General features: G+C 62.4%; 115 protein-coding genes (2 of these 115 only partly in view). 48 read left to right on the top strand and 67 right to left on the bottom strand.

Going from position 1 to position 112,420, the window contains the following annotated elements; translation table 11 throughout:
• Positions 1-606 carry the 3' portion of an HAD family phosphatase gene (locus MIC97_RS16255; RefSeq protein ID WP_239800874.1) on the top strand. 3 nt of this gene lie to the left of the window's left edge, so 606 of the gene's 609 nt are visible here — the last part of the coding sequence; the start codon falls outside the window, past its left edge; its stop codon occupies positions 604-606.
• A gap of 23 nt (positions 607-629) precedes the next feature.
• On the opposite strand, the gene MIC97_RS16250 is transcribed toward MIC97_RS16255, so the two are convergent.
• Complete coding sequence (locus MIC97_RS16250; protein ID WP_239800873.1) at positions 630-1,763, bottom strand: site-specific DNA-methyltransferase; 1,134 nt, start codon at positions 1,761-1,763, stop codon at positions 630-632.
• Between the two features lie 169 nt (positions 1,764-1,932).
• On the opposite strand from MIC97_RS16250, the gene MIC97_RS16245 reads away from it, so the two are divergent.
• Entirely contained in the window at positions 1,933-2,622 is a 690-nt protein-coding gene (locus tag MIC97_RS16245) for an HAD family hydrolase (RefSeq protein ID WP_239800872.1), read from the top strand.
• A 45-nt stretch (positions 2,623-2,667) separates the two neighbouring features.
• Here MIC97_RS16245 and MIC97_RS16240 read toward each other — a convergent pair whose 3' ends face one another.
• Positions 2,668-3,363, bottom strand: a complete 696-nt coding sequence (locus tag MIC97_RS16240) for a hypothetical protein (RefSeq protein ID WP_239800871.1) — start codon at positions 3,361-3,363, stop codon at positions 2,668-2,670.
• 115 nt (positions 3,364-3,478) lie between these two features.
• Between MIC97_RS16240 and thrC the strand changes: the two genes are divergently transcribed.
• The 4 genes from thrC (at position 3,479) to MIC97_RS16220 (ending at position 9,685) form a co-directional block, all read left to right on the top strand.
• A complete protein-coding gene (thrC, locus tag MIC97_RS16235) occupies positions 3,479-4,876 on the top strand; it encodes a threonine synthase (RefSeq protein WP_239800870.1) in 1,398 nt (465 codons plus the stop codon).
• A gap of 14 nt (positions 4,877-4,890) precedes the next feature.
• Complete coding sequence (locus MIC97_RS16230) at positions 4,891-6,183, top strand: pitrilysin family protein (protein ID WP_239800869.1); 1,293 nt, start codon at positions 4,891-4,893, stop codon at positions 6,181-6,183.
• A gap of 14 nt (positions 6,184-6,197) precedes the next feature.
• Positions 6,198-6,782, top strand: a complete 585-nt coding sequence (locus MIC97_RS16225; RefSeq protein ID WP_239800868.1) for a GNAT family protein — start codon at positions 6,198-6,200, stop codon at positions 6,780-6,782.
• A gap of 65 nt (positions 6,783-6,847) precedes the next feature.
• Positions 6,848-9,685 (top strand): EAL domain-containing protein, encoded by a 2,838-nt coding sequence (locus MIC97_RS16220; RefSeq protein ID WP_239801173.1) that lies wholly within the window; start codon positions 6,848-6,850, stop codon positions 9,683-9,685.
• Between the two features lie 18 nt (positions 9,686-9,703).
• On the opposite strand, the gene MIC97_RS16215 is transcribed toward MIC97_RS16220, so the two are convergent.
• On the bottom strand, positions 9,704-10,315 hold the full coding sequence (locus MIC97_RS16215; protein WP_239800867.1) for a YqgE/AlgH family protein: 612 nt from the start codon (positions 10,313-10,315) through the stop codon (positions 9,704-9,706).
• A gap of 159 nt (positions 10,316-10,474) precedes the next feature.
• On the opposite strand from MIC97_RS16215, the gene MIC97_RS16210 reads away from it, so the two are divergent.
• Entirely contained in the window at positions 10,475-11,281 is an 807-nt protein-coding gene (locus MIC97_RS16210; protein ID WP_239800866.1) for a protein-disulfide reductase DsbD domain-containing protein, read from the top strand.
• 71 nt (positions 11,282-11,352) lie between these two features.
• Positions 11,353-11,838, top strand: coding sequence for a peroxiredoxin (locus MIC97_RS16205; RefSeq protein WP_239800865.1), 486 nt, complete (start codon positions 11,353-11,355; stop codon positions 11,836-11,838).
• A 44-nt stretch (positions 11,839-11,882) separates the two neighbouring features.
• Here MIC97_RS16205 and rnhA read toward each other — a convergent pair whose 3' ends face one another.
• The 11 genes from rnhA to coxB all read right to left on the bottom strand — a co-directional run bounded on the left by rnhA (position 11,883) and on the right by coxB (position 21,176).
• On the bottom strand, positions 11,883-12,407 hold the full coding sequence (gene rnhA, locus MIC97_RS16200; RefSeq protein WP_239800864.1) for a ribonuclease HI: 525 nt from the start codon (positions 12,405-12,407) through the stop codon (positions 11,883-11,885).
• Complete coding sequence (locus MIC97_RS16195) at positions 12,404-13,366, bottom strand: homoserine kinase (RefSeq protein WP_239800863.1); 963 nt, start codon at positions 13,364-13,366, stop codon at positions 12,404-12,406. The genes rnhA and MIC97_RS16195 overlap by 4 nt, the downstream gene beginning before the upstream one ends.
• 9 nt (positions 13,367-13,375) lie before the next feature.
• The gene (ispH, locus tag MIC97_RS16190; RefSeq protein WP_239800862.1) at positions 13,376-14,410 is read right to left on the bottom strand and encodes a 4-hydroxy-3-methylbut-2-enyl diphosphate reductase; all 1,035 of its coding nucleotides are present in this window, start codon (positions 14,408-14,410) and stop codon (positions 13,376-13,378) included.
• 77 nt (positions 14,411-14,487) lie between these two features.
• Positions 14,488-15,204 (bottom strand): SURF1 family protein, encoded by a 717-nt coding sequence (locus MIC97_RS16185; RefSeq protein ID WP_239801172.1) that lies wholly within the window; start codon positions 15,202-15,204, stop codon positions 14,488-14,490.
• Between the two features lie 44 nt (positions 15,205-15,248).
• Positions 15,249-15,656: a DUF983 domain-containing protein gene (locus MIC97_RS16180; protein ID WP_239800861.1), complete on the bottom strand. Its 408-nt coding sequence runs from the start codon at positions 15,654-15,656 to the stop codon at positions 15,249-15,251.
• 271 nt (positions 15,657-15,927) lie between these two features.
• On the bottom strand, positions 15,928-16,806 hold the full coding sequence (locus tag MIC97_RS16175; RefSeq protein ID WP_239800860.1) for a cytochrome c oxidase subunit 3: 879 nt from the start codon (positions 16,804-16,806) through the stop codon (positions 15,928-15,930).
• 1 nt (position 16,807) lies between these two features.
• Positions 16,808-17,437 (bottom strand): cytochrome c oxidase assembly protein, encoded by a 630-nt coding sequence (locus MIC97_RS16170; RefSeq protein ID WP_183828232.1) that lies wholly within the window; start codon positions 17,435-17,437, stop codon positions 16,808-16,810.
• 8 nt (positions 17,438-17,445) lie between these two features.
• Positions 17,446-17,604, bottom strand: a complete 159-nt coding sequence (locus MIC97_RS16165; protein ID WP_183831611.1) for a hypothetical protein — start codon at positions 17,602-17,604, stop codon at positions 17,446-17,448.
• A 5-nt stretch (positions 17,605-17,609) separates the two neighbouring features.
• The gene (locus MIC97_RS16160; protein ID WP_183828229.1) at positions 17,610-18,551 is read right to left on the bottom strand and encodes a heme o synthase; all 942 of its coding nucleotides are present in this window, start codon (positions 18,549-18,551) and stop codon (positions 17,610-17,612) included.
• 74 nt (positions 18,552-18,625) lie between these two features.
• On the bottom strand, positions 18,626-20,272 hold the full coding sequence (ctaD, locus tag MIC97_RS16155) for a cytochrome c oxidase subunit I (RefSeq protein WP_183828226.1): 1,647 nt from the start codon (positions 20,270-20,272) through the stop codon (positions 18,626-18,628).
• Between the two features lie 37 nt (positions 20,273-20,309).
• Positions 20,310-21,176 carry a cytochrome c oxidase subunit II gene (coxB, locus tag MIC97_RS16150; protein ID WP_183828224.1) on the bottom strand — a complete coding sequence of 289 codons (867 nt, stop codon included), beginning with the start codon at positions 21,174-21,176 and terminating at the stop codon, positions 20,310-20,312.
• A gap of 332 nt (positions 21,177-21,508) precedes the next feature.
• Here coxB and MIC97_RS16145 point away from each other — a divergent pair, with 332 nt between their 5' ends.
• From MIC97_RS16145 to blaOXA, 3 genes are all read left to right on the top strand, one after another.
• Positions 21,509-22,033, top strand: a complete 525-nt coding sequence (locus tag MIC97_RS16145; protein WP_183828221.1) for an invasion associated locus B family protein — start codon at positions 21,509-21,511, stop codon at positions 22,031-22,033.
• Positions 22,034-22,112: 79 nt separating this feature from the next.
• Complete coding sequence (gene tldD, locus MIC97_RS16140) at positions 22,113-23,525, top strand: metalloprotease TldD (RefSeq protein WP_239800859.1); 1,413 nt, start codon at positions 22,113-22,115, stop codon at positions 23,523-23,525.
• Positions 23,525-24,268, top strand: coding sequence for a class D beta-lactamase (gene blaOXA, locus MIC97_RS16135; RefSeq protein WP_239800858.1), 744 nt, complete (start codon positions 23,525-23,527; stop codon positions 24,266-24,268). Before tldD ends, blaOXA begins: the two co-directional genes overlap by 1 nt.
• A gap of 86 nt (positions 24,269-24,354) precedes the next feature.
• Here the strand turns inward: blaOXA and MIC97_RS16130 are convergent, their stop codons facing one another.
• The 10 genes from MIC97_RS16130 to MIC97_RS16085 all read right to left on the bottom strand — a co-directional run bounded on the left by MIC97_RS16130 (position 24,355) and on the right by MIC97_RS16085 (position 32,915).
• The gene (locus MIC97_RS16130; protein ID WP_239800857.1) at positions 24,355-24,864 is read right to left on the bottom strand and encodes an RES domain-containing protein; all 510 of its coding nucleotides are present in this window, start codon (positions 24,862-24,864) and stop codon (positions 24,355-24,357) included.
• Complete coding sequence (locus tag MIC97_RS16125; protein ID WP_183828208.1) at positions 24,857-25,228, bottom strand: antitoxin Xre/MbcA/ParS toxin-binding domain-containing protein; 372 nt, start codon at positions 25,226-25,228, stop codon at positions 24,857-24,859. Before MIC97_RS16125 ends, MIC97_RS16130 begins: the two co-directional genes overlap by 8 nt.
• Before the next feature lie 77 nt (positions 25,229-25,305).
• Entirely contained in the window at positions 25,306-26,547 is a 1,242-nt protein-coding gene (locus tag MIC97_RS16120; RefSeq protein ID WP_239800856.1) for a class I SAM-dependent RNA methyltransferase, read from the bottom strand.
• Entirely contained in the window at positions 26,544-27,308 is a 765-nt protein-coding gene (locus MIC97_RS16115; protein WP_239800855.1) for a TlyA family RNA methyltransferase, read from the bottom strand. Before MIC97_RS16115 ends, MIC97_RS16120 begins: the two co-directional genes overlap by 4 nt.
• 41 nt (positions 27,309-27,349) lie before the next feature.
• The gene (locus MIC97_RS16110; RefSeq protein WP_183828197.1) at positions 27,350-27,628 is read right to left on the bottom strand and encodes a hypothetical protein; all 279 of its coding nucleotides are present in this window, start codon (positions 27,626-27,628) and stop codon (positions 27,350-27,352) included.
• Positions 27,629-27,839: 211 nt separating this feature from the next.
• On the bottom strand, positions 27,840-29,768 hold the full coding sequence (gene dxs, locus MIC97_RS16105; RefSeq protein ID WP_239800854.1) for a 1-deoxy-D-xylulose-5-phosphate synthase: 1,929 nt from the start codon (positions 29,766-29,768) through the stop codon (positions 27,840-27,842).
• A 92-nt stretch (positions 29,769-29,860) separates the two neighbouring features.
• On the bottom strand, positions 29,861-30,781 hold the full coding sequence (locus MIC97_RS16100; RefSeq protein ID WP_239800853.1) for a pirin family protein: 921 nt from the start codon (positions 30,779-30,781) through the stop codon (positions 29,861-29,863).
• Between the two features lie 272 nt (positions 30,782-31,053).
• A complete protein-coding gene (locus tag MIC97_RS16095) occupies positions 31,054-31,305 on the bottom strand; it encodes an exodeoxyribonuclease VII small subunit (protein WP_183828188.1) in 252 nt (83 codons plus the stop codon).
• Positions 31,306-31,310: 5 nt separating this feature from the next.
• Positions 31,311-32,240: a histone deacetylase family protein gene (locus MIC97_RS16090; protein ID WP_239800852.1), complete on the bottom strand. Its 930-nt coding sequence runs from the start codon at positions 32,238-32,240 to the stop codon at positions 31,311-31,313.
• A gap of 63 nt (positions 32,241-32,303) precedes the next feature.
• Positions 32,304-32,915 (bottom strand): TetR/AcrR family transcriptional regulator, encoded by a 612-nt coding sequence (locus tag MIC97_RS16085; RefSeq protein WP_239800851.1) that lies wholly within the window; start codon positions 32,913-32,915, stop codon positions 32,304-32,306.
• Between the two features lie 146 nt (positions 32,916-33,061).
• Between MIC97_RS16085 and MIC97_RS16080 the strand changes: the two genes are divergently transcribed.
• On the top strand, positions 33,062-34,282 hold the full coding sequence (locus MIC97_RS16080; RefSeq protein WP_239800850.1) for an MFS transporter: 1,221 nt from the start codon (positions 33,062-33,064) through the stop codon (positions 34,280-34,282).
• A gap of 90 nt (positions 34,283-34,372) precedes the next feature.
• Here MIC97_RS16080 and ribB read toward each other — a convergent pair whose 3' ends face one another.
• Positions 34,373-35,467: a 3,4-dihydroxy-2-butanone-4-phosphate synthase gene (gene ribB, locus MIC97_RS16075; protein WP_183828175.1), complete on the bottom strand. Its 1,095-nt coding sequence runs from the start codon at positions 35,465-35,467 to the stop codon at positions 34,373-34,375.
• A gap of 89 nt (positions 35,468-35,556) precedes the next feature.
• Complete coding sequence (gene aroC / locus MIC97_RS16070; protein WP_239800849.1) at positions 35,557-36,663, bottom strand: chorismate synthase; 1,107 nt, start codon at positions 36,661-36,663, stop codon at positions 35,557-35,559.
• A gap of 207 nt (positions 36,664-36,870) precedes the next feature.
• Between aroC and MIC97_RS16065 the strand changes: the two genes are divergently transcribed.
• The gene (locus tag MIC97_RS16065) at positions 36,871-37,134 is read left to right on the top strand and encodes a DUF1344 domain-containing protein (protein WP_183828169.1); all 264 of its coding nucleotides are present in this window, start codon (positions 36,871-36,873) and stop codon (positions 37,132-37,134) included.
• A 45-nt stretch (positions 37,135-37,179) separates the two neighbouring features.
• On the opposite strand, the gene MIC97_RS16060 is transcribed toward MIC97_RS16065, so the two are convergent.
• From MIC97_RS16060 to MIC97_RS16040, 5 genes are all read right to left on the bottom strand, one after another.
• The gene (locus MIC97_RS16060; RefSeq protein ID WP_239800848.1) at positions 37,180-37,767 is read right to left on the bottom strand and encodes a histidine phosphatase family protein; all 588 of its coding nucleotides are present in this window, start codon (positions 37,765-37,767) and stop codon (positions 37,180-37,182) included.
• A 57-nt stretch (positions 37,768-37,824) separates the two neighbouring features.
• Positions 37,825-38,643 (bottom strand): enoyl-ACP reductase FabI, encoded by an 819-nt coding sequence (gene fabI / locus MIC97_RS16055; protein WP_183828163.1) that lies wholly within the window; start codon positions 38,641-38,643, stop codon positions 37,825-37,827.
• A 97-nt stretch (positions 38,644-38,740) separates the two neighbouring features.
• Complete coding sequence (locus MIC97_RS16050; RefSeq protein ID WP_239800847.1) at positions 38,741-39,670, bottom strand: J domain-containing protein; 930 nt, start codon at positions 39,668-39,670, stop codon at positions 38,741-38,743.
• Between the two features lie 129 nt (positions 39,671-39,799).
• Positions 39,800-40,783: a 4-hydroxybenzoate octaprenyltransferase gene (gene ubiA / locus MIC97_RS16045; protein WP_239800846.1), complete on the bottom strand. Its 984-nt coding sequence runs from the start codon at positions 40,781-40,783 to the stop codon at positions 39,800-39,802.
• A 60-nt stretch (positions 40,784-40,843) separates the two neighbouring features.
• Positions 40,844-41,359: a GNAT family N-acetyltransferase gene (locus MIC97_RS16040; RefSeq protein ID WP_239800845.1), complete on the bottom strand. Its 516-nt coding sequence runs from the start codon at positions 41,357-41,359 to the stop codon at positions 40,844-40,846.
• Positions 41,360-41,523: 164 nt separating this feature from the next.
• On the opposite strand from MIC97_RS16040, the gene purD reads away from it, so the two are divergent.
• On the top strand, positions 41,524-42,801 hold the full coding sequence (gene purD, locus MIC97_RS16035) for a phosphoribosylamine--glycine ligase (protein ID WP_239800844.1): 1,278 nt from the start codon (positions 41,524-41,526) through the stop codon (positions 42,799-42,801).
• Here purD and MIC97_RS16030 read toward each other — a convergent pair.
• Positions 42,798-43,934: a GH25 family lysozyme gene (locus MIC97_RS16030; protein ID WP_239801171.1), complete on the bottom strand. Its 1,137-nt coding sequence runs from the start codon at positions 43,932-43,934 to the stop codon at positions 42,798-42,800. The genes purD and MIC97_RS16030 overlap by 4 nt on opposite strands.
• A 254-nt stretch (positions 43,935-44,188) precedes the next feature.
• Between MIC97_RS16030 and MIC97_RS16025 the strand changes: the two genes are divergently transcribed.
• Positions 44,189-45,958 (top strand): acyl-CoA dehydrogenase, encoded by a 1,770-nt coding sequence (locus MIC97_RS16025; RefSeq protein ID WP_239800843.1) that lies wholly within the window; start codon positions 44,189-44,191, stop codon positions 45,956-45,958.
• A gap of 22 nt (positions 45,959-45,980) precedes the next feature.
• On the top strand, positions 45,981-46,733 hold the full coding sequence (locus tag MIC97_RS16020; RefSeq protein WP_183828145.1) for a crotonase/enoyl-CoA hydratase family protein: 753 nt from the start codon (positions 45,981-45,983) through the stop codon (positions 46,731-46,733).
• Positions 46,734-46,736: 3 nt separating this feature from the next.
• Here the strand turns inward: MIC97_RS16020 and MIC97_RS16015 are convergent, their stop codons facing one another.
• A complete protein-coding gene (locus MIC97_RS16015) occupies positions 46,737-47,186 on the bottom strand; it encodes a hypothetical protein (RefSeq protein ID WP_239800842.1) in 450 nt (149 codons plus the stop codon).
• A 7-nt stretch (positions 47,187-47,193) separates the two neighbouring features.
• The gene (gene pdxH, locus MIC97_RS16010) at positions 47,194-47,814 is read right to left on the bottom strand and encodes a pyridoxamine 5'-phosphate oxidase (protein ID WP_239800841.1); all 621 of its coding nucleotides are present in this window, start codon (positions 47,812-47,814) and stop codon (positions 47,194-47,196) included.
• 39 nt (positions 47,815-47,853) lie between these two features.
• Here pdxH and MIC97_RS16005 point away from each other — a divergent pair, with 39 nt between their 5' ends.
• Entirely contained in the window at positions 47,854-48,321 is a 468-nt protein-coding gene (locus MIC97_RS16005; protein WP_239800840.1) for an RT0821/Lpp0805 family surface protein, read from the top strand.
• Between the two features lie 855 nt (positions 48,322-49,176).
• Positions 49,177-50,346 carry a porin gene (locus tag MIC97_RS16000; RefSeq protein ID WP_239800839.1) on the top strand — a complete coding sequence of 390 codons (1,170 nt, stop codon included), beginning with the start codon at positions 49,177-49,179 and terminating at the stop codon, positions 50,344-50,346.
• Between the two features lie 80 nt (positions 50,347-50,426).
• Here the strand turns inward: MIC97_RS16000 and MIC97_RS15995 are convergent, their stop codons facing one another.
• The 6 genes from MIC97_RS15995 to MIC97_RS15970 all read right to left on the bottom strand — a co-directional run bounded on the left by MIC97_RS15995 (position 50,427) and on the right by MIC97_RS15970 (position 58,801).
• Positions 50,427-50,993 (bottom strand): DUF6101 family protein, encoded by a 567-nt coding sequence (locus MIC97_RS15995; protein WP_239800838.1) that lies wholly within the window; start codon positions 50,991-50,993, stop codon positions 50,427-50,429.
• Between the two features lie 179 nt (positions 50,994-51,172).
• Entirely contained in the window at positions 51,173-52,603 is a 1,431-nt protein-coding gene (locus MIC97_RS15990; protein ID WP_239800837.1) for an FAD-binding oxidoreductase, read from the bottom strand.
• A gap of 5 nt (positions 52,604-52,608) precedes the next feature.
• Positions 52,609-53,577 (bottom strand): L-threonylcarbamoyladenylate synthase, encoded by a 969-nt coding sequence (locus MIC97_RS15985; RefSeq protein WP_239800836.1) that lies wholly within the window; start codon positions 53,575-53,577, stop codon positions 52,609-52,611.
• 22 nt (positions 53,578-53,599) lie between these two features.
• Positions 53,600-55,819, bottom strand: a complete 2,220-nt coding sequence (gene glyS, locus MIC97_RS15980) for a glycine--tRNA ligase subunit beta (protein ID WP_239800835.1) — start codon at positions 55,817-55,819, stop codon at positions 53,600-53,602.
• A gap of 117 nt (positions 55,820-55,936) precedes the next feature.
• Positions 55,937-56,890, bottom strand: coding sequence for a glycine--tRNA ligase subunit alpha (locus MIC97_RS15975; protein WP_239800834.1), 954 nt, complete (start codon positions 56,888-56,890; stop codon positions 55,937-55,939).
• A 135-nt stretch (positions 56,891-57,025) separates the two neighbouring features.
• Positions 57,026-58,801 (bottom strand): tetratricopeptide repeat protein, encoded by a 1,776-nt coding sequence (locus tag MIC97_RS15970; protein WP_239800833.1) that lies wholly within the window; start codon positions 58,799-58,801, stop codon positions 57,026-57,028.
• A gap of 266 nt (positions 58,802-59,067) precedes the next feature.
• On the opposite strand from MIC97_RS15970, the gene MIC97_RS15965 reads away from it, so the two are divergent.
• Positions 59,068-59,499, top strand: coding sequence for a helix-turn-helix domain-containing protein (locus MIC97_RS15965; protein WP_239800832.1), 432 nt, complete (start codon positions 59,068-59,070; stop codon positions 59,497-59,499).
• Positions 59,500-59,619: 120 nt separating this feature from the next.
• On the opposite strand, the gene MIC97_RS15960 is transcribed toward MIC97_RS15965, so the two are convergent.
• Complete coding sequence (locus tag MIC97_RS15960; protein WP_239800831.1) at positions 59,620-60,636, bottom strand: polyprenyl synthetase family protein; 1,017 nt, start codon at positions 60,634-60,636, stop codon at positions 59,620-59,622.
• A gap of 207 nt (positions 60,637-60,843) precedes the next feature.
• Between MIC97_RS15960 and MIC97_RS15955 the strand changes: the two genes are divergently transcribed.
• The 7 genes from MIC97_RS15955 (at position 60,844) to moaB (ending at position 66,188) form a co-directional block, all read left to right on the top strand.
• Positions 60,844-62,526, top strand: coding sequence for an alpha/beta-hydrolase family protein (locus MIC97_RS15955; protein WP_239800830.1), 1,683 nt, complete (start codon positions 60,844-60,846; stop codon positions 62,524-62,526).
• Positions 62,527-62,569: 43 nt separating this feature from the next.
• The gene (locus MIC97_RS15950; RefSeq protein ID WP_239800829.1) at positions 62,570-62,794 is read left to right on the top strand and encodes a DUF2007 domain-containing protein; all 225 of its coding nucleotides are present in this window, start codon (positions 62,570-62,572) and stop codon (positions 62,792-62,794) included.
• The gene (locus tag MIC97_RS15945; RefSeq protein ID WP_239800828.1) at positions 62,791-63,585 is read left to right on the top strand and encodes a methyltransferase; all 795 of its coding nucleotides are present in this window, start codon (positions 62,791-62,793) and stop codon (positions 63,583-63,585) included. Before MIC97_RS15950 ends, MIC97_RS15945 begins: the two co-directional genes overlap by 4 nt.
• Before the next feature lie 58 nt (positions 63,586-63,643).
• Entirely contained in the window at positions 63,644-64,504 is an 861-nt protein-coding gene (locus MIC97_RS15940) for a S49 family peptidase (RefSeq protein ID WP_183828099.1), read from the top strand.
• Between the two features lie 75 nt (positions 64,505-64,579).
• Positions 64,580-64,765 (top strand): hypothetical protein, encoded by a 186-nt coding sequence (locus MIC97_RS15935; RefSeq protein ID WP_183828096.1) that lies wholly within the window; start codon positions 64,580-64,582, stop codon positions 64,763-64,765.
• Positions 64,766-64,774: 9 nt separating this feature from the next.
• Entirely contained in the window at positions 64,775-65,644 is an 870-nt protein-coding gene (locus MIC97_RS15930) for a 4-(cytidine 5'-diphospho)-2-C-methyl-D-erythritol kinase (RefSeq protein ID WP_239800827.1), read from the top strand.
• A 4-nt stretch (positions 65,645-65,648) separates the two neighbouring features.
• On the top strand, positions 65,649-66,188 hold the full coding sequence (moaB, locus tag MIC97_RS15925; protein WP_239800826.1) for a molybdenum cofactor biosynthesis protein B: 540 nt from the start codon (positions 65,649-65,651) through the stop codon (positions 66,186-66,188).
• A gap of 9 nt (positions 66,189-66,197) precedes the next feature.
• On the opposite strand, the gene MIC97_RS15920 is transcribed toward moaB, so the two are convergent.
• Genes MIC97_RS15920 through MIC97_RS15910 form a run of 3 tightly spaced genes read right to left on the bottom strand, consistent with a single transcriptional unit; the run spans position 66,198 to position 68,828 of the window.
• The gene (locus MIC97_RS15920; RefSeq protein WP_239800825.1) at positions 66,198-67,067 is read right to left on the bottom strand and encodes an NlpC/P60 family protein; all 870 of its coding nucleotides are present in this window, start codon (positions 67,065-67,067) and stop codon (positions 66,198-66,200) included.
• A 3-nt stretch (positions 67,068-67,070) separates the two neighbouring features.
• A complete protein-coding gene (locus MIC97_RS15915; RefSeq protein WP_239800824.1) occupies positions 67,071-67,421 on the bottom strand; it encodes a MarR family transcriptional regulator in 351 nt (116 codons plus the stop codon).
• Positions 67,422-67,457: 36 nt separating this feature from the next.
• Positions 67,458-68,828 (bottom strand): leucyl aminopeptidase family protein, encoded by a 1,371-nt coding sequence (locus MIC97_RS15910; protein WP_239801170.1) that lies wholly within the window; start codon positions 68,826-68,828, stop codon positions 67,458-67,460.
• A gap of 256 nt (positions 68,829-69,084) precedes the next feature.
• Here MIC97_RS15910 and MIC97_RS15905 point away from each other — a divergent pair, with 256 nt between their 5' ends.
• Together MIC97_RS15905 and MIC97_RS15900 are read left to right on the top strand one after the other, a co-directional pair.
• Positions 69,085-70,350 carry a mechanosensitive ion channel family protein gene (locus tag MIC97_RS15905; protein WP_239801169.1) on the top strand — a complete coding sequence of 422 codons (1,266 nt, stop codon included), beginning with the start codon at positions 69,085-69,087 and terminating at the stop codon, positions 70,348-70,350.
• A gap of 160 nt (positions 70,351-70,510) precedes the next feature.
• Positions 70,511-70,753 carry a hypothetical protein gene (locus MIC97_RS15900; protein ID WP_239800823.1) on the top strand — a complete coding sequence of 81 codons (243 nt, stop codon included), beginning with the start codon at positions 70,511-70,513 and terminating at the stop codon, positions 70,751-70,753.
• 234 nt (positions 70,754-70,987) lie between these two features.
• Here the strand turns inward: MIC97_RS15900 and MIC97_RS15895 are convergent, their stop codons facing one another.
• The 4 genes from MIC97_RS15895 to MIC97_RS15880 all read right to left on the bottom strand — a co-directional run bounded on the left by MIC97_RS15895 (position 70,988) and on the right by MIC97_RS15880 (position 72,327).
• Complete coding sequence (locus tag MIC97_RS15895) at positions 70,988-71,218, bottom strand: hypothetical protein (protein ID WP_239800822.1); 231 nt, start codon at positions 71,216-71,218, stop codon at positions 70,988-70,990.
• A 126-nt stretch (positions 71,219-71,344) separates the two neighbouring features.
• Entirely contained in the window at positions 71,345-71,599 is a 255-nt protein-coding gene (locus MIC97_RS15890; RefSeq protein WP_239800821.1) for a hypothetical protein, read from the bottom strand.
• Positions 71,596-71,991 carry a hypothetical protein gene (locus tag MIC97_RS15885; protein ID WP_239800820.1) on the bottom strand — a complete coding sequence of 132 codons (396 nt, stop codon included), beginning with the start codon at positions 71,989-71,991 and terminating at the stop codon, positions 71,596-71,598. The genes MIC97_RS15890 and MIC97_RS15885 overlap by 4 nt, the downstream gene beginning before the upstream one ends.
• 21 nt (positions 71,992-72,012) lie before the next feature.
• On the bottom strand, positions 72,013-72,327 hold the full coding sequence (locus tag MIC97_RS15880; protein ID WP_239800819.1) for a hypothetical protein: 315 nt from the start codon (positions 72,325-72,327) through the stop codon (positions 72,013-72,015).
• A 442-nt stretch (positions 72,328-72,769) separates the two neighbouring features.
• On the opposite strand from MIC97_RS15880, the gene MIC97_RS15875 reads away from it, so the two are divergent.
• The 4 genes from MIC97_RS15875 to MIC97_RS25240 all read left to right on the top strand — a co-directional run bounded on the left by MIC97_RS15875 (position 72,770) and on the right by MIC97_RS25240 (position 76,699).
• Complete coding sequence (locus tag MIC97_RS15875) at positions 72,770-73,480, top strand: hypothetical protein (RefSeq protein ID WP_239800818.1); 711 nt, start codon at positions 72,770-72,772, stop codon at positions 73,478-73,480.
• 241 nt (positions 73,481-73,721) lie between these two features.
• Positions 73,722-74,195 (top strand): hypothetical protein, encoded by a 474-nt coding sequence (locus MIC97_RS15870; RefSeq protein WP_239800817.1) that lies wholly within the window; start codon positions 73,722-73,724, stop codon positions 74,193-74,195.
• A gap of 310 nt (positions 74,196-74,505) precedes the next feature.
• A complete protein-coding gene (locus MIC97_RS15865) occupies positions 74,506-75,330 on the top strand; it encodes a tetratricopeptide repeat protein (protein ID WP_239800816.1) in 825 nt (274 codons plus the stop codon).
• 196 nt (positions 75,331-75,526) lie between these two features.
• On the top strand, positions 75,527-76,699 hold the full coding sequence (locus MIC97_RS25240) for a GGDEF domain-containing protein (RefSeq protein ID WP_239800815.1): 1,173 nt from the start codon (positions 75,527-75,529) through the stop codon (positions 76,697-76,699).
• A gap of 88 nt (positions 76,700-76,787) precedes the next feature.
• On the opposite strand, the gene MIC97_RS15855 is transcribed toward MIC97_RS25240, so the two are convergent.
• From MIC97_RS15855 to MIC97_RS15820, 8 genes are all read right to left on the bottom strand, one after another.
• Positions 76,788-77,819 (bottom strand): type II secretion system F family protein, encoded by a 1,032-nt coding sequence (locus MIC97_RS15855; protein ID WP_239800814.1) that lies wholly within the window; start codon positions 77,817-77,819, stop codon positions 76,788-76,790.
• Between the two features lie 46 nt (positions 77,820-77,865).
• Complete coding sequence (locus tag MIC97_RS15850; protein WP_239800813.1) at positions 77,866-78,879, bottom strand: type II secretion system F family protein; 1,014 nt, start codon at positions 78,877-78,879, stop codon at positions 77,866-77,868.
• Positions 78,880-78,906: 27 nt separating this feature from the next.
• Positions 78,907-80,394 carry a CpaF family protein gene (locus tag MIC97_RS15845; RefSeq protein WP_239800812.1) on the bottom strand — a complete coding sequence of 496 codons (1,488 nt, stop codon included), beginning with the start codon at positions 80,392-80,394 and terminating at the stop codon, positions 78,907-78,909.
• A 32-nt stretch (positions 80,395-80,426) separates the two neighbouring features.
• Positions 80,427-81,707 (bottom strand): CpaE family protein, encoded by a 1,281-nt coding sequence (locus MIC97_RS15840; RefSeq protein WP_239800811.1) that lies wholly within the window; start codon positions 81,705-81,707, stop codon positions 80,427-80,429.
• 31 nt (positions 81,708-81,738) lie between these two features.
• Entirely contained in the window at positions 81,739-82,422 is a 684-nt protein-coding gene (locus tag MIC97_RS15835) for a CpaD family pilus assembly protein (protein WP_239800810.1), read from the bottom strand.
• 14 nt (positions 82,423-82,436) lie between these two features.
• The gene (locus tag MIC97_RS15830) at positions 82,437-83,897 is read right to left on the bottom strand and encodes a type II and III secretion system protein family protein (protein WP_239800809.1); all 1,461 of its coding nucleotides are present in this window, start codon (positions 83,895-83,897) and stop codon (positions 82,437-82,439) included.
• Positions 83,894-84,709 (bottom strand): Flp pilus assembly protein CpaB, encoded by an 816-nt coding sequence (gene cpaB, locus MIC97_RS15825; protein WP_183828061.1) that lies wholly within the window; start codon positions 84,707-84,709, stop codon positions 83,894-83,896. The genes MIC97_RS15830 and cpaB overlap by 4 nt, the downstream gene beginning before the upstream one ends.
• 194 nt (positions 84,710-84,903) lie before the next feature.
• Positions 84,904-85,422, bottom strand: a complete 519-nt coding sequence (locus MIC97_RS15820) for a prepilin peptidase (RefSeq protein WP_239800808.1) — start codon at positions 85,420-85,422, stop codon at positions 84,904-84,906.
• Between the two features lie 159 nt (positions 85,423-85,581).
• Here MIC97_RS15820 and MIC97_RS15815 point away from each other — a divergent pair, with 159 nt between their 5' ends.
• From MIC97_RS15815 to MIC97_RS15765, 11 genes are all read left to right on the top strand, one after another.
• Positions 85,582-86,046, top strand: coding sequence for a pilus assembly protein N-terminal domain-containing protein (locus tag MIC97_RS15815; RefSeq protein WP_239800807.1), 465 nt, complete (start codon positions 85,582-85,584; stop codon positions 86,044-86,046).
• A gap of 153 nt (positions 86,047-86,199) precedes the next feature.
• Complete coding sequence (locus MIC97_RS15810) at positions 86,200-86,808, top strand: TadE/TadG family type IV pilus assembly protein (protein WP_239800806.1); 609 nt, start codon at positions 86,200-86,202, stop codon at positions 86,806-86,808.
• Positions 86,809-86,861: 53 nt separating this feature from the next.
• Positions 86,862-87,464 carry a TadE/TadG family type IV pilus assembly protein gene (locus tag MIC97_RS15805; RefSeq protein WP_239800805.1) on the top strand — a complete coding sequence of 201 codons (603 nt, stop codon included), beginning with the start codon at positions 86,862-86,864 and terminating at the stop codon, positions 87,462-87,464.
• Between the two features lie 138 nt (positions 87,465-87,602).
• A complete protein-coding gene (locus MIC97_RS15800) occupies positions 87,603-88,844 on the top strand; it encodes a phosphopentomutase (protein ID WP_239800804.1) in 1,242 nt (413 codons plus the stop codon).
• Positions 88,837-89,727 carry a bifunctional DNA-formamidopyrimidine glycosylase/DNA-(apurinic or apyrimidinic site) lyase gene (gene mutM / locus MIC97_RS15795; RefSeq protein ID WP_239800803.1) on the top strand — a complete coding sequence of 297 codons (891 nt, stop codon included), beginning with the start codon at positions 88,837-88,839 and terminating at the stop codon, positions 89,725-89,727. The genes MIC97_RS15800 and mutM overlap by 8 nt, the downstream gene beginning before the upstream one ends.
• Before the next feature lie 34 nt (positions 89,728-89,761).
• Positions 89,762-90,535: an enoyl-CoA hydratase gene (locus tag MIC97_RS15790; RefSeq protein ID WP_239800802.1), complete on the top strand. Its 774-nt coding sequence runs from the start codon at positions 89,762-89,764 to the stop codon at positions 90,533-90,535.
• A gap of 168 nt (positions 90,536-90,703) precedes the next feature.
• Positions 90,704-90,970, top strand: a complete 267-nt coding sequence (rpsT, locus tag MIC97_RS15785) for a 30S ribosomal protein S20 (RefSeq protein WP_183828043.1) — start codon at positions 90,704-90,706, stop codon at positions 90,968-90,970.
• Positions 90,971-91,771: 801 nt separating this feature from the next.
• Positions 91,772-93,325, top strand: a complete 1,554-nt coding sequence (gene dnaA, locus MIC97_RS15780; RefSeq protein WP_239801168.1) for a chromosomal replication initiator protein DnaA — start codon at positions 91,772-91,774, stop codon at positions 93,323-93,325.
• Between the two features lie 397 nt (positions 93,326-93,722).
• Entirely contained in the window at positions 93,723-94,841 is a 1,119-nt protein-coding gene (gene dnaN, locus MIC97_RS15775) for a DNA polymerase III subunit beta (protein WP_239800801.1), read from the top strand.
• A gap of 40 nt (positions 94,842-94,881) precedes the next feature.
• Positions 94,882-96,021, top strand: a complete 1,140-nt coding sequence (recF, locus tag MIC97_RS15770; protein ID WP_239801167.1) for a DNA replication/repair protein RecF — start codon at positions 94,882-94,884, stop codon at positions 96,019-96,021.
• A gap of 60 nt (positions 96,022-96,081) precedes the next feature.
• Positions 96,082-96,849 (top strand): molybdopterin-synthase adenylyltransferase MoeB, encoded by a 768-nt coding sequence (locus MIC97_RS15765; protein ID WP_239800800.1) that lies wholly within the window; start codon positions 96,082-96,084, stop codon positions 96,847-96,849.
• A gap of 2 nt (positions 96,850-96,851) precedes the next feature.
• On the opposite strand, the gene MIC97_RS15760 is transcribed toward MIC97_RS15765, so the two are convergent.
• Complete coding sequence (locus tag MIC97_RS15760; protein ID WP_239800799.1) at positions 96,852-98,072, bottom strand: serine hydrolase; 1,221 nt, start codon at positions 98,070-98,072, stop codon at positions 96,852-96,854.
• Positions 98,073-98,172: 100 nt separating this feature from the next.
• A complete protein-coding gene (locus MIC97_RS15755) occupies positions 98,173-99,174 on the bottom strand; it encodes a D-glycerate dehydrogenase (RefSeq protein WP_239800798.1) in 1,002 nt (333 codons plus the stop codon).
• A 169-nt stretch (positions 99,175-99,343) separates the two neighbouring features.
• Between MIC97_RS15755 and MIC97_RS15750 the strand changes: the two genes are divergently transcribed.
• On the top strand, positions 99,344-99,922 hold the full coding sequence (locus MIC97_RS15750) for an SH3 domain-containing protein (RefSeq protein WP_183828027.1): 579 nt from the start codon (positions 99,344-99,346) through the stop codon (positions 99,920-99,922).
• A gap of 6 nt (positions 99,923-99,928) precedes the next feature.
• Here MIC97_RS15750 and MIC97_RS15745 read toward each other — a convergent pair whose 3' ends face one another.
• Entirely contained in the window at positions 99,929-100,285 is a 357-nt protein-coding gene (locus MIC97_RS15745) for a DUF4260 domain-containing protein (protein WP_239800797.1), read from the bottom strand.
• Positions 100,286-100,298: 13 nt separating this feature from the next.
• Positions 100,299-100,703 carry an iron response transcriptional regulator IrrA gene (gene irrA, locus MIC97_RS15740; RefSeq protein WP_183828021.1) on the bottom strand — a complete coding sequence of 135 codons (405 nt, stop codon included), beginning with the start codon at positions 100,701-100,703 and terminating at the stop codon, positions 100,299-100,301.
• 272 nt (positions 100,704-100,975) lie between these two features.
• Here irrA and fabA point away from each other — a divergent pair, with 272 nt between their 5' ends.
• The 3 genes from fabA to fabI (MIC97_RS15725) are packed head-to-tail and all read left to right on the top strand — an operon-like array spanning position 100,976 to position 103,573.
• On the top strand, positions 100,976-101,491 hold the full coding sequence (gene fabA / locus MIC97_RS15735; RefSeq protein ID WP_239800796.1) for a 3-hydroxyacyl-[acyl-carrier-protein] dehydratase FabA: 516 nt from the start codon (positions 100,976-100,978) through the stop codon (positions 101,489-101,491).
• Between the two features lie 37 nt (positions 101,492-101,528).
• Positions 101,529-102,749: a beta-ketoacyl-ACP synthase I gene (fabB, locus tag MIC97_RS15730; RefSeq protein WP_239800795.1), complete on the top strand. Its 1,221-nt coding sequence runs from the start codon at positions 101,529-101,531 to the stop codon at positions 102,747-102,749.
• Between the two features lie 11 nt (positions 102,750-102,760).
• Positions 102,761-103,573 (top strand): enoyl-ACP reductase FabI, encoded by an 813-nt coding sequence (gene fabI, locus MIC97_RS15725; RefSeq protein ID WP_239800794.1) that lies wholly within the window; start codon positions 102,761-102,763, stop codon positions 103,571-103,573.
• A gap of 139 nt (positions 103,574-103,712) precedes the next feature.
• Here fabI (MIC97_RS15725) and MIC97_RS15720 read toward each other — a convergent pair whose 3' ends face one another.
• On the bottom strand, positions 103,713-104,717 hold the full coding sequence (locus MIC97_RS15720; protein ID WP_239800793.1) for a class I SAM-dependent methyltransferase: 1,005 nt from the start codon (positions 104,715-104,717) through the stop codon (positions 103,713-103,715).
• A 195-nt stretch (positions 104,718-104,912) separates the two neighbouring features.
• On the opposite strand from MIC97_RS15720, the gene MIC97_RS15715 reads away from it, so the two are divergent.
• Entirely contained in the window at positions 104,913-106,517 is a 1,605-nt protein-coding gene (locus tag MIC97_RS15715; RefSeq protein ID WP_239800792.1) for an ABC-F family ATP-binding cassette domain-containing protein, read from the top strand.
• A gap of 56 nt (positions 106,518-106,573) precedes the next feature.
• Here MIC97_RS15715 and pnp read toward each other — a convergent pair whose 3' ends face one another.
• From pnp to infB, 6 genes are all read right to left on the bottom strand, one after another.
• Positions 106,574-108,715, bottom strand: coding sequence for a polyribonucleotide nucleotidyltransferase (gene pnp, locus MIC97_RS15710; RefSeq protein WP_239800791.1), 2,142 nt, complete (start codon positions 108,713-108,715; stop codon positions 106,574-106,576).
• Positions 108,716-108,981: 266 nt separating this feature from the next.
• Complete coding sequence (rpsO, locus tag MIC97_RS15705; RefSeq protein WP_275592482.1) at positions 108,982-109,314, bottom strand: 30S ribosomal protein S15; 333 nt, start codon at positions 109,312-109,314, stop codon at positions 108,982-108,984.
• A 127-nt stretch (positions 109,315-109,441) separates the two neighbouring features.
• Positions 109,442-110,533: a magnesium/cobalt transporter CorA gene (gene corA, locus MIC97_RS15700; protein WP_239800790.1), complete on the bottom strand. Its 1,092-nt coding sequence runs from the start codon at positions 110,531-110,533 to the stop codon at positions 109,442-109,444.
• Between the two features lie 67 nt (positions 110,534-110,600).
• Positions 110,601-111,554, bottom strand: coding sequence for a tRNA pseudouridine(55) synthase TruB (truB, locus tag MIC97_RS15695; protein WP_239800789.1), 954 nt, complete (start codon positions 111,552-111,554; stop codon positions 110,601-110,603).
• Positions 111,554-111,958, bottom strand: coding sequence for a 30S ribosome-binding factor RbfA (gene rbfA / locus MIC97_RS15690; protein ID WP_239800788.1), 405 nt, complete (start codon positions 111,956-111,958; stop codon positions 111,554-111,556). The genes truB and rbfA overlap by 1 nt, the downstream gene beginning before the upstream one ends.
• A 109-nt stretch (positions 111,959-112,067) precedes the next feature.
• Positions 112,068-112,420 carry the 3' portion of a translation initiation factor IF-2 gene (infB, locus tag MIC97_RS15685; RefSeq protein WP_239800787.1) on the bottom strand. 2,290 nt of this gene lie beyond the right edge of the window, so only the last 353 of its 2,643 coding nucleotides appear in the window; its start codon lies off the right edge, out of view — the gene reads right to left on this strand; its stop codon occupies positions 112,068-112,070.

Below are 112,420 nucleotides of genomic sequence, written 5' to 3'. Positions count from 1 at the left end.
GAAATCCGGCACATTGTTTTCGATATCGGCAAGGTGCTGGTTCACTATGATCCGAACATTCCCTTCAGCCGCATCATTCCCGACCCTGCCGAGCGCCAGTGGTTTTTCGGCAATGTCTGCACCAGCGCGTGGAATATCGAGCAGGATCGCGGGCGCACATGGGAAGAGGCGGAAGCGCTGCTGATCGCCGAGCATCCGGCCCATGCGGACAATATCCGCGCCTTTCGCCGGCACTGGCACGAGATGGTGCCGCACGCCTATGACGACAGCGTCGCGCTGCTCGAAAGGCTGATCGACGCCGGCCACGACGTCACCATGCTGACCAACTGGGCGGCGGATACGTTTGCGGAAGCGCGCAGCCGCTTTGCGTTCCTCGAAAAACCGCGCGGCGTCACCCTTTCAGGCGAGATCGGACTGATCAAGCCGGACCGGGCCATCTACGACCATCATGTGGCGAGCTTCGGGACGGAACCGGCGGCCACGCTGTTCATCGATGACAGCGAAAAGAATGTCGAAGGTGCGCAACGCGCCGGATGGCAGGCGGTGCTGTTTACCGATGCCCGCGCGCTCGAACGCGATCTCGTCGCGCGCGGGATCAGTTTCTAGCCGGTCAGGCTCTTTCCAGTCGGTCAGGCTCCGGCCTTTTCCATGCCAAGGCGCGCAATGCGGCGCAGTTCGTCGATCGGCGTCAGCCCGCCGGCACGCTCATAGTGCCAGAAGGTCCAGCCGTTGCAGGCATCAAAACCCTGCACGCGCGCACCCATCTTGTGGATGGAGCCGGCATTCTCGCCGATCGAGAGCGTGCCATCGGCGCGCACCTTCGCCGACCAGCGGCGCTGCGAATCCCACAGCGTTGTGCCGGCCTTGATCAGGCCCGTATCGACGAGGCTGCCGAAGGCGACGCGCGGTTCGGCGCGCTTGCCGGTCAGAACGGTAAGCTCCATCGCGCCCAGCGGCTTCACGTCCGCGATGCGCTGCATCGCCGCGTCGATATATTCCTGCTCGCGCTCGATGCCGACGAAGTGGCGGCCGAGCCGCTTGGCAACGGCGCCGGTGGTGCCGGACCCGAAGAACGGGTCGAGCACGACATCGCCCGGCTTTGTCGACGCCAGCATGACACGCGCCAGCAAGGCTTCCGGCTTCTGCGTCGGATGCAGCTTGTCGCCTTTGTCGTCCTTCAGACGCTCATTGCCGGTGCAGATCGGGAACAGCCAGTCGGAGCGCATCTGCACATCCTCGTTGGCCGCCTTCATCGCTTCATAATTGAAGGTGTAGCCCTTGGCCTTGTCGTCGCGCGAGGCCCAGATCATCGTCTCATGCGCGTTCTGGAAACGGCGGCCACGGAAATTCGGCATCGGGTTGGTCTTGCGCCACACGATGTCATTGAGGATCCAGAACCCCAGATCCTGCATCTTGGCGCCGACGCGGAAAATGTTGTGGTAGGAGCCGATGACCCAGATGGTGCCGTTCGGCTTCAGCACACGGCGGGCGGCCAGAAGCCAGGCGCGGGTGAAGGCGTCGTAAGCCTCGAAGCTCTCGAACTGATCCCATGCATCGTCCACCGCATCGACCTTGGACTGGTCCGGCCGGTGCAGGTCGCCGTTGAGCTGGAGGTTGTAGGGGGGATCGGCGAAGATGACATCGACGGAAGCGTCGGGAAGCCGGTTCATCGCCGCCACGCAGTCGCCCTTGAGGATCGTGTCCAGCCATTCCGTTCTGGAAGAAACGCCGGAAAACTCGTTGAGACGACGTACTGCAGACATGTTGTACACCCAGGATGCGCGTTACTGTTTACCTGCTGTTATGGTTACCGATCAGCGTAAATAATCCGTGAAGGACCGGCGCAATTTGCGTGGCTTCACACCTTGATGTATGCCCGCGCCACCAGATGCTGGTGCCTTCTCCCCCTTTGAAACAGAAATGCGGAACGCCATGGAAAAGCCCGACCTCATCATCTTCGACTGCGACGGGGTTCTGGTCGATTCGGAAATCATCGCCGCACGCGTGGAAGCCGAGCTGCTCACCGAAGCGGGTTTCGGGATTTCGGCCGAGGAACTGGCGCAGACCTATGCCGGCCTCACCTTCAAGGACATATTGCTGCGCATCGAGGAAATCTCGGGCCTGCCCTTTCAGGCCACGCTGATCGATCAGGCCGAAGCTGCCGTCGATCGCAGGTTGCGTCAGGAAGTGCGCGCCATCGAAGGCGTGCGCGAGGCCGTCGCGCAGGTTTCCGTGCCCTGCTGCATATGCTCCAATTCGTCCAGCGAACGCATTCGCGCCATGCTGGAGAAGACGGGTATCCTGCCTTTGTTCAGGGGTCCGATATTCTCCGCGCCTGAATTGCCCACGGGCAGGACCAAGCCGGCGCCCGATGTGTTCCTGCATGCTGCGAAGGAATTCAATGCCGATCCGGCACGCACCTTCGTCATCGAAGATTCCGTGCACGGCATTGCCGGTGCGCGCGCAGCCGGCATGCGTGTTATCGGCTTCACCGGCGGTGCGCATTCCTATCCTGGCCATGCCGATGTGCTGACGGAAGCAGGTGCTGAAACCTCGATCCGCCGCTGGAGCGATTTCAGGAGCGTGCTCGACGCCCTGCTCACATGGTCGGAAGACGACTGAGCATCAAACATACTAAAAGGCCGCTCGAAAGCGGCCTTTTTTAAATCAGCGCGGAATATCCGATGCCGAGGTGGTGGCCGGCTGCTGCTGCGCCGCAGGAGCGGCGGGCGCAGGCTGCTGCGCGGTGCGGGCCGGTGCCTTCTTGCGCGCGACGGGGCGCGGCTTGTCAGCGGCCTTGGGCTTCGGCGGGCCTTCGTCATAGCCGACGAACACCTGATAATCGCGCGCGCTCGGCTCAGGAACCGTCACGTTCGGATCGTTGAACACAAACTGGGTGGCGGAGGTGGTATCGCTCACCTGCACCTTGTGCTGGTGAAGCTGCGAATACAGCACGTTGCTGCCGCGCGTCACCACCACGCGGATCGGCATGGTGATGGTTCCGGCTGTGCCCTGCGGGCCGGGAACGATGCGGCCGGCAGCCGCGACATTCATGGTCAGTTGGCCGTTCGCCCTTTTGCAGTCGCGCGTAACCTCGCCGATGGACGCCTGATAGACGATCTTTGAAGCATCGTCCTGACCGCCTCTGGCATAGGTGTTGAAATAGGCCGTACCCTCACGCAAGGTCAGCGTCGGGCAGTAGGCATTCAGCTCGCTGGCCAATACCTTCTCGCCACTGGCGGCCTGCTTGTCCTGCACATTCAGCACATCACCGCTGTTCGACTGGCACCCCGCCAAAGCCAGCAACATGCCGGACAGAGCAAGGCCCGTAAAAAAGCGAAAATTCGATGTAGCAGCGACCATGAAGTGCATTTCCCTCTCGCGACGGTGGTGTCCTATAGCAATCCGGCGGCGAAAATGCGACTGACGAAAGCGACAAATCCACACGCCTGCCGACTGGAAAGACGGAATACCTTTCATGAACTACATCAGCACCCGTGGTGAAGCACCTCGTCTCGGTTTCTCGGATGCCGTCCTTGCAGGGCTGGCGCGCGACGGCGGCCTTTATCTTCCGCAGGAGTGGCCGCAATTTTCCGCCGCGGACATCCGCGCCATGCGTGGTCTTTCCTACCAGCAGATCGCGCTGCGTGTTCTGACGCCTTTCGTCGGCGGTGAGATCGCGACCCCGGTGCTGGAAAGGCTGATCGACGAGGCCTACGCTACATTCCGCCATGAAGCAGTGTGCCCGCTCGTGCAGCTCGCCCCCAACAGCTTTGTGCTGGAGCTGTTCCACGGCCCCACGCTGGCCTTCAAGGACGTGGCCATGCAACTGCTGGCCCGGCTGATGGACCATGTGCTGACCGAGCGTGACCAGCGCGCCACGATCGTGGGCGCCACCTCCGGCGATACAGGCGGCGCCGCGATCGAAGCCTTCGCCGGGCGCAGCCGCACCGACATTTTCATTCTCTTCCCCAATGGCAAGGTCTCGCCGGTGCAGCAGCGCCAGATGACGACCTCGACTGCGGACAATGTCCATGCGCTCGCCATCGAGGGGAATTTCGACGACTGTCAGGGGCTGGTGAAGGAGCTGTTCAACGATCACGCCTTCCGCGATCTCGTGGCGCTATCCGGCGTGAACTCGATCAACTGGGCGCGCATCATGGCCCAGATCGTCTACTACTTCACCTCGGCTGTTTCGCTCGGCGCGCCGGACCGCACCATTTCCTTTACGGTGCCGACCGGAAATTTCGGCGACATCTTCGCCGGCTATGCCGCAAAGCGCATGGGCCTGCCGGTGGAGATGCTCACCATCGCCACCAATGACAACGACATTCTGGCCCGCACACTGGAAACCGGCGAATACCGGATGCAGGGCGTGGTCGCCACGACCTCGCCTTCCATGGACATCCAGATCTCCTCGAACTTCGAGCGCCTGCTGTTCGAAGCCTCGGACCGCAACGCGGAAACGGTGCGGCGCTACATGAACGGGCTGAGGCAATCCGGTGCGTTCACCATCGAAAAGCAGGAGATCGAGACGATCCGTGGCGGCTTCGGCGCTGGCCGGGCGACGATGAAGGACACGGCCGAAACCATCCGCTCGACCCTTGAATCCAGCGGCTATCTGCTGGACCCGCACACGGCGACGGCTGTGCATGTCGCTGCTGGCCAGCCCCGGTCGTCTGCCCCCAATGTCATCCTCGGCACGGCTCATCCGGCCAAGTTCCCGGCTGCCGTCGAGGATGCCTGCGGCATATCCCCTGCGCTGCCTGCATGGCTTTCCCACCTGATGGACGCAAAGGAAAACTATACAGTGCTTCCATCGGACAAAAAAATGTTGGAAGATCATATTTCCCGCCATACGCGGGCACGTCAGTAGGGAGTGAGATCTACATGGGTGTTGAGGTAAGCCGTCTGTCGAACGGCCTGACAGTCGCCACCGAAACCCTTCCAAGCATGGAATCCGTTGCTCTGGGGGTCTGGGTAAAGTCCGGAGCCCGCAACGAACGTGACGATGAGCACGGCATGGCTCACCTGCTTGAGCACATGGCGTTCAAGGGCACCGCCAGGCGTTCGGCGTTCGAGATTGCCTCCGAGATCGAGAATGTGGGTGGCGAGATCAATGCCGCCACCAGCGTCGAGACCACATCCTTCTACGCCCGCGTCCTGTCCGGTGACGTTCCGCTGGCGGTCGATCTTCTGGCCGACATTCTCCAGAACTCCACCTTCGATCCCGAAGAGCTGGAGCGCGAACAGAACGTCATCCTGCAGGAAATCGGCGCGGCCCACGATACGCCCGACGATGTCGTCTTCGATCATTTCACCGAAACCGCATTCCGCCACCAGACGCTTGGCCGCTCCATTCTCGGCACGCCGGAAACGGTCCTGTCGTTCAACTCCGCGCAACTCCACCGCTTCATGCAGCGCGAATATGGCGCCGACCGCATGGTCGTCGTCGCCGCCGGCGATGTGAAGCACGACGAGTTCGTGCGCGAGGTCGAAAAGCGGCTCGGTGGTTTCCGCCCGCATGCGCAGGGCGCGGTTTCGCAATATGCGCAATATGTCGGAGGCGATTTCCGCGAAGACCGCGACCTGATGGACGCGCAGGTGATCCTCGGCTTCGAGGGTCGCGCCTATCATGTGCGCGATTTCTACGCCTCGCAGGTTCTTTCCATGATCCTCGGCGGCGGCATGTCCTCGCGCCTCTTTCAGGAAGTGCGCGAAAAGCGCGGCCTGTGCTATTCGGTCTATGCTTTCCACTGGGGCTTTTCCGACACCGGCATTTTCGGCATCCATGCCGCCACGGGTCAGAACAATCTGTCCGAGCTCGTTCCGGTCATCGCCACCGAGCTTCAGAAAGCCGGCGACCGCATTCTCCAGGAAGAACTGGACCGGGCACGCGCGCAATATCGCGCTGGGCTCATCATGTCGGCGGAAAGCCCTTCCAGCCGCGCATCGCAGATTGCCCGGCAGTTGCTTCTGTTCGGCCGGCCGATCCCCAAGGAAGAGCTGATGGAACGTCTTTCGGCTCTTACCGTGGGGCGGCTGACCGATCTGTCCGGGCGCCTGTTCTCCACAAAACCGACGCTGGCAGCTGTCGGCCCGGTCGGTTCGCTGACGTCGTATGAATCAATCGCCAGCGCGCTTCCATCGTCCGCGTCGGTGCCACATCGGCTGGCCGTGTAGAATTTTCCGCAGCCGTGTTCTCCCTTCCGTTCATCCGCCGCGAAACGCCGGAACTGGAAGGCGACAAGGTACGGCTGCGCATGCCACAGGCAGGCGACTATCGCGAATGGGCAGAGCTTCGCGCCATCAGCCGCGGCTTCCTCGAACCATGGGAACCGCGATGGATGCCGGACGAATTCGAGCGCTCCGCCTGGCGGCTGCGCATCAATCATTACCGGCGTGATTATGCGCAGGGTGCGGCCATGGCCTTCTTCATGTACGAGCGCGGCCACGGCCGGCTTGTCGGCGGCATAACGCTTGGCAACATACGTCACGGCGTCTCCAAAAGCGCGCAGATCGGCTACTGGATCGGCCAGCCCTATGCCGGCCAGGGGCTGATGACCGACGCGGTGAAGACGCTTTCACGCTTCGCATTTGGCGAGCTGACATTGCACCGGATCGAAGCAGCCTGTATTCCCGAAAACAGCCGCTCGATCCGCGTGCTTGAAAAAGCCGGATTCCGGCGCGAAGGACTGCTGAGGTCTTACCTGAGGATCAATGGCGTCTGGCAGGACCATTATTTGTATGCCCGGATCGCCGACGATCCGCCCGTTGCGTGAACGAAGGACTGATTTTGACGACATCCCTGAAAGCGAGGTCGCTGCTGGCCGCCCTTCTCGCCGCCATGGCCCTCTTTTTCCAGATGGCTGCGGCACAAGCGGTCGAGCCGATCAAGATCGCCCGCGACGACGTAGCCCTCGACCTGTCGGGAGCCGTCGAGATCTACCGCAATCAGGGTGAGAATTTTCAGGTTTCCACAGCCCCCGGCCCTGATGGCATCGTGCGCCGCATCGAGGTCGAGGCCAACGACAACCGCTCCACCGGCGACTGGGCCGTCTTCGCGCTCGCCAACACGACCGAAGAGCAGATCGACAGGCTGATCGTCGCGCCGCATTTCAGGCTGGTGAATTCCGGATTGCTGTGGCCCGATCTCGGCTCCACCCGCATTGCCGCCATCACCCCGAGTGAAGGCTTTGCGCTCGACCGGCAGGCAAGCCCTGACGCCGATGTCTTCCGCGTCACGCTCAATCCCGGAGCGGTCGTCACCTTCGTGGCTGACCTCGCTTCGCCAAAACTGCCGCAGGTCTATCTGTGGGAGCCGGAAGCCTACAAGGATTCCATCAATTCCTATACGCTCTATCGGGGCATCGTCATCGGCATCGCCGGGCTTCTGGCCCTGTTTCTGACGATCCTGTTCGTGGTCAAGGGCACTTCCATGTTCCCGGCCACGGCAGCGCTTTCCTGGGCGGTTCTGGCTTATATCTGCGTCGATTTCGGCTTCCTCTCCAAGATCATAGAGATGTCACCCGGCAACGAGCAGATATGGCGGGCGGGGACGGAAATCGGCCTTGCCGCAACCTTCGTGGTGTTCCTGTTCACCTACCTCAACCTGAACCGCTGGCATGGCCATTTCAGCTATGGCGCGCTGGTGTGGATGCTGTGCCTGACGGTAATCGCGGGCATCGCCATCATCGATCCGCCGATCGCTGCCGGCATCGCGCGCTTCTCCTTCGCCGCCACGGCGATTGTCGGCCTTGGCCTGATCGTGTTCCTCGGCATACGCGGCTATGACCGGGCCATCATGCTGGTGCCGAGCTGGGTGATGGTGCTTCTGTGGCTGACGGGATCGTGGATGGCGGTTACAGGCCTGCTCGACAACGACATCGTCCAGCCGGCGCTGGGCGGCGGACTGATCCTCATCATCCTGCTGATCGGCTTCACCATCATGCAGCACGCTTTCGCTGGCGGCGCGCTCCATCAGGGCCTGTTCTCCGACATCGAAAGGCAGGCGCTGGCCGTCATGGGCGCCGGCGACACCGTCTGGGACTGGGACGTTCTGCGCGACCGCGTCGTCACCCGCCCCGACATCAGCGTACAGCTTGGCCTTGCCCCCAACAGCCTTGGCGGACCGGCTCGTAACTGGCTGCCGGTGCTGCACGCCGACGACCGCGACACCTTCCGAACCACGCTCGACATCGTTCTGGAGCACAGGCGCGGGCGCGTCGCCCAGCAGTTCCGCATGCGCGGCGCCGACGGCCATTACCACTGGTTCGCGCTGCGCGCGCGCCCGGTGATCGGATCCGACGGCGAAGTCATCCGCTGCGTCGGCACCATGATCGACGTCACCGAGCAGAAGAAAGCGGAAGAACGCCTGCTGCACGACGCCGTGCATGACAATCTCACCGGCCTGCCCAGCCGCGAGTTGTTCATGAACCGGCTGGAGGCGGTCATCTCCATCGCCCGCACCGAGGAAAAGGTGCGCCCCACCGTCTTCGTCATCGACATCGACCGCTTCAAGCAGGTCAATGACGGGCTCGGCATATCGGCAGGCGACACCATCCTGCTCACCATCGGGCGGCGTCTGCACCGCCTGCTCAAGCCGCAGGATTCGCTTGCCCGCTTCGCCGGCGACCAGTTTGCCATGATGCTGCTTTCCGAGCAGGAGCCGGCGCGGATCGCGGCTATCGCCGATGCCATCAAGCACGCCATCAGCGCGCCCATCACCTTCGCCAAGCGCGAGATCGTGCTGACCGCCTCCATCGGCCTGATCACATGGACCTCCGACCAGTCGTCGGCCGGCGACATGGTCAAGGACGCGGAGCTCGCGCTGCATCAGGCCAAGCGCTTCGGCGGCGACAGGATCGAGCCGTTCCGCCCCTCCTTCCGCACCGTTGGCACCGACAAGCTGCAGTTCGAGTCCGACCTGCGCCGCGCCATCGAGCGCAAGGAACTGACGCTTGCCTACCAGCCGATCGTGCGGCTGGAGGACAACAGCATCGCCGGGTTCGAGGCGCTCATGCGCTGGGAGCATCCGCGCCGCGGCATGATCCCGCCCGCCGACTTCATTCCGATTGCGGAAAACTGCGGCCTGATCGTGCCGCTCGGCCTGTTCGCCATGCAGAAGGCGGCCGAGGACCTCGTTTCCTGGCAGAAGCAGATCGGCGATGTGCCGCTCTCCGTGTCCGTCAATCTCTCCAGCCGTCAGCTCATCCGCCGCGATCTGGTCAGTGATGTGCGCTCCATCATCGCGCGCGCCAATCTGAAGGCACGCTGCTTCCGGCTGGAGCTCACCGAATCGCTGGTCATGGACAATCCCGAGCAGACGGCCCATGTTCTCAACAGGCTGAAGCAGCTCGGCATCGGCCTTTCGCTCGACGATTTCGGCACCGGCTATTCGTCGCTCGCCTATCTGACCCGCTTCCCCTTCGACACGATCAAGATCGACAAGAGCTTCGTCGACGACACCACGCCCAAACGCACCATGCTTTTGAAATCCATGGTCAACATGGCGCACGAACTGGGACTGTCGGTGGTTGCCGAAGGCGTGTCGGATCAGAGCGACGCGCTGGAGCTGCGCCAGATCGGCTGCGAATATGTGCAGAGCTTCATGTTCGGTCCGCCAGTCGCGGCCGATCAGGTCATTCGCCTGCTCAAGGAGCAATATCCGCTGACGCAGGCCTGAGCCGAAAGGCGAAGCCGGTCAGGCGTGGCCGGCATTGGTGCTCAGATGCGCGATGTCGATGCCGATCGCCGCAAGAATACGATCATACTGGCTTTCAATGTCGGCATCAAAAAGCAGTTCCGGGGTTGCCGGGCAGGTCAGCCAGCCGTTCTGGGCGATCTCGGTTTCGAGTTGCCCCGAACTCCACCCGGAATAGCCGAGCGCCATCAGCGCCCGCTGCGGGCCTCGTCCCTTGGAGATGGCGCGCAGTATGTCGACAGTCGCCGTCAGGCAGATGTTGTCTGCAATGCTCAGCGAAGATTCCACCCGGTAGTCGCCGGAATGCAGCACGAAGCCACGGCTGCGGTCGACAGGGCCACCGTTGCGGATGACCAGATCGCGCGCCGGCGGCGGCAGGCGGATTGCCTCCTGCTCTTCCATGATGCCAAGCTGCACCAGAAGGTCGGGAAAGAGTATCTGCTGGGTCTGGTTGATGATCAGACCCATGGCGCCCTCTTCGCTGTGGGCGCAGACATAGATGACGGAGCGCGCGAACCTGTCGTCCTTCATGCCGGGCATGGCGATGAGGAACTGATCCTCGAGGAAACCGCCGCGCCCCGAATTCGCGTTCTTGCCGGACAGAATATCCATGACCTGAAAGTTAGCGTGTTTCGGCGACAGTTGAAAGATGGACTTGTATGGTCCAACCGATCGGAAAGTCAGCGCACCGAAAAGGCTCACGCAAAAATGATGCCCGCGGCATGGCGAAAAAGCTTGCAGGCATACCGGCTGGATATCAAATCAACGACCATGCGCATCACGTCCGTCATTGCTGCCGCGTCTCTTGCCGCTTTCGCCGCTCCCCTGTCCGCATATGCGGCCTCTTCCGGCTGGCACGACAGCGAAGGCGGGCGCATCCGGCTTGTCACTGCCGGCCAGCCGGACGCATCCGGGCAATTGAACGGCGTGTTGCAGATCGATCTGAAACCCGGCTGGAAGACCTACTGGCGCGATCCCGGGGACAGCGGCGTGCCCCCGCAGATCGCCGTCGATGAGGAGCGGATCCGGGAAGCGAAACTGGCCTTCCCCGCCCCGGTTCGTCACGATGACGGCTATTCGGAATGGGCCGGCTACGACCGCTCCGTGCTGCTTCCCGTCAGCTTTACCCTCGCCGACAAGACATTGCCGGCGAGCGGCATTGCGGCAACGGTTCTCGTTGGAATCTGCGAGAAGATCTGCATTCCGGTCCATGCCGATCTGGTTGTCGAGGCCGAAAATCCGGCCCATGCGGTGATCGAGGAGGCATTGGTGCGCAATGCACAGGCGGCCCTGCCCGGCCCTGCCACGCCCGCTTTCGGCGCCAGCCTTGCCGGCTCGCACCGCACAGCAATGACGGTGACGGCATCGCTGCCTCAAGCCGCGCAATCGGCCGAGCTTTTCGTGGCCGGCGAAGACGGCTATGCCTTCGGCACGCCTGTCGCGAAACCCGGTGACGGCAAGTTTACGTTCGAAGTGCCCGTGCTTTCCCGCCCCGCAGAAAAGCCGTCCGGAGAAGGTGTGCACTACACGCTGACTTCCTCGACGGGAGCCGTTTCGGGCTTCCTGCCCTACCCTTAGGTGCAGCGTCATTGCGGCGGCCGGCATAGTCCGCTATCGATTTCACTCCCTGTTCATGATGAGGAATTGCAATGACGATCTCCGTTGGCGACAAGCTGCCTGAAGCCACCCTCAAGACGATGACCGCCGACGGCGTGAAGGAACTGACCACCGCCGATATTTTCGCGGGCAAGAAGGTCGTGCTGTTCGGCGTTCCGGGCGCCTTCACGCCCACCTGCAACAACAATCATCTGCCCGGCTATCTGGAAAACAACGACGCCATCCGCGCCCGTGGCGTGGACACCGTCGCCGTGGTCGCCGTCAACGATCCCTTCGTCATGGGCGCATGGGAAAAGTTCACCGGCGGCGAAGGCAAGATCACCTATCTGGCAGACGGCAGCGGCCATTTCGCCAAGGCGCTCGGTCTCGACATCGACCTCAGCGGTGCAGGCCTCGGCCTGCGCTCGAAGCGCTTTTCCATGATCGTCGACGACGGCAAGGTGACGGCGCTCAACATCGAGCCGGTTCCGAGCCAGGCCGACGAAACGGCGGCTGCGAAAATTCTCGAACAGCTTTGATTTTTTTGCGCTGAAAGCCTGCCCGGGGTTTCCCGAAACGGCTTTCAGTAACTTTGCGAAGACCGGCGCGCTTTGACGGGCGCCGGTTTTTTCGTGTCCGAAGCGGAAGGACCAGCAGCAGGTCGTCCAGTTCCCTTCTTGAACGGCGCCATGCCCTCGCGGGCCAGTTCATCGGCGCGCTCGTTCTCGGGATGGCCGGCATGGCCCTTGACCCAGTGCCACGTCACCTTGTGACGCCGCCGCGCCTCGTCCAGCGCCTGCCACAGCTCCACATTCTTGACCGGCTTGTTGTCGGCGGTCTTCCAGCCGCGGCGTTTCCAGTTTTCCATCCAGCTCGAAATGCCGTCCTTCACATAGCTGGAATCGGTATGGAGATCGACTTCGCACGGCTCCTTCAGCGCGTTCAGCGCCGAGATGGCGGCCATCAGTTCCATGCGATTGTTGGTGGTCTGGGCCTCGCCGCCGCACAGTTCGCGCGTGACGTCGTTGAAGCGCAGGATAGCGCCCCAGCCCCCCGGACCCGGATTGCCGGAGCAGGCGCCGTCGGTGAAGATTTCGATGCACTTCATGACAGTCCGTATTCCTGCGGCGAGACGATGGCGCGGTGAAAGCGCATCTTGCGGATATATTCGGCCGGGTCGCGCTTGACGACGAGATCGCCTTCCGGCCCATGCAGCCAGTCGTAGAGCCGTGTCAGCATGAAGCGCAGCGCCGATCCACGCGCCAGCATCGGCAGGGCCTGTTTCTCGGCAGCGCTCAGGGGCCGCACGCTCTCATATCCGGCAAGCAAGGCTGTGCCCTTGGTGAGGTTGTAGGAGCAATCCTTCTCGAAGCACCATGCATTGAGGCAGGTTGCGAGATCGTAGGCCAGCAGATCGTTGCAGGCAAAATAGAAGTCGATCAGCCCCGAAAGCTCGTTGCCGAGGAAGAACACATTGTCGGGAAACAGGTCGGCATGAATGATGCCCGTAGGCAGATCGGCCGGCCATTCGCGACCGAACGTCTCGAAATCGGCATCGACCTCGGCGGCAAGACCGGGCTCGACTTCATCAGCGCGTTCGCGCGAGGCCGCCCAAAGTTCACGCCATCCGTCGGGACCCAGCGCATTCGCGCGTGACAGGTTGAAATCGGCGCCGGCCAGATGCATCGACGCCAGCGCCTTTCCGACCTCGCGGCAATGCGCGGCAGTGGGGCGGCGCGGCCACATGCCTTCCAGGAAAGTGATGATGGCGGCCGAGCGGCCGGCAAGCGTGCCGATCATCTCGCCATCGGCACGACGAACGGGAAGCGGACAGGAAAGGCCCTTTGCCGCCAGATGATCCATCAGCCCGAGAAAGAACGGCAGATCGTGCGTCGCCACCCGCTTTTCATAGAGAGTCAGGATGAAGGAGCCGCCAGTGGTGTGAAGCAGGAAGTTCGAATTCTCCGTGCCTTCGGCAATGCCCTTGTAGGAGAGCAGTTCTCCGACCGGATAATCGCGCAGGAACGCGCCCAGTTCACCTTCGGTGACATCGGTGTAGACGGCCATGCGTGCCTGCTATCGTTCGCCGTTGACGAAGGCCATGTCGGCCTTGGTGAGTTCCACATCGCGCAAAACGCGCATGACCGGAAAATCCTCGGTCTCCGTGGCAGTGATGGCAAGATCCACCGTCACCTCGAAGCGGGCCCTGAAGGCATCGATGATCTCATCGACGATGATCTCGGGTGCCGACGCGCCCGCAGACAGGCCAAGCGTTTTGATATCGCCGACGTCATTCCACGGAATCTCGCTGGCGCGCTGGACCAGAAGCGACATGCGCGCGCCGGCCCGTTCCGCAACCTCGACCAGACGGCGCGAGTTCGACGAATTCGGCGCGCCAACCACCAGATAGAGATCGACGCCCGGAGCCGTTTCCTTCACCGCCTCCTGGCGATTGGTGGTGGCATAGCAGATGGATTCCGCAGCCGGCGCCTGCATGGCCGGAAACCGTTCCTGCAAGGCTTCGAGAATATGGGCGGTGTCCTCGACGGACAGGGTCGTCTGCGTCACGAAGCCGAGGGCTTCCGGATCCTGCGGCACGAAGCGGCGCACATCCTCATCCGTCTCGATCAGGGTGACCGCACCCTCCGGCAACTGCCCCATCGTGCCGATGACCTCGGGGTGCCCCGCATGGCCGATCAGCAGCACATGACGGCCATGGCGATAATGCCGGATCGCCTGCTTGTGGACCTTGGAGACCAGCGGGCAGGTCGCGTCCAGATAGAACAGATTGCGCTCGGTGGCGTCGGCCGGAACGGACTTCGGAACGCCATGGGCGGAGAACACAACCGGGCTCTTATTGTGCTCCCGCGGAATCTCGTCCAGTTCCTCGATGAAGACGGCGCCGAGGTTCTGAAGGCCCTCGACCACATAGCGGTTGTGGACGATCTCGTGGCGCACATAAACCGGCGCGCCATATTTCTTGATCGCCAGAACGACGATCTGGATCGCGCGATCCACGCCCGCGCAGAAGCCGCGCGGCTGGCACAGCCGCAGCGTCAGCGGCGGCTTGGTCGTCTCAGGTGCGGCATCAGCCGGTATGGTTTGCAGCATCTTGTCCTTCGCGTGTCAGCCCGACATGGGATGAGCACCCCTGTCCTGTCAAGGGTCAGCGGGCCGCACCCCGACGCTCAGCGCTTCGTCCTGCGCCTGCGTCCCGCAAAAGAGAACAGCATTACGCCGGCCAGCGCCGCGGCAAGCCCGTACCAGGTCACGGCATATTGAAGGTGATTGTTGGGCAGGGAAATGATGGTCACGCCCCCGGCCGGCCAGTCGCCCGGGTTCGGTGACGAATCGGCATCGAGAAAGAACGGCAGCAGGGCATAGCCGTCAGGCAGGCCCGCCGATGCGGCCATGACGTCACGGTCCTTCCAGTAGAAGATGTTCTTTGCCAGATCATTGTCCGGCACCATGCTAGACGGCTTTTCGGAAAGCGGGTTGCGGGCAAGCCCCCTGACCGTGACCACGCCGTCGACCTGCCCGGCCGACCGGGAAGATGCTTCCTTCAGCCAGTAGGGGACGAACCCCCTGTTGACGAGCAGGAAACGGCCGTCCCCGAGCTTCAGCGGCGTGTAGACATAAAAACCCGACTGGCCTTTCCATGTCGCCAGAAAATGCCGCTCGCCTTCATGCACGAAGCTGCCGGTGGCGGTTATCGGCACATAGTCCACGTCCGAGGTTTCGGCGAAAAGACGCTCCGCTTCCGCGAGGGCCAGAGGCTCGGCATGCATGCGCCGGTCGATGGTGGCGAGCAGATCCTCCTTCCAGTAGAGGCGCTGCATCTGCCATGTTCCAAGCGACAGAAGAATGGCAATGGCAATGGCTCCCAGCACGGCGGCGAGCCACATGCGCCTGGCGGACAATGGCTTTGTCCCCGTCTCCATGTCTGAAGTCATTCGCCGTTGTCCAGCCGACCCTGCGAAGCCTTGTTACGGTATTGCAGCGTCAGCAGAATGCCCTTGATGACGCGCAGGGAGCCGAGACTGAGGATCAGCGCAAGCGGTATCCACAAGACCAGATGCACCCACAGTGCAGGTCCGTAATTGACCTCCATCCACAGCGCCAGCCCAAGCACCACGAAGCCGATGATGAGGATGACGAAGACGGCCGGACCGTCTCCCGCATCCGCATAGGAATAGTCGAGACCGCAATTCGTGCATTCCGTGCCCACGGCCAGAAAACCGGAAAACAGCTTACCTTCGCCGCAGCGCGGACAGCGGCCGGCGATGCCGGCGCGCACCGGATCGACCGGGGCCCACAGTGCCTGATCTTCAGCGGTGGAATTCTCATTCTGTGTCATCGGCCTACCTTACAGCATGTGGCCCGAAAGTGGGAACCGTTTCGGGACCACGACATGCGTGAAAACAAGAACTTAAAGCGCAGGTAGCAATTCTGAAAAAATCCCGGCGCGGCTCAGAGCAGTTTACCCGCGCATGCAATCGATGCCCTGCATCTGCCCGCCAGGCCATTCAGGCAGCTTCATTGTGAGCCAGCCCCTGCTCGTCTTCCAAAAAGAGACAGGGCGGCCACGTTGCCGCGGCCGCCCTGAAATTCATTGCATTCACCTGGCCTCAGTGTACGGCGATGTCGGCACCGACCGAAGCCCAGACATAGATCGTGGCGTAAAGGAACAGCCACACCACGTCCACGAAGTGCCAGTACCATGCAGCCGCCTCAAGACCGAAGTGCTGCTTGGGCGTGAAGTCGCCACGAATGGCGCGGATCAGGCACACGATCAGGAAGATCGTTCCGATGAAAACATGGAACCCGTGGAACCCGGTCGCCATGAAGAAGGTGGCGCCGTAGATGGAGTCCTTGAAGTTGAAAGGAGCGTGCACATACTCGTAGGCCTGCACGAAGCTGAACAGGACACCGAGAGCCACGGTGATCGCCAGACCATTGATCAGCCCCTTGCGGTCGTTGTGCAGCATGGCGTGGTGAGCCCACGTCAGCGTCGTACCCGACAGAAGCAGGATGATCGTGTTGTAGAGCGGCAGATAGAAGGGGTCGAGAACCTCGATGCCCTTCGGCGGCCAGATACCGCCGGTATACTCGCTGCGGGTATACTGCACGGCTTCGCCGGGGAACAGGCTGGCATCGAAGAACGCCCAGAACCAAGCCACGAAGAACATCACCTCCGAGGCGATGAACATGATCATGCCATAGCGCAGGTGCAGGGAGACGACGCGGGTGTGATGCCCCTCATGGGCTTCCTTAACCGTATCCGACCACCAGCCAAACATGGTGTAAAGGACGATCAGCAGACCGATGAAAAACAGCCATGGCGTTGCCATGTTGATGCCAAAGACGGGAAACTCGTTGCCCTTCAGGTATTGCATCCAGAAGACGCCGCCGATGCAAAGCACAAGCGCTCCAAATGACCCGAGGAAGGGCCAGGGGCTCGGGGCCAGAATATGATAGTCATGTTGTTTTGCGTGCGCTTCAGCCATATCAGCCCCCGACATCTGCTTCGGTGTTCGTAGTTGTTACAGTGCTCCGATCGATCGAACCGGTTGTCGCCGGTGCCTCCTTGTCGATCGGGAACATGGTGTAGGACAAGGTAATGGTCTTCACATTCTTCAGCTCCGGCACATCCACGATGTCCGGATCGACGAAGAAGATCACCGGCATGTCCATCGTCTCGCCAGCGGCAAGCGTGGTGTCGGTGAAGCAGAAGCATTCCACCTTGTTGAAATAGGCGCCTGCCGTCTCAGGCGTCACGTTGAAGGTGGCGCGTCCGCCCGTCGGCCGGGCCGCCATGTTGGTGGCGGTGTAGTGGGCCTGCGCCGTTTCACCGATCTTCACCGTGATCGAGCGGTCGACAGGCGCGAACTTCCACGGAACGCCGCCGGCCGTATTGGCATCGAAGCGGATCGTGATGTCACGATCGAGCACCCGGTCGGAATACTGGGTCACGCGCTGCGTGGTTCCACCATATCCGGTGACCTGACAAAACAGCGTGTAGAGCGGAACGGCCGCATAAGCCATGCCGACCATGCCGCAAAAGAAGGCGACGCAGAGCGCAGCAACCTTGCGGTTGCTCTTCTGCCTGGCCTCATCCGTGGCTGGGGTATTGCTCATCCTTCGTCTCACATAGGCCGGTTCAGGACCGCCGGGCCAAACTTCGCCAGCGTCGCAACGTAGAATATGATGACAAGCGCCACCAAGGCCAGCCCGATGGCGACGGATCGCAGACGCCGGGCCTTCTTCTGCTGTTCGGTCAGATCGACGGTTTCAAGCTTATCCATGGTGCTCATGCTCCCATGCCGCCAAGCCAGGCGACAAGGCGGTCGCCCATATAGGCAGCGAAGATGACGAACAGATAGACCAGCGAGAAACCAAACAGCTTCTTGGCCGGAACCATGGTCTTGTCATCGTCCGACATGCCCAGAACTTTCCAGGAATACCATACGAAGCCCGCGCCCAGCACCAGCGATATGACGCCATAGAACAGGGTCGTGTAGCCAAGCAGCCACGGTGCGACGCCGACAGGCGCCAGCAACAGGGCATAGGCGAATATCTGGCGGCGGGTCGAAGCCGGGCCGGCAACGTTCGGCATCATCGGGATGCCGGCGCGCTCGTAATCGCCCGACTTGAAGAGCGCCAGCGCCCAGAAATGCGGCGGCGTCCACAGGAAGATAATCAGGAACAGGATAACGCTTTCCAGGCTGATATTTCCGGTGGCGGCTGCCCAGCCGATCATGGGCGGGAAGGAGCCGGCGGCACCGCCGATGACGATGTTCTGCGGTGTCCAGCGCTTCAGCCACATCGTGTAGATGACGGCATAGAAGAAAATGGTGAAGGCCAGCAGCGAAGCCGAGAGCCAGTTGACGAGGACGCCGAGCGTCATCACCGACAGAACCGACAGCACCAGACCGAAGCCCAGCGCCTCGCCGGGCGTGACGCGGCCCGCCGGAACCGGCCGCTTGGCCGTGCGGCTCATCACCTTGTCGATGTCGGCATCGTACCACATGTTGAGCGCGCCGGACGCGCCTGCGCCAATGGCTATAGCCAGAATGGCGATGAGGGCGAGAAGCGGGTTCATCGTCCCCGGCGCGGCGACAAGCCCCACCACAGCCGTAAACACCACCAGCGACATAACGCGAGGCTTCAGCAGCGCGATATAGTCGCCCGGCGTCGCTTCCGACATGCGCAGCGGCGCTTCATCAATGCATCTGTCGTCGATCAGGGCCATGCGTACTCAAACGTCCGATCATTCCGTGTGGCCAAACCGCCGGCCGGGGCCGGCGGTTCGCATCAAAGTCCGTATCAGCGGATACGGGGCAACTGTTCCCACTGGTGGTAAGGCGGCGGCGACGGCAGCTGCCATTCCAGCGTCGTGGCGCCCTCGCCCCACGGATTGGCACCGGCCACGCGCTTCCTCTGGAAGGCATCGAAGATACCGTAGAGGAAAATCAGCACACCGATACCGGCGATGTAGGAGCCGTAGGAGGAAACCATGTTCCAGCCGGCATAAGCATCAGGGTAGTCGATGTAGCGGCGCGGCATGCCGGCCAGCCCGAGGAAATGCTGCGGGAAGAACACGATGTTCACGCCCACGAAGGTGACCCAGAAGTGGGTGTTGGCGATCGTCTCGGAGTACATGTACCCCGTCATCTTCGGGAACCAGTAGTACCAGGCAGCGAAGATGGCGAACACGGCACCCAGCGACAGCACGTAATGGAAGTGCGCCACCACATAATAGGTGTCGTGATACATGCGGTCGAGACCGGCATTTGCCAGCTGCACGCCGGTGACGCCGCCAACGGTGAACAGGAAGATGAAGCCGATCGCCCACAGCATCGGCGTGCGGAAGGTGATCGAGCCACCCCACATCGTCGCGATCCACGAGAAGATCTTGATGCCGGTCGGAACCGCGATCACCATCGTGGCGAAGGTGAAGTAGCGCTGGGCATTCAGCGAGATGCCCGAGGTGAACATGTGGTGCGCCCACACGACGAAGCCGACGGCACCGATCGCGACCATGGCGTAGGCCATGCCGAGATAACCGAACACCGGCTTGCGCGAGAAGGTCGACACGATGTGGCTGACGATGCCGAAGCCCGGCAGGATCAGAATGTACACTTCCGGATGCCCGAAGAACCAGAAAAGATGCTGGAACAGGATCGGGTCACCGCCACCTTCAGGCGAGAAGAAGGCCGTGTCGAAGTTGCGGTCGGTCAGCAGCATGGTGATGCCGCCGGCCAGAACTGGGAGCGACAGCAGCAGCAGGAACGCCGTGATCAGCACCGACCACGCAAACAGCGGCATCTTGTGCATGGTCATGCCAGGTGCGCGCATGTTGAAGATGGTGGTGATGAAGTTGATGGCGCCGAGGATCGACGACACACCGGCGATGTGAACCGACAGGATGGCGAAATCCATGGCCGGGCCCGGCTGACCGGACGTCGAGAACGGCGGATACATGGTCCAGCCGCCCCCGATGCCATGAGCACCCGGTGCGCTCGGCACGAAGAACGAGATCAGCAGCAGGATGAGTGCCGGAGGCAGAAGCCAGAAGGAGATGTTGTTCATGCGCGGGAACGCCATATCCGGCGCACCGATCATGATCGGGATCATCCAGTTGGCGAAACCGCCGATCAGGGCAGGCATGACCATGAAGAAGATCATGATCAGGGCATGCATGGTGGTGAACACATTGAACATGTGCTTGCCGGCATCAAGAGCCGCATCACCCTCGACCCCATAAACCATGGACGCAAGACCATGGAAAATCTGGATACCCGGCTCCGCCAGCTCCCAGCGCATCATGATCGACATGACGCCGCCGAGAATGCCCGACATGATCGCGAAGATCAGGTAGAGGGTTCCGATGTCCTTGTGATTGGTCGAGTAGACCCAGCGAACCCAGCCACGCGGCGCGTGGTGATCGTCATGTGTTGCAGCTTCTGCCATTTCCGGCTCCGTTACCTTGTATACCTGGGTTGCGGGCTCAATTCGCGGCGGCCAGCTTGCTGGCGGCCTCAATCTGCGCGGTCAGCGCCTTGTTCGCGGCGGGCAGATCGCTCTTGGCGGCCGCCAGCCAGCTTTCATACTGGTCCGGAGAAACGACACGGACGGCGATCGGCATGAAGGCGTGGTCCTTGCCGCAAAGCTCGGAACACTGGCCGTAGTAGAAGCCTTCCTTCTCGACCTTGAACCAGACCTCGCTCAGACGGCCGGGCACGGCATCGCTCTTCACGCCGAAGGACGGCACAGCGAAGGCGTGGATGACGTCGGAGGCGGTGACAAGCACGCGAACCACGGTATTGGACGGCACCACCATCTCGTTATCGACAGCGAGCAGGCGCGGATAGACCGACTTGTCTTCCTTGCCGGCAGCAGCCCGATCCCCCTCGTGCAACATGGCCGAGTTGAATGAAGGCCCTTCGTTGTCCTGATACTCGTAGTCCCAGTTCCACTGGTTGGCCGTCGCCTTGATGGTGAGCTTGGCCTCTTCCGGCGGAGAGTACTGGTTGGTCAGAAGCTGAAAGGAAGGAACGGCCAGCATCAGCAGCAGCACGACCGGACCGACGGTCCAGATCACCTCGATGGCAGTGTTGTGGCTGGTGCGTGACGGCACCGGGTTCCTGCTGGCGCGGAACTTCAGGATGCAATAGGCGAGCAGCACCAGAACGAGAAGCGTGACCGGTATGATGAAGGCCAGCGTGTAACCCTCGAACCATGTGATCTGGTGCATGATGTCGGTCGCGGCTGGCTGGAACCTGTATTCCCAGTCTACCGGCTGCGCCGCCCAGGCGGACGCTGCGGAAAGCAGTGCGGCGGCAGCACACAATCCCCCTGCAATGGATCTTTTCATCGCCCTATTCTTCTCCCTTGCTCGCGCATGTGCCGCGAGAATAATCCAATTGATGCCGGAACGGGAATCCCGGACAGTCGATGCTGGTTCAAACCATACTCTGTTTCCCTCCGCAAGGAAGGACCCGGCTCATCCATGCGGCATTTTTGCGCGCGTCACAAAAGCCGCGACGCTGCCATGAAACGGGCAATTATTGCTGAAAGCCGCCGCGACGCGCAAAATAGAAGTGAAAAACCGTATTATTGCCGCAGTCGGAGGCGATTGGGCGCGTTCGCATCCTTCCGCTTGGCCCATGTGCGGCTTAAAGTGAGGCGATTCGCAGTGGAGCCGTCATGAAGTCTTGGGTTTCGGGAACCTTGGCGAAGGTCACCCTTCTCGCCGCCTCTCTGGGGGCGATATCCGCATCGGGCACAGCCCTGGCGCAGCAAAGCGGCAGCGTGCGTTCCACGCATGGCGCATGGTCCGTGATCTGCGACACGCCAGCGGGTGCCACGACCGAGCAGTGCGTGATGATGCAGAACGTCGTTGCCGAGGACAGGCCGGAGATGGGTCTTTCCGTGGTGGTGCTGCGCACCGCCGACAACAAGGCCGAGATCCTGCGCGTGCTGGCGCCTCTGGGCGTTCTGCTGCCAAACGGCCTCGGCCTCAATGTCGATGGCAAGGATATTGGCCGCGCCTATTTCGTGCGCTGCTTCCAGGATGGCTGCTACGCTGAGGTGATTCTGGAAAAGCAGTTGCTCGATACGCTGAAGGCAGGCATGGCGGCCACCTTCATCATCTTCCAGACGCCGGAAGAGGGCATCGGCATTCCGGTCGACCTCAAGGGCTTCGCGGACGGCTTCGCCGCCCTGCCCTGACGAGCCCGCGTCAGCTTCGCATTGCCGAACGGGTCGTGTGCGCCTACATGGCGTGCAGACCCTGATCCGAGGATGCGCCATGACCAGCCTGCTTTCCGAGTTCGACATTTCCGAAGAGCGCATCCGCACTCTGGTGGCCGATACGCTCAACGGCGCTGACGATGGCGAGCTTTTCCTCGAAAGCAGCGAAAGCGAAGCCCTGCTCTTCGACAATGGCCGGCTCAAGACGGCCAGTTTCAACACCGACCGCGGCTTCGGCCTGCGCGCGGTGGCCGGCGAGGCGACCGGCTACGCGCATTCGAGCGAACTGTCCCATGCCGCCCTGCTGCGCGCCTCCGATGCCGTCGCGACCGTCAAAAGCGGACATGCGGGAACGCTGGCGGACGCGCCTGCGCGCACCAACCGCCACCTCTATTCCTACGACAACCCGATCCCCTCGCCCGGCTTCGATACCAAGGCGAAGCTGCTGCAGGAGATCGACGCATGGCTGCGCAATGCGGATCCGCGCGTGCGGCAGGTGACGGCCTCGCTCGCATCCTCATGGCAGCATGTGGAGATTCTGCGCGGCGATGGACAGGTGGTGCGCGACATCCGGCCCATGGTGCGGATGAACGTCTCGGTGGTCGTCGGTGACGGCGACCGCCAGGAAAGCGGCTCCTATGGAGCGGGCGGGCGCAAGGCGTTCGGCGAGTTCCTGACGGAAGACAACTGGAAATATGCGGCAAGCGAGGCGCTCAGGCAGGCTCTCGTCAATCTCGAAGCGGTTCCGGCTCCGGCCGGTACGTTCGACATCGTGCTGGCCAATGGCTGGCCGGGCGTAATGCTGCATGAAGCGGTGGGCCACGGCCTCGAAGGCGACTTCAACCGCAAGAAGACGTCCGCCTTCGCCGGGCTGATGGGGCAACAGGTCGCCGCCAGGGGCGTCACCGTCGTCGATGACGGCACCATCGCCGAGCGACGCGGTTCGATCACTGTGGATGACGAGGGCACGCCGAGCGCCCACAACGTACTCATCGAGGACGGCAAGCTCGTCGGCTACATGCAGGACAGGCAGAATGCCCGGCTGATGGGCATGAAGGCGACCGGCAACGGACGCCGTGAAGGCTATGCCCACCGCCCCATGCCGCGCATGACCAACACCTTCATGATGTCCGGCGACAAGACGCCCGAGGAGATCATCGCTTCGGTGAAGAAGGGCGTCTACGCCGTGTCCTTCGGTGGTGGTCAGGTCGACATCACCTCCGGCAAATTCGTGTTCGGCTGCACCGAGGCCTACATGATCGAGGATGGCAAGGTGACGCGTCCGATCAAGGGCGCCATGCTCATCGGCAACGGGCCGGACGCCATGCATCGGGTCTCCATGGTCGGCAACGACACCAAGCTCGACACGGGCATCGGCAATTGCGGCAAGGCCGGCCAGTGGGTGCCGGTCGGCGTCGGCCAGCCGCATCTGCGCATGAACCAGATGACGGTTGGCGGCACGCAGGTCTGATGACCGGCCTGAAAGCGTTCGCAGTCGCGCTTGGGGCCGTGTTGACGGCCCTTTCCGTTCTTCCGGCACGAGCGGCAGTTGTCTGCACGGTGATCGCCGATGCCCACACAGGCAGCGTGCTGGCGAACGAAGGCCGGTGCGAAGACCGGGTCACGCCTGCCTCCACCTTCAAGATCGCGCTGGCGGCAATGGGCTATGATTCCGGATTTCTGCGGGACGCGGGCAATCCGGTGCTGCCCTTCCGCCAAGGCTATCCGGACTGGGGCGGCGATGCATGGCGCAGGCCAACAGACCCTGCCGCATGGATGCGCCATTCGGTTGTCTGGTACTCACAGCAGATCACGCGGGAGCTCGGCTTGGAGAAGCTGCGGGGCTACGGCCGGAGCTTCGCCTATGGCAATGCCGATTTTTCAGGAGACGCCGGGAAGAACAACGCACTGGAGCGCGCCTGGATTTCGTCCTCGCTGACCATCTCGCCGCTGGAGCAGACCGTTTTCCTGCGCAGGCTGATCACCGGGCAATTGCCGATCTCGCGCGACGCCACGGCACAGACCATGGCGATCGTCGAAAGCAGCGAAACCTCCGATGGCTGGCGGATTTCCGGAAAGACGGGATCAGCCTATCCCCGGAAAGCCGACGGCACCTTCGATCGGGCGCGGATGTGGGGCTGGTATGTCGGCTGGGCGAGCAAGGGCGACGTGACACTGGTGTTCGCGCGTCTCGTGCAGGATGAACAGCGCTAAAAGCGCTCCGCAGGCCTGCGTGCGCGGGAGGCATTGCTGGCGCAATGGAGCGCGCTCGCCGCGCAGGCGGGCAGGTAAGCCCGAACCTACATCCACGAGGCTGACGATTTCGGCAGCCGGCGGTCGGGGTCGATGACGGTGAGGTCGGGCGCACCGTTTCCGTTCCAGCGCCACAGCGCCACGCAGGTGCCGCCGGGCGACATGAAGGACGGATAGATCACGCCATCCCAGCCCTGCCGCAGCAATTTTGCCCGCAGCCTGTGGGTATCGGGCACCTTGCCGCGATCCATCATGTCGCGCCATTCGCATTCGTGAATGGCGGGCGTGATGCCGATAGCATCCAGCGTCTCGTCATCCGTCAGGTCGGCAAGCCGTGCGCCGCTCAGTTCGAGTCGGGCGATCAGCGCCGGGTGCTGGACAAAACCCTGATTGTATTCGGCCCAGGCCGTCGACAATTCGCGCGCCGCATAGATCGTCGGCGCGCCCACCGGGTTCCAGCGCCCGCCGAACCGGGCCGCCCCCTCACCCGACAGCGGCAGATAGGCCCATTGCGGCACGAAGGCGCGCCACAGGGTAAGCGGTGCGCTGTCAGGCATAGACGCCGGAGCGTACGGCCTCCAGATAGGCGAGAACCTTGTCGGCCTTGCCTTCGCGGACTAGATCATAGGCCGTCTTGCCGGCCCAGCCGGGTATCGGCTGGTGCTTGAACCAGATCGCGGCGCGGCGTTCGTCACCCGCCATTTCGCCGGCCATCGCCAGTATGCGCACGACAGGGCTGAGCGCCGCATCAACCTTGCGCGCGCCGGTCTTGGCCGCCAGCGTGTTGCGGGCGACGCCGATCAGGGCCGCCAGCTCTGACAGGGTGACGCCAAGCAGTTCCGCCACCCGCCTCGGTGACAGGAAAGGCGAACCGCCTTCGCCGAAGCGAGAAGCATTGATTTCAAGGGCCATGGAGGTCATGATGCGCCTCCTTTCGTATTTTGAACATCTGCCGTTCAAAATAGGCGCAATCGGCGCTCAATTCAAGCGCAGCGCTTTTACCGCCGCTTCTTCGGCTTTTCCAGCAGCGCCACCGCCTCGACATGCGGGGACCACAGAAACTGGTCGATCGGCGTGACCTTCTTCAGGCGATAGCCGCCGGCAAGCAGGATGGCGAGATCGCGCGCGAAGGTGACGGGATTGCACGACACGGCAGCCACCAGCGGCACGTCGGAGCGCGCGATCTGGCGGCACTGGTCCTCCGCCCCGGCGCGTGGCGGATCGAACACCAGACCGTCAAAGGCGTTGAGTTCCTTGAAGGTAAGCGGACGGCGGAACAGGTCGCGCTTTTCGGAGGTTACGCGCTTCAGCCCCGTCGCGAAACGGAAGCCACGATCCAGCGCGGCAAGGGCGGCGGCCTCACCCTCCACCGCATGCACCTCCGATTTCGCGGCCAGCCGCAGCGCGAAACTGCCGCAACCGGCGAAGAGGTCGGCAACCTTCTTCGCCCGCGCCAGATGCTGGCCGACCAGATCGGCCATGGTCTGCTCGGCCGGTTCCGTTGCCTGAAGGAAGGAGCCCGGCGGCACAGGCACCGCTGCAGTGCCGAACAGCACCATCGGCTTCTTCGGCTCGATGATGATTTCGCCATCGACCGACAACCGCGCCAGCCCATGGTGGACAACGAAATTCGAAGCGATCTGGCGCTGGCGTTCGCCCATGCGCCCAGAATCGGAAGCCGCCACGTCGAGCCCGAATGCGGTGACGGTAACCGTCATGTGGAAGGGCTTTGGCGTGGCGCAGATCAGCGTGCCCAGTTCGCGCAGCATATCCAGCGCGCCCACGATCTGCGGCACAGCGACGGGGCATTCCTCAAGCGGCACGATCTGCGACGACAGATGCCGGTTGAACCCCAGAGCGAGGCCCGTATCGGTGCGCCGGGCACTGAACGAAACCCGGCGGCGCGTGTGCGGCGCGCAGGGCACCAGATCGTCCACCTCGCATTCAATGCGCGCGCCCTTCAGCACATGCACCACCTTGTCGCGTTTCCATGCGCGATAGGCGCCGTCCTCCAGATGCTGCACCGCACAGCCGCCGCAATCGCCGAAATGGCGACAGGCAGGCTCGATCCTGAGCGGCGACTTTTCCAGAACGGCCATCAGCGTCGCCCGGTCGCGCTCGCGGGCGGCGGTCACCACCTCCCCGGCCAGCGTGAAGGGAATGAACACCTGCCCGCTTTCGGTATTGGCCACGCCGTCGCCCTGCGCGCCCAGCCTGTCGATCGTAAAGCGCGCGCTCATCGGTCTTTCACTCCGGCCAGCAGGAATTCGCGGTTGCCGTCACCACCCTCGATGGGCGATGGGGAGAGGCCGAGCGCGCGCCAGCCCGGCTGACCATCCAGCCAGTCGCGCAAGCTGCAGGCGACCCGCCCCGCATCATCAGGGTTCTTCAGCAATCCGCCCTTGCCGATGGCCTCGCGCCCCGCCTCGAATTGCGGCTTGACCAGAAGCACCGCCCTCGCCCCGGGCGCGGCCAGTTCCAGCGCCGGCGGCAAAGCAAGTTTCAGCGAGATGAAGCTGACGTCGGAAACGATGAAGTCCGGGACGCGACCGCCCAGATCGGCGGCGGTCAGGTCACGCGCGTTCAGGCCTTCTATCGACGCAACGCGCGGATCGGCCTCGATCTCCCCGCGCATCTGGCCATGTCCGACATCGATTGCGGTAACGTGGGCAGCACCCCGCTCCAGCAGAACCTGCGTAAAGCCACCCGTGGATGCGCCGATGTCGAGCGCCGTGCAGCCCGCCGGATCAAAACCGAAGCCATCAAGACCAGCGATCAGCTTGAGCGCGGCGCGCGAGACATAGGCGCGGGCCGGATCGTCGATCTCTAGGACAACATCCGCTGCAACCGTTCGTCCGGGCTTGACCGCCACTTCGCCATCGACGCGCACGGTTCCGCGCTCGATCGCATCGCGGGCGCGGGATCGGCTGGCGAACAGGCCGCGCTCGATGAGCAGTTCATCGAGACGCAGCCGCCGGCTGGCAGGTGCTTCGGGCTTCATCCGCCTTCATTGACGAAAGGCGGGCGGGAACGCAAGCGCCGTCAGCGCGTCTTCCTGCTTTGCGGCTCCGGGCGCGGGTTGTCGCGGTAGCGGCCATACTGAAGAACCCTGAGCGGCTCGCGCTGTCTTTGCTCTGCCTGCTGCCGGACAAGGACAGGCTGCTGGCCGGGCGCGAAGCTGCCGCGCAGCTCTCCCATCCGTGCGGCCACGATCTCGCGCGCCGCATCGTCTATGCGGGAGTCGATACGCGTCTCGGCGGCGCCTTGCGCCGTCGCCGCCACCAATCCTGCCAGTCCGCAGAAAAACGCTTTCACTGTCATCACGCCCCTTGTCGGGGTCAGAGCTAACAGGGCGACGTTGAGATTCGACCAAAAGGAACGGTAAGCGAAACGCCAAAAACCAGCGTAAACAGAGGGTTATGATCAAACCGACAGAAGCGGATTCAAGTTTCTCATGCAACGATTCAGCAACCATGCCGCAAATGCGGCCACGGAAGCAGAAAAAGCCTTCGCGAAGATCCGCATCGCGCACTCAGGCGCGCTGGGCGCTTTCGACGTGGCCGAGCGCGGCAAAGACGGTCCCGACGATGCCGATGCTGTCCAGCCCGGCCTCCGCATACATTTTCTCCGGCTTGCCGTGATCGGTGAACTCGTCCGGCAGCACAAGCGGCCGCACCTTCAGGCCGCCGTCCAGCAACCCTTCATGAGCAAGGAAATGCAGCACCTGCGTGGCGAAACCGCCGATGGCGCCCTCCTCCACCGTCAGCAGAATCTCGTGCTCGCGCGCCAGCCGGCGCACCATGTCGGTGTCCAGCGGCTTGGCGAAGCGCGCATCGGCGACCGTTGTGGAAAGCCCGGCCGCGTCCAGCGCCTCGGCGGCCAGCAGGCAATCGGCCAGACGCGTGCCGAAGGACAGGAGCGCCACGCGCGTGCCCTGCCGCATGATCCGCCCCTTGCCGATGGTCAGCGCCTCGCCGCGCTCGGGCATATCAACGCCGATGCCGTTGCCGCGCGGATAGCGGAAGGAGATGGGCCCTTCGTCATATTCAGCAGCGGTGCGCACCATGTGCTTCAGCTCCGCCTCGTCGGCTGCGGCCATGACCACGAAGCCGGGCAGCGAGGCAAGGAAGGTGGTGTCGAAAGCGCCGCAATGGGTCGGCCCGTCCGCACCCACGAAGCCGGCACGGTCGATGGGAAAGCGCACCGGCAGTTTCTGGATCGCCACATCATGCACGACCTGATCGTAGGCGCGCTGGAGGAAGGTGGAATAGATCGCCGCAAAGGGTCTGTATCCCTCGGTGGCGAGGCCTGCCGCAAAGGTCACCGCATGCTGCTCGGCGATGCCCACATCGAAAGTGCGTGAAGGAAACGCCTCGCCGAACAGATCGAGCCCGGTGCCGGAAGGCATGGCGGCGGTGACGGCGACGATTTTCTCGTCCTCCCGCGCTTCCTGGATCAGGCTTTCGGCGAACACCCTTGTATAGGCCGGTGAATTGGCCGGGGCCTTGGCCTGCGCTCCGGTGATGACGTCGAATTTGTTGACGCCGTGATACTTGTCGGCAGCGGCTTCGGCAGGCGCATAGCCCTTGCCCTTCTGCGTCACCACATGGATCAGAACAGGGCCTTCGCCATGGTCGCGCACATTCTTCAGCACCGGCACCAGATGCTCCAGATTGTGGCCGTCGATGGGGCCGATGTGGAAGAAGCCCATTTCCTCGAACAGCGTCCCGCCGGTGACGTAGCCACGGGCATGTTCCACCGCCCTTGTGATCGCCCGGTCGGCGCGTTTGCCGAGATAAGCGGTCAGTTTCTTGCCCAGTTCGCGAACGCCCTGATAGGTGCGCCCAGAAGCGAGCCGCGCCAGATAAGAACTCATCGCTCCGCTGGGCGGGGCGATCGACATGTCATTGTCGTTGAGGATGACGATCAGCCGCGAGCCCTGGGCGCCTGCATTGTTGAGCGCCTCATAGGCCATGCCGGCCGACATGGAGCCGTCACCGATGACGGCGATGACATTGTTGCGCCCCCCGGCGAGATCGCGCGCCACCGCCATGCCGAGGCCGGCCGAGATCGAGGTGGAGGAATGGGCCGCACCGAAGGGATCGTATTCGCTCTCGTCGCGCTTGGTGAAGCCCGAAAGGCCACCCTCCTGCCTCAGGGTGCGGATGCGGTCGCGGCGGCCGGTGAGGATCTTGTGCGGATAGGTCTGATGGCCGACGTCCCAGATGATGCGGTCGGCCGGCGTGTCGAACACATAGTGCAGCGCCACGGTAAGCTCGATCACGCCAAGGCCGGCACCCAGATGACCGCCCGTGTGCGACACCACATCGATGGTTTCCCGGCGCAACTCATCGGCCAGTTGCGGCAGCGCGCTTTCGGGAAGGGTTCGCATATCCGCCGGAATGCGGACCTTGTCGAGAAGCGGCGTCTCAAGAGGCCGGGTATGGGGCTTGGCGTTCATCGGTGGCGTCCTCCCGAAGCTGGAGCCTGCGGCCGGAATAGGCCGGCAGGCCGGAAATGTAAACGCCGCCCGCAGCCCGGGCGCGTTATTGCTCAGCCCTTTGGCAGCGGTACGAATTCTTCCTCATCGCCCGGCACGATATCGAAGCGGCCGGTACGCCATTCTTCCTTGGCCTGCTCGATGCGCTCCTTCGAGGAGGAAACGAAATTCCACCAGATGTAGCGTTTGCTGCCCAGCGAGTCGCCGCCAAACAGCATGAAATGCGCGCCGCGCTCGGAACTCACCACGATCTCGTCGCCGGGTTTGAAAACCAGAAGCCGGTCCGCGGGGAAACGATCGCCGGAGATGGAAACCTCTCCGTCGAGCGTATAGATGGCCCGTTCCTCTGCATCCTGCGGTATTTTCACCCTGGTCCCGGCCTCCAGCCGGATACCGGCATAGAGCGTCTTCGATGCCACCGAGACGGGCGAGTTCATGCCCTCGAACGAGCCGATGACGACCCTGCCCTTCACACCCTCAGCCTCGAAGCGGGGAAGCTCGGCCTTCACCGTGTGATCGAATACCGGAGCGACCTCTTCCTTGCCATCCGGCAGGGCGAGCCAGGTCTGCAGGCCGGAGACGGACATCGGCGCCCCGCGCAGTTCCTCGGGCGTGCGCTCGGAATGGACGATGCCGCGGCCGGCCGTCATCAGGTTCACGTCGCCCGGCTCGATCACCATTTCGGTGCCCAGCGAATCGCGGTGCCTGATCTTGCCGTCGAACAGGTAGGTGACGGTGGACAGGCCGATATGCGGATGCGGCCGCACGTCCAGCGCTTCGCCGGCCCTCAAAATCGCGGGACCCATGCGGTCGAAGAAGATGAAGGGGCCAACCAGCCGGCGACGGGCCGTCGGCAACGCGCGGCGGACCTGAAATCCGTCAATGTCGCGGGCATTGGGTACGACCATGAGTTCGATCTGGTCGCAGGCGAAGGCGTCGCCAACATTGGGGTCGTTTCCGGGAAAAAAGCTCATGGCCTGCCTCACAGGTTGGCGTCTGGAGCGCCGTGTGCCCTATCGGAAGCACAAGGACGCTCCAGCACTTTGATTGAGCATCGGAGCGAAGCTGTCCGACATTTTCGGGTTGTGCCGATGCCCATCCAGAATGCCAGAGCCTGCCTTGCACGAGTGTCATCGCGTTCGGCGCTCTGATGCCTGCAATGTAGGCCGCACCAGGCCTGTCGGAAAGCGTCGTTCGGACAACGGACCGTTCAATGTTCGTCACTTTCGGGCTCGCCGCCCGCAGCTTACTCCGCGTCGAGGGGCTCGGTGCCGGCGGGCTTGCCGTCGCGGGCGAGCCTGATCTTCTCCACCTTGTCCTCGGCCGCCTTCAGCAGGCGATCGCAATGGGCCTTCAGGGCCTCGCCGCGCTCGTAGATGCGGATCGACTGGTCGAGCGGCACCTCGCCACGCTCAAGGTCCTCGACGATCTTTTCCAGAGCATCGAGCGCCTGCTCGAAGCTCATCGCCTTCACGTCTTCGTTGGTCGAAGCTTCCATGCATTCTATCCCTTCATCAGGCGACCGACATGGGCCGCGACAGAAAACGCCAGCCCGTGCAGGTCGTAGCCGCCTTCCAGCAGGCTGACGAGCCGGTTGTCGCAATAGCGTGCCGCGCGTTCCAGCACATAGCCCGTCGCCCAGTCGAAATCGTCCTCGGTCAGGTTTATGTCCGCCAGCGGGTCACGGTGGTGGGCATCGAAACCGGCCGAGATGATGATGAGGTCCGGCGCGAAATCATCGATGCGGGGCAGGATGCGGGTGCCGAAGGCCTCGCGGAATGCCTCGGAGCCCGTATCGGGTGCCAGCGGCACATTGACGACATTGCCGAACGCGCCGGTTTCGTTGCGCCGTCCGCTGCCCGGAAACAGGGGAAGCTGGTGCGTCGAGCAATAGAGAACGCTCGGATCATCCCAGAAGATATCCTGCGTGCCATTACCATGGTGGACGTCCCAGTCGATGATGGCGACCCGCTCGGCGCCATGCTTCTTCTGTGCATGGCGGGCGGCGATCGCGGCATTGTTGAACAGGCAGAAGCCCATGGCCGCCGCTTTCTCGGCATGATGGCCGGGTGGGCGCGAGGCCACGAAGACATTGCTGGCAGCGCCAGAGAACACATCGTCCACCGCCGCATTGGCCGCGCCGATCGCGGTAAGGGCGGCATCCCAGCTCTTCGGGCTCATGACGGTGTCGCCATCGATGGTGGCGATGCCCTCCTCCGGCACGGCCGCACGCAGCCGCTCCACATAGCTTTCGGGGTGGGCATAGAGAAGCGTCGCCTCGTCGCCCTGCGGTGCCTCGGCGCGGTCCAGCAATTCGAATGGCTCTTCCATCAGCACACGCTCGATGGCGCGCAGCCGGTCAGGCCGCTCCGGATGTCCCGGCGGCGTCAGGTGCTCCAGATAGACCGGATGGCTGTAGAGACGGGTCGTCATCCGACCTGATATAGGCTTTTGCACGACTTTTTGCCATGCCAGAAGCCACGGGACGGCGCTCTGTCAACAGGCGGGACCAGGCGTTGCGTCATCGAGCAGCAATCCATCCAGAAGCATCTTGAAAGCCTCCACCGCCTTGCCCGCTGCGGCGGCAGGGTCAGGCGCATTGGCGATCCACTGGGCGGCGAAGGTAGATGCGCCGGTGATCAGCCTTGCGGCGGCTTCCGCGTCCATCTCCCGCACCACGCCCTCTTCCTGAAGCTCCCGGATGCCCGACGAGATCACCTCGATGCAGTTCAGCGCGGTCGGCCAGGCAGAGGGATTGCCCAGAACCGCAGGACCGTCACACAGGACAATGCGCTGTATCTCCGGCTCCAGCGCCATATTCAGATAGTTGACGTTCTGGTCCACGAAACGCCGCCAGCGGCTCGCCGACATGTCCGCAGCAGCAGCCAGACGCTCCGACATCTCGGCATCGATCTCGACGATCACCGCCAGCAGCAGGCCCTTCTTGTCGCCGAAGTGATGATAAAGGGCGCCGCGAGTCAGCCCTGCCTCGGCGGTGAAATCATCCATGGATGCCTCGGCATACCCCTTTTCGACAAACGCCTTGCGGGCGGCGTCGATCAGTTTGGCGCGGGTTTCCGCGATCATTTCCGAGCGTGGCTTGCGCATTTTCTCCATCCATTCACATATGTTCACTCGCATACGCAATGTATGTCAATTGACATACGCGGCGTATGTCGCTATCTCGTTTCGCATACGCCACGTATGCGAAACTATGTAAGTGGCGCTCCACCAAATGTCGAGGAGCATTCCAGATGCCCAATCCCTACAGCGAGATATTCCGCGCGCCCGGCACGAAAGGCTTCGCCGCCGCCGGCTTCATCGCGCGTCTTCCCATCGCCATGGCGCCAATCGGCATCGTGGCCATGCTGTCCCAGACTCACGGCGAATACTGGCTGGCCGGTGCGGTCTCCGCCACCTATGCGCTGACCAACGCATTTCTGGCGCCGCAGATTTCACGGCTGATCGACCGTCTGGGCCAGACCACAGTGGCCGCGCCCGCCGCGACGATTTCCGCAATCGCCTTCCTTGTCCTGATCGTCGCCACCAACCAGCATTGGCCGGTGTGGACATTGTTCGCATCCGCCCTGATTGCCGCCACCATGCCCAGCATACCGGCAATGGTGCGGGCGCGCTGGACCGGCATTTTCAGGGACCAGCCCGGACTGTACACGGCCTTCGCCTTCGAATCCGTCGCCGATGAACTGGTCTATATTGCCGGTGCATCGCTGTCGGTCGGCTTGAGCGTCGCGCTGTTTCCTGAAGCCGGGATGCTGGCGAGCACACTGTTCCTCGCCGTCGGCACGGCGGCATTTCTCCTGCAGCGTTCTACGGAACCACGTCTGGAGCCATCGGCCGAACGCGCCACGGGGTCAGCCATCCGCCTGCGCCCGGTCCAGATCATCACACTTGCGCTGATCTTCGTCGGGGTCATCTTCGCCACCGCCGAGGTCAGCACCGTCGCGATGACGAAGGAACTGGGCCAGCCGGGTGCAGCCAGCCTCGTGATCGGCGTCTATGCGCTGGGGTCCTTCATCGTCGGCATCATCGTGGGGGGCCTCAACCTCACGATGCCGCTGCCCCGACGGATGCTCATATCGGTAGCGGCCATCGCACTTACCACATTGCCGCTGCTTCTCGCTGACACTGTGTTGATGCTGGCTATAACCGTATTCATCAGCGGGCTGGCGATCTCGCCGACCTTCATCACCGCTTTCGGCCTGATCGAGCGGCGCGTGCCAGAAGCGATGCTGACGGAAGGCATCACCTGGGTGATGACGGGTATCGGCATCGGCATGGCGCTCGGAGCCTTCGCGGCCGGCTGGGTCGTCGACACATTCGGCGCGCACAGCGGCTTCTTTGTGTCGGTCGCAGCCGCCTTTGCCTCCCTGCTGACAGTACTTGCCGGCCAGAAGAGCCTTGCCGGCGGCCGGCAGGAAATACCCGGCAACACTCTGGCGCAGCCGGCGGAGTGATGAGGCATCAATGCTCGCAGGCTCCGGAGAATCTCTCCGGAGCCTGCTTTTCAAAGGTCTTTCGCCTGATGCGCTATGAACGCGAAATGCTTATCGGATTTCGGTCGAGACGATGCGAATGCCGAAGCCTTCCAGCCCGACATAATGACGCTCGCGCGAGGCGATGAGATTGATCGACGAAATGCCGAGATCCTTCAGGATCTGCGCCCCCAGTCCGATCTCGCGCCACTCGTTCTCGCGATTGCGGGCTTCCTCGTGATCCTCATCTCCGCCCCGGCTGCGGCTCTCCTTCTGGCCGACACCGACGGATCCTTCCCGCAGATAGACGATGACGCCGCGCTGCTGCGCACCCATCGTCTCCATGATACCATCCAGCCTGCCGCCCGTTCCGAACACGTCGGAAACGACATTTTCCGGATGCAGGCGCACCGGCACTTCCTCGCCATCGCGAATGTCGCCGAAGACCACGGCGAGATGCTGCATCGGGTCCCAGGGGAGCGTATAGGCATAAAGTCTGGCCTTGCCGCCGGGTGTCTCTATGTCGGTGCTGGCGACGCGTTCGACCAGCGTTTCCTGCCGCTGGCGGTAGGCGATGAGGTCTGCCACTGAAACCTGCTTCAGCCCGTTCTTCTCTGCGAACGCCTGCACCTGAGGCCCGCGCATCACCGTTCCATCGTCATTGACCAGTTCGGAAATGACGCCGACGGGCGGCAGATTGGCCAGCTTGCACAGGTCGACGGCCGCTTCCGTATGGCCCGAGCGCATCAAAACACCGCCTTCGCGGGCGATGAGCGGGAAGATATGGCCGGGGCGCACGAAATCGGACGGGCCGACATTGCCATTGGCCAGATTGCGCACGGTCAGCGTGCGATCGTCCGCCGAAATGCCGGTCGTCGTGCCATGCTTGAAATCGACGGACACGGTGAAGGCGGTGGTGTGGGCGGAATCGTTTTCCGCCACCATGGGCGCAAGGTTGAGCCGGCGCGCATCCTCGCGCAGCATCGGGGTGCAGACGATGCCGGAAGTGTGGCGCACGATGAAGGCCATCTTCTCCGGCGTGCAGTGAACGGCGGCGACGATCAGATCGCCTTCATTCTCGCGCCCGTCATCATCCATGACCACGACGATCTCGCCGCGCTCGAAGGCGCGGATGGCTTCAACGATCTTCTTCTGGTCGTAGGACATGAGGCTCGCTTCGCTAAAAAAGAACGACGGAATAAGAAACGGCATAAGGCCTCGAACAGGGACGGGCAAGTCCGCCCGTTCGCAGCCGGCTACGCGTCAGCCCTGCCCGTCTGGCCGCGATGGCGCAGATAGTGATCGGCGATGGCGCAGGCGACCATGGCCTCGCCCACCGGCACCGCCCGAATACCTACACACGGATCGTGGCGGCCTTTGGTGCGCACTTCCACTTCCGCCCCATCCTTGTCGATCGAAAGGCGTGGGGTCAGGATCGAGGATGTCGGCTTGACCGCGAAACGCGCCACCACCGGCGCGCCGGTCGAAATGCCGCCAAGGATGCCGCCAGCCTTGTTGGACAGGAACATCGGGCGGCCGTCATTGCCCATGCGCATCTCGTCGGCATTCTCCTCGCCGGTGATGCGGGCCGCCTCGAAGCCGTTGCCGATTTCCACGCCCTTGACCGCGTTGATCGACATCAGGTTGCCGGCAATGTCCTGATCGAGCTTGCCGTAAAGCGGCGCACCGAGGCCTGCCGGAACGCCTTCCGCCACGATCTCGACAATTGCCCCGACCGAGGAGCCGGCCTTGCGGATTTCGTCCAGATAGCTTGTGAAAACAGGAACCGAAGCCGGGTCCGGCGTGAAGAACGGATTGTCTTCGTGGCCGACGAAATCCCAGTCCCAGTTGGCGCGGTCGATGTCCTTCACGCCCATGGAAACCAGAGCGCCGCGCACCACGAGGCCGGGGACTATCCTGCGGGCAAGAGCGCCGGCGGCGACGCGCGCAGCGGTTTCGCGCGCGGATGAGCGCCCGCCGCCGCGATGGTCGCGCAGGCCGTATTTGACGTCATAGGTGTAGTCGGCATGGCCGGGGCGATACTGCCGCGCGATCTCGCCATAGTCCTTCGAGCGCTGGTCGACATTCTCGATCAGCATCGAGACGGGCGTGCCGGTGGTGATCATCGTCTCTCCATCCTCATCGAAGACGAAGCCCGAGAGCACCTTCACCTGATCGGGTTCGCGCCTCTGCGTGACGAAGCGCGACTGACCCGGACGGCGTCGGTCGAGTTCCGACTGGATGTCTGCCAGCGTAAAGCGGGTGCCGGACGGGCACCCATCGACCACGCAGCCAAGCGCGGCACCATGGCTTTCGCCCCATGTGGTGACGCGGAACAGATGGCCGAACGTGTTGTGCGACATTGGCAAATCCCTGCCTTTTCACGCCGGGGCCTGTTGGATGGCCCGGTCCCGATCCGATGTTGCCAGCGTTCTATTGGCGTTTTTTGCGGTGGTCAAACCGTCATCGACGGCGTCTAAGCTTTGACACATTGGGCTGGTTCTGTTCACATCGCCGCGTCTCCGCAATCAACCGGCGTCAGGCCGGAGCAAGAAACAAGAGGACGACACATGCAAATTCGAATCGGGCGCATTTTCGCTGGCGCCGCTGCAGCCCTCCTGATGCTTTCGGGCATGGCCCTGGCCGAGCAGGCCGAAGGGACCATCAAACAGGTCAGCAAGGAAAACATGACCCTGACGCTCGATAACGGCAAATCCTACAAGCTCAACGCCGAAATGGACGTGGACGCACTCAGCGCCGGAATGGAAGTCGTCATCGCCTATGATGTGACCGGCGGCGAAAATGTCATCACCGACATGCAGGTGGTCGAATAAGGCAGGTCGTCGAATAAGGCAGGCGTCAGCGGACAGAAAGGCTCCTCAGAGCCAGTCCAGCCTGTCGCCCTGCCAGCGCAGGATGCGATCCTGCGGAATGGTGAGCGCGCAGGCTTCTTCCTTGCTCAGCCCACCGGCAAAGCGGAACAGCCCGCGGATCACTCCGCCATGGGTCACGCAGACTGAGGGACCCTGCAGGGTGCGAAATACAGGCGTCACCCGCTCCAGAAGCATCTGATAGCTTTCCGCACCTTCGCCGGGCGGCTGGAAATCCCATTTGGCAAGATGGCGCTCGCGGGTCGAGCCCGGATGCAGCGCTTCCAGCTCGTCAGCCGTATAGCCCTGCCAGTCGCCGAAATTCAGCTCCTTGAGGCGCTCGTCCATCCGGTAGGCCATGGGATCGAGACCCATCGCGCCGCGCAGCAACTCCATCGTGTGGCGGGTGCGCGCCATCGGGCTTGCAACGAAATCATATCCTGCCGCATCACCGATCAGGCCGGCGAGCGCACGTCCGTTGGCCGCCGCCTGCTCCCGGCCCAGGGCATTGAGATCGATGTCGGCCTGCCCCTGAAGACGAAGTTCCGCGTTCCAGTCGGTCTGACCGTGACGCACCACATAAACAGGTGCAGGCATTTTCCGGGGGTATCCTCTGACAACCTCGGCCCGGAGGCCGAAAAGAAATGTGGAGTGTCAGTCCTTGATGGTGGAGATGTCCGGCGCGTCGACAGCCTTCATGCCCACGACATGATAGCCGGAATCGACGTGATGCACCTCGCCGGTAACGCCGCGCGACAGGTCGGACAGCAGATAGAGGCCCGAATCACCGACCTCTTCCGGCGTGACCGTGCGCTTGAGCGGCGAGTTGTACTCGTTCCACTTCAGGATATAGCGGAAGTCGCCGATGCCCGATGCGGCCAGCGTCTTGATCGGACCGGCCGAGATGGCGTTGACGCGGATCCCGCGCCCGCCCAGATCGACGGCCAGATAGCGAACGCTGGCTTCAAGTGCTGCCTTGGCAATGCCCATCACGTTGTAATGCGGCATCACCTTCTCGGCGCCGTAATAGGTCAGCGTGAGCAGCGAGCCGCCATCGTTCATGATCGCTTCGGCGCGTCTGGCGATGTCGGTGAAGGAAAACACCGAGATTTCCATGGTGCGGTTGAAGTTGGCGCGCGTCGTCTCGACATAGCGCCCGTCCAGCTCCTCCTTGTCGGAGAAGGCGATGGCGTGCACCAGAAAGTCGATCTTGCCGAAATGGCGCTCGACCTCCGCAAACACCGCATCCAGGCTTTCCGGATCGGTCACGTCGCAATGGCCTGCGATATGCGCGCCAAGTTCCGCCGCCAGCGGCTCAACGCGCTTCTTGAACGCCTCGCCCTGATAGGTCAGCGCGATTTCGGCTCCGTGATCGACACAGGCTCTGGCGATACCGAAAGCGATGGAGCGATTGTTGGCGACACCCAGAATGAGGCCACGCTTCCCGGCCATGAGGCCCTGTACACCCGCCATGTCAGCGTTCTCCGCAAATTGTCCGCTTGAGAGCAAGCCCTATCGCACAGGCGCTTGCGGGCTTCAAGGTCTCAAACGTCAATGAACCGACTGCCGGTCACACCTTCTTCGCGCGCATCAGCGCCTCAAGCTCACTGTCGCCGCCTTCCGGCAGCATCACCCGGACATGTACATAGAGGTCGCCATGCCCGCCGGCCTTCGTCGGCAGACCCTTGCCCTTCAGGCGCAGCACCTTGTCGGAACTGGACCATGCCGGCACGTTGACGGCCAGCTTGCCGGTTGGCGTTTCCACAGCGATCTTGGCCCCCAGAACCGCGTCACGCAGGGGCACCGGCAGGTCGACATGCAGATCGCGCCCTTCCACGGTATAACGCGGATGGTTCAGGAAGCGGATCTTGACCAGTGCATCGCCCGGTGCGCCATAGCCCTGCGCGCCCTGCCCCTTGAGACGGATGGTCTGCCCGTCCTCGACAAAGGAGGGCAGCTTGACGGCGATCTTGCGGCCATCGGGAAACTGGGCCGTCACCTTCGGTGTTGTTGCCGCTTCCTCGATGCTGATGCCAAGCTCGACATTGATGTCCTGACCGCGCGGAGCCTGGCCCCTGCGTTCACCGCCAGAAGAACGCGCGCCCTGCTGGCGGGCGAAGGCATCGCCGAAAATGTGACTGAAAATATCCTCGCCGAAAGCTTCGCCGCCGGGCCCATTGCCACGGAACTCAAAATGCGTCCCTCCCGGCCCCTGCTGGCGCCGGAATCCGGAAAAGGGATCGCCGCCGGCCGCGCCCTCGAAACCCTGGAACAGCGGCTTGCCGTCCGGGCCGATCTCGCCACGGTCGAAGGCTGCGCGCTGCTTCTCGTCGCCGACGATCTCATAAGCCTGATTTACAGCCGCGAAATGATCCTTGGCCTTCGGATCATCCGGATTCTGGTCCGGGTGATACTTCTTGGCCAGCTTTCGATAGGCCGATTTGATTTCCTTTGCCGAGGCGTTCCTTGCAACGCCCAGCACCTCATACGGGTCGCGCATATAACCTGCCTGCCAGATGAACGGGGTTGGTGTCGGCCATTATATGTACTCGCATAGGAAGAAATTCCAGAGCCGCAAGGCAATTCTTCGATCCGGCAGGCAACGCGGGCCGGACGACGGGGTTCTCGCCTAGATCATCGGCTTGAGGAAATTCCAGCAGGCACCGCCAACAAGACCGAGGAAGATCAGCCAGCCGACCTGATTGTTCGACCGGAACAGTTTCAGGCACTGGTCGCCGTCATCGATGTCGAGCACGAGGATCTGACGCCCCATATGAACGGCCGCGGCGATGAGGCCGGCCATGGACGGCATCGGCACCTGCGCATTGGCGAAGGCCACGGCAAAGCACATCAGCGCGCCGCCATAGAGCACGATCAGCCACGCCTTCGTATTCTCTCCGAAGAGGCGCGCGGTGGATTTGACGCCGACGATGGCGTCGTCCTCCTTGTCCTGATGGGCGTAGATGGTGTCATAGCCGATCGTCCACATGATCGCGCCGACATAGAGCAGGATGGCCGGCTCGTCGACATCGCCGAACTCGGCCGACCAGCCCATCAGCGCGCCCCACGAGAAGGCGAGCCCAAGCACGAATTGCGGCCAGTTGGTGATGCGCTTCATGAACGGATAGGCCGCAACAACCGCCAGCGAGCAGATGCCGAGCAGGATGGTGAAGCTGTCGAACTGCAGCAGAACCGCAAGGCCGACCAGCGCCTGCAGGACGAGGAACAGCCACGCCTTGCGACGGCTGACCTTGCCCGACGGCAGCGGGCGCGAGCGCGTGCGCTCGACCTGATTGTCGATGTTCACATCAACGATGTCGTTGTAGGTGCAGCCGGCGCCCCGCATGGCGACGGCACCGATGAAGAAGAGAATCAGCGTCGACGGCAGGGGCAGAAGCGAGTCCAGCGTATCTTCCGGGCGCGCATAGGCCGATGCCGCCATGGCCGCCGACCACCAGCACGGCCACAGAAGAAGCTGCCAGCCGATGGGACGGTCCCAGCGCGCAAGCTGCGCGTATGGCCACAGGGCGCGCGGCAGAACACGATAAACCCAATGATCGCTCGGCGCATCGGCGACGCGTCCCTGCGATGCTTTCGTCTGAATGGTTTCCATGATGGTTCAAGTGGCAGGAGCGGGCGCGAGCGTCAAGCCGCAGGTTGAAGCACTCCGCCGCTAAACCTCGCGATACCAGAACAGGGCGATCTCGTTGCTTTGCGGGTCGAGGCCCCGATAGAGGCAGCGGTCGATGCCGCCCAGACGAAAGCCATGCTTCTCATAGAGCGCACAGGCGGCAAGGTTGTTGTTCTGCGTTTCCAGCATCAGGCCGGGCAGGTTCTCCACCTTTGTCCAAGCGATTGCCTGTTCGATCAGCGCGGAGCCGATTCCCTGCCCGCGCATGCTGCGGTCGACACCGATCGTCCCGATCAGCGCATAGCCATTCCAGTTGCGTGAAACGGCCATGTGCCCTGCAAGTCGGTCATCCAGCCTTGCGATGAACAGCGCCGCCCCGTCATCAATCCCGCCGTCTTCGCCGTAATTCTTAAGGTACGGTACGACCGGGGTCCTGATCCAGTCGGCCACCGGCCTAGCGAATTCCGGTTCGGCGAACGCCTTGACCATGAAGCTGAAATCTCCCTGCCCTGCAGCGACGAATGCAGCGATGTCGGCGCGTTCGGTTATGACAGGCATGGCTTCACCCCAGCTTGCATGTATCCCAGATGGGATTTGTCGGCAGCGGACGCAATGACCTGAGCTTTGGTAGAAACAGCCGCAAATCGGGCATTACGCCTTGACCTTGATAGCCATCGCCAATAGCGGAAACCCTTGCAATCCGACACGCGCGAGGTCTGCCCATGAACGTTCTCCTTCTCGGCTCCGGCGGCCGCGAGCATGCGCTGGCGTGGCGGCTGGCGGCGTCGCCTTTGCTGACAAAGCTTTACGCTGCACCGGGCAATCCCGGCATCGCCGAGGAGGCCGAACTGGTGGCGCTCGACATCGCCGATCACGATGCGGTGCGCCGCTTCTGCCTCGATCAGGCAATCGATCTCGTCGTCATCGGGCCGGAAGCGCCGCTGGTGGCCGGCCTTGCCGACGATCTGCGTGCGGCGGGCATACGCGTCTTCGGCCCGTCGAAGGCGGCAGCGCAACTGGAAGGCTCCAAGGGTTTCACCAAGGACCTGTGCGCGCGCTTCAATATCCCGACCGGCGCTTACCGGCGTTTTTCGGCGCTTGAGCCGGCAAAGGCCTATGTACGCGAACAGGGTGCGCCGATCGTCGTCAAAGCCGATGGCCTCGCTGCCGGCAAGGGCGTGACCGTGGCGATGTCGCTACCCGAAGCCATCGAGGCGCTGGAAGCCTGTTTCGACGGCTCCTTCGGCGCTGCGGGGGCCGAAGTGGTGATCGAGGAATTTCTTACGGGCGAGGAAGCCAGCTTCTTCTGTCTGTGCGACGGCAGGACGGCGCTGCCCTTCGGCACGGCGCAGGACCACAAGCGCGTCGGCGACGGCGACACCGGGCCCAACACCGGCGGCATGGGCGCCTATTCGCCCGCGCCGGTGATGACGCCCGAAATCATCGAACGCACCATGCGCGAGATCGTGGAGCCCACCATGCGCGGCATGGCCGAAATAGGCCATCCCTTTCAGGGCGTGCTGTTCGTCGGTCTGATGATCGATGACGAGGGCCCGAAGCTGATCGAATACAACACCCGCTTCGGCGATCCCGAATGCCAGGTGCTGATGATGCGCCTGAAGGAAGATCTGCTTGTCCTGCTCAACGCCGCTGTGGATGGTCAACTCGCCCATACATCCGCGCGCTGGCGCGACGAAACGGCGCTGACCGTGGTGATGGCCGCGAAGGGCTATCCGGCCTCGCCGGAAAAAGGCAGTGTCATCCGTGGCGTCGAAGCTGCGGCTACAGGTGAGAATGTAGAAATCTTCCATGCCGGCACGGCGATGCGTGATGGAGAACTGATCGCCAATGGCGGCCGGGTTCTGAACGTCACCGCGATGGGTGCAAGCGCCGGCGAAGCGCAGAAAAGCGCCTATGAAGCCGTCGAGCGCATTGACTGGACGGAAGGCTTCTGCCGCCGCGACATCGGCTGGCGTGCGGTGGAGCGCGAAAGAGGCTAATCCTTCGCCGAATCCGCAGCCGGGATCGATCCGGTGGCTATCGGGTCGATACCGGCTGCGGATTCGGCGTCGGCGACCATCTGCTGGAAGGCCTCCAGCTTGCCAGCTGCATATTCCGCCATTCCATGGCGATACCGGCCCTTGTAAGGCCCGCTCATCGCCACGGCCCAGCCATAACGCATCCGGCGCCAGCCTTCGCCGGCCGCTTCGGCCAGCATTGAAAATGTCGGCAGCTGGGAGACATCGGCGTATGCGATGGTGACTTCCCCCTCCAGCGCGTCGGCGCGCGCGACGGGCACCGGCACGCGAAACAGCATATCGACCGGCACGCCGACCAGACCGCCGAAAGGCCAGGCGGTACGCAGTTCCTCTGCCGTCATCGCCGCGACGTTCACGTCGATGTCGGTCGGTGTGCCCGGCACGCGATACGGGCAGCGCCGGGCGTTGCAGTTGGCCTGCGTTGCGAACTGCCACAGTGCGTAGCTCTGCCAGTTGCCTTTGGGGAAATGCATGTCGATCTCGGGCTTGTAGCGCGCATACCAGAGCGGCAGCCGCGACAGCAGCGGATAGAGATGGCGGTGGTCGGCGATATGCTGTGCGGTCGAGCCGTTGGTGTAGAGAACCGGGAAGCGTCCGACGCGGCGATGCACATGGCGCACGAATTCCTCGGCGTCGGCCAGCGACATCCACTTTTCCGGATCATTGTCCTCGATGTCGAGCGCCATCAGGTCATCCGGACCGGGCCGCGCGAAATCGATGAAATTGTTCGCCTGTTCGATCGGATTGCCGGGGCGGGCAAGATGATAGGCGCCCCATTCGAGGCCGAGCGCCCGCGCCACGGTGCGCCGTGTCTGAAACAGCTCCTTTGCCACCGCGTGGCGGCGAAACAGCGCCCGGCACAAGCGCACCTCGGTCTCGTCACCCTTGCAGGCATAGGGCGGAGGCAGCCCGTCGGAAGCCTTGTTGATGAAGCCGACGATGCGCTTGTCGGTCGCAAGCTCGGCCCAGTCTATCGAATTATATTCGTAGGCATCGATGACCAGCGCGCGGTCATCGCGTTTCCACGGCTCGCTGAAATCGGACGCAAGCGCGGTGGACGGCGCGGCAAACGCAATTGCCGCCGCGGCGAACAGCCTGCGCCAAAAGTCTGATTGCGTTGCTCCCAAGCCGGTGTTCCTTGCGATTGACCGGCAATCCTCACCGTTTATGGTTAACAGATTGTTGACGTCCTATCGGCCGCACCTTCCCCGAAGACGAGGATCATGGGCGGGTCCGTAAAATCCGCGTGACAAAGTTTGACGTTTACGTAAAAAGGACAGGCGGGAAGCTGGCGCTCGCCGTTCCCCGCAGTCTGTAAGTGCCGCCAACAGCCTCAGGAGGAGCCCGCATGTATCGCGCACCGGTCGAAGAAATCGCCTTCACTCTCAAGCATGTGGCCGGACTGGAGGAAGCGCTCGCCTCGGGCGCGCTGGGCGATCTGGGCAGCGATCTCGTCGATGCGGTATTGGCCGAGGCCGGGCGTTTCGCCACGGAAGAGGTAGCGCCTCTTTACAAGGCCGGAGATGAGGTCGGCGCGGTGCTGAAGGATGCGGCCGTCACCACCCCTCCCGGCTGGAAGGATCTTTACACACGCTGGCGCGAGGGCGGCTGGAACAGCCTGACCGGGCCGGAGGAATATGGCGGACAGGGCCTGCCGATGATGCTCTCGGTCGCCGTTCTGGAAATGTGGAACTCGGCCTCCATGGCCTTCGGCATCGGGCCGACGCTAACCATGGGCGCGGTCGAAGCGCTGGAGAAGCATGCCACCGATGAGCTGAAGTCCACTTATCTCGAAAAGCTGGTGTCGGGCGAATGGATGGGCACCATGAACCTGACCGAACCGCAGGCCGGTTCCGACCTCGCAGCCCTGCGCACCCGCGCCGAACGCGTGGGCGACGGCACCTACCGCATCTTCGGGCAGAAGATTTTCATCACCTATGGCGAGCACGATTTCACCGACAACATCGTGCATCTGGTGCTGGCGCGCCTGCCGGACGCGCCGGCGGGAACGCGCGGCATCTCCCTGTTCCTCGTGCCGAAATTCTTCGTCAACGCGGACGGCTCGCTCGGCGAGCGCAACGACGTGTTCTGCTCGGGTCTCGAACACAAGCTCGGCATTCACGGATCACCCACCTGCACCATGATCTATGGCGACGGTTTCGGCGGCGCGGAGCCCGGCGCCATCGGCTGGCTGATTGGCGAGGAAAACAAGGGCCTCGCCTGCATGTTCACGATGATGAACAATGCGCGTCTGGCGGTCGGCATGCAGGGCGTGGCGATTGCAGAGGCGGCGTTCCAGAAGGCGCTGGCCTACGCCAATGAGCGCCGGCAGGGCAAGGCCGCTTCCTATACGGGCGAAGGCATGGCGCCAATCGTCCACCACCCCGACGTTCAGCGCAACCTGCTGACCATGAAGGCGCTGACGCAGATCGCCCGCTCCATCTCCTACAACTGTGCCCATGCCATCGACATGGCGCGCGTGTCGGAAGGCGACAAGGCGCAACACTGGCGCGACCGCGCCAATCTTCTCACGCCGCTGGCCAAGGCCTTCTCCACCGATGTCGGCGTGGACGTCGCCTCGCTCGGCGTGCAGGTGCATGGCGGCATGGGCTTCATCGAGGAAACGGGGGCTGCCGCCCTTTACCGTGATGCCCGTATCGCGCCGATCTACGAAGGCACCAACGGCATTCAGGCCATCGACCTCGTGACCCGCAAGCTGCCGCTTGGCGAAGGCCAGCATGTGCATGGCTATATCGGGGAGCTTGGCGCAATCGTTGACGGGCTGAAGGGCGTGGAGGGCTTTGGCCGCAGCGAGAAATTGCTTCGCGAAGCGCTTGATGACCTGACCGAAGCGACGCGTTACCTGCAGGAAAAGCTTGCCGGCAACTCCATGCAGGAGGCGCTGAGCGCCGCAACGCCTTATCAGCGCCTGATCTCTCTGGTGGCCGGCGGCGCCTATCTCGCGCAGGCGGCCCTTGCCGGCCACGACAGCGAGCGCGTTGCGCTCGCCCGCTTCTTCGCCGAGAACATGCTGGGCGAAGTCGCGGCGCTGAAAGAGCGGGTGCTGGGCGGTGCGGAAAGCCTCAGCCTTGCCGGCGCATCGCTGATAACGGCCTGACGGGCTTCGGGAGGAACTGATCTTGACCCATCACATACAGATCGAACGGCGCGGCGCGGTTCAGCTCATTCGCATGAACCGGCCCGAAAAGAAGAATGCGCTGACCCGCGCCATGTATGCGGCCATGGCCGACGCACTGACCGGCGGCGATGCCGATCCGGCGGTGCGCGTACATGTCTTTCTCGGCGTGCCGGGTGCCTTCTCGGCAGGCAACGATCTTGCCGATTTCCTCGCCATTGCCACCGGCGGCGAAGGCGGAACCGAAGTGTGGGATTTCCTGCTGGCACTGGCCGGATCGCAGAAACCGATCGTGTCGGGCGTGGATGGCATTGCCGTCGGCATTGGAACGACCATCAACCTGCATTGCGACCTGACGCTGGCCACCCCGCGCACGGTGTTCCGCACCCCCTTCGTCGATCTCGGTCTCGTGCCCGAAGCAGGGTCCAGCCTGCTGGCTCCGCGTCTGCTCGGCCGGCAGGGCGCTTTTGCGCTGCTTGGGCTCGGGGAAGGCTTTTCAGCCGAACGCGCCCATCAGGCAGGCCTGATCTACGGCGTCGTCCATGAGGACAGGCTTGAGGAGACGACGCTGGCGGCGGCCGAAGACATCGCCGAAAAGCCGCCGGAAGCCCTGAAGATCGCCCGCGACCTCATGCTCGGCTCCCGCGAAGAGCTCAAGGAACGCATCCGGATCGAGAGTGCACATTTCCGCGAACGGCTGACGTCGGAAGAGGCGCGCAACGCGCTCATGGCCTTCATGAACCGGAAGAAGGGCTGAGCGTCAGATCAGGCCGTGATCCTTCATGGCCTGAGCCTCGTCCGGGGTGATCCATGCAAAGATCTTTGCCTCGCCGCCGGCGAAGTTGACGAAGTAGATGTTGCGGAAGGCAATCGTTCCCTTCGCCCCGTCCCGCGGGCGAAGGTAGTCGAATTCCCAGTCCGCTTTGACCGTGGCGTTGGCGTCGTCCAGCATCTCCACGTCGAGAGCCACGATCTCGAACCGTGTTCCGCCGATGGCGCGGTAATTCCTGAAGCCCTGCCGCAGGATGTCCGGGAATGACGAATCTTTCGTCCCGCCCATGATGCCTGCCGGACCAGCACCGGCAAAATGATCGGCGAAAGCGCCGGCCAGCGCATCGATATCGGCACTGTCCGGCGCCAGAAGGGCGGCGTTGCTGTTGCGGCTGTAGCTGCGGAACAATACCTGCGCCTGCCCTTCCCGCGTGTTCATTTCCCTCTCATGGATAGAGGCGTGTCGTCTGCCAGCCCGTACCATCGGGTTGGCGCGAGAAAACGACGCGATCATGAAGCCGGAACGGACGATCGTGCCAGAATTCGATGGTCTTCGGCAGAATTCTGAAACCGGACCAGTGAGAAGGGCGCGGAATGCTCCCCACCGCGTGGCGTGCGGTATATTCGGCAACGGCCTTTTCCAGAGCGAACCTGCTTTCCAGCGGCCGCGATTGCTTCGAGGCCCAGGCACCGATCCGGCTGCCACGTGGGCGCGAGGCATAATATTCATCCGCCTCCGCATCCGACACGATTTCCACAGGTCCGCGCACCCGCACCTGCCGGCGCAGTGATTTCCAGTGGAAGCACATGGCCGCCTTCATGCTGCCGAGGATTTCGCGGCCCTTGGCACTTTCGAAATTGGTGTAGAAGGTGAAGCCGCGCTCATCGAAGCCCTTTAGCAGCACCATGCGTACGTCCGGCAGGCCCTCCTCATCGACAGTGGCCACCGCTACCGCGTTCGGATCGTTGATCTCGGAAGCTGACGCATCGTCAAGCCATTGGGCAAACAGGCGAAACGGCTCTTCCTCCTGCGTAAAGTCATGATCTGTTAACTTGGCATCGCTCATAGTTTTTCTCGAATTTTAACTTTCACCGGAGATGGGCGATTGTCGCGCAACGCGCAAGCTTCTGGCAACCGGCGGACTCCACGCGGGATTTCCGTCTCCGTCAGGGCAATCGCCTGCGTCGTCCTCCTGTCGCTCGGTGGCTGCGGCATGGGCGGTTTCAGCCTCGACAAAGCTGAAATAGACCGTTCGATCATCACCAGCAATGTGCCATCCACCGTGAGTGGCACGGCCACCGATGCCGGCCTTGCTGCCGACCAGATGACCATCCGCAACGCGGCTTCCGCAGCCGATCTTGAAGAACTGGCCGGACAGCCCCTGGCATGGGCCAATGCGGATACGGGCTCCCGTGGTGCAATCTCGGCGATTGCCGAGACCAAAGCGAGAGGCGAACTGTGCCGCGCTTTTTCCAGCAGCCGTGAAAGTTTCGACGGCGTGACGCTCTACAAAGTGCGCATCTGCATGGTCGGGGCCGGCGCCTGGCGCATCGACGAATTCAGGCCAGCCTAAAGCATGTCGCCCGAAAGTGGGAACCGGTTTCGGGATCACGACATACATAAAAACAATAGCTTAAAGCGTAAGGAGTGAATCTGAAAGATCGCGGCACGCTTTAGGATCAGCGCCCCGGCGGCAATCCAGTCTGCTTGCATATCCGGCCCCTCTGCGGCCGAAGATCAAGGCTGGGGTGCTACCCTTTCCGACAAGGCTCCGTTCTCATTGCGAGTTCCCCGGACGCTTTCGTGCAATCCCCGCCCGTCTCAGAACGAATTTCCGGGCGGCATGTCTCGCCCCGTCCTGCAAGCCGCCTGAAATCGACGGCAGCCTCTCTCCTCATCCCCAATGCACCCTGCCCGCGATTCCTGAGACCGGAACCGCATCCGCAGAGATACAACCTCGGGGTTGTACAAAAGCCACCGCAGTCAGATTTCCGGCACGCATGCCGGCAGGGACAACTCATCGAAGACGGTGGTCGTCTGGGCATTTTTCAGAATCACAAAAGGGAAAAAGAAGAGGCCTCGTAAAAGGTTACGGCCGCCCCCCTATAGCGAGGCCTCTCTCGACTGGAGATCGAGATCTATACGCTCTCATAGGTTGCATTATTTGTAAATACTCTATTTATAATTGCATATCCGCCGATGAAACTGCACCGCCACCAGGCTTCCGGCCGCCCCCAGACATGTGCCTTTAATGCAACATTTGATTGCAATATATAAAATTACACAACCAAAAGATGTAATTTTCCTTGCCTCAAAAGGCCGGCTGGGAAATCAATCACCACGGAAAGAGGGGGCGACTCGCACGATCTTTTCATCCACGGCCTTCGGGCTCACAGAAAACCATTCAGTTCTGAACTGGAGAACATAAATGAACATCAAGAGCCTTCTTCTCGGCTCCGCTGCGGCTCTCGTCGCAGTCTCCGGCGCCCGCGCCGCCGACGCCATCGTCGTGGCCGAGCCTGAACCAGCCGAATACGTTCGCATCTGCGACGTCTACGGCGCCGGCTACTTCTACATCCCCGGCACCGAGACCTGCCTGAAGATCGGCGGCTACCTGCGTTACGACATCGGCGTGGGCGACGCTCTGGGCCTGAAGTCGATCGACAAGAAGGACGCCTACAACTTCATTCGCGGCACCGGTAACACTGTCGACATTAACGACACCTACTTCAAGCGCATGCGCGCCCAGCTCACCTTCGACGCCCGTTCGGAGACCGAGTACGGTACCCTGCGCGGCTTCATCGCCACCTACTATCAGCGCGATTCTGTCGAAGTTGACATTGGCAATGACACGTATTCCGACACCGCGTCGGCATGGGCTCTTGAGCACGCCATCATTCAGCTTGGCGGCCTGACCATCGCTTACACCGACTCGCTGTTCGAGACGCTGACCGACTCGGCCGGCTCGGTCATCAACGACGGCATCGGCGTCAACTACACGCCGGGCAAAACCCACCTGATCGCCTACACCTTCGATGGTGGCAATGGCTTCTCCGCCACGATCGGCGTGGAAGAGGGCTCGGGCGAAGAATACACCCTTGATTCCTACGTTCCGCATGTCGTGGCTGGCGCCTCGTTCACGCAGGGCTGGGGCAAGATTGCCGGCGTGATCGGCTACGACGCCAACTTCGGTGAAGTTGCCGGTAAGGTCCGCGTCGACTTCAACGTCAACGAAGCTCTGAGCCTGTGGGTGATGGCTGGCTATCAGGACTACAATGCTGAGCGCGCCTGGTGGTCGGACCAGTTCGATCTTTCCGGCCGCAGCAGCTACTATGGCGTCTGGGGCGGCGACTGGGCTGTCTGGGGCGGTGGTCAGTATCGCTTCAACGAGAAAGGCTCACTGGACGTGCAGCTGGCCTACGACGACAACGAAACCTTCGGTGCCGCAGTCGGCGTGAACTACGCGCTGGTTCCCGGCTTCAACATCCGTCCGGAAGTTGTGTACGCCTCGGGTTACGAGCGCGACATCAACAACAACAAGATCGGCGGCAAGAAGGATGGCTGGGGTGGTTACCTCCGCTTCCAGCGTTCGTTCTAAGATCGGTTTCACCGTCTGAACAGAAGAACCCGGCAGTTTCCTGCCGGGTTCTTTTTGTTGTGGTCGATTATCGGAGAGTGTCAGGTCCGGGCGATGATTTCCTCACCGTCGATCACCAGCCTCAGACCAAGGTTGCCGGTGCGGCGGCGGGCAAGGAAGCGGGGACGCCTGCGGGCCGGCGCGCGGCCCTGCCGGCGCTCCTGCGGCGGCAGGGTCTTGATCGCAGCGCCAAGCGATTCCTCCAGCGTGCGGGCCACGCCATCAGCCTCGATCAGCAGCATGGGCAACCGGTAGGCTTCCGACCAGGCGCGCCAGTCGGCGGCCACGTCGTCCAGATCATGGGCGACCAGCAGCGGCACGGACAGCATGGGATCGTCGTGCAGAAGTTCCAGCGTCACCGTGACATTGCCATCGGCGTCTTCCAGCGCGCGGGCTGCAACACCCCGGAACACATTGGATGGTAGCGCGATGACGGCCGGCAGGCCGCTCATCTCCAGCGTCCGGCGCAGGACCGCGCCGCGATGGTCCACAGTCAGGGTAACGTCGCCATGGTCCTCGCGGCTGGCGTAGCTCACCATCTGCGGCAAGCGAAAGGGGTCGAGGCGCATGTTGCGCCCCGCCCAGACCGGCTTCAGTCCAGTTTGCATTGGTGCCTTCCTGTTTTCTTCCGAGAGCCGGTACTCCGGTCTCCCCGGGCCGTTTTCGGCCTCGTTATGCAGGCAAGGTAACGTGAGCCCCTTACCGGGGCGCTTAAGAAATTCGGTTAAATTTTGCTGATCTTCCAGATGGTTAGGAAAATCCAACCGGAAGGCGTCGGCGTAAAGGCTCAGATAACCTTACCCGGGTTCATGATGCCGGCCGGATCGAACGCCGCCTTGACGCGGCGCATCAGGTCGATGGCCATGGGCGGAGCAGTGGCGATCAGCTCGTCGCGCTTCAGCTGGCCGATGCCATGCTCGGCCGAGATCGATCCGGAAAATTCGCGCACGACATCGTGTACGGCATCATTGACGGCACGGTAGAGGGCGAGGAAGGCCGCATCGTCGCCGTCTGCGGGCCGGGAGACATTGTAGTGCAGGTTGCCGTCGCCCATATGGCCAAAGCAGACCGGGCGCGCGCCGGGTGCCACCTGCTCCACGGCCTTGCCGGCCTTGGCGATAAAGGCGGGGATCGCGGCAATCGGCACGGAAATGTCGTGCTTGATCGATGCACCCTCTGGTTTCTGGGCTTCGGGCAGAACCTCGCGGAAATTCCACAGAGCCTCGGCCTGCGAGAGGCTTGCGGCAATCACCGCATCACCTGCGACATCTTCCTCAATTGCCGCGCCCAATATGTCCTCTATCAGGCCACGCGCGTCTTCAGCGGAGCGACCGGAGGAAATCTCCATCAGCACATACCATGGCCAGTCGCTCGTCAGGGGGCGCACCACGCCGGCGGCATGGGCCAGCGTGAAATCGTAAGGCCGCTGCCCGATCAGCTCGAAAGCGGTCAGTGAACTGCCGGCCCTGTCGCTGGCCATTGCGAACAGCTGAAGCGCGGCCTCCGCCGACGGCAGACCGACGAAAGCGACCTCCCTGCCCTTCGGCATTGGAAACAGCTTCAGCACCGCCGCGGTGATGACGCCCAGCGTGCCCTCGGCCCCAACGAACAGGTTCTTCAGGTCGTAGCCAGTGTTGTCCTTCTTCAGCTTGCGCAGATCGTCGAACACCTCGCCGGTGGGGAGCACCACTTCCACGCCAAGGCACAGTTCGCGCGCGTTGCCATAAGCCAGCACATTGGTGCCGCCGGCATTGGAGGAGAGATTGCCGCCAATCTGGCACGAGCCCTGCGCGGCCAGCGAAAGCGGAAACAGCCGGCCAGCCTGCGCCGCCGTTTCCTGCAGGGTCTGGAGGATGACGCCGGCCTCGGCCGTCACCGTATTGGACAGGAGATCGACCTCGCGGATGCGGTTGAGCCGCGATAGCGACAGCACCACCTGCCCGCCGACGGCGTCCGGCACCTGCGCCCCAACAAGTCCCGTATTGCCGCTCTGCGGCACTATGGGCGTACCCGTCCCGGTCGCCAGCCGCATGATGCGGCTCACCTCATCGACGCTGCCCGGCCTCAGCACCAGCGAGGTGCGGCCATGCCAGAGCCCGCGCGGCTCTACCAGATAAGGAGCAATGTCCGGCTGCGAAGTGAGCGCATGGCGAGCGCCGACGATTTCCGCGAAACGCTGCACCAGACCGGGATCGAGGAAAAGTGCCGCGTCTGCCATCGGTTCTAGTCTCCGTTCACCACATCACGCGGAGCTGCTGCCCGCGCCAGCCGGTCGTTGATCGCCTCGCCAAGCCCCGTCATCGGGACGGGCTCGACCGCAATGGCGGCAGCGCCGCTGCGGTCCAGTTCATGCATGAAGGAAAAAAGGTTGGCGGCCGCCTCACGCAAATCGCCAGAAGGCGATAGGTTGAGTACCGCCACCGCGTTCCGCTCATTCGCCACGCGCTGCGGCCCGAAGGCCAGCAGCGCCTCGCCGGGATGCACGCGTTCCACGCCAAGCCGCATTCCGGCCTTCGGCGCATAATGCGACATCATCATGCCCGGCGCTTCGATGCCCTTCGCGCCGCGCTCAGGCTGCCGGCCAATAACCGCTTCGATCTCCTCCGCCGCGATGCCGCCCGGGCGAAGCAGGCGCACCTTGCCGTCCTCGACCTTGACGATGGTCGACTCCAGGCCGACCGGCGTTGCGCCATCATCCACCACAAGCCTGATGCGCTGGCCGAGATCGGCAGCGACCGCCTGTGCGGTGGTGCCGCTGATGCGCCCCGACGTGTTGGCGCTGGGAGCCGCGAGCGGCCGCCCCAGAGCCGCGATCAGTTTCGCGCCGAAACCGCGCGGCATGCGCAGCGCGATGGTGTCCAGCCCGGCGGTCGCCAGCGGATGAATGCCGGCATCCGGCTGCATCGGCACGACCAGTGTGAGCGGTCCCGGCCAGAATGCCTGCGCCAGCCGGCGCGACAGCGGATCGAAGCGGCCGATGCGCTCGGCCATTGCCATGTCGCTGACATGGGCGATCAGCGGGTTGAAGCGCGGACGCCCCTTGGCTTCATAGATGCGCGCCACCGCCTCGCCGCTGGTGGCATCACCGGCAAGGCCATAGACCGTCTCGGTGGGGATGGCGACGACCTCGCCGGCCCTCAAAAGGGCCAGAGCCGGCTCCAGAGCCTTATTGGCGGGCAGTATCTCGGCCACGCTCAGTCATCCCCTTGCCGGATCAGCCGGCGATGCGCGAGAAATCGGCCACCTCGCCGGTGGCAGTGCGGATGCGGGCGAGCAAGGCCAAGCGATTGGCGCGAACGGCAGCATCTTCGTCATTGACGAGAACCTTGTCAAAGAAGGCATCGACAGGTTCGCGCAAGGCGCTCAGCGCGCGCATGGCAGCCGAAAAGTCCTCGTTACGGATCGCATCGCGCGCGTTGGTCTCGGCCTGACCGATGGCAGTGAAGAGGTTCCTCTCCGCATCGTCCCGGAACAAGTCGGGTTCCACGGTCCCCGCAACGGCGGTGCCCTTCTTTTCCTCGGCTGCGAGAATGTTGGCCGCGCGCTTTGTGCCGGCCAGAAGGTTCTTGCCGTCCTCGGAATCGAGGAAAAAGATAAGGGCTTCCAGCCGCCTTGCCGCCAGAAGCAGGTTGTCGGTGTCAGCCGTCAGAACCGCATCGATGGCATCGTAGCGCGCACCTTCATCCTTCAGATAGACCTTGAAACGGTCATGCAGGAAGGACAGCATGTCTTCAGTAACTACCTGAGAAGACACAAAGCTCTGAGACGAGTCGGCTTTCTCCGCAACAGCCCGATACGCGCTTTCGATCAGGACTCTCAGGTTCAGACGCAGATCATTTTCCAGAATCAGGCGAATCACGCCAAGGGCCGCGCGGCGCAGCGCATAGGGGTCCTTCGAACCCGTCGGCTTCTCGTCGATGGCCCAGAAGCCGACCAGCGTGTCGAGCTTGTCGGCGAGCGCCACCGCCACGGACACCGAAGCCGTCGGCACGTGGTCGGACGGACCCTGCGGCTTGTAATGTTCCTCGATCGCCGCGGCGACCTCGGGCTTCTCGCCCTGCAACAGTGCATATTTGTGGCCCATCGCGCCCTGAAGCTCGGGGAATTCACCCACCACCTCGGTCTGGAGATCGGCCTTGGCGAGCACGGCCGCGCGGGCGGCCAGATCCGGGTCGACGCCCACCAGCGGGGCGATCTCGCGCGCCAGACTGACGATGCGCTGAACCCGGGCGCCCTGGGTGCCGAGCTTCGCGTGGAAGGTCACGCCCAGATGATCGAGACGCGCCATGCGCTGGTCGAGCGGCTTCTTCAGGTCAAGCGCGAGCTTTTCGGCCGAGCCCTTCAGCTGATCGAGATCGGGCACATCGGCCTGGTCGGTCTTCCAGAAATGCACGGCGTCCGAAAGGCGCGCACGCACCACTTTGCCGTTGCCATGGGCGATTTCCCTGCCCCCGTCCTTCGCCTCGATGTTGGAGATCAGCAGGAAGCGGTTGGCCAGAGCATCAGTCTCGCCCTGCGGGCGGGCGACGAAACACTTCTGGTTGGCGCGGATGGTGAGGCGGATGACTTCCGGCGGTATGGCCAGAAATTCCTCCTCGAATTCCCCCAGCAGCACGACGGGCCATTCCACAAGCCCGGCTACCTCTTCCAGAAGCCCCTCGTCCTCAACCAGATCGAGGCCATTGGCGAAGGCCAGATTGCGCGCATCCGTCTGGATCATCTCCTTGCGGCGGTCGGCATCGAGAACCACCTTTGCGGCTTCGAGCGAGGCGGCATAATCCTCGAAGCGCCGGACGGTAATCGCCTGCGGCGCATGAAAGCGATGGCCATAGGTGACGTTGCCGGAACGCACGCCCTCAACCTCGAAATCGATCACCACCGGCTCGCTGGTTTCGGGGCCGAAGGTGCACAGGATTGACTGCAACGGCCTCACCCAGCGCAACGCATCGCCGCCGCGCCCCGCAACGCCGCCATAGCTGCGGCCCTTGGGCCCGGAGGCGGCACCCCAGCGCATGGATTTCGGCCATGGGAAGGCGCGGATGATGCCGGGCATCAGGTCGGCGATGATTTCTTCCGCCGCGCGCCCCGGCCTGACGATATGGGCGACATAAAAATCGCCCTTCTTCGGGTCCGAGTGCACATGCGCTTCTTCAATGGAGGCAAGTCCGGCGGAGCGCAGGAAACCCTGAATGGCCGCTTCCGGGGCCTTTGTGCTCGGGCCCTTGCGGTCCTCGCGCACATCGCGCGAGCGGGCGGTGAGGCCGCGCACGTCAAGCGCCAGCCGGCGCGGCGTCCAGTAGGCGCGCGCTGCCTCATAAGTCAGGCCGGCATCCACCAGCCCGTCGGTGACCATTTTCTTGAGGTCTTCCGCAGCCTTGCGCTGCATACGTGCAGGAATTTCCTCGGAACGAAGTTCGAGCAGAAGATCGGGCATTTATGCGGCCTCCCGCACGTATGTTTTTACGTTGCGCGTCCTCGCGCCGATGGCGCTGTGGGCGCGCGGCTGTGCAGAAATTTCTTCAGAACGAAGTTCGAGCAGAAGATCGGGCATTTATGCGGCCTCCGGCGCGCGCTGGAAGCCACCGGCTTCGGTCTGGAGAAAGGCCTCGCCGCAAGCCTTGGCGAGGTTGCGCACGCGCAGGATGTAGCTCTGGCGCTCGGTCACCGAAATGACACCGCGCGCATCGAGCAGGTTGAAGACGTGGCTGGCCTTGATGCACTGGTCGTAAGCCGGCAGCACCATGCGGTGTGGCTGACCTTCCGGGCGGCTGGCGCCGGCGGCGAGCAGCGCGATGCACTCCTTTTCCGCATCGATGAAATGCTGATGCAGAATGCCGGTGTCGGCATGCTCGAAATTGTAGCGGGAATATTCCTGCTCGGCCTGCAGGAAGACGTCGCCATAGGTGACCTTTTCCTCGCCTTCGCGGCCATTGAAGTTGAGGTCATAGACATTGTCGACGCCCTGCACATACATGGCCAGCCGTTCGAGGCCATAGGTCAGCTCGCCCGCCACGGGTGCGCATTCAATGCCGCAGACCTGCTGGAAATAGGTGAACTGCGATACTTCCATGCCATCGCACCAGCATTCCCAGCCAAGGCCCCAGGCACCCAGCGTCGGGCTTTCCCAGTCGTCTTCCACGAAGCGGATGTCGTGCAGCAGCGGGTCGATGCCGATGGCCGCGAGCGAACCCAGATAAAGCTCCTGCAAGTCCGGCGGGCTCGGCTTCAGGATGACCTGATACTGATAGTAGTGCTGGAGCCGGTTGGGATTTTCGCCATAGCGGCCGTCCTTGGGACGGCGCGAAGGCTGCACATAGGCGGCATTCCACGCCTTCGGCCCAAGCGCACGCAGCGTCGTGGCCGGATGAAATGTGCCGGCGCCCACTTCCATGTCGTAGGGCTGCAGAACGGCACAGCCGTAATTGGCCCAGTAATTGTGCAGCGTGAGGATCAGCCCCTGAAACGAGCGGCTGGGATGCATATGGGCAGGAAGTTCGGCGTTCACGGAAACGGCCTCGGCGGAAATGGGAAGGATGGTGCCTTCCCTAGTGCGCCACTCCCGGAGCGTCAAGAAAAGAGCGCCGCTGAAGGGCGTGGAATGCGGAGCACTTCGTCGCGCTTCGCATTCGCAGCAGAATGATCAGCCCTTCGGTTCCGTGGCGGGCCTGGGCTTGGGGGCCGGCGCATCCTGCGCGGTGCTGGCCGTGATGGGCGGCAGTCCCTTCTGCAACTTCTTCTCAACCTCGGCCAGAACGTCCGGCTCGGGCTTGAGGTCGCGCGCATAGCTCCACTGGAAGGTTGCCTCCAGCCTGCGCCCAACGCGCCAGTAGGCATCGCCGAGGTGGTCGTTCAGCACCGGATCCTCCGGCCGAAGGGAGACAGCGCGTTCGAGCTCGCGTACGGCATCCTCGAAGCGGCCGAGCTTGTAATAGGCCCAGCCCAGCGAATCGACGATGTAGCCGTCGCTCGGACGCAGTTCCACGGCGCGCTGGATCATTTCCAGCGCCTCCTCAAGATTCATGTTCTTGTCGACCCAGGAATAGCCGAGGTAGTTCATGACCTGCGGCTGCTCGGGATTGAGCTCAAGCGCCTTGCGGAAATTCGGTTCGGCCTTGGTCCATTCCTTCAGCCGCTCATAGGCGATGCCTCGCTGATAGAAGATGTTCCAGTCGGCCGGTTCCGGCTCCTTCAGGCGCTCGACCGCCTTGTCGTAAAGCTCCGTCGAGGCGCGCCAGTTTTCCTTGGCGCCGTAGACGCCGCCCAGCGCCAGATAACCGCGCATCTCATCCGGCTTTGACTCGACCAGCGCCTTGAGGTGCTCGATCGCTTCATCATTGCGGCCGAGATCTGCAAGGTTGAGGCCAAGCTGCAACTCGGCGATCTGCTTGTAAGGCGATGCATTGGAAATGCGCTTGTAATAGGCAATGGCGCGCTCGCCGTCCTTCATCTGCTCGGCGACGCCGGCAAGCTGCACCAGCGCAATGTCGCTGTCGGGCTTCAGCGCCAGCGCATATTCCAGATAAAGCCGCACGAAGGGCTCGCCGCCGCCCCGGTTGAGCGCCGTGGCCAGATTGGTGAGGATCTCGGAAGCGCCATCTGCCGGCGTGACCACCATCGGCGCGATCTCCGCGCCGTTCTCGATGCTTTCGCGCAGGGCTTCGATTTCGGCCCGGCCGGTCACGAAATCCTCGGACTTGTCGAGAACCGCAAGCGCCTCGTCCTTCTTGCCATCACGGGCGAGCAGACGGGCATAGGCCTCGGCGCTGCGCAGCCATGTTTCCGGTGCAGCACCGCCAGCCGCGGTGTTTTCAAAGGTCGCCTTGTAAGCCTCGGCGGCCTTGTCCTTCAGGCCGGCCGCATCGGCGATCAGCGCGCGATGGTATGACTTGAAAAGATCGAACCATTCCGGCCCCTTCAGCTTGCCGACATAGTTCACGGCATCATCGGCCTGACCGGCGCCGAGACGTGCCCAGCCGGTCATGACGCCGCTGATAAGGCGATCAAGATCGGCCTGGAGCGACAGCTTCAGCCAGTATTCCGCCTTCTGGTAATCCTTCTTGCGGAAGGTATCGACCGCAAGCGCGAGCCGCGAAAAGCGCTCGATGTCGGGAACTTCCCTTAGCTTGTCGGCATAGGGCAGCGATTCGTCGAAGCGGCCCTGTGCGATCAGCGTCAGCATCAGGCTTTGCTGGAGCTGGGTGTCATCGGGCGCAAAAGCCAGCGCCTGCTTGTAATAGGTGATGGCGCTGTCGAGGTCGTTATCGCCTTCAGCCACGCGCGCGGCCAGATAGGCGCCGGAGAACGAGGTGATCTCGATCGGCTTTGCCGCCTCCTGCGCAACGACGACCGGGCCGCACAGAGCCAGCGCGGTTGCCACAGTCAGACCCGCGAGCCAGCGAATGCGTTGATGCGGCATCGTCATCCTTTCAGCCGAGAGCGTCCCGGACGCCTTGCCGGAACCGTCGTAATCTTCATGTGACGGCGAAGCATGGCCTTTTTGGGATCGTGCTTCAATCCGGGGTATTTTTACATCTGCCCAACCGCACAGATGCGCTTCAGCCATTTGTACGATTACCCGCTTGCAGGCGCAATCCTGCAAGACCGGGTGCCTGATGCCCTGAGCGGGTGACATAGTTGACCGGAGTGCTTACTTTTCCCTCAACAATGAGGTGAAGACAGACAATGGCTTTTTCAATCGGTGAACTGGCCCGGCGTGCCGACGTGAAGGTTCCCACGATTCGCTATTATGAGCAGATCGGCCTGATGCCGGAAACGCTGCGCACCACAGGCCAGCAAAGGCGTTACGGCTCGGCGGCGGTGACGCGGCTGGCCTTCATCCGCCATGCCCGCGAACTCGGCTTCGACATCGAGGCCATCCGCACGCTGCTGTCCCTGCAGGACGATCCCGACCAGCCCTGCGCACAGGCCGACGAGATCGCCCGAACGCGTCTGGTTGAAGTGGACAGGCGAATCGCAGCCTTGCAGGCTCTGCGCAAGGAACTGAAGCACATGGTGGATCAATGCGCGCAGGGGCGTGTCTGCGAGTGTCAGGTCATCGAGACGCTGGCCGACCGCACCCACTCGCACAAGTCATGGAAGGAACTGGGTGGCTGACTTAAAGCGCGCCGCGATCTTTCAGATTCGCCGCTTACGCTTTAAGCTCTTGTCTGCACACATGTGGTTGTCCCGAAACCGCTTCCCACTTTCAGGGACATGCTTCAGGAAAACGTCGCGTCAGTTGACCCGGCTGATGCAGAAGTCGATGACGTCGATCATCGCTGACTTCTGCGGCGTGGCCGGCAGCGGCGCCAGCGCGTCGCGCGCAATTTCGCCGAAGTGGCGGGCGCGGCCGATGGTGTCCGAAATCGCCGCATGGCGCGCCAGCAGGCCTATTCCCTTTTCCAGCGCGGCGTCGTCGGTCTCGTTGTCCTCGATCGCCTTCTTCCAGAAGGTGCGCTCCTGCACCGTGCCGCGCCGATAGGCGAGAATCACCGGAAGGGTCACCTTGCCCTCTCGGAAATCGTCACCGACATTCTTGCCCAGATCGCTGCTCGATCCGCCATAGTCCAGCGCGTCATCGATGAGCTGGAAGGCAAGGCCGAGGTTCATGCCGTAGGAGCGAAGTGCCGCACGGTCATTGCGCGAGGCGCCGGCGACCACGGGTCCAACTTCGGCGGCGGCGGAGAACAGCGCGGCTGTCTTCGCCTTGATCACGGCGAAATGCTCGTCCTCGGTCGTTTCCAGATTCTTTGCCGCAGCAAGCTGCATCACCTCGCCCTCGGCAATGACCGAGGCGGCCGTGGACAAAATGTCCAGCGCGTCGAGCGAGCCGACATCGACCATCATGCGGAAGGCCTGCCCAAGCAGAAAGTCGCCGACCAGAACGCTGGCCTGGTTGCCCCAGATCATGCGGGCCGTCTTCTTGCCGCGCCGCATGCCGCTTTCATCGACGACATCGTCGTGCAGCAATGTCGCCGTGTGCATGAACTCGACAGCCGTGGCGAGCTTGATATGGCCGTCCCCGGCATAGCCGAACATCTGCGCGGCAGCGAGCGTCAGCATCGGGCGCAGACGTTTGCCACCGGAGGAAATCAGATGATTGGCCACCTCGGGAATCATCTGCACGTCGGAACCGGCTTTTGATAGGATAAGTTCGTTGACCCGGCCCATGTCTGAAGCCGTCAGATCGACCAGCTCCTTGATGGAAGCGGTTTCGCGCTTGCCGTCCCCGAGATTGACAACGATACCCAACTATCGACTCCTGAACCAGAAAACCCGCCGATACGGCCACATCTTGCCAGGACTCTAGGGAGATGGTCACGTCACGGCAAGAGGCGAATTGGCACGGCGGGGCCAGCAATTCGCCTCCGCCTCGCATGAATGAACTGGAAAATCTACCCTTCCGCTGGCTATACCTGAAACCGAATTGCATTCAGTCCCAATGGCGACAGTGAAATCATGTCCTCTTCCGTCACGTCCCGCACCGGCAATCTCTTTTCCCGCTTGGCTCTTTCCCTGTCCACAATCGGGCTGCTGACGGGAACGCTGTTCTTCGCCGCCTCATTCACGCCTTCGCTGATTCCGCGGGATTATCTTCTGCAGGGCGTGCTGGCCGGCCTTGCATTCGGCGTCGGATATCTGCTCGGCGTGCTTGGGGTGTGGCTGTGGACCTATCTGGAACTGCCTATGCTGGAGGGGCAGGCTGCGCGCCGCACCAAGCAGATCGCCGGCATCGTGTGCGCCGCCATCGCGGTCACATTTTTGTGGCAGGCCTCTGAATGGCAGAATTCGATCCGCGTGCTTCTGGACATGCCGCCCGTGGACAGCGTCTATCCATTCCGCGTCGGGCTGATCACCATCATCACCTTCACCGTTCTGCTCGGCATCACCCGTCTGTTTCGTTGGACGCTGGATTTCATCGACAGGCGCCTGCAGGGCTTCATGCCGCGCCGCATTGCGGCAGTCATCGGCGTCGCTGCAGCGGTGCTGATCTTCTTCAGCCTCATCAACGGCGTTCTGCTGCGCTATGCCATCTATGTCGCGGAAAGCTCGTTTCGCGCCGCCGACGAACTGATCGAGCCGGACACACCGCAGCCGGAAGATCCGGTCAAGACCGGCAGCGCGGCCTCGCTGCTCGACTGGGACGGCATCGGCCGGCGCGGCCGCCAATATGTCGCCACGGCCCCATCGCGGCAGGACATTTCCACCTTCACCGGACGGGAGGCGACGGAGCCGCTGCGCGTCTATGTCGGCCTGCGTTCCGCCGAAACGCCGCAGGAGCGCGCCCGGCTGGCGCTGGAGGAACTCAAGCGCATCAATGCCTTCGACCGATCCGTCCTCGTCCTCATCACGCCGACCGGCACCGGCTGGATCGATCCGCCGGCGATCGACACGCTGGAATATCTTCACGACGGCGACGTCGCCACCGTAGCCGTGCAATATTCCTATCTGGCCAGCTGGCTTTCGCTGCTGGTCGAACCCGAGTATGGCGGCGAGACGGCGCGCGCCCTGTTCACGGAAGTGTACGGCTACTGGACCGGCCTGCCGAAAGAGAGCCGGCCGAAGCTCTATCTCTACGGCCTCAGCCTCGGAGCCATGAACTCCCAGCGCTCCAGCGAGCTTTTTGAAGTTCTGGGCGATCCCTATCAGGGCGCGCTGTGGGCCGGCCCGCCCTATTCCAGCCAGTTATGGCGCTCGATCACCGAGCGCAGGAACGCCGGCTCTCCGGTCTGGCTGCCCCGGTTCCGCGACGGTTCCTACGTGCGCTTCACCGGGCAGGAAAACGCGCTCGCCCTTCCGGGCGCGAAGTGGGGCCCGATGCGCGTCGTCTATCTGCAATATGCCAGCGACGCGGTCGTGTTCTTCGATCCGCTGTCGGTCTACCGCGCGCCTGAATGGATGAGCGAACCGCGCGGTCCGGACGTGTCGCCCCAGATGCGCTGGTATCCGATCGTCTCCTTCCTGCAACTGCTGGTCGACATGATGACGGCCACGACGACCCCTATGGGACATGGCCATGTCTATGCACCACAGCACTACATCGATGCATGGATCGAGGTGACGGACGTGCAGGGCTGGTCGGCCGCCGACATAGACCGGCTGAAGGCACACCTCGCCAGTCTGATGGAGGAGGAGCCGTGATCCACGCGTTTACATCAGCCCCTCAAACCGGGACATCTCCTGTATGATCGAGCTTGTGCGTACCAACGATGCCGTCGTCATTTCGTTCGTGGAAGCGCTGATGCGCGATGCGGGCATTGCCTGCATGGTGGCAGACCAGAATATGAGCGTACTGGACGGTTCGCTCGGCATCCTGCCGAGGCGCATCCTTGTTGATTCCGAACAGGCCGACGAGGCCCGCAGGATACTGACCGATGCGGGGATAGCCCATGAGATCCGCGACGCATGACGGCTCGCGAAGAGCAGGCACTCCCTGACGGGCACACCATTGACGCCTTTCATCGCGGCCGCTTCTGGCTGGTCCAGCCAGCCAAAGGCGGCCATCGCGCAGGCATGGATGCCATGATGCTGGCCTCGAGCGTGCCCTCCGGCTTTTCCGGCCGGCTGGCGGATTTCGGCGCTGGGGCGGGTGCGGCCGGCCTTGCCGTGCTGTCGCGCTGCCCGGCCGCGCAGGCGGTTCTGGTCGAGCGCGCGCCGGAAATGGCGGCCTGCGCTGAGGCCACGCTTGCCCATCCCCACAATGCGCATCTTGCCGCTCGCGCCACGGTTCTGATGGCCGATGTCGCGCTCACCGGCAAGGCCCGGCACATGGCGGGGCTTGAAGACAATACCTTCGACTACGTGATCATGAACCCGCCCTTCAACGCCGAGGCAGACCGGGCGACGCCGGACGAACTGAGACGGCAGGCGCATGTGATGGAAGAGGGGCTGTTCGAAAACTGGCTGCGCAGCGCCGCGGCCGTCATCCGCCCGCGCGGCGGCGTCTCGATCATCGCCCGCCCCGAATCCCTGCCGGCCATACTGGAGGCCATGCAGGGACGCTTCGGCAGTGTCGGGATCAAACCCATCCATCCCCGCGAAGACGAGGCCGCGATACGCATCGTCGTTCGCGCCACATATGGCGCGCGCGGTAAGCTTGCCCTTTTCCCTCCACTGGTGCTGCATGAGAGCGGAACTGGCCAGCCCCGCCACCACAGCGACCAGATAATAAACGGCGTGGAATCACTTTTCGGCGATTGACGGCTTTGCTGCGGCGCAGCGAATGCCTACATGCTGCGCAGATCCCGGAGACATTGCCTTGAAGAGACTTCTCAACCGCCTCCTGCCGAAATCCTGGCGCTCCAACGTCACCACCATTCCCGTCATCCGCCTGCACGGAACGATCATGGCGGGCGGTTCCCAGTTCCGCCCTGCCCTGTCACTGGCCACCACGGCGGGCCTGATCGAAAAGGCATTCGCCTTCGATGCGCCGGCCGTCGCGATTTCCATCAATTCACCTGGCGGTTCGCCGGTGCAGTCCCGCCTCATCTTCAAGCGCATCCGCGACCTTGCGCGCGAGAAGAACCGTAAGGTTCTGGTCTTCGTGGAAGATGTTGCGGCCTCCGGCGGCTACATGATCGCGCTGGCCGGCGACGAGATCATCGCCGATCCGTCCTCGATCGTCGGGTCGATCGGCGTGGTTTCTTCCTCTTTCGGCTTTCCCGAACTTTTGAAGAAGATCGGCGTCGAACGCCGCGTCCACACCGCCGGCAAGAACAAGGCCGTGCTCGATCCGTTCCAGCCCGAGAAAAAAGCGGATGTGGAACGGCTGAAATCGCTGCAGCTCGAAATTCACGAGACCTTCATCGACATGGTCCGGCAAAGGCGCGGCGCGAAGCTCAGCGACGATCCCGACCTGTTCACCGGCCTGTTCTGGACCGGCAAGAAGGGCCTCGAACTCGGCCTTGTCGATTCGCTGGGCGACATGCGCGAGGTTCTGAAACAGCGTTATGGCAGCAAAACCCGGCTGAAGCTGATCAGCGCGCCGCGTGGGCTCTTGTCGCGGGTCGGATCGTTCGGAACGCGCGGCCGAAACATCCCCGACATGGCAGCAGCCGCCACCACAGGCCTGATCGATGCGGCAGAGGAGCGCGCCTTGTGGTCGCGCTTCGGCCTTTGAAAAACCGCGCGCACGCGCTACCATCATGCATGATCGGCCGGATGCCTTTCGGCATCGTGCCGCAGGAGAGCTGAGATGCCGCAGATCATCTTCTTCGTCGCCGTGGGCATCGTCGCCTATATCGGCTACCGCACCTTCGTCAGGGAAGCCGAGCGGGTGACGGCAAAAATCCGCCGCGCCGAGCAGCAGCAGAAGACGGGCGCGAACGGCACGCTGGTCAAGGACCCGAAGACGGGCGAATACCGCGTCGCCAAGGACTGATTGCCGTCCGTGAACGCGATTTCCGTGCTTGCCGAGGCCGCCCCGGCCAAGATCAACCTTGCCCTGCATGTCGTCGGCCGCCGGCCGGATGGCTATCATGAGCTGGAAACACTTGCCGTCTTCACCGAATATGGCGACCGGCTGAGCGTCGGGCACGGGGAGCGGGACGAATTTTCCATGCACGGCCCTTACGCAGCCTGCCTGCCTGCGGACGACGGCAATCTGGTGATCCGCGCCCGCGAGGCGCTCAGAATGGCGTTTCCCGACACCTATCTGCCGCCCGTTTGCATCCGGCTTGAAAAGAACCTGCCCGTCGCTTCCGGGATCGGCGGCGGGTCGAGCGATGCGGCTGCCGCTCTCAGAGCGCTTGCCCGCCACTGGAACCTCGACGACACCTCGCCCCTCACCGCGCTGGCGCCACGGCTGGGCGCGGATGTGCCCATGTGCCTTGCCGCGCGGCCCTTGCTGGCGCGGGGTGCGGGCGAGCGCATCGAGCCGGTGACCGGCCTGCCGGAACTGGCGACGGTGCTGGTGAATCCGGGCGTGGAGGTGTCGACGCCGCAGGTGTTTTCAGCCCTCGCCAGCCGCGAAAATGCGCCCCTGCCCTCCTTGCCGACGAATCCCGGTCTTAGTGGATTGCTGGAGTGGCTTGCCGCCAGCCGCAACGATCTCGAAGCCGCCGCCCTTTTCATCGCCCCGGCCATTGCCGAAAGCCTTTCGGCACTCAGGGCCAGCGGGGCCGCCTTTGCCCGCATGTCGGGCTCGGGCGCGACCTGTTTCGGCATCTACGGGAGCAGGCAGGCCGCTGAACTTGCGGCGGAAGCCATCAGCCGCGGACGGCGCGACTGGTTCGTCGCCGCCACGTCCACAACAGGTTAGCCTCATGTCCGATCAGCGCCCTTTCATCCCCGTGCGTTTCGCGGTTCTGACCGTGTCGGACACACGCAGCCTCGCGGAAGACCGCTCCGGCCAGACGCTGGCCGACCGCATCGCGGAAGCCGGCCATGTTCTGGCCGCGCGCGACATCGTGACCGACGACAGGCAAGCGATCCGCGACAGGGTGCTAGGCTGGTCGCAGGATGACGGCATCGATGCCATCATCACCACCGGCGGCACCGGCTTCACCGGCCGCGACGTGACGCCCGAGGCGCTGGAGCCGATCTTCGAGAAACGCATGGACGGCTTCTCTGAAGTGTTCCACCGCATTTCCTATGACAAGATCGGCACCTCGACCATCCAGAGCCGCGCCACCGGCGGGGTGGTCAACGCCACTTTCGTCTTCGTGCTGCCGGGCTCCCCCGGCGCCTGCCGGGATGCCTGGGACGGCATCCTCAAAGCCCAGTTCGACTACCGGCACATGCCCTGCAATTTCGTGGAGATCATGCCCCGGCTGGACGAGCATTTGCGCCGCAACAAGAGCTGAGCCCGCAGATCACGGGCGGCGAAAGCCGGTCGGAGTTCCATAGAGATAACCGATGCGGTCGATCGCCTCGCGCAGGCCTTCGCGGGCCACGGTCATGGTGTGGCCGTTGGCATGGATCATGTTTTTGCTATCCGTCATGATCGCGACATGCCCTTTCCAGAAGACGAGATCGCCGCGTCTCAGACCGGCGTGATCCGCGCCCGGATTGAGCGGCTCGCCAAGGCCGGCTGCCTGCATGTCGGAATCGCGCAGCACGTCACGGCCAGCCATGCGCATGGCAAGCTGGACCAGCCCCGAACAATCGATGCCGAAACCGGAGGCGCCGCCCCACAGATAGGGCGTGCCGAGCAGGGTTTCCGCCACCGCCACATAATCCGGCGCATGCTGTTCCGCAGGCACCAGATGGCCGGCGATCACCGCCCTGCCATCGTCCAGAAGGGCATAGGCTGTGCCGCGCGTTTCGGCAGCACCCACCACCGTGACCGCGGAGCCCAGCGACAGAGCGCCGGCGCGCGGAAAGCGCAGGTCGGGACCCGGATAGAGGAAGGTGCGCGGCACGCAGACCAGATGCGTCGGAGCCAGGCCCCGCGCGCCGGTTTCGGCCTCGCGCACATAGCCGACATAGCCGTCGCGCTCGGCCTGCACCCACGCCCAGCCGTCGGCGACGTCATAGACCAGCACATCGTCGCCGAACAGAAACTGCGTGTTGACGCCGGCATCGGCGCGCGGTGCGCTCAGCACGTCCGCGACCGCCACCGATATGCGCGCCGGCTGGCCCGGAACGAAGCGCTGCGCTTCAACCTGTCCCTCCAGCCGGGCATCGGCAAGGTCGGGACGATACGCATGCAGGCGGCGGTCGGATATGGTCACGGGCAGCATCTTTCAGGTCGGAAGGTCGAGGGCTTTGGCGACAATATCATCGCCGAAGCGCTCGACATAGAGCGCACCTTCGACGGTGCGGCGGATGAGAACGTTGCGGCGATCGTTCTCGTCGCGGTGGCGCGAGACCAGCTTCATCGCGCCCATCGTGTCGAGCGCACGGGTGATGACCGGCTTGGTTACGCTCAGCTTCGCGGCGAGCCCCCGCACCGTATGCGGCGGTGGATCGAGATAGATGGTGAACAGGATCGCCATCTGGCGCATGGTCAGGTCATGCGCATCGTCGCGCACTTCGTGCAGGCACACCTGCTGCCACAGCCGCAAGGCCTGTATCGGGCGCATGGAAACAACCATGCGCCCGGTTTAACCCAAAATCGTTTCGGTTCCGTTTCAGTTCCCGAAGCGTTTCGAGATCATCTGCTCCAGCGCGCGGATGCCCTGCGCCTCGCCGCCCACCGGGGCATGCGGCCGCTCTGCCGGGGTCCAGCCGTAGATGTCGAAATGCGCCCATGCGGACGTGTTTTCCACGAAACGCTTCAGGAACAGGGCGGCAGTGATCGATCCGGCAAAGCCGTCCGTGGTGACATTGTTGAGGTCGGCCACTTTCGACGCCAGTTTGACGTCATATGGCCGCCACAGCGGCATGCGCCACAGCGGGTCCTCGACATCGGCGGACGCGGCGGCGATGTCGCCGGCCAGCGCCTCGTCGTCTGTATAGAAAGGCGGCAGATCGGGGCCCAGCGCCACGCGCGCCGCACCCGTCAGCGTCGCCATGTCAATCAGAAGCTCAGGCTTTTCCTCATCTGCCAGCGCCAGCGCATCGCCCAGCACCAGACGCCCTTCCGCGTCGGTATTGCCGATTTCGACGGTCAGCCCCTTGCGGCTTTGCAGCACGTCGCCGGGGCGGAAGGCATTGCCGGAAATGGCGTTTTCCACTGCGGGAATGAGAACGCGCAGCCGCACCTTCAGCCCGCCCGCCATGATCATGGATGCGAGCCCCAGCACATTGGCGGCTCCGCCCATGTCCTTCTTCATCAACAGCATGCCGGAGGCCGGCTTGATATCGAGCCCGCCGGTGTCGAAGCACACGCCCTTGCCGACCAGCGTCACCTTTGGCGCATCCTCCCGCCCCCAGCGCAGGTCGATGAGGCGCGGCGCCTTGTCGGATGCGCGGCCGACCGCGTGGATCATCGGGAAGCCGGCAGCAAGAAGATCGTCGCCAACCGTCACCGAGACCTCCGCGCCATGCCTTGCCGCCAGATCCCGCACCGCCTTTTCCAGCCCGTCGGGCCCCATGTCATTGGTCGGCGTGTTGATCAGGTCGCGCGTGAGGAACACGCTTTGCGTCAGGCGCCCCAGCCGTCCTGCATCCACCCCTTCGGGAACAGAGAGCAGCAACCGGCGGCCGGGCTTCTTACCATAACGGGTGAAGACATAGCCCCCGAGCGCCACGGCGAGTGCCGCGATTTCCGGCTTTTCCAGAGCGCCCTGCAACTGCCAGTCGCCATCAGGCAGGGCCCGCGCCAGAGCGCCGAGGGCCAGCGCACTGTTTGCCCCATCGCCAAGGCCGAACACGGCGCCGCCAATGTTCCCGCCCTCGCCCGGCAGCACCAGCGTCCTGCCGGCCTGACCGTCGAAGCCGTTTGCCTGCGCCCATGCCAGCGCCTGCGCGGAAAGACCGGCATCCGCCAGCCTGTCCTTGCCGACGAGATAAACAGGAAGGGCCCGGTCCGGACCGATTGCGGCGAATTCAACAGACATCATGCATCTCCAGCCGGCGCGTCAGGCCCGCCGGCATTTTCAGTTAGATCACAAGGACGATCACGGCTTATCAGGTCGCGAGCGGGCGATAAACAGGGTTCAAAAAGCGGCTTTGCCCCTGTCTGCGCAGGCTGAGAGCCCTATTTTAACCGGAAGGTTCAAATAAGGCCCTTCTTGCGGCTATGCTGGGCTCAGCCGATTCCAATTCCCGAACATTGATCATACAGATGAGGCAAGCGAGACAGTGACGGTCTCCATTCAAGAATTTTTCCAGTCCTATCCCTGGCTTCAGACCCTTACCGCGCTCATCGCGCTGATACTGGCAGCCCTGTTCGCCAACTTCATCGTGAAGTCGGTTCTTCTCCAGATCCTCAACCGCATCGTTGCTAGAACGGCATTCGGGCGCGACGAGGAATTACGTCGCCATGGCGTGATAGAACGGCTGGCCAATGTCACGCCAGCGCTGGTGATCGCCGCAGGCATCATGGCGGTGCCCGGCCTTCCGGCAGTCGTGGTCACGGTGGTGACGAATGTAGCCAATGCCTTCATGATTCTCATGGTGGCAATGGCCATCAGCGCCGCTTTCAACATCGTCGACACGCTTTATCACCGCCGCCCGGAAGCCCGGATGAAACCCATCAAGGGCTACATTCAGGTGGTCAAGATCGCCGTCTATGTGGTCGCCGCACTGCTGATGATCGCAACCCTCATCGACCGTTCCCCGCTGATCCTGCTCTCGGGTCTCGGTGCGATGGCCGCGGTTCTCATTCTGGTCTTTCAGGACACGCTGCTGTCGCTGGTCGCCGGCATCCAGATTTCATCCACCGGCTTGGTGCGGGTGGGCGACTGGATCGAGATGCCCAGCCTCAACGCCGATGGCGACGTCATCGAGATCGCGCTGCACACCGTGCAGGTGCGCAATTTCGACAAGACCATCACCACCATTCCGATTCGCAAGCTGGTCACCGATTCGTTCAAGAACTGGCGCGGCATGCAGGAATCGGGCGGACGGCGCATCAAGCGATCCATCTATCTCGACCAGACGAGCATCAGGTTCCTCTCGCCGGACGAGCTCGCAAAACTCGAGTCCTTCGGTCTGCTGGAAACCTATATCAGACATAAGAAAAACGAGATTTCCGAGTGGAACGGTAAGCTCGGCGAGAAGGCAAGAGTAGCAGCGAACACGCGCCGGATCACCAATATCGGCACGTTCCGCGCCTATGTGGACACCTATCTGCGCAATCATCCGGGCGTGCACAAGGGCATGACCATCATGGTCCGCCAGCTCCAGCCCGGGCCGGAAGGTCTGCCGATCGAGATCTACTGCTTCACCAACACCACCGTCTGGACTTCATACGAGGGTATTCAGGCCGATATATTCGACCACCTGTTCGCCATCCTGCCCGAATTCGCACTCGCGGTGTTCCAGAATCCAAGTGGTGCCGACCTCAGCTCATGGGCCTCGGCCCGCCCCTATCTGGAAAATCTGGAAGAGGCGAAGGAAGAGGCCGGCGTGAACTGAAGCACCCGGAAATCACCGCGAAACGGCATCGCTCCGGTGCTGCCGTTTCGCGGTAAAACATGAAGTGATCCTCGGGCGAGCCCCGTGCCATTCTCCGGCCCACCGGCGGCTGCTAGACAAGGCAGGCCTTTCACAAGGCTGGTTAAATACGAGGAAAAACATGAAAACCTATATTCTTGCCCTGTCCATCATGATGGCTGCTACGCCGGCATTCGCCTGCACGGCCGAAGAAGTACAGTCAAAGGCGATGGAGGTTTCGACCAGGATGCAGGAACTGGCAGCCACGAATCCGGAGAAGGCAATGGAGATCGGGCAGAAGCTTGCGACTGCGCAGTCTCAGGCCACCACCGACCTCGATGGCGCATGCAAGCTCTATGACGGCATTCTCGAAGATCTGAAGTAATCTTTTCGTGGCCTGCCCGGCGACTTCGCCGGCGCAGGTCCTTGCCCTCGAGGAAAATACCACGCTCTGTTGACGCTCCCAGCGCCCCCCCCAAATTAACCAGCCGTTATTGTTAATTCATACCAGCCTATGCAATTGATATTTATTAATAAATTATCTGTCATTGCCCGCACATTGGGTCAAAATCAGACTCTTGAAGTCATTGAATAATCCCGCCTTGCCCCCCGCACCTTTTTAAGGTCGAAACCAAGCGACAATCTTCGCCACGCTCTCCCCGAACATGACCATCCCCACGGCTATGCCGAGGATACCGACGATCATCCATTTCATGAACGCCTCCACGGTGGCGATAGATCGCACACGGCGGATGCCATCGTTGAGCGTGTCCAGTTCATCAGGCCAGAGACCGGACAGGAACTCCTTCGTCTTGTCGGGCAGATCGTCAAACCGCTTTGCATCATTCATTTCCAGCATCCCCGCTGCTTACCGAAAGTATTATGAGCCGCTACGCCTTGGGCAAACGGCTTGTCGTTCTGGATGATGATCTGCCGTGTCTCTGCCGATGGCGTGAGCTTTCGCCAGCCGTCGCACTCACTGACAGTCGTTGTCTTCGGGCAGGCACTTGCCGCCAAGAGCGCCGCAAAGCTCGGGGCTATCCATATTGCGTGCCTGTTCATCGACGCGGTTCCTTTCGCGCAAGACTTCAACGGATCTCATGAGGATGGCGGTGCGCTCGCTCGCAGCGCCCCGCTGGTAGCCGTGGAGCCATGACAGGCCCATGAGAGAGGCGGCAACTGCGAGAACGCCCAACACGCGGCCGAGGGGTGACAAGATAATGGCGATCATGTCGCCGCCTCTGCCCGGATGGCTTTCACGCGCCGGATGATCGATAGCCCGACCACCAGCGCGACCAGCCCGCCCGCAATGCCAATGCCGGACCAGCCCCAGCCGTCAGTCTGTTGCTTGACAGCTTTGTCAACGGCTTCAGGGACAACCGGCACCTCAATCTTGGGCTGCCCCGCCTCATGCAGGCGCTTGACCTCGGACAGGGCTGCCGTGACCTGCATGACGGAGACAGATGCATTTTGGCCGCTGTAGTAGCCTATGCCATTGAAGGTTGGGAGCGAGGCCCATTCGCGCGCCAGATTGTCGAGCAGGCTTTCCAGCTTGAGCCGCCCCGAAAGCCACTTGTCGATGCCGCGTTGGCCCAGCAGGTAGCAGCCCATGCGATCCTGCATGTCGCGATCGAACTTCGCGCGTTACGGAATGCTAAGGGCCTTCTGGATGTTCCGCCGGGTGGTTCGCACGATCTGGTAGCGCCCGACTGCCGACGAGTTCCATTTGTTTTTCGGATGGGCGAGCATTTTGCCCTGCAAGTCATCGACCTGTTTCAGCGTCATCTTGATCAGATCGACGGGGCCGCCCGTATACGGGCCATATGCCAGCGTCTCGTTGTAGCCTCGGCCTTTGTCTGTGCCTTCTGAGAGGCCGAGAAGATTAAGGACGGGGCGGTACACCCAGTATTTGTCATGCGCAGCAGCAAGCGCCGCGCCGGCGGGCACGGTTCTGTCCATGGTCTTTCCTTTCTTTTTGCAGATGTGTAGAGATGCTCGCCACAGTGGCGGGGACCGCATTGATGAAATATGCTTTTGAAAAGGCCGATGAACCTATTAGCCGGGCATCTGACGTGGATTTCTACGATCCATGGTCAAGACAACTGACATTCGATAAGCCAGAGTGCTTGCCATCGCTTCCGGATCTCGATTCCGAAAGGGAGTGGGCACGTCGGGATGCGGTGGAATGACTGAAAATTCCCCCGACTAAGGTGGCCCGCCGTTCAACTGGCGCCGCGCTACGGTATATGTCGTGCTGACGGCAGCGGTTGCGAATTGGCTGGCGAGCGGCTGACTCGACTCCCTTAATCGGCCACCTGCCCGCGTCAGTCAGGCAGTCATATTGCTCTGGTAATTTGGTGGGCCGGTAATTAATGCTACCGCTAACTTAAAGAGAATTGATATGGCTCAGGATCGGTTTGAGGCGGCATTATATCGCGCAATTGCCAAGCATCGTGCTGAGATGCCCGAGCAGCGCAATAGGATCTACGCGGCTGCACGAGACAGCTTACAACGAGCAGGGAAAAGTTCCGAAGACATCGCTGCACTGGAAGATGCGATCAGGAAGGTTGAAAGCACATTCGATGCGCCCTCGGCCTCAATGGCGCGCTCTTTTGCTAGATCAAACTCTTGGACCGCTCTCCTATTTGGGGGCGGCCTGATAGCCGGGGCCGGCGCAGCTTATCTTTTGTTAAGTGGGCTGCCCAAAACGGGCAGCAACGCTGACACTGCCTTGCCACACCAGCAATTGTTGCGTGCTTACAATGAACAACTGCCCCTGATGCCGGAAGCCGTGTCCTATTTACGTGAGCTGTCGGCGGAAATCGTGCGGCGACAGAAAGAAGACCCCACATCCCTGCGTGTGGAGAAGACGCTCATGCTGCTGAGCATATTTGATGGTGATCTCGCCAAAAAGATGCCGGCATCGTTACCTCAGGGCACAGAGGCCGTGATCCGGGTCAGCGCGACAGACTACAAAATTATGCTCAATTGGACGCTTTGCGGTACCGCCGCCATATACAGCCCAGAAATGGTCGATAAGGTGCGCGCCACAGTATCTACAATCGGATGTCCTTATTTCGGTGTATGGACGCCGGGAGCCGCCGGTTGGTAGTGCAGGCCACGCAATAGACCGTGACTTTGGACATACCGCCGCCTGCCGGTCGATGGCGGCAGCGCGTTCGAACAGCTTCCAGCGACCGGTCTGTGTCAATGGATTGGGAATGGCTCCAGCCGTTGGGCTGGCAAGCTCCGCCCTGCGGGCCTGCGCCTGTCCGGTTCCGGAAAGCTGAATTTTGCTGCCATCACCGAGGCCGACATTCGCACTGGTATGTGCGCCGTGAAGCCACACGACAATGGAGATGGAAGATCTCCGCAGCATAAAAGCCGCGCTTCAGTTCGCGCTCGATAGCGGATGGAGCGAGAAGAACCCCGCATCAAACGTCAAAATGCGCAAAACCAAAACGGATGGATATCACACTTGGACCGTCGAGGAAGTTACCCGGTATCAAGAGCGCCATCCGGTTGGCACACAGGCGCGCCTCGCGCTCGACATCATGCTCTACACCGGCTTTCGGCGGGGTGATGCCATTACGTTCGGAAAGCAGCATATCAAGGATGGCGTGATCCAGTTTCAGGCCGGGAAGAACAGTGCCGAACTCGACATCCCTGTGCTGTCTCCCTTCGACCGTTCAATTGAGGCGACAAAGACCGGCGATATGGTTTTTCTGATCAATACACGCGGAAAGCCGTGGTGCAATATAAGCTTCGGATATTGGTTCGCAGATCGGTGCGATGAGGCTGGTGTTCCAGGTCGCGCATGGCCTTAGGAAGGCTGGAGCAACCATCGCTGCGAACAACGGAGCCACCCCATTTGAACTCACTGCCATGTACGGCTGGTCATCAACAAAGATGGCCGAACTATACACACGCAATGCCGATAAAGAGGGCCTCGCAGAACGTGCAGCGGACAAGCTAGACCCGCACCTAAAAAAGTGCGGGGAGTACGTAAGAATTTATTAATGATTTCAACGCCGTTTTGATCGCAAATTAACCAAGCATTAGGGTTAACGGACTATTGATTTGCATGAGGATCGGCCGTCCTGAAACGGCCGCGCCAGCAGATGGAGGCGGGCTCTCATGCAGATTTGGCGCAATCACGCCGCGAACGGACGCCATTTGATAACGGCAGCTCTCGCCATTGTCCTGATGGCAAGCGTCTCGGGCTGCGGCACCGACAAGATGAAGACCGGCTCTATCGGTCGCGCCGGTGGCGGCAAATCGATGGAGACGATGTCCTCCGGTCAGTTGCGCAACGCATCGGCGAGCCTCGGCAAGGCCTATGCTGCAAACCCGAACGACAAGGCAACTGCCATACAGTTCGCCACGGTCCTGCAGATGGACGGCAATGCCCAGCAATCGCTGGCCGTGATGCGCAAGCTGGCCATCGCCCATCCGAAAGACAGGCAGGTTCTTGCGGCCTACGGCAAGGCGCTCGCGGCCAATGGCCAGTTTGAGCCCGCGCTTGACGCCGTTCGCCGTGCCCAGACCCCGGAATATCCGGACTGGCGCCTGATGTCTGCCGAGGGTGCTATACTCGACCAGATCGGCCAGAAGGACAATGCCCGCCAGCTCTATCGCAAGGCCCTCGATCTCAAGCCGGAAGAACCCTCGGTGCTGTCCAATCTCGGTATGTCCTATGTTCTGGAAGGCGATCTGCGAACTGCGGAAAGCTTCCTCGCCTCGGCGGCACGGCAGCCGGGCGCCGACAGCCGCGTGCGCCAGAACCTTGCGCTGGTCGTCGGCCTGCAGGGGCGCTTCGACGAGGCCGAACGCATCGCCTCGCAGGAACTGTCGCCCGATCAGGCACGATCCAACGTGGCCTATTTGCGCTCCATGCTGGCGCAGCAGAATTCCTGGAGCCAGCTGAAGGCGCAGGACCGCAAGAAATCCGCGACAAACTGACATTTTCCGGTCCGGCGAAACGCCGTCCGGCAAGCCATATTGCGTTTACGTCAAGGTAAGGTGATAAGCTCGTCCCCGGCAGGCACTTCAGGCGCGTTGCTCTCTTCATGACGGCCCGGCATCATTGCCGACCTTCCATGAAGAACAACCGTGAACCCTGCCCCACTGGGTGATTTCACAAGCCGGACCCTGTATCGTGGCGCTCGACTTTCTGACGCTCTACATCGTCATCCTGCTCAACTCGCTGACCGTCAGCGTGATCTGGGCAGCGGTTTCCTATGTCTACCGCTCTTTTATCACCGCCCGCATCTGGCTGGCGGGCTGCCTGCTGTCGGTGATCGGCGGCGCTGTCCTGTCGCTGCAGGGGAATGAGGGCGCACTGGTCCCGGCTATCGTCGGAAACGGCTTCGTCATCTTCGGCTTCTGTCTTTTCTGGGTCGGCGTGCGCCATTTTTACGGCGCTGGCGGAGGCTGGAAGGCCAGTGTCGCCATCACCATTGCCAGCATGCTGTGCATGGTGGCGGCTTTCGAAAGCTGGAACTGGCGCAACGTCGTTTATGCAACGGCTCAATCCGTCCCGATGCTGCTTGCCGCGATTTTCCTGCTGCGCCGTCCGGAGCGAAAGCTTGGCGACTGGATCGCGGCTGCCGCCATGCTGATCGGCCTGGCTGGCCATGCGGTGGAAACCGCCCTGAATTTTATGCTCATGGGCGGCTACACGGACCGCGGCTTCTACAATGTCGTTGAGTCCTACGCGCTTCTGTGCGTGATCTTCAGCGGTGTGGTGTGGAACTTCGGCTTTGTCGCCATGGCCATGGACCGGCTGCGCGACGAGGTCGCCGCGCTCGCCTCGAAGGACGAGTTGACCGGGCTGCCGAACAGACGCCTGTTTCTGGAACGCCTTGCCGCCGAAGTCATGAGATCGGGCCGCACCGGGCGCCCGTTCGCGGTTTTCATCATCGATCTCGACCTGTTCAAGGAAATCAACGACGAGCACGGCCATGCGGCGGGCGACGATGCCTTGCGCCATCTGGCGCATACCCTGTCATCGCATCTGAGGCCGACGGACTTCCCTGCCCGCTATGGTGGAGATGAATTTTGCGCGGTTCTGCCGGAAACCACTGCTGCGCAGGCGAAATCCTGCGCATCTGCGCTTGTCGAAGCCGTACGCTCGCAGCCATGGCGCTGGCAGGGCCGCAGCTTTCCGCTCAGCGTCAGTCTGGGCGCGGCGGTGTGGTCGAAAGCGTCCCCCACTCAGCCAGAATCACTGATGGAACAGGCGGATCAGGCGCTCTACGCAGTCAAAAAGCGTGGCCGCAACGGGTGCGAAGTCTTCAGCCCGGCACTAGCACAGAGCGACGCTGCTTGATCGGACGCAAATGCAACAGCACCGGGATTACCAAGCTGATAGCAATCAGAAACATGAGGGGTAGGACTGTTGCCCTCTTCGTCCGCCGCTACTCGACGCTGGAACTTGAGGTGGCCTTTGGCTGATCGCCGAAGAAACCGCCATTTTCGCGCAGTTGCATGATTGCCGGGCCGATGATGACCGCAAACAGCACGGGCAGGAAAAACAGGATCATCGGCACGGTAAGTTTCGGCGGCAGCGCGGCGGCCTTCTTTTCCGCCTCGGTCATGCGCGCTTCGCGGCTTTCCGCCGAAAGCACGCGCAGGGCATGAGCCACCGGCGTGCCGTATCGCTCTGCCTGAATAAGCGCCTGCGTAACCGACTTCACCGGCTCCAGCCCCGTGCGCTCGGCAAGATTTTCGTAAGCCTGCCGGCGCTCCTGCAGATAGGAAAGCTCGGCTGTGGTCAGGATGAATTCTTCGGCAAGCTCCACCGACTGGGAGCCGATCTCGTCGGCCACCTTGCGCATCGCCGCTTCGACCGACATGCCCGATTCGACGCAGATCAGCATCAGATCCAGCGCATCTGGCCAGGCGCGCTTGATGGATTCCTTGCGCTTGGTGGCGCGGTTGGTGACGTAGATGACAGGTGCGTAGAACCCCGCATAGGCAGCGCCGATGCAGGCGAGCACACGGATCATAATCGGCTTTTCCGCCATGACGCCGAGACCGAAGATGTAGAACACGGCAAAAGACAGACCGGCAAATGGCAGGACGAGGCGGAAAAACAGGAATTTCGTCATCGGGTTCTGGCCACGGAAACCGGCTGTCTTGAGATGACGCACCGTGTTCTCGTCGGCCAGAAGGCGACGCAGATCGAGCTTGTCGACGATGTTGCGCATGCCGGTGGACTGCTGCTCGCGCAGGCCACGGCTGCGGCGCTCCGCCTCCGCCGCAAGACGCGCGCGCTGCTTCGCGCGCAGTTCGTCCCGCTCCAGCGCAACCGCTTTCATCCGGGTCTTGAGCGGATCGCCGCCGAAAGCCGGAAGCAGCGTTATCATCGTTGCAAAAACGGCGATGCCGACCAGAATTGCCGTCAGGAACACCGGATCGGTCAGGGTCTTGATGGTCAGATCTGTCACGGCAAACTCCCGTTCAATGCATCCAGTAAGCGCGTCCGCTTGAATCCTAGACGTCGAAATTCATCATCTTGCGCATCACGAAAATGCCGATCGACATCCACAAAGCCGAAACGCCGAGGATCATGTTTCCGCCGGAGGTGGTGAACAACGGCGTGATGTATTCCGGGCTCGTGAGATAGACGAGAAACGCCACGATGATGGGCAGAGAACCGATGATGACGGCCGACGCCTTTGCCTCCATCGACAAGGCTGCGACTTTGGCTTTCATCTTCTTGCGATCACGCAACACACGCGAAAGATTGCCAAGGGCCTCCGAGAGGTTGCCACCGGCCTGCGCCTGAATCTGGATGACGATTCCGAAGAATCCCGCTTCCGAACACGGCATGGTTTCAGGCATCCGCATGGCGGCATCGGGAATAGACAGGCCCATCTGCTGGGCATCGACGATGCGGCGGAATTCGCCGCGTACCGGTTCCGGTGCTTCTGAAGCAATCAGGCGCACCCCGTCGTTCAGGGGCAGGCCCGATTTCACCGCGCGCACGATGATGTCCAGCGCATTTGGAAATTCGTTGAGGAAGGCCTTTACGCGCCGCGCGCGCAGGAAGGATATGATCCAGCGCGGCAGGCCAAGGCCGCCTGCCACAAGAACGCCGGGCAGAATGATCGGCGGCAGACCGACCACAAAGGCAACCAGCGTCAGGGCAAGTCCGCATATCGCCGAGTAGAGATAGAAACGCCCGAGGCTCAGATCGAGACCGGCCTGCCGGATCTGAAGCTTGAGAGGCGCTTTACTGACATTACGGTCCTGAAGCTTCTGCTTCTCGTCCAGTTCCTTCAGTGATTCCTGAACCGACTTGCGGCGCTTTGCTGCTTCAGCGACACGATCGCGCGAGGCCTTGACCGAGGCCCTGTCAGAGTCGGCGGCCTTGATCGTCTGCAAACGCTTGCCGACGTTCTTTTCTTCGCTGATGCGGTTGAACAGAAAGGCGTAGGCCACCGCGCCGGCGCTCATGCCAGCCAGCACAACGAACATCAGGACGGTGCTGTCAATTCCGAACATTGCGGCTACCCTCCACGCTCATGGTGCTCAATCAGCCCGCTTTTCCATGGCTTCCAACGCGACAGCCAGCCTCTGATCCTCGCCATAATAGCGGGCGCGGTCCCAGAAGTGCGGCCGGCCGATACCCGTCGAGACATGCTCGCCGATCAGCTTGCCGTTCGCGTCCTCGCCCTTGATGTTGTAGAGAACCAGATCCTGGGTAATGACGACGTCGCCTTCCATGCCGATCACTTCGGTGACGTGGGTGATGCGGCGTGAGCCATCGCGCAGGCGGGCAGCCTGAACGATCACGTCGACCGAGCCGACGATGATCTCGCGCACCGTGCGCTGCGGCAGCGAATAGCCGCCCATGGCGATCATGGATTCCATACGGCTGAGGCATTCGCGCGGGCTGTTGGCGTGGATCGTTCCCATCGAGCCGTCGTGGCCGGTGTTCATGGCCTGCAGCAGGTCGAACACTTCCGGACCGCGCACCTCGCCGACGATGATCCGCTCCGGGCGCATGCGCAGGCAGTTCTTCACCAGATCGCGCATCGTCACCTCGCCCTCGCCTTCAAGGTTGGGCGGGCGGGTTTCGAGGCGCACCACATGCGGCTGCTGAAGCTGAAGCTCGGCCGAGTCCTCGCAGGTTATGATGCGCTCGTCACGGTCGACATAGTTGGTCAGGCAGTTGAGCAGGGTGGTCTTGCCCGAACCCGTGCCGCCCGAGATCACCACATTGCAGCGTACGCGCCCGATGATCTTGAGGATTTCCGCGCCTTCCGGCGAGATCGCGCCAAAACGCACGAGCTGGTCGAGCGTCAGCTTGTCCTTCTTGAACTTGCGGATGGTGAGCGCGGTTCCGTCGATGGCCAGCGGAGGCGCGATCACGTTGACACGCGAACCATCGGGCAGTCTGGCGTCGCAGATGGGTGAGGATTCATCGACGCGGCGGCCCACCTGGCTGACGATGCGCTGACAGATGTTGAGCAATTGCTGGTTGTCGCGGAAGCGAATGCCGGTCTGCTCGACCTTGCCGTTCACCTCGATATAGACGTTGCGCGAGCCGTTCACCATGATATCGGCAATGTCGTCGCGGGCCAGAAGCGGCTCCAGCGGACCATAGCCGAGAACGTCATTGCAGATGTCTTCGAGCAGTTCCTCCTGCTCGGCGATCGACATGGCGAAGTTCTTGATCGCGATGATGTCGTTGACGATATCGCGGATTTCCTCGCGCGCCGCCTCGGGATCAAGCTTGGCGAGCTGCGACAGGTCGATGGTGTCGATCAGCGCGGCGAAGACCTGGCTCTTGGTGTCGTAATAGCTTTCGCTGCGCTCACGCTGCACGCGCTTTGGCTGGGCCGCCAGCGGGGGAGCCTCGACAACACGGCGCGCAGGCGGGGGCACTGGCGCGACCGGCTCGGCAACGCGCGATGGAGAGGTGTCCGCTGCGCCTGCAGCAGGAGCTGCCGGCGCAGGCGCTGGCCGCGAGAACAACGGCTTGTCCCTGTCGTCACTGCCTCTTTTTCCGAACATGATCGACTACCTGTCCCCTGCCCCGGCTATGCTCACTTTGCGCGCTTCAGCTTTTCAAGGATCGAGCCCAGTCCGGCCTTCTTGCGAGCCTTGATCTCGGCGCGCCCCGTCAGCACATGGGCGATGTCGTTGATGGTGGCCACAACCGGGCTTTTGGCATCCATTTCGCCCAGCATGCGCCCGTTATTGGCGGCATTGCCGAAAAGCTGCGGATCGAAGGGGATCACCGCCATCGGCTCCGTTTCCAGCGGCTCGGCGAAATCCTGAACCGAAATCTCGGGGCGCTTCGGCACGCCCGTCTGGTTTAGGATCAGCTTCGGCGGCGGATCGTTGGGCCGCAGACGCTTCAGCATGTCCATAAGGTTCTTGGTGTTGCGCAGGTTGGCGAGTTCCGGCGTCGCGGTGATCACCACCTCGTCGGCGTGCATGAGCGTGCTCTTGCTCCAGCCGCTCCAGATGTGGGGAACGTCGAGAACGATGACGGGCGCCGTGCGCTGCGCCGTATCGATGATCTGGGCGAAGGCGTCGGCATCGAAATCATAGACCCGGTCGAGCGTCGAAGGCGCGGCCAGCAGCGACAGGTTTTCCGCGCACTGGGCCAGCAGGCGGTCGAGATAGACCTCGTCGACGCGCTCGGGCGAGAACACAGCCTCTGCAATCCCCTGGGCCGGATCCTGATCGAAATTGATGTTGGCCGTGCCGAAAGCGAGATCCATGTCGGCGACGACAACCTCGGACCTGAACAGCGAGGAAATCGCCCAGCCCACATTGTGCGCAATGGTGGACGAGCCGGTGCCTCCCTTGGCTCCGACGAAGGCGATGGAACGGCCGATCGGGGCCGCCTCAGGGTCCACGAAGATCGTGGCAATAACACTGACGATGTCGGCCATCGATACCGGCGCAACCACATATTCGGAGATGCCGTTGCGGATCAGCTCGCGATACAGCCCGACATCATTGTAGTGCCCGACGACAACTACCTTGGTGGAAGGGTCGCAATGCTCGGCGAGCTGCGCAAGCTGCTCCAGCAGTTCCTTCGGCTCGCTGCGGGACTCCAGAATGATCAGGTTCGGCGTGGGCGCGGTCTGATAGAACTCTATCGCCGTGGCGATCCCGCCCATATGCACCTTCAGATGCGCCTTCGACATGCGGCGGTCATCACCGGCACGTTCGATGGGAACCGAGACCCCTTCGCTCTCGCAGAACGCCTGGATGGAGATGCGCGGGATCGGCCGCAGCATCTGCATGGAGGTCAGGTCCTGTTCGGCGGAAATTTCCGCCTCGATCACATGTTCATAAGCCAGATTTGTCATGCTGCTTGCCCCCCGGACAGGCCGGACTTCATCAATAGTTCACTTCGCCAGCGGTGGTGCTGTTTCCGGCTTCCCGGTAAACGTCGATAACCACGTTACGGTTTTCCGCATCTATTGTGGTCTGCTTGCGCGGACCCAGCAGGTCGGCCGGATTGGCGATCTGTGCGGCAAGATTGTTCTGGTACGAGCAGCCGAAATTCGCGTAGTGCCTGTTGTCGGACGTATCCAGAATATCCTTCGGCCAGCGCCCGCACTTGTCGGTCTGCGCCCTGATCGAACTGTAGACCAGCCGTACCGGCGCGGTCAGTTCATCGGGCGAAGCCTGATAGCGCGCCATCGCGATGCGATTTGGCCTGACGCCGTTCGCCGCGGCCAGACGAGCAAATTCGCGGGCTACCTTGCCGGCGGCATGCTCGTTTGCGGATCCGGCCGGGACTGCAATCGTGAGAACAGGAGCAGCACCAGTGTCATATCCGTCCAAGAACCCGGCCAGCGCCTGACGCTGCATCTTGGAGACGCCCTGTGCCGAGGCCGACACCGGCAGGTCCAGTGTCTTGTCCTTTTCCGAAATGACGATCGGATGATTGGTGCGATAGTCATCCGGAATGGACCCGACGACGACGCTGTCGCGATTGGCGCATCCGGCCAGCAGCGCGGCGGCGGCCACGGTCAGGATTGCGACACTTGCCCTTGCTTTGAACATTGCGCTCGACATGCCCGTTTCCCCGCTCACTTGTAGATGAAGCCGACCATGCCGTGATAGCGACCGGCAGGCTTGTCGGTTTTCATGGTGCCGTAGACACGGTTCACGCGGCCAAGGAACATGGCGGCGCCATCGCTTGCGGCATTGAAATTGTCGTCCGGCTTGGCCAGCTCATTGCGCGCCACCGGCTTCGACAGATAGGGCGTGACGAGGATCACCAGTTCGGTTTCGCTGCGCACGAAATCACGGCTGCGAAAGAGGGTGCCAAGGACAGGCACCTGAGAAAGTCCCGGTATGCGGTTGTAGATCTGCCGCGAATTGTCGTTGACCAGTCCCGCAATCATCATGGAGCCGCCGGACGGCAATTCAACCGTGGTATCGGCCAGCCGCTTCCGCAACGACAGGATATTCTGGCCTTCCATATCAACCGAACCCTCGGGTGTCGGTTCGGAAACCGAGGTTCGGACCTTCAGGCTGATGCGACCGGGCGACAGGACAACCGGCTGGAACTCCAGGCCAATGCCATATTCGATCTTTTCCAGAGTTCGGACCGTCCGCCCCTCTTCATTCACGACATTCGCAACGATGTTGTATTCGCCACCAGCACGAAAAGTCGCCTGCTCGCCGGATACGGCGCTCAGCGTCGGCTCCGCCAGCGTGCGCATGACACCTGCCTGCTCCATGGCGTTGACATAACCGCGTAGCATGTCAGCACCGCCCAGACCTTTTCCTGCCTGAAGCAAATTGGTGGGGTCCAGCATGTCGAAACGAATACCGCTCGTCTGCGCCACCATGTTGACGCCGAGCTGCTTCATCACGGAACGGCTGATTTCGGCCACCGTCACCTTGAGCGTGACCTGATCTTCGCCCATGATCTGAAGCATGTTGATGATGCTGCTGCTGCGGCGTGCACTGTCAGGATTGTTGATAGCAACACCCGAGTTGGATGATCCACCCGCCGCCGTTTGCGAGTACTGACCGGTCGTCGCCTCGCCACCCCTGACAAAGGCACTCGCAAGCTGCTCGGCCCGCTTGGCATCCAGAGGCGTATCAACGCTACCGGTCAGAACCACGTTGTCGTTGACGAGTTCAACCCTGATGTTCGAATTCGGGATGAAGCGCTTGAGATAGTCTTCGATGCCGGCGACATCCCGCTCGATCGCGAGGTCGAAGCTGGCAATCTGCTCCCCGTTGGGGCCGAACACGAAAATGTTGGTCTCACCAACTGCCTTGCCGAAAAAATAGATGCGCCGCGATGTACGCGTCACGGCATCGGCAACACCGGGATTGGCGACCAGAATGTCGTAGGCGTCACGCGGCAGATCGATGACCACCGATTTGTTGAGGCCAAGCTTGATGCGCTGACTGGCTGAGGTCGCGCTCACCTGGCCCGCGGCATCGGCCGTCATCGTTCCGGACGGAACGGTGACGGCGAAAATAGCGAGAGCGGCGGCGACTGTGACCGGAAGTTTCCTGAATGACCTCATTTCCTTGCCCCCACTTCGGAAACTTCGCCAGACCGGATAAGACGCACGGTGCCGCGGCGGCCGTTGCCGCTGACCAGATAGTCTGCCTCGCTCAGGCCTGTTTCCTGCGTATCCTTGATCGAGCGCAGCGCCAGCGTGAGGCGATCCGCCATCTGCTGGGCGACGGTGATGATTTCCGACTGCCGCGGCGTCAGCTCCAGCGTCGCGGTCTGGCCAACCCGCGTCTTCTTGCCCTCCTCATCCTCCTGGATGGTCTGATCAATGGCGAGGACGCGAATGTTCTTCAGGATCGTTTCAGTGGTGAAGCCGCTGCCGCCGCCGGCATTGTCGGCACGGCGGGTCATGATGACGTCTACATAATCGTTGGGAAGAATGAAGCCGCCGGCGGATGTATCGGCTGCGATCGAGGTGGCCACCGCACGGTGGCCCGACGGCAGGATCGACGACATGAAGCTCTGTCCTTCGTCGATCAGCTTCGCGCGCCGCACCGGCTCGCCACTGTACATCGCCATGCGCGTGACGGAACCTTTCAGCTTTTCGACCGCGTCGGGTTCGTTGTCGCGCGTAATAAAGTGCTGATTGACGGCATTTTCGGGCCATGCCGACCAGGCCACATTGGAGCCCAGCGGCGCGCCGATCGGCACATCTCCCGACACAACGGCTACATCGACCATCTTCACGGCCGGCTCACGCGGCTGCGGCTCAGCCACGACAGGCTGCGGCGGCGGAACCGCCATGTTCTTGGCGACATAGCCCGCACCGCCCGCAGCGGCGACCGCAACGCCCAAAATTATCAAACGGGATGCAGCCATACGTCCAACCCCTAAGCCCCAGAAAGCATCAACCCAGGTCGGACATTGCAGCGCCAATCCTCAAATTATGGTTAATGAGCTGCTTACAAAATTGCTTAACGCGAGGTTATCGTCGCTTTCCGCCAAAAAAATACGCCGCACGGTCAGGTGCGGCGTATTGGAAGCCTGTTCCGGAAATTCTGCGTTTCAGGCGGTCAGCCTGCCAGACGGGCGATGGCCCACGCGGCCAGCGCGGTTTTGGGATAGATCACAAGGCCCGCGAAACCCAGCGCAACACCGTAGGGGATACCCACGCTGGTATCGCCGAAATGGCGCAGGAACATGTTGTCACGCGTGAAATCCGCCAGAAACGACTTGCGATACATGAGTGTGGCAAGCGTCAGCAGGCCGCCGACAAACGATGCATAGATGAGGTATTCCACCAGCAGGATGTCGAAGCCCATCCAGACGGCGGTTGCCGCCATGAGCTTGGCATCGCCGCCGCCCATGCCGCCGATAGCGAACAGGACGAAGGTTGCGCTCAGAACCAGCGCGCCCGCGGCCAGATGCATTCCCACAGTGCTCCACTCCATGCCGGTCAGCGGCGCGATCACCATGAAGCTGCCCACCAGAACCAGAGAGACGCGATTGGCGATGGTCATCGAAAGCGCATCCGAGACCGCTGCGAAGACCATGCAAAACGGGAAAATGACGAAAATCAAAGCTTCAAGCATGGAGGCCCCACCCGACATGTAATGATGGGCGCATCCTTACATGCCTTGCGTTAAAGATCGGTGAGCCTCTGCCTGAATGCCTGCCTGCGAGGCTTAACCGTTGCTTCACCAAAACCGTTCATATTCCGTTGATCACTCTGGCGGAGCGGGAGAACGGGCATGGGCATGTGGAGACCGGTGTTGCTTGCGGGCGCTTTGTTCGCGGCGGGAAACTGCACAGTCCGGGCCGCAGAAACGACCGTTGCCGAGCCGGTGGTGGAAACGGCCGCGCCCGCGACAGAAGCCGGCATAGAGGTCGTCATGAACCAGGCCCGCATCGTCAAGCTGTCGCGCCCGGCCGATACGATCGTGATCGGCAACTCCGAAATCGCGGACGCATCGGTTCAGGATGCCACGACGGTAATCCTGACCGGCAAGGGATTTGGGGTCACCAATCTGGTCATTCTGGACAGTGACGGCGCTCCGATCATGGATGAACAGGTGACGGTCGCGCGCCAGACGGCCTCGACGGTGCGCATCTACAGGCGCTCCGACGTGCAGACCATGTCCTGCACGCCCTATTGCGAAAGCTCCCACAAGAGCGAGGCCGAGAGACTGTCTGACAGCGACCTGAAGCGCGAGTAACCGGCTCATCCGGGCAACAGCATCCGGCCCCGGCGATCCAGGGTTGACGCACCCTTAATTGCCACCGTCGGAATTTAGCGATCACCCAAACGGGACTTCAACGGCTTCCGTCTATGATCCGATCCACTGACAAAGGGGGTCGGCGGTAGAGACATGGAAAGCGTTCCCAACAGGTCACGCACGAAGGCGAGGCGGCGTCTGACGAGTCTTCCCGGCAGGTTCAGGCGCGATGCAAAAGGCAGCACGGCGATTGAATTCGGCATGCTCATCCTGCCGTTCGCGCTGCTGACCTTTGCCATTCTGGAAAGCTGCATCTCGTTTGCGGGAAAACAGATGCTTGCGAACGCTGCCGACGATGTGGCGCGCCAGTTCCGCACCGGCCAGTGGCAGGCACCGGCCACGGCCGCAGAAAAAACTGCCTTGCAGGAAAAGATCTTCACACTTGTCTGCGGCCGGATGTCAGTCATCGTCACCGAGAATTGCCCTGGCCTGAAGATAGACCTTCGTCACTTCGACAATTTCACCGATGCCGCGAAACTCGGCTACGCCATCGAAGGCAAACAGCTGGTTCTGACTGACAATGGCAAGACGGACGCCAAGGGCTTCGTCATCGATCCGGGTTCGACCATGTCGCGCAACATGCTGCGCCTCTTCTACGAATGGCCGATCATCACCGACTACATGAGCAAATACATGGCACCGCTGGCAGACAACAAGACGGTGCATTTTGCCACCATGACCTGGCAGAACGAACCTTACTGACACGCGCCGCACACAAACGGCTGAAGATGATCGCTGGTACGGGGGTACTAAGCATGCTGAAAAATCTGAGAGAGAAAATCGCCGGTTTCAGGCGCGACCGGCGCGGCGTTGCGGCGGTCGAGTTCGCTTTCATCGCACCGATCATGCTGGCGCTTTACTTCATGACCGTGGAAGCGGTGCAGGGCATCGATACCAGCAAGCAACTCAGCCGGCTGGGTTCCATGGTCGCCGATCTCGTCGGGCAACAGGATACTCTGACGAAGGAGGCTCTGACAGGCATCATGCGCGTCGGCCAGACGACGATGCGTCCTTACAATCGCTCCAGCCCGACGATCACAGTTACCGGGATCAAGATTTCAAAAAACAAAGGTGGCAGCCTCGAACCCAAGGTCGTGTGGTCGGGAACGCTGAAGGACAACGTCTACAGCACGGGTATCGCCAAAAACTCCATCGTTACTGTTGAGAAGGACATTAAGACCGACGACACGTTCCTCATAAAGGTGGAAATCAGCCTGGGTTACAGACCGATCATCGCTTGGGCCTCAGGCGCTGAAAGAACCACGGGCCTCACCGGCGCGTTCAGCAACATCAATATGAACGAGGTCTATTACGGCAGACCGCGAATCCGGAGTGAAATCGCCTGTTCTAACTGCTGACGCAGCGGCACGCCTGACCGGCGTTTGCAGATTGCCAAGGTGCCATGCCGGGCTTATGTCTGGATCTCCTGATCAAGCTGATCCGCGTCCGCAGGACCGCCCCGCCTCGGAGGATGTGATCTTTACCATAAGGTCGTAATGGCGCGCGCTTTCGTTTTTGTTCTCGATTCCTTCGGCATCGGTGGCGCAGCAGACGCAGCCGAGTTCGGGGACGAGGGCGCCAACACATTCGCCCACATCGCCGATGCATGCCGCTCCGGCAAGGCGGACCGGCCGGGCCTGCGCAATGGTCCGCTTCTTCTTCCCAACATGACCGCACTGGGTCTCGCTCATGCAGCCCACATCGCTTCAGGATATGATTTCGAGCCTGCCAGCGCACCGCTTCTGCCTTCCTCCTTTCACGGAGCCGCGCAGGAGATTTCAAGCGGCAAGGACACGCCCTCCGGGCACTGGGAGATCGCCGCGCTGCCGATGCGCTTTGGCTGGGGGCGATTTCCCGACACGGTGCCCGCCTTCCCCCCTGCCCTGACCGAGGCCATGATCCGCGAAGGCAACCTGCCCGGCATCCTCGGCAACTGCCATTCGGACGGCATGGCGGCAATCGAGGTATTCGGGGCAGAACACATCGCGACCGGCAAGCCGATCTGCTACACATCCGTCGATTCCGTGCTGCAGATCGCAGCGCATGAAGAGCATTTCGGGCTCGACCGGCTTTATGAATTCTGCAAGATCGTGCGGCGGCTGTGCGATCCGCTCAAGATCGGCCGGGTCATTGCCCGCCCCTTCCTCGGCGAGACTGCGGACACTTTCAAACGCACCGCCAACCGGCGCGACTATGCCGTCTCCCCGCCCGAACCAACCCTGCTCGACCGCATCACCGAAGCGCATGGGCGCGTTCTGGCCGTTGGCAAGATCGGTGACATCTTTGCCCATCGCGGCGTGACCACTCTGCGCAAGGCCGCCGACAACATGGCCATGTTCGATCAGGCGCTGGAGGCGATGAAGGAAGCGATTGACGGCGACTTCGTGTTTGCCAACTTCGTCGATTTCGACAGCGAGTTCGGCCATCGCCGCGACACCGCCGGCTATGCGGCGGCACTGGAAGCGTTCGACTGCCGCGTACCGGAAGCGCTGGCGCTTCTGGCACCCGGCGATCTGTTCGTGCTCACGGCCGACCACGGCAATGACCCCACATGGCGCGGCACCGACCATACACGTGAACGCATTCCGCTGATCGGCCTGGCGCCGGGACTGGCTGGCGGGAGTGCGGGCCTGAGAACGACATTCTCCGATATCGGCGAAACAGTTGCCGAGCATCTGGGCATCGGGCGCGGAAAATACGGAACATCCTTTTACGGAGATATCGGCGGCCATGCCTGAACTGCCCGAGGTGGAAACCGTCCGGCGCGGGCTCCAGCCGGTTCTGGAAGGCGCCCGCATCGTCAGCGTCGAGACCCGCCGTCCCAACCTGCGCTTCCCATTTCCTGAAAAATTCGCCGAGCGCCTTGATGGGCGCACCATAACCGCGCTTGGCCGGCGCGCCAAATATCTGACCATGCACACAGATGGTGGACCGGCCCTCATCTGCCATCTGGGCATGACCGGATCTTTCCGCATCGAGGACGGCAGCGACAGCGCAACACCCGGCAGCTTTCATTATGAACGCCCAAGGGCTTCCGCCCACGACCATGTCGTGTTCGATGTGGTGTCGGCCGCAGAGGCGCAATATCGCGTCGTGTTCAACGACCCGCGCCGTTTCGGTTTCATGCTGTTTTCCGAGACCATACCGGACGAGCATCCGATGCTGGCTGGCCTCGGCGTGGAACCGACCGGCAACACGCTCGATGCGGATCTGCTCGCCGCCTTGTTCCGAAACCGCAAGGCGCCTCTGAAGGCTGCACTTCTGGATCAGCGCCTGATCGCCGGGCTCGGCAACATCTATGTCTGCGAGGCTCTGTGGCGTGCGGGCCTTTCGCCGTTGCGCGCGGCCGGCACCATCGCCGTTCCCGGCCGCAAGGCGGCGGAGCAACGCCAGCGGCTGGCCGAATCCATCCGCGAAGTGATTGCCGACGCCATCGCGGCCGGCGGCTCCTCGCTGAAAGACTACATGCATACCGATGGGTCGCTCGGCTATTTCCAGCACAGCTTTGCCGTTTATGATCGCGAGGGCGAACCTTGCCGCAAACCGGGCTGCCCGGGCGCGGTGGAGCGGATCGTGCAGAGCGGCCGCTCCACCTTTTATTGCCGCAGCTGTCAGAAATAGGCTAGGTCTCTGCAGCGCTCAGGAGAGGAAACGCATGGCTTACGAAAACATCATTGTCGAAACCCGCGGCAAGGTCGGGCTGATCACGCTGAACAGGCCCCAGGCCCTCAATGCGCTGAACTCGGCCGTGCTGGGCGAACTGCTCGTCGCAACGAAGGCGTTCGATGCCGACGACAATATCGGCGCGATCGTGCTGACCGGCTCGGAAAAGGCCTTCGCGGCAGGTGCCGACATCAAGGAGATGCAGACGAAGACTTATGTCGACGTCTATCTGGGCGACCTGTTTTCCGGCTGGGAGGACTTCACCCGCACCCGCAAGCCGATCATCGCGGCGGTTGCCGGCTATGCACTTGGCGGCGGTTGCGAGCTTGCCATGATGTGTGACTTCATCATTGCCGGCGACAATGCGAAATTCGGCCAGCCGGAAATCACGCTGGGCGTCATGCCCGGCATGGGCGGCTCCCAGCGCCTCACCCGTTTCGTCGGCAAGTCCAAGGCCATGGACATGTGCCTGACCGGCCGAATGATGGATGCTGAGGAAGCCGAGCGTGCCGGTCTCGTCTCCCGCATCGTGCCCGTCGGCGAACTGGTCGGGGAAGCGCTTAAGGCGGCGACGAAGATCGCCGAATTCTCGCTGCCGTCCGTGATCATGAACAAGGAGGCGATCAACCGCTCCTATGAAGTGACGCTGGCCGAGGGCCTGCGATTCGAACGGCGGGTTTTCCAGTCCATGTTCGCGCTGGAAGACCAGAAGGAAGGCATGAGCGCCTTCGTGGAGAAGCGCAAACCCCAATTCCGCAACAGATGAGGCCTTTCAGAAGGTCGAATTCGCGGTTTGGATGCGAAGCAAGATTGACTGAGCTGTAAAGCTGAATTATAAGCCGCCCCAACTGAGGTGGCCTCGTTGCTGCCCATTTATTTTGCGCCGTGCGGGTTGCCGCAAGCGTCCACCTATTGAGATCAGAAGAGAGGCACCATGGCCAACACTCCCTCGGCCAAGAAGGCTACGCGCAAGATTGCTCGCCGCACCGCGATCAACAAGAGCCGCGTTTCACGCGTCCGCACTTTCGTCCGCAAGGTCGAAGAAGCTCTGGCCGCTGGCGACAAGGCAGCCGCCGAGACCGCTTTCCAGAATGCACAGCCCGAACTGATGCGCGCCGCCTCCAAGGGCGTGCTGCACAAGAATACGGCTTCCCGCAAGGTTTCGCGACTGGCTCAGCGCGTCAAGGGCCTGTCTGCCTGATTCCTTAACAAGGAACCGTCAAATTCTCTGAAACCCGGCGCTCGAGCCGGGTTTTTTTCGTCGTCTGAATAAAAGCGGGAATGGCGCACCGGAAGCTTCCGCGGGGGCAGGTTTCCGGTCACCGGAAATTTTGCCGGTATGTGACTTTCCTGCTGCATCAGCGCGCCATTGGCGCCGCCAGGAATGGCAAAAAAATCCCTTTATTTTCATGAGCTTAAAGAAGGTCATCCACAGCTTGTTCATATCGGCGGGAGCCGAAAGGGGACAACCGGGTGTCAAGCAAAATATTAAAAAAAAGAATCACGCCAGCTATCGTTTCCGGGCGTTCTCGAAAAGGGTTTGAATCCCAATGGCTTTCAAGATTGCCATGCCCGCAGACACTGCCGTCAAGGGTAATTTGGTAACCAGATTCGCTCAAAACCAGTAAGATGTGGCCTTGCCCTTTCCACAGCGATTTCGTTAGTGTCTGGTCATCGAAAGGGACGGGCTTTTAGCCCTCGACCTACTCATAACAAGACAGCATTGGCACCGTGGGCGCTCGCCCGCGTACAGGTCGGTTGTCGCTTTCGATACTGGTAGGGGACCAGTCATTCGTATGGCGCGTTGAAGTTTGGCCGGCCACAAGCCGGACGGCTTGCTTTGTCATGCGCTTGGTTTCCCTGTCGTGGAAAGAACCGGAAACGGTTCGGCCTGCGGCGAGCATATCCGGAGATGGCCAGCGGCGGCCGCGACGGACATAATCATAACGAGGCCGCCACGGGCATGATGCCCCTGGCGCAAGTGCGGGACAAGGATCACGAAATGCAGAGCGGCATGGGCAGGGAACTTGGCGGTGCTCCCTACGAGGGGGACGTTGCCAAAGGACATGACATGACAACTGTTGGGGAGGCAGATCACAAGTTCGAGCGTGTGAAGGCAAAGCTCAAGGCACGTCTGGGTGCAGAGGTCTATTCGAGCTGGTTCGGCCGCATGAAGCTGGCTGAAGCCTCCAAGGGCGTTGTGCGCATCTCCGTGCCAACCGCCTTCCTGCGCTCCTGGATCAATGGCCACTATCTCGACCAGATTGTCGAACTGTGGAAGGAAGAGGATGCAGAGATCCTCAGGGTCGAAATCATCGTGCGCACAGCCGCAAGGCAGTCACGCGCGGCTGATGCCGAGGTCCCGGCCCAGCAGCGACGTCCGGTTTCGCGTCAGGCGCAGACGGCGCTGGCCTCCACCATGGCCAATAACGGCACCAACAACGGCAAGACCGAGCGCATGCCGGCGCAGCGTCCGGGCCCGGTCGAAACCGAGTTCCGCCAGAACGTCCTCGGCTCGCCGCTGGACCCTCGCTACACCTTCTCTTCCTTCGTGGAAGGCCCGTCGAACCGCGTTGCCTTCGCTGCCGCGCGCGCCGTGGCGGAATCGCAGTCCAGCGCGGTGCGCTTCAACCCGCTGTTCCTGCACGCCACCGTCGGCCTCGGCAAGACGCACCTTCTTCAGGCGATAGCGGCGGAATCGCTGCGTCAGAACCCGCGCTCGCGCGTCGTCTATCTCACGGCTGAATACTTCATGTGGCGCTTCGCCACCGCCATCCGCGACAACAATGCGCTGACGCTCAAGGAGCAGCTTCGCGACATCGACCTGCTCATCATCGACGACATGCAGTTCCTGCAGGGCAAGTCGATCCAGCACGAGTTCTGCCACCTCATCAACATGCTGCTGGACAGTGCCAAGCAGGTGGTTGTCGCAGCCGACCGGCCGCCGGCGGAACTGGAATCGCTGGAGCCGCGCGTACGCTCGCGCCTCAACGGCGGCGTCGCGCTGGAAATGTCGACGCCTGACCTCTCCATGCGCCTGTCGATGCTCCAGCAGCGGCTGGCGGCGGCAAAGGCTGAAGATGCATCCATCGAGGTTGCCGACGACGTTCTTGAGCATGTGGCCCGCACCGTCACCGGCAGCGGCCGTGAGCTTGAAGGCGCGTTCAACCAGCTTCTGTTCCGCCAGACCTTCGAGCCGCAGATCACCGTGGACCGGATCGACGAGATTCTGGGCCACATCTACCGCTCCGGCGAGCCGAAGCGGGTTCGCATCGAGGACATCCAGCGCATCGTTGCCCGCCACTACAATGTGTCGAAGACGGAGCTGCTCTCCAACCGGCGCACCCGCACCATCGTCAAGCCGCGTCAGGTGGCCATGTATCTTTCCAAGGTGATGACGCCGCGCTCGCTACCGGAAATCGGCAGGCGCTTCGGCGGCCGCGACCACACCACGGTGCTGCATGCGGTGCGCAAGATCGAGGGCCTGTCGGACAACGACAACACGCTGGCGCAGGAACTTGAGCTTCTGCGTCGTCTGATCAACGATCAGGCCTGACGCGCGCCATGAAGGCATGGCGGCTCATTGCGCCGCCATGCTCCGGAGCAGCGGACGCTCTGACGAACGCAGCCTCGCTGCTCCGGCTTGTTTTGCCTGGCCGCATTTGTGCGACGTCAGACTTTTCCGTCTGACTGCAAAATGCTCTAAAACCTTGTAAAACCCGCGCAACAAAGCCGTTTGGTCTTGCTTTCAGGGCGCTTTTCCTGTCAGCTTAATCCCCATTCCGGAGTGTCACGCGTCCTTCCCGAGGGCGGGGCGCTGCGGATATCTTGATTGAGCGTCGGGGCATTGCGAAAACCGATCCCGCTTTCGGCCCGATGCTCCGAGCCATTCAGACTGTGGCAGGTTGCCGGTCCGGGAGCCTGCCCTTTCCTTCAAGCGAGCCTGTTTCGTCATGCGTGTAATTCTGGAACGGTCGAACCTCCTCAAGTCCCTGAACCACGTTCACCGCGTGGTCGAGCGGCGCAACACAATTCCGATCCTCTCCAACGTGCTTTTGTCCACGGACGGTTCCAGCCTCGAACTGAAGGCTACCGACCTTGACCTCGAGATCACCGAGGCAACCGCCGCGCGGGTCGAGCAGCCCGGCGCCACCACGGTGCCCGCCCATCTGCTTTACGACATCGTGCGCAAGCTCTCCGATGGCGCCGAGGTGATGCTCAAGACCGACGAGGACGGCGCGGCCATGACCGTGACCTCCGGGCGCTCATCGTTCCGCCTGCAATGCCTGCCGCAATCGGATTTCCCCGAACTGTCGGCCGGCTCGTTCCCGCATATCTTCCGGCTGGATTCCACCGCGCTGAAGGGTCTGATCGAAAAGACCCAGTTCGCCATCTCCACCGAAGAGACGCGCTACTATCTCAACGGCATCTTCCTGCACACCCATGAGGCTGGCGGCAATCTCAGGCTGCGTTCCGTGGCGACGGATGGCCATCGTCTGGCCCGCGCCGAAATCGACGCGCCCGCGGGTTCCGAAGGCATGCCGGGCATCATCATTCCGCGCAAGACGGTGGGCGAACTGCAGAAGCTGGTCGACGATCCGGACGTGGCGGTGACGACGGAACTGTCCGACACCAAGATCCGCTTCACCATCGGCTCCGTGGTGCTGACCTCGAAGCTCATCGACGGCACCTTCCCGGATTACCAGCGCGTCATTCCCACCGGCAACGACAAGCGCCTCGTCATCGACCGCCAGAGCTTTGCCGCCGCCGTCGACCGCGTCTCCACCATCTCGTCCGAGCGCGGGCGCGCGGTGAAGCTGTCGATCAGCGAAGGCCAGCTGACGCTTACGGTCAACAATCCCGATTCCGGCAGCGCGGTCGAGGAACTGGCAGCCGACTATTCGTCTGATCCCATCGAGATCGGCTTCAACGCCCGCTATCTGCTGGACGTTGCGGGCCAGCTCTCCAGCGGCGACGCCGAATTCATGCTGGCCGACGCCGGATCGCCCACGCTCATCCGCGACACCAGCGACGAGAACACGCTCTATGTGCTGATGCCGATGCGCGTGTAGGGCAGTTTGCGGGCCTCTCCGTCAGGCCCGCGCCATGGCCATGCCGCTCAGTTCCCACATCCGCAGGCTTACCCTGACCAACTTCCGCAACTATGCGACGCTGTCGCTTGAGCTGAAGCCGGGGCCTGTTGTGCTGAGTGGTGACAATGGCGCCGGAAAGACCAATCTTCTCGAAGCGGTTTCCCTGCTGGCGCCGGGGCGCGGCCTGCGCCGCGCGCCCTATGCCGACGTTGCCCGCGAAGGCGGTGACGGCGGCTTTGCCCTGCACGCAAAGCTCGACGGGCCGGAAGGCGAGGTCGATATCGGCACCGGGATCATGGCTGGAGAGGCCGGCGAAGGCGGACGGCGCGTGCGCATCAACGGCGCGCCGGCACGCAATGCCGACGAATTGCTGCAATGGCTGCGGGTGATGTGGCTGACGCCCTCCATGGACACGCTGTTCACCGGCCCTGCCGGTGATCGACGCCGCTTTCTCGACCGCCTCGTGCTGGCCATCGACGCCGCCCACGGCCAGCGCGCACTGGCCTATGAGAAGGCGATGCGCGGGCGCAACCGCCTGCTGGCCGAAAATTCCCGCGATGGCGCCTGGTTCGAGGCCATCGAGACGCAGCTTGCCGAGACCGGCGTGGCGATTGCCGCCGCGCGTGCGGAACTGCTGCGACTGCTGGCCGCCAAGATCGAGCAATTACCCGGCGACGGCCCCTTTCCGCAGGCCGACATCGCCCTTTCCGGCGAACTGGAAGCGCAGGTCGGCACCATGCCGGCCGTCGATGTCGAAGAAGGTTTTCGTCGGGCGCTTGCAGCCGGGCGCGAACGCGACCGGGCGGCGGGGCGCACGCTGGACGGTCCGCACCGCTCCGACCTTATCGTGCGCCACCGGCCGAAATCCATGCCCGCCGAACTGTGCTCGACCGGCGAGCAGAAGGCGCTGCTGGTCGGCATCGTGCTTTCCCATGCGCGGCTGACCGGCGAGATTTCCGGCATGACGCCGATCCTGCTGCTCGACGAGATCGCCGCGCATCTGGATGCCGGCCGCCGCGCGGCGCTGTTCTCCATTCTGGAAGACATGAACTGTCAGGCCTTCATGACAGGCACAGATGCCGCGCTGTTTTCCAGCCTCGAAGGCCGCGCTCAGTTCCTCACCGTAGATCACGGAACGGTGGGCGACACGCCCGCCTGACCAAACGATCCGGCATTGCTGCGAATGACACGTCCCGCCTGACACGCTATGGTCGGCGTCATGACCTTGCCCTCCCTGAACGACGACGAACTTGAGCGCTATGCGCGCCACATCGTGCTGCCGGAAATCGGCGGTGCAGGCCAGCGCCGGCTGAAGGCGGCGCGGGTGCTGGTGGTGGGTGCCGGCGGGCTCGGCGCGCCGGTTCTCGCTTATCTCGCGGCAGCGGGCGTCGGCACGCTCGGCATCGTCGACGACGACGAAGTGTCGCTTTCAAACCTGCAACGCCAGATCATCCACGGCACGGAATCGCTGGGTCGACCCAAGGCCGAAAGTGCGCGCAATGCGATCCTGCGCATCAATCCGCATGTGAAGGTCGAGCTTCACCGGCTGCGCCTGACGCCGGCAAACGCCCCTGCCCTCGTCGCTGCTTACGACCTCACCGTAGACGGAACCGACAATTTCGAGACGCGCTTTGCGGTGGCCGATGCCTGCGAACGGGAAAGGCGTCCGCTGGTTCATGCCGCCGTCGGACGTTTCGACGGCTCGCTCACCGTGCTCAAGCCGTTCGAAGTGAACGAAGATGGCGGGCAAAACCCGTCCTATCGCGACCTGTTTCCGGAACCGCCGCCGCCGGGGCTCGTGCCCTCCTGCGCGGCGGCCGGCATTGTCGGCGCGCTTGTGGGCGTGATGGGCACCCTGCAGGCGATGGAGGCGATCAAGCTGATCACCGGCATTGGCGAGCCGCTTGTCGGGCGGCTTCTGCTTTACGATGCGCTTGCCGCCCGTTTCGACACCATCCGCTACAAGCGGCGCGCCGACAGCCAGTAGGCTTACAAGCCCTCGGCGATCGCCTGGAAAGCGGCGATGCTCTCCCGCTTCATTTCCTGTCCCGTATTGTTGTAGTCGGCATAGGCGGAGGTCTTGGCGATGACGATCTTTCGCTCGGGGTTGATGTAGATGAACTGCCCGTAAATGCCGACGCCGGTGAAGTCGCCACCTTTTCGTTCCGCCGGTATCCACCACTGATAGCCATAGCCATATGTCTTGCCGCCTCTGCCGTCGTCACGGCCCGGCATCAGGTGCGGCGCATCTGGTGTGGTGGAGGCCTTCACCCAGTCCACAGGCACGATCTGCTCGCCGGACAGCGTGCGGCCTTCATTCAGATAAAGAAGCCCGAAACGCGCATAATCCCGAAGCACGGCGTTGAGGCCGCCGGCCGCTATGGCCTCGCCTTTCTGATCCGCCAGCCAGTAAGCATCGGCCTCCGTGCCGAGCTTCGACCACAGAACCTCGTTGAAATAATCGGCCAGGGGCTTGCCCGTTGCGCCTTCCAGCACAAGGCCCAGCACCTGCGTGTCGGCCGAGACGTAGCGGTTCACGGTGCCCTGCGGGATGTCGTTCTTCAGATGCGCGGTGAACTCCGTCACCGAGCCGCGCAGGATCTGGATGATGTAGCGCACGATGTCCGAGTTGAGATCGCCATAGTCTTCGTTGAAACCGATGCCGGACGACATCTGCAGAACGTTCCTGACGCTGACGCCCTTGTAGCCGCCTTCGGCCAGAACGGGTGCATAGCTATCCACAGGCTGGCTGATGTCGATCAGGCCATCCTCGACCGCTCTGCCGACAAGGGCCGAGACGAAGGATTTCGAGAGCGACATGGCGATCGACTGGGTTTCCGGCCCATTGCCGCGCAGATAGCGCTCATGAACGATGGCGCCATCCCTGATGACGATGAGGCCTGTGGTCTGCGTGCGCTCTATCCAGTCTTCCACGGAGCGGTTCTCGCCCCCGAAGCTGTAGTTTTCGGGCAGCGGACGCTCCTGCTTTTCCAGCGGGCTGGCAATCGCGCTCTTCGGCACCCGAATCGACGGATATTTCACGAAAAGGGAGCGGAAATTCTGGTCGATCACATCGGGCTTGAAGCTGTCGGCATATTCAAGCGCTGCGCGATAATCCTGGATCGTGTCCCAATATGTCCAGACAACCAAACCCGCCGCCACGGCCAGCGCTGCCACGCCGCCAAGACCCCAACGAAGAATTTTTCTCATGAATGCCCCTCCCGAACATGCGGACGATAGAGAGGCTTTTCATGCCAGACAACAGAGGCCCGGCTTACGCAAGGGGAACGGCGCGCGGGCGGCTGCCCGGTCAGACGCGCGTCGGGATCACCCGATCCGGCGGGCGATGCCCGTCGCAGAATGCGCGGATGTTGATGATGACCTTCTCGCCCATGTCGATGCGGCCTTCCAGCGTGGCCGAGCCCATATGCGGCAGCAACACCGCCTTGCCTTTGGTGGCCAGCTTGAGCAGCTTCGGATTGACCGCCGGCTCGTTCTCATAGACATCGAGGCCCGCACCGGCCAGCTTGTCCTCTTCCAGCATCCTGATCATCGCCTGCTCGTCGATCAGGTCGCCGCGCGCCGTGTTGACCAGATAGGCACCCGGCTGCATCAGCGCCAGACGGCGGGCAGACAGAAGGTGATAGGTGGCCGGTGTCGAGGGACAGTTGACGGAGATAATGTCCATGCGCGCCAGCATCTGGTCGAGGCTTTCCCAATAGGTCGCCTCCAGCTCGTCTTCCAGCGCCGGCATCACCCGGTGACGGTTGTGGTAGTGGATAGACAGGCCGAACGCCTTGGCCCGGCGGGCGACAGCGGTTCCGATGCGCCCCATGCCGACGATACCCAGCCGCTTGCCCCAGATGCGGCGACCAAGCATCCATGTGGGCGACCAGCCTTCCCACTTCTTGCCGTCGGGCAGAATGGCCGCACCATCCGTGAGCCGGCGCGGAACGGCCAGAATAAGCGCCATGGTCATGTCCGCGGTGTCTTCCGTCAGCACGCCGGGCGTATTGGTGACGGTGATGCCGCGGGCGGTTGCTGCCGCGATATCGATCTTGTCGATACCGTTGCCGAAATTCGCGATCAGCTTGAGATTTTCGCCGGCAGCGTTCAGGACCTCGGCATCGATCAGGTCGCTCACTGTCGGAACCAGCACATCCGCCTCGCGGACCGCCGCGATCAGTTCGGCCTGGCTCATCGGCCTGTCCTCGACATTCAGCCTCGCGTCGAAAAGCTCGCGCATGCGTGTCTCGACAGGGTCGGGCAGCTTGCGTGTGATGACGACGAGAGGTTTCTTCCTGCCGGCCATATTTACCCCGATCGCAGTTACCGTTGAGACCTCTTTAACCAAGACCGGCGAAACTGCAAAGCGGTCGCGGTTCGATAGCTCATGTACCAAGCCGATCCGCCGAAGACAAAGAAAAAGGGGCGGCCGCTTCATCCGCTCCATCCAACAGAATGCCTGCAAGGGAACGAAAGTGTCTGGTTTCGTGTCGTTTCGCCTTAGCCATCTTGCCCTCGGTGCAATGCTGATCGGCCTTGTTGCGCCGGTTTCCGCTGATGCTCAGTCCGCTGGCGCCCAATCCGCCGGCGCGCAGACCCAGAGTGTGCGGCTCGGCCCCTCCGGCCTGCCGCTGCCGCGCTTCGTCAGCCTGAAGTCCGCGCGCGTCAATTCGCGCGTTGGCCCCGGCACCAACTATTCCGTCGACTGGATGTACACCAAGGCCGGGCTGCCGATGGAGATCATTCAGGAATACGATACCTGGCGACGCGTGCGCGATGCCGAGGGATCCGAAGGCTGGGTGAACCAGTCGCTGCTTTCCGGCAAGCGCACGGCAATGGTTGCGCCATGGCAGCGCGGCAAGGATGCGCGCATCAATCTTCTGCGGCGGCCTTCCGAGGATGCCGCAGTGACCGCCATGGTGGAACCCGGCGCGATCGGCACCATCAAGTCCTGCAACGGAAAATGGTGCGAGATGAGCTTCGCCGGCCGCTCCGGCTGGATCAGCCAGTCGCTCGTCTGGGGTGCCTATCCGGGTGAAAAAGTAGAGGACTGAGCCTGCTCAGTCCTTTCCGATGCGGCCAAGATGTGTGTCCTGAAAGGATGATGCTTCCTTCAGCCCATATCCCAGCGCCCGATCCATGCCGATATGGGCAAGCCAGATCAGCCCGATGCTCAGGGGCAGCTCTGCCGTGAAAGCATATCCGGCAACGGCCAGCGCAAGCCCCCACAAGGTCGTGTGGAAAGCGTTGTAGAGAGGAGCGCCGACACGCGGCCCGCTCATATAGCCGAGCATGGACACGTCCGGCACCAGAAGCAGAACGGCAAACAGCCACCAGTTCAGGCCTGATGCGGCATAGATAATGACGGCCGCCAACAGCAGGCCGGCACCTTCCAGCCTGAGCAGCGTCCTTGTCACCGGTCCGGTCTGATTATTGTCTGGGGCGAAGGCGGATCACGATATCGACATTGGCGATTTCCATGCCTTCCGGAGGTTCCGGAATATTGGTGACCGTCATCGCGTCGCCCTCGACGTCGAAGATACGGTTCTCGCCCTCGATGAAGAAATGGTGGTGATCCGAGGTGTTGGTGTCGAAATAGGTTCTGGACCCCTCGAGGGCCAGAATGCGCAGCAGGCCGGCTTCGGTGAACTGGTGCAGCGAGTTGTACACGGTGGCAAGAGAAACCGGAACGCCGGCGGCCAGCGCCTCCTCATGCAGTTCCTCAGCCGAAAGATGGCGATCACCCTTGGCAAAAAGCAGCTCTGCCAGCGCGACGCGCTGGCGCGTCGGCCTGAGACCGGCGTCACGAACTCGCTTATCCACAGCGTTCCTCATCCTGAGCGCTTACACTTCCATCATTAGCTTATGGCCCAGCCTCATCGCCCTGAAAACACCACCATTCCGGCAAATTCAGGAGATCAAGCGAAAACCTTCTGCGCCCAGATATATTCTTTCGGGGGCTTACGATCAATAGCAGCGGATTGACCCGGACAAACCGTCGCGTTAGAGCCACACCTTCAAGGTAAACCACGGTTTCCGGCCTGAAACGGACTGTGTTACTAGAACTAAAGGGCGCACAGCCGCTCACTTGGACGGGGACGTTTTTAATGGCCGCAGGAAAATCCAGCTACGATTACGAAGAATTGCTCGCCTGTGCTCGCGGGGAGATGTTCGGGCCGGGCAACGCCCAGCTCCCCTACCCGCCCATGCTGATGTTCGACCGCATCACCGAGATCAGCGAGACCGGCGGCGACCACGACAAGGGTTTCATCCGCGCCGAGCTCGACATCCATCGTGATCTCTGGTTCTTCCCCTGCCACTTCATCGGCGATCCGGTCATGCCGGGCTGCCTCGGGCTCGATGCCATGTGGCAGCTGACCGGCTTCTTCCTCGGCTGGCTGGGCGAACCCGGCAAGGGTCGCGCGCTTTCCACCGGCGAGGTGAAGTTCACCGGCATGGTCACGCCTTCCGTGAAGAAGGTCGAATACGGCATCGACTTCAAGCGCGTCATGCGCGGTCGTCTGGTTCTCGGCATCGCCGACGGCTGGATGAAGGCCGACGGAGAGACCATATACAAGGCCACCGACCTGAGGGTCGGCCTGTTCAAGGAAGCAACGGCCTGATCCGCCACGGGTCCAGCCTGCCATCAAGGAGCATTCCATGAGACGCGTCGTTGTCACCGGCCTCGGCATCGTATCCTCCATCGGCAACAACGCCGATGAGGTCACGGTCGCGCTTCGCGATGCCAGATCCGGCATCAGCTTTTCCGATTCCTTCGCCGAACACGGCTTCCGCTCCCAGGTCTGGGGCTCGCCGACGCTTGACCCGACAGAGCTGGTCGACCGCCGCGCCATGCGCTTCCTCTCGCGCGGCGGCGCGTGGAACCATGTCGCCATGGAACAGGCCATCGCCGATTGCGGGCTGGAGCAGAACGACATCACCAATGAGCGCACCGGCATCATCATGGGTTCGGGCGGACCCTCCACGCGCATTCTCGTAGAGGCCGCGGAAACCACGCTGAAGAACGGCTCGCCCAAGCGCATCGGCCCCTTCGCCGTGCCGAAGGCGATGTCGTCCACGGCCTCGGCCACCCTTGCCACGTGGTTCAAGATCCACGGCGTGAATTATTCGATCTCGTCGGCCTGCTCGACCTCCGCCCACTGCATCGGCAATGCCGCGGAGATGATCCAGTGGGGCAAGCAGGACATGATGTTCGCCGGCGGCCACGAAGACCTCGACTGGACCATGTCGAACCTGTTCGACGCCATGGGCGCCATGTCCTCGAAATACAACGATACGCCCGCCACGGCCTCGCGCGCCTATGACGCCACGCGCGACGGTTTCGTCATCGCCGGCGGCGCCGGGGTGCTCGTTCTTGAGGAACTGGAACACGCCAAGGCGCGCGGCGCGAAGATTTACGCCGAGATCGTGGGCTATGGCGCAACCTCGGACGGCTACGACATGGTGGCCCCTTCCGGCGAGGGTGCGGTGCGCTGCATGAAGCAGGCACTTGCCACCGTGAAGGGCGATGTCGACCTTATCAACACGCACGGCACCTCGACGCCGGTCGGCGATTCCAAGGAAATCGGCGCCATCCGCGAAGTGTTTGGCGACAAGGCCCCGCACATTCAGTCAACCAAGTCTCTTACCGGCCATTCGCTCGGAGCCGCCGGCGTGCAGGAATCGATCTACTCGATCCTGCAGATGCAGGCCGGCTTCATCGGCGAAAGCGCCCATATCACCGAGCTGGACCCCGAATTCGAGGGCATTCCGATCGTCCGCAAGCGCATTGATGACGCAAAAATCGACATTGCGCTGTCCAACTCCTTCGGCTTCGGCGGCACCAACGCCACTCTCGTGTTCCAGCGCTACTCCGCATAAAGGATTCCAGAATGGATTCACTGATGAAGGGCAAGCGCGGGCTTGTCATGGGGGTGGCGAACGACCACTCCATCGCATGGGGCATCGCTCGACAGCTGGCCGCGCAGGGTGCTGAACTGGCGTTCACCTATCAGGGCGAGGCTTTCGGACGTCGCGTGAAGCCGCTGGCCGAACAGGTCGGCACCTCGCTTCTCATCCCCTGCGACGTGGAAGACAGCGCTTCCGTCACAGCCACCTTCGATACGCTGAAAAGCGAATGGGGCGGGCTCGACTTCGTCGTCCATGCCATCGGCTTTTCCGACAAGAACGAGCTGAAGGGCCTTTACGCCGACACCACGCGCGACAATTTCGTGCGTACCATGGTGATCTCCTGCTATTCCTTCACCGAAGTGGCGCGCAATGCCGCCGCGCTCATGAATGAAGGCGGCTCGATGCTGACGCTGACCTATGCCGGCTCGGTACGGGTCATGCCGAACTACAACGTCATGGGCGTTGCCAAGGCAGGCCTTGAGGCGAGCGTGCGCTATCTCGCCAACGATTACGGCCCGCGCGGCATCCGCGTGAACGGCATCTCGGCCGGTCCGGTGCGCACACTGGCAGGTGCGGGCATTTCCGATGCACGCTATATGTTCAACTACCAGAGCCGCAACGCACCGCTGCGCCGCACCGTCAACATCGACGAGATCGGCAATTCGGCGCTTTACCTGCTGTCGGACCTGTCTTCGGGCGTCACCGGCGAGATCCATTACGTGGATTCCGGCTACAACATCGTCTCGATGCCGACCCTGGATGAGCTCAAGCGCATGGACAGCGACAAGGGCTGAGTTCTCGCTCTACCCGCTATTTTTCAAAAAGCCGGACCGGCGATGGCTGTCCGGCTTTTTTGTTCGGGAAAGTCCTCCCGCCGTTGTTTCCGATGCAATTCCGAATGCAAAATCGCTCCGGACTTTTGCCGGAATTGCTCTACCTGCGCGCCAGAAACACCTTGAATCGGTTGTCGCGGGCGATTTCCTGCGACGATCCGAAGGCGCTGGCCAGCACCGGCTCGTAAGGCAGTTGCCGGTTGGCCACCATGACGAGCCGCCCGCCCGGTTTCAGCGCCTTCGCGGCAATCTCGATCAGGCGCTGCCCGATATCGGGTTCAGCTGCCCTGCCCTGATGGAAGGGCGGGTTCATGACGATCCAGTCGTAGCGGCGCTCGACGGGTTCGGCCAGCAGGTCCTGCCAGAACACGCCGGAGGCTTGCGGCACGTTGGTCCGCGCCGCTTCCTGCGCCTCGAAATCGGCCTCATAAAGATCGAGCGAGGCAAGCGAGGGCGTCCGGTCGGCAATGTGGGCCGCGAGATAACCCCAGCCCGCGCAGAAATCCGCGACATGGCCGGAAATCTTCTCCGGCAGGTGATCGAGCAGAAGCCGCGAACCGCCATCCGCCTTCTCGAAGGAAAACATGCCTGGCGCGGTATGGAAACGGCCTTCGACGACGGCGGGCGGATTGTCCGCGCGCAAGCTGACCGCCACCTCATCGCCCTGCGGCCGGTGCAGCCAGAAGGCTACGCCGTGGTATTTCGGCAGAGCATCCACCAGAGGCACCAGCGAGCCTATCCGCTTGCGCAGCGAGGCGATGCCGTCGTCCTTGCCGCCAGCCACAAGCACCGTTCCACCCGGAGCGATGCGCTCCAGCGCCTCGGCGATCCACAGTTCGTTCTGGCCACGATGACGGCCGGCAAGCACCAGCGCCATGTCGTAGTCCGTGCCCTCCGCGCGTGGCATCACCACCCTCCCCGCAGCCTCCAGCGCACGCACATATGGCCGGAAGCCCTGAACACAGTGGAGTTTTGCCGCAAACCCACCGGGCAACAGGAAACCGGGCTCGGCGCCGAAGAACAGCACGCGGCTGTCTACTCCAGGCGCATCCAGCGCTCCGGATTCAAAGGGGTAGAAAAGGGTTTTCAGGGCTTCGCGTGTCATGAGAGGCTGATAGAGCAAATTTACCCCTGATGCAGCGTCTTTCGTGATCGGCACGGGTTTTGAATGCGCCGGCTTGCATCCGAACCCGGAAAGACCTAGCTATTGGGCGAATTCAACCGATCAGGAGCCTCGGCACGATGGATTTTTCTCTGAACGCAACGCGCATCCGCTTTGTCATCAGGGAAATTCTCACACATGCCAGCTTCGATCGCTCTTTCCAGGCTCAGCTTTTCCACGCCTGACGGGCGTCGCCTTTTCTCCGATCTCGACCTAGCCTTCGGGCCGGGCCGCACCGGGCTGATCGGGCGCAACGGTGTCGGCAAGAGCACCATTCTTCATCTGATATCCGGCCGGCTTTCGCCGCAAACCGGCTCCGTGTCCGTCAACGGCACACTCGCGGTCTTCAACCAGACTGTGCAGGTCTCTCCCGAGGCCACCGTTTCCAGCCTGTTTGGGGTGGATGCGCAACTCGGCATTCTGCAACGCGCCAGCGAAGGCAGTGCCACCGTCGAGGAACTGGCTGGCGCCGACTGGACGCTGGAGGAGCGGATGGAGGCGGCTCTTGCCAGAATGGACCTCGATGCCTCGCCGCACACACGCCTGCACACACTTTCGGGCGGACAGCGCACGCGCGCCGGTCTTGCCGCGCTGCTTTTTTCCGATGCCGATTTCCTGCTCATGGACGAGCCCACCAACAATCTCGACCGGCAGGGCCGGCTGGCGCTTCACGAGATGCTCGCTGGCTGGCGCAAGGGCGCGCTCGTCGTCAGCCACGACCGCGAGCTGCTTGGCCTGATGGACGAGATCGTCGAGCTGACAACGCGCGGCGCCACCCGCTACGGCGGCAACTGGAGCCATTATCAGGAGCGCAAGGTGCGGGAGCTGGCGGCAGCGCAGCGCGATCTGGACTTCGCCGAAAAGAAATCGGCTGAAGTGGCGCGCGCCGCACAGGTTGCAACGGAGCGCAAGGCGCGACGGGACGGTGCCGGACAGCGCAAGGCGGCGAAAGGCGACATGCCGCGCATTCTCGCGGGCGGCATGAAGGAGCGTGCGGAAAACAGCAGCGGGGCCGGTGCCCGCCTGGCCGGCAGCCAGCAGGCGCAGGCCCGTGAAGCCCTCGCGGCAGCGCGAGAGCGCCTCGAAGTGCTGCAAAAACTCGCCGTCGCTCTGCCTTCCAGCGGCCTCGCCGCCGGCAGAACCGTGTTGAGCCTCGACAATGTCTCCGCCGGCTATCAGGCGGAGCGTCCGGTTTTCAGCGGCATCACGATGGTGGTGACCGGGCCCGAGCGGATCGCCATTACCGGCCCGAACGGCTCCGGCAAGACGACGCTGCTGGAATTGATCACGGGGCGTCTTTCTCCTCTCGCGGGCACGGTGCGCGTGACGGAGGGCGCCGCCATGCTGGACCAGCGCCCCAGCCTCCTCGACCCGTCCGCCCCGATCCGCGACAATTTCCGCCGCCTCAACCCCGATGCCAGCGAGAATGCCTGCCGGGCGTCCCTCGCCCGCTTTGGCTTCAGGGCGGACGCGGCACTTCATACGGTTTCTGACCTGAGCGGCGGGGAGTTGCTGCGAGCCGCACTCGCCTGCGTGCTTGGCGGCATCAAACCGCCGCCGCTGCTCATTCTGGACGAGCCGACAAATCATCTCGATCTCGATTCCATAGCGGCGATCGAGGCCGGTCTTCAGGCGTATGACGGGGCGCTTGTCGTCGTCAGCCATGACGAGCCGTTTCTCGAAGCTCTGGACATTTCCCGGCGCCTCGAACTGCCGTCAGGCCGCATTCTTTACACCAGATGAAACGAAAACGGGCGCGCCTTTCGGCGCGCCCGCATGTTTCAGAGCTGAAGAAAGGCTCAGGCCTCTTCGCCTTCGGCCTTGGCTTCCTTGACGACTTCCTTGCCGGTGGCCTGGTCGACCACCTTCATGGACAGGCGAACCTTGCCGCGCTCGTCGAAGCCCATCAGCTTGACCCAGACCTTGTCGCCTTCCTTGACCACGTCGGTGGTCTTGGCGACGCGCTGGTCGGAAAGCTGCGAGATGTGGACCAGACCGTCACGCGGACCGAAGAAGTTCACGAAGGCGCCGAAGTCGGCGGTCTTGACGACCGTGCCTTCGTAGATTTCGCCGACTTCCGGCTCGGCCACGATGGTGTGGATCCACTTCTTGGCCGCCTCGATTTCCTTGGCGCTCGACGACGCGATCTTGACCGTACCGTCATCCTCGATGTTGATCTTGGCGCCGGTCTTTTCCACGATCTCGCGGATGACCTTGCCGCCGGAACCGATCACGTCGCGGATCTTGTCGGTCGGGATGTTCATCACTTCGATGCGCGGAGCGAACTCGCCGAGCTGGCCACGGCTCTCGGAGAGCGCCTTGCCCATTTCACCGAGGATGTGCAGACGGCCGTCCCTGGCCTGGCCAAGCGCAACCTGCATGATCTCTTCGGTGATGCCGTCGATCTTGATGTCCATCTGCAGCGAGGTGATGCCCCCCGCCGTACCCGCAACCTTGAAGTCCATGTCGCCGAGGTGGTCCTCGTCACCGAGAATGTCGGAGAGCACCGCGAAGCGCTCGCCTTCCTTGATCAGGCCCATGGCGATACCGGCAACCGGCTTCTGCAGCGGAACGCCCGCATCCATCAGAGCCAGCGAGGTGCCGCACACGGTGGCCATCGAGGACGAGCCGTTGGACTCGGTGATCTCCGAGACGACGCGCAGCGTGTAGGGGAACTGCTCGGCGGAAGGCAGCATCGGACGGATGGCGCGCCAGGCAAGCTTGCCGTGGCCGATCTCGCGGCGGCCCGGCGAACCCATGCGGCCGGTCTCACCCACCGAATAGGGCGGGAAGTTGTAGTGGAGAAGGAACTTCTCCTTGTACATGCCGGTCAGAGCGTCGACATACTGCTCGTCTTCGCCGGTACCGAGCGTGGCGACGACGATCGCCTGCGTCTCACCGCGGGTGAACAGGGCCGAACCGTGGGTGCGCGGCAGGATGCCGACTTCCGAAACGATCTGGCGAACGGTGCTCAGGTCGCGGCCATCGATGCGCGAGCCGGTGTCGAGGATGTTCCAGCGCACGATCTTGGCCTGGAGCTCCTTGAACACGCTGGCGACCTGCTCGGAGGACCACTTCGCCTCTTCGCCTTCGGCCGGCGTGAAAGCAGCCTTGACCTTGGCCTTGGCGGCGTCGACGGCAGCGTAACGGGCCTGCTTGTCGGTGATCTTGTAGGCTTCGCGCAGATCGGTCTCGGCGATGGCGAGGATTTCGCTTTCAAGCGCGGAGAGATCGGCGACGCTATGATCGCGCGGCTCCTTGGCGGCCACTTCGGCCAGCTTGATGATCGCGTCGATGACCGGCTGGAAGCCCTTCTGGCCGAACACGACAGCGCCCAGCATCACCTCTTCGGACAGTTCCTGCGCTTCCGACTCGACCATCAGAACGGCCTCGGAGGTGCCGGCGACGACAAGATCGAGCTTCGATTCGGTCATTTCGTCGATATGCGGGTTCAGCACATATTCGCCATTGATGTAGCCGACGCGCGCGCCGCCGATCGGCCCCATGAAGGGAACGCCCGACAGGGTGAGTGCTGCGGAGGTGGCAACGATCGACAGGATGTCCGGATCGTTCTCAAGGTCGTGCTGCACGACTGTGACGACGACCTGCGTGTCGTTCTTGTAGCCGTCAGCGAAGAGCGGACGGATCGGGCGATCGATGAGACGCGAAACCAGCGTCTCCTTTTCGCTCGGGCGACCTTCGCGCTTGAAGTAACCGCCGGGGATCTTGCCGGCAGCGTAGGTCTTTTCCTGATAATTGACGGTCAGCGGGAAGAAATCGAAGCCGGGCTTCGGCTCCTTCGCCGACACGACAGTCGCCAGAACCATGGTCTCGCCATAGGTGGCGAGCACGGCGCCGTCGGCCTGACGGGCGATCTTGCCGGTCTCCAGAACGAGCGGACGGCCGCCCCATTCGATCTCGACTTTATGATAGTTGAACATGCCTTGTCCTTCATATGCGGAAAGGCCACGCGGCTGTGCCGGGCGCGGCTCATCTTTCCTGGCTTCTTTCGGGCAGCCACGGGCAAGACAACGGGAGACTCGGGGCAATTCCGGCTGAGTGCCGGCGCGAGCATCCTGCAATCCTGCCCCATGACCGTCCACGGGGCGGTTCCGGCGGCCCTTTCCGCCATGGAACCATTCGGGCCGATAGGCAGCCCGGATATGCGACCGGCGGGAATCCTGAGACGCCCGCCGGTCAGATCAGGTCAGCGACGCAGTTCGAGCCTCTCGATCAGCGTCTGATAGCGCGCAACGTCCTTGCTCTTGAGATAGTCAAGCAGGCTGCGGCGCTGCGACACGAGCGCGAGAAGACCACGGCGGGAATGGTTGTCCTTCTTGTGGTCCTTGAAGTGCTCGGTCAGGTTCTTGATACGCTCGGAGAGGATGGCAACCTGCACCTCAGGCGAACCAGTGTCGCCCTTGGCAGTTGCAAACTGTGCCATCAATTCTTGCTTGCGTTCGGCAGTGATCGACATCGTGTTTTTCCTTATATGTTGGAGGAAACGGGACGCCTTGAGCCGGGATGTCGTCCAGCACAGGCCACTAAGCTCGCGACAAAAAGTGCGATACAGTGGCGCATATAGTGCAATTATCCGCCAAAAGCCAGCCTGATTCAGCATGGCTGCCCCGCGCACCCTTTCCCGGCCCGATCGGGAAGCTTCGGGCCTAGAGCCATTTTCTCCATTTGAAGTAGCCAAACAAAGCGATGGCCACGGCAATCATGAACAGCAATGCCGCCGGATAGCCGTAATAGGCGCGCAGCTCCGGCATGTTCCATGGCGACACGTCGGGATCGAAGTTCATGCCCCACACGCCGACGAGAAAGGTCAGGGGAATGAAGATCGTGGACACGATGGTGAGCAGCGAGATGACATCGTTGGTGCGCGCCTGGCTGAGCGACAGATGCATCTCGATCAGTCCGCTCAGCGTGTCACGCTGGCTTTCCACCAGCTCGATCAGGCGCATGGCATGGTCGAGCGTGTCGTTGAGGAAAACCTTGGTCTCGCGCGTCACGAAAGGATCGTCGTTGCGGATCAGCGCCGCAAGTGCATCGCGCAGCGGCCACAAGACGCCCTTCAGCACCAGCATCTCCCGGCGCAACGCATGCAACTCCTGCATCTGCCCCTTCTGCGGACCACCCAGCATGCTTTCCTCAACCCGCTCGATCTCGTCGCTGATCACCTCCATCGGGGCGAAATAGCTGTCCACGACCGCATCGATCAGCGCATAGGCCAGATAATCGGCCTGCCGGGCGCGCAGGCGGTTTGGGCCTTCGCTGGCAATCCGCCGGCGGACCGGATCGAAGGGATCGCCCTCCCGCTCCTGAAACGTGATGACGAATTTTTCGCTGAAGAAAACGGAAATCTGCTCATAGCGATGCAGCGCAGCATCATCGACCATCCGCAGCGCCACGAAGGCGTGATCATCGAAGAAATCCACCTTCGGCCGCTGATCGGCATTGACCACATCTTCCATCGACAAAGGATGCAGGCCGAAGGTGCGGCCGATTTCGCCGATGAGGGTGACGTCGGCCAGCCCGACGCAATCGACCCAGATGACGGGCCATTCACCGCGATTGGCGACGATATCGGCAATGCCGGCATTCGCGATGGTGCGGAACTTGTCCGGAGCAATCAGGGTGAGACTGAGCTTCGTGGGGCTTGCGGCAGGGTCGGCAACCAGCGTGCCGGGCGCAGCACCTACCGGGGTGCGCCGCTTGCGTCGACGATGCTTTGTCGCCTTGCCTGCCCTCGACATGGAAGCTCCCGGTTGCCGCTGGAAATGCGGCAACCTTACCCGCTTGCGCGGTCAGTTCAAGAAAGCTTCAGCAGGTGAAGACGCGCTTGGGCTTGAACATGCCCTGCTCGATCGCGCCGATTGCAACCAGCCGGCCGCGCGCGGTGATGCAGGCCTCATCGGCTTCCACCGGAGCATCCCGGCCGCGCACGACGACCGGATTGCCGAGCCTGATCCGGTTGGCGGCGTCGTCTCCGACCGGCACCTGCGGCAGGCTTTCCAGAGCCGACAACGTATCCACCAGAAGATCATCAAGGGCTGCGAACCGTGCGCCTGCCGGACGCTCCTCGCCCTCCTGCGGCGGTGGCGGAACGGCAGCTTCAAGCTCTTCAAGCGTCACGAAATCATCCGCCGTGAAGGGATAGACCTCGGTGCGGCGCAGGTCGGCTATATGGCCGAAACAGCCGAGATCACGGCCCATGTCACGGGCCAGAGAACGCACATAGGTGCCCTTGCCGCACTCCACCTCGAAGATGGTCCTGTCGGCTTCATGGGACACGATGTCGAGCCGTGCAATCTCCACCTCGCGGGGCGGGATTTCCACCGCAGTGCCTTCGCGGGCGATGTCATAGGCGCGTTCGCCGGCAATCTTGATGGCCGAGAACTGCGGCGGAACCTGCAAAATCACGCCAGTGTAATTGGGCAGCAGGGCGCGCACCTCGTCTTCGGCCGGGCGCTTATCGGACGTCTTCGTGACCGGCCCTTCCAGATCGTCGGTGGAGCGCTCCTCGCCCCAGGCGACGGTGAAGCGATAGATCTTGGCCCCGTCCTGAACATAGGGAACGGTCTTGGTCGCCTCGCCCAGCGCAATCGGCAGCATGCCGGAAGCCAGCGGGTCAAGCGTGCCGGCATGGCCCGCCTTCTCGGCCTGAAACAGCCATTTGATCTTCGAAACCGCCTCGGTCGAGCCCAGGCCCACCGGCTTGTCGAGCACCACCCAGCCGGAAACCGGCCGGCCCTTCTTTTTGCCTCGGCGCGCCACTATTCCTTGTCCTCATCATCATGACCGAGATCGCGCGCCACCTCCGGGGAATGGAGGAGATCGTTGATCTTCTGGAAGTTGTCGTAACTGGTATCCAGCCGGAAGCGGAATTCCGGCATGTATTTCATCTGCCTCAGCGCCGGCGACATGCGGCCGCGGATGAAGCGGGCATGGCGGTTCAGCGCGGCGATGACAGCGTCATCATCCTTCGCGCCAAGGGGAGCGACATAGGCATTGGCGATCTTCAGATCGGGCGACATGCGTACCTCGGAAACCGAAATCACCGTCGTCTCGATCACGTCGTCACGGATTTCACCGCGCTGGAGCATTTCCGCCAGCGCATGGCGCACCTGTTCGCCGACACGCAGCATGCGCTGCGAAGGGCCTTTTCCTGCATTGGACATATTCTTTTATCCTGAACACGCGAGCGCGGAATTGGACCGCGTCCCGCACGAAACATAAAAAGAATGGCGGCCGGGCGGGCCGCCATTCACTCCGTCGGTTGCCGGCGGATTACAGCTTGCGCGCAACCATCTCGACGCGGAAGCACTCGATGACATCGCCGGCCTGGATGTTCTCGTAGTTCTGGAACGCCATACCGCATTCCTGACCAACCGGAACTTCCGACACCTCGTCCTTGAAGCGCTTGAGCGTCTTCAGCGTGCCTTCGTGGATGACGACGTCGTCGCGGATCAGGCGCACGCCCGCACCGCGCTCCACACGGCCTTCGGTCACGCGGCAGCCGGCAATCTTGCCGACCTTGGTGATGTTGAAGACCTCGAGGATCTCGGCATTGCCGAGGAACGTCTCGCGGCGCTCCGGCGACAGCATGCCGGACATCGCATCCTTGATGTCGTCGATCAGGC

Source organism: Aquamicrobium sp. NLF2-7, assembly GCF_022359935.1.
GTDB lineage: Bacteria > Pseudomonadota > Alphaproteobacteria > Rhizobiales > Rhizobiaceae > Mesorhizobium > Mesorhizobium lusatiense.
The sequence above is the reverse complement of the archived record's forward strand: the minus strand, read 5'-3'. Positions and strand labels throughout refer to the sequence as shown.

Bases quoted from the DNA above. Each gene is read 5' to 3' on its own strand.
- MIC97_RS16250 (WP_239800873.1), bottom strand. From the start codon at position 1,763: ATGTCTGCAGTACGTCGTCTCAACGAGTTTTCCGGCGTTTCTTCCAGA.
- MIC97_RS16245 (WP_239800872.1), top strand. From the start codon at position 1,933: ATGGAAAAGCCCGACCTCATCATCTTCGACTGCGACGGGGTTCTGGTC.
- MIC97_RS16240 (WP_239800871.1), bottom strand. From the start codon at position 3,363: ATGGTCGCTGCTACATCGAATTTTCGCTTTTTTACGGGCCTTGCTCTG.
- thrC (WP_239800870.1), top strand. From the start codon at position 3,479: ATGAACTACATCAGCACCCGTGGTGAAGCACCTCGTCTCGGTTTCTCG.
- MIC97_RS16230 (WP_239800869.1), top strand. From the start codon at position 4,891: ATGGGTGTTGAGGTAAGCCGTCTGTCGAACGGCCTGACAGTCGCCACC.
- MIC97_RS16220 (WP_239801173.1), top strand. From the start codon at position 6,848: ATGGCCCTCTTTTTCCAGATGGCTGCGGCACAAGCGGTCGAGCCGATC.
- MIC97_RS16215 (WP_239800867.1), bottom strand. From the start codon at position 10,315: ATGGATATTCTGTCCGGCAAGAACGCGAATTCGGGGCGCGGCGGTTTC.
- MIC97_RS16210 (WP_239800866.1), top strand. From the start codon at position 10,475: ATGCGCATCACGTCCGTCATTGCTGCCGCGTCTCTTGCCGCTTTCGCC.
- MIC97_RS16205 (WP_239800865.1), top strand. From the start codon at position 11,353: ATGACGATCTCCGTTGGCGACAAGCTGCCTGAAGCCACCCTCAAGACG.
- rnhA (WP_239800864.1), bottom strand. From the start codon at position 12,407: ATGAAGTGCATCGAAATCTTCACCGACGGCGCCTGCTCCGGCAATCCG.
- MIC97_RS16195 (WP_239800863.1), bottom strand. From the start codon at position 13,366: ATGGCCGTCTACACCGATGTCACCGAAGGTGAACTGGGCGCGTTCCTG.
- ispH (WP_239800862.1), bottom strand. From the start codon at position 14,410: ATGCTGCAAACCATACCGGCTGATGCCGCACCTGAGACGACCAAGCCG.
- MIC97_RS16185 (WP_239801172.1), bottom strand. From the start codon at position 15,204: ATGTGGCTCGCCGCCGTGCTGGGAGCCATTGCCATTGCCATTCTTCTG.
- MIC97_RS16180 (WP_239800861.1), bottom strand. From the start codon at position 15,656: ATGACACAGAATGAGAATTCCACCGCTGAAGATCAGGCACTGTGGGCC.
- MIC97_RS16175 (WP_239800860.1), bottom strand. From the start codon at position 16,806: ATGGCTGAAGCGCACGCAAAACAACATGACTATCATATTCTGGCCCCG.
- MIC97_RS16170 (WP_183828232.1), bottom strand. From the start codon at position 17,437: ATGAGCAATACCCCAGCCACGGATGAGGCCAGGCAGAAGAGCAACCGC.
- MIC97_RS16165 (WP_183831611.1), bottom strand. From the start codon at position 17,604: ATGGATAAGCTTGAAACCGTCGATCTGACCGAACAGCAGAAGAAGGCC.
- MIC97_RS16160 (WP_183828229.1), bottom strand. From the start codon at position 18,551: ATGGCCCTGATCGACGACAGATGCATTGATGAAGCGCCGCTGCGCATG.
- ctaD (WP_183828226.1), bottom strand. From the start codon at position 20,272: ATGGCAGAAGCTGCAACACATGACGATCACCACGCGCCGCGTGGCTGG.
- coxB (WP_183828224.1), bottom strand. From the start codon at position 21,176: ATGAAAAGATCCATTGCAGGGGGATTGTGTGCTGCCGCCGCACTGCTT.
- MIC97_RS16145 (WP_183828221.1), top strand. From the start codon at position 21,509: ATGAAGTCTTGGGTTTCGGGAACCTTGGCGAAGGTCACCCTTCTCGCC.
- tldD (WP_239800859.1), top strand. From the start codon at position 22,113: ATGACCAGCCTGCTTTCCGAGTTCGACATTTCCGAAGAGCGCATCCGC.
- blaOXA (WP_239800858.1), top strand. From the start codon at position 23,525: ATGACCGGCCTGAAAGCGTTCGCAGTCGCGCTTGGGGCCGTGTTGACG.
- MIC97_RS16130 (WP_239800857.1), bottom strand. From the start codon at position 24,864: ATGCCTGACAGCGCACCGCTTACCCTGTGGCGCGCCTTCGTGCCGCAA.
- MIC97_RS16125 (WP_183828208.1), bottom strand. From the start codon at position 25,228: ATGACCTCCATGGCCCTTGAAATCAATGCTTCTCGCTTCGGCGAAGGC.
- MIC97_RS16120 (WP_239800856.1), bottom strand. From the start codon at position 26,547: ATGAGCGCGCGCTTTACGATCGACAGGCTGGGCGCGCAGGGCGACGGC.
- MIC97_RS16115 (WP_239800855.1), bottom strand. From the start codon at position 27,308: ATGAAGCCCGAAGCACCTGCCAGCCGGCGGCTGCGTCTCGATGAACTG.
- MIC97_RS16110 (WP_183828197.1), bottom strand. From the start codon at position 27,628: ATGACAGTGAAAGCGTTTTTCTGCGGACTGGCAGGATTGGTGGCGGCG.
- dxs (WP_239800854.1), bottom strand. From the start codon at position 29,768: ATGAACGCCAAGCCCCATACCCGGCCTCTTGAGACGCCGCTTCTCGAC.
- MIC97_RS16100 (WP_239800853.1), bottom strand. From the start codon at position 30,781: ATGAGCTTTTTTCCCGGAAACGACCCCAATGTTGGCGACGCCTTCGCC.
- MIC97_RS16095 (WP_183828188.1), bottom strand. From the start codon at position 31,305: ATGGAAGCTTCGACCAACGAAGACGTGAAGGCGATGAGCTTCGAGCAG.
- MIC97_RS16090 (WP_239800852.1), bottom strand. From the start codon at position 32,240: ATGACGACCCGTCTCTACAGCCATCCGGTCTATCTGGAGCACCTGACG.
- MIC97_RS16085 (WP_239800851.1), bottom strand. From the start codon at position 32,915: ATGCGCAAGCCACGCTCGGAAATGATCGCGGAAACCCGCGCCAAACTG.
- MIC97_RS16080 (WP_239800850.1), top strand. From the start codon at position 33,062: ATGCCCAATCCCTACAGCGAGATATTCCGCGCGCCCGGCACGAAAGGC.
- ribB (WP_183828175.1), bottom strand. From the start codon at position 35,467: ATGTCCTACGACCAGAAGAAGATCGTTGAAGCCATCCGCGCCTTCGAG.
- aroC (WP_239800849.1), bottom strand. From the start codon at position 36,663: ATGTCGCACAACACGTTCGGCCATCTGTTCCGCGTCACCACATGGGGC.
- MIC97_RS16065 (WP_183828169.1), top strand. From the start codon at position 36,871: ATGCAAATTCGAATCGGGCGCATTTTCGCTGGCGCCGCTGCAGCCCTC.
- MIC97_RS16060 (WP_239800848.1), bottom strand. From the start codon at position 37,767: ATGCCTGCACCTGTTTATGTGGTGCGTCACGGTCAGACCGACTGGAAC.
- fabI (WP_183828163.1), bottom strand. From the start codon at position 38,643: ATGGCGGGTGTACAGGGCCTCATGGCCGGGAAGCGTGGCCTCATTCTG.
- MIC97_RS16050 (WP_239800847.1), bottom strand. From the start codon at position 39,670: ATGCGCGACCCGTATGAGGTGCTGGGCGTTGCAAGGAACGCCTCGGCA.
- ubiA (WP_239800846.1), bottom strand. From the start codon at position 40,783: ATGGAAACCATTCAGACGAAAGCATCGCAGGGACGCGTCGCCGATGCG.
- MIC97_RS16040 (WP_239800845.1), bottom strand. From the start codon at position 41,359: ATGCCTGTCATAACCGAACGCGCCGACATCGCTGCATTCGTCGCTGCA.
- purD (WP_239800844.1), top strand. From the start codon at position 41,524: ATGAACGTTCTCCTTCTCGGCTCCGGCGGCCGCGAGCATGCGCTGGCG.
- MIC97_RS16025 (WP_239800843.1), top strand. From the start codon at position 44,189: ATGTATCGCGCACCGGTCGAAGAAATCGCCTTCACTCTCAAGCATGTG.
- MIC97_RS16015 (WP_239800842.1), bottom strand. From the start codon at position 47,186: ATGAACACGCGGGAAGGGCAGGCGCAGGTATTGTTCCGCAGCTACAGC.
- pdxH (WP_239800841.1), bottom strand. From the start codon at position 47,814: ATGAGCGATGCCAAGTTAACAGATCATGACTTTACGCAGGAGGAAGAG.
- MIC97_RS16000 (WP_239800839.1), top strand. From the start codon at position 49,177: ATGAACATCAAGAGCCTTCTTCTCGGCTCCGCTGCGGCTCTCGTCGCA.
- MIC97_RS15995 (WP_239800838.1), bottom strand. From the start codon at position 50,993: ATGCAAACTGGACTGAAGCCGGTCTGGGCGGGGCGCAACATGCGCCTC.
- MIC97_RS15990 (WP_239800837.1), bottom strand. From the start codon at position 52,603: ATGGCAGACGCGGCACTTTTCCTCGATCCCGGTCTGGTGCAGCGTTTC.
- glyS (WP_239800835.1), bottom strand. From the start codon at position 55,819: ATGCCCGATCTTCTGCTCGAACTTCGTTCCGAGGAAATTCCTGCACGT.
- MIC97_RS15970 (WP_239800833.1), bottom strand. From the start codon at position 58,801: ATGCCGCATCAACGCATTCGCTGGCTCGCGGGTCTGACTGTGGCAACC.
- MIC97_RS15965 (WP_239800832.1), top strand. From the start codon at position 59,068: ATGGCTTTTTCAATCGGTGAACTGGCCCGGCGTGCCGACGTGAAGGTT.
- MIC97_RS15955 (WP_239800830.1), top strand. From the start codon at position 60,844: ATGTCCTCTTCCGTCACGTCCCGCACCGGCAATCTCTTTTCCCGCTTG.
- MIC97_RS15950 (WP_239800829.1), top strand. From the start codon at position 62,570: ATGATCGAGCTTGTGCGTACCAACGATGCCGTCGTCATTTCGTTCGTG.
- MIC97_RS15945 (WP_239800828.1), top strand. From the start codon at position 62,791: ATGACGGCTCGCGAAGAGCAGGCACTCCCTGACGGGCACACCATTGAC.
- MIC97_RS15935 (WP_183828096.1), top strand. From the start codon at position 64,580: ATGCCGCAGATCATCTTCTTCGTCGCCGTGGGCATCGTCGCCTATATC.
- moaB (WP_239800826.1), top strand. From the start codon at position 65,649: ATGTCCGATCAGCGCCCTTTCATCCCCGTGCGTTTCGCGGTTCTGACC.
- MIC97_RS15920 (WP_239800825.1), bottom strand. From the start codon at position 67,067: ATGCTGCCCGTGACCATATCCGACCGCCGCCTGCATGCGTATCGTCCC.
- MIC97_RS15915 (WP_239800824.1), bottom strand. From the start codon at position 67,421: ATGGTTGTTTCCATGCGCCCGATACAGGCCTTGCGGCTGTGGCAGCAG.
- MIC97_RS15910 (WP_239801170.1), bottom strand. From the start codon at position 68,828: ATGTCTGTTGAATTCGCCGCAATCGGTCCGGACCGGGCCCTTCCTGTT.
- MIC97_RS15900 (WP_239800823.1), top strand. From the start codon at position 70,511: ATGAAAACCTATATTCTTGCCCTGTCCATCATGATGGCTGCTACGCCG.
- MIC97_RS15895 (WP_239800822.1), bottom strand. From the start codon at position 71,218: ATGAATGATGCAAAGCGGTTTGACGATCTGCCCGACAAGACGAAGGAG.
- MIC97_RS15890 (WP_239800821.1), bottom strand. From the start codon at position 71,599: ATGATCGCCATTATCTTGTCACCCCTCGGCCGCGTGTTGGGCGTTCTC.
- MIC97_RS15885 (WP_239800820.1), bottom strand. From the start codon at position 71,991: ATGCAGGATCGCATGGGCTGCTACCTGCTGGGCCAACGCGGCATCGAC.
- MIC97_RS15880 (WP_239800819.1), bottom strand. From the start codon at position 72,327: ATGGACAGAACCGTGCCCGCCGGCGCGGCGCTTGCTGCTGCGCATGAC.
- MIC97_RS15875 (WP_239800818.1), top strand. From the start codon at position 72,770: ATGGCTCAGGATCGGTTTGAGGCGGCATTATATCGCGCAATTGCCAAG.
- MIC97_RS15870 (WP_239800817.1), top strand. From the start codon at position 73,722: ATGGAGATGGAAGATCTCCGCAGCATAAAAGCCGCGCTTCAGTTCGCG.
- MIC97_RS15865 (WP_239800816.1), top strand. From the start codon at position 74,506: ATGCAGATTTGGCGCAATCACGCCGCGAACGGACGCCATTTGATAACG.
- MIC97_RS15850 (WP_239800813.1), bottom strand. From the start codon at position 78,879: ATGTTCGGAATTGACAGCACCGTCCTGATGTTCGTTGTGCTGGCTGGC.
- MIC97_RS15845 (WP_239800812.1), bottom strand. From the start codon at position 80,394: ATGTTCGGAAAAAGAGGCAGTGACGACAGGGACAAGCCGTTGTTCTCG.
- MIC97_RS15840 (WP_239800811.1), bottom strand. From the start codon at position 81,707: ATGACAAATCTGGCTTATGAACATGTGATCGAGGCGGAAATTTCCGCC.
- MIC97_RS15835 (WP_239800810.1), bottom strand. From the start codon at position 82,422: ATGTCGAGCGCAATGTTCAAAGCAAGGGCAAGTGTCGCAATCCTGACC.
- MIC97_RS15830 (WP_239800809.1), bottom strand. From the start codon at position 83,897: ATGAGGTCATTCAGGAAACTTCCGGTCACAGTCGCCGCCGCTCTCGCT.
- cpaB (WP_183828061.1), bottom strand. From the start codon at position 84,709: ATGGCTGCATCCCGTTTGATAATTTTGGGCGTTGCGGTCGCCGCTGCG.
- MIC97_RS15820 (WP_239800808.1), bottom strand. From the start codon at position 85,422: ATGCTTGAAGCTTTGATTTTCGTCATTTTCCCGTTTTGCATGGTCTTC.
- MIC97_RS15815 (WP_239800807.1), top strand. From the start codon at position 85,582: ATGGGCATGTGGAGACCGGTGTTGCTTGCGGGCGCTTTGTTCGCGGCG.
- MIC97_RS15810 (WP_239800806.1), top strand. From the start codon at position 86,200: ATGGAAAGCGTTCCCAACAGGTCACGCACGAAGGCGAGGCGGCGTCTG.
- MIC97_RS15805 (WP_239800805.1), top strand. From the start codon at position 86,862: ATGCTGAAAAATCTGAGAGAGAAAATCGCCGGTTTCAGGCGCGACCGG.
- MIC97_RS15800 (WP_239800804.1), top strand. From the start codon at position 87,603: ATGGCGCGCGCTTTCGTTTTTGTTCTCGATTCCTTCGGCATCGGTGGC.
- mutM (WP_239800803.1), top strand. From the start codon at position 88,837: ATGCCTGAACTGCCCGAGGTGGAAACCGTCCGGCGCGGGCTCCAGCCG.
- MIC97_RS15790 (WP_239800802.1), top strand. From the start codon at position 89,762: ATGGCTTACGAAAACATCATTGTCGAAACCCGCGGCAAGGTCGGGCTG.
- rpsT (WP_183828043.1), top strand. From the start codon at position 90,704: ATGGCCAACACTCCCTCGGCCAAGAAGGCTACGCGCAAGATTGCTCGC.
- dnaA (WP_239801168.1), top strand. From the start codon at position 91,772: ATGCAGAGCGGCATGGGCAGGGAACTTGGCGGTGCTCCCTACGAGGGG.
- dnaN (WP_239800801.1), top strand. From the start codon at position 93,723: ATGCGTGTAATTCTGGAACGGTCGAACCTCCTCAAGTCCCTGAACCAC.
- recF (WP_239801167.1), top strand. From the start codon at position 94,882: ATGCCGCTCAGTTCCCACATCCGCAGGCTTACCCTGACCAACTTCCGC.
- MIC97_RS15765 (WP_239800800.1), top strand. From the start codon at position 96,082: ATGACCTTGCCCTCCCTGAACGACGACGAACTTGAGCGCTATGCGCGC.
- MIC97_RS15760 (WP_239800799.1), bottom strand. From the start codon at position 98,072: ATGAGAAAAATTCTTCGTTGGGGTCTTGGCGGCGTGGCAGCGCTGGCC.
- MIC97_RS15755 (WP_239800798.1), bottom strand. From the start codon at position 99,174: ATGGCCGGCAGGAAGAAACCTCTCGTCGTCATCACACGCAAGCTGCCC.
- irrA (WP_183828021.1), bottom strand. From the start codon at position 100,703: ATGAGGAACGCTGTGGATAAGCGAGTTCGTGACGCCGGTCTCAGGCCG.
- fabA (WP_239800796.1), top strand. From the start codon at position 100,976: ATGGCCGCAGGAAAATCCAGCTACGATTACGAAGAATTGCTCGCCTGT.
- fabB (WP_239800795.1), top strand. From the start codon at position 101,529: ATGAGACGCGTCGTTGTCACCGGCCTCGGCATCGTATCCTCCATCGGC.
- fabI (WP_239800794.1), top strand. From the start codon at position 102,761: ATGGATTCACTGATGAAGGGCAAGCGCGGGCTTGTCATGGGGGTGGCG.
- MIC97_RS15720 (WP_239800793.1), bottom strand. From the start codon at position 104,717: ATGACACGCGAAGCCCTGAAAACCCTTTTCTACCCCTTTGAATCCGGA.
- MIC97_RS15715 (WP_239800792.1), top strand. From the start codon at position 104,913: ATGCCAGCTTCGATCGCTCTTTCCAGGCTCAGCTTTTCCACGCCTGAC.
- pnp (WP_239800791.1), bottom strand. From the start codon at position 108,715: ATGTTCAACTATCATAAAGTCGAGATCGAATGGGGCGGCCGTCCGCTC.
- corA (WP_239800790.1), bottom strand. From the start codon at position 110,533: ATGTCGAGGGCAGGCAAGGCGACAAAGCATCGTCGACGCAAGCGGCGC.
- rbfA (WP_239800788.1), bottom strand. From the start codon at position 111,958: ATGTCCAATGCAGGAAAAGGCCCTTCGCAGCGCATGCTGCGTGTCGGC.